This window comes from Thioclava sp. JM3 (genome assembly GCF_002213185.1).
Taxonomy (GTDB): domain Bacteria; phylum Pseudomonadota; class Alphaproteobacteria; order Rhodobacterales; family Rhodobacteraceae; genus Thioclava; species Thioclava nitratireducens.
The window spans coordinates 56,564-144,901 of sequence record NZ_NBOB01000010.1 but is presented as its reverse complement, the minus strand read 5'-3'; the positions used below and the strand labels follow the sequence as shown (position 1 = coordinate 144,901).

Annotated in this window: 89 protein-coding genes and 1 pseudogene (1 of these 90 running past the window's edge); 41 read left to right on the top strand and 49 right to left on the bottom strand. The window is 63.0% G+C overall.

Annotated features, from left to right (window positions below; genetic code table 11):
- Window positions 1-119: pseudogene (locus B6V73_RS21180) on the bottom strand (sugar ABC transporter substrate-binding protein); the annotation flags it as partial.
- 183 nt (window positions 120-302) lie between these two features.
- Between B6V73_RS21180 and B6V73_RS17505 the strand changes: the two are divergent.
- Window positions 303-1,517, top strand: coding sequence for an ROK family transcriptional regulator (locus tag B6V73_RS17505; RefSeq protein WP_346426032.1), 1,215 nt, complete (start codon window positions 303-305; stop codon window positions 1,515-1,517).
- Here B6V73_RS17505 and B6V73_RS17500 read toward each other — a convergent pair.
- Together B6V73_RS17500 and B6V73_RS17495 are read right to left on the bottom strand one after the other, a co-directional pair.
- Window positions 1,505-2,884: a HAMP domain-containing sensor histidine kinase gene (locus tag B6V73_RS17500; RefSeq protein ID WP_075776882.1), complete on the bottom strand. Its 1,380-nt coding sequence runs from the start codon at window positions 2,882-2,884 to the stop codon at window positions 1,505-1,507. The genes B6V73_RS17505 and B6V73_RS17500 overlap by 13 nt on opposite strands.
- Window positions 2,884-3,555: a response regulator transcription factor gene (locus B6V73_RS17495; protein ID WP_075776881.1), complete on the bottom strand. Its 672-nt coding sequence runs from the start codon at window positions 3,553-3,555 to the stop codon at window positions 2,884-2,886. The genes B6V73_RS17500 and B6V73_RS17495 overlap by 1 nt, the downstream gene beginning before the upstream one ends.
- A gap of 165 nt (window positions 3,556-3,720) precedes the next feature.
- Between B6V73_RS17495 and B6V73_RS17490 the strand changes: the two genes are divergently transcribed.
- Window positions 3,721-4,875, top strand: coding sequence for a Do family serine endopeptidase (locus B6V73_RS17490; RefSeq protein WP_075776880.1), 1,155 nt, complete (start codon window positions 3,721-3,723; stop codon window positions 4,873-4,875).
- 69 nt (window positions 4,876-4,944) lie between these two features.
- Here B6V73_RS17490 and B6V73_RS17485 read toward each other — a convergent pair whose 3' ends face one another.
- A complete protein-coding gene (locus B6V73_RS17485) occupies window positions 4,945-6,561 on the bottom strand; it encodes a glycosyltransferase family 39 protein (RefSeq protein WP_168174929.1) in 1,617 nt (538 codons plus the stop codon).
- 187 nt (window positions 6,562-6,748) lie between these two features.
- On the opposite strand from B6V73_RS17485, the gene B6V73_RS17480 reads away from it, so the two are divergent.
- The 8 genes from B6V73_RS17480 to B6V73_RS17445 all read left to right on the top strand — a co-directional run bounded on the left by B6V73_RS17480 (window position 6,749) and on the right by B6V73_RS17445 (window position 15,598).
- Window positions 6,749-7,018, top strand: a complete 270-nt coding sequence (locus tag B6V73_RS17480; protein ID WP_075776878.1) for a YMGG-like glycine zipper-containing protein — start codon at window positions 6,749-6,751, stop codon at window positions 7,016-7,018.
- Between the two features lie 182 nt (window positions 7,019-7,200).
- Window positions 7,201-8,889, top strand: coding sequence for a thiol reductant ABC exporter subunit CydD (cydD, locus tag B6V73_RS17475; protein ID WP_088725943.1), 1,689 nt, complete (start codon window positions 7,201-7,203; stop codon window positions 8,887-8,889).
- Entirely contained in the window at window positions 8,886-10,547 is a 1,662-nt protein-coding gene (locus B6V73_RS17470; protein ID WP_088725942.1) for an ATP-binding cassette domain-containing protein, read from the top strand. Before cydD ends, B6V73_RS17470 begins: the two co-directional genes overlap by 4 nt.
- A gap of 206 nt (window positions 10,548-10,753) precedes the next feature.
- The gene (locus B6V73_RS17465; protein WP_088725941.1) at window positions 10,754-12,361 is read left to right on the top strand and encodes a cytochrome ubiquinol oxidase subunit I; all 1,608 of its coding nucleotides are present in this window, start codon (window positions 10,754-10,756) and stop codon (window positions 12,359-12,361) included.
- Window positions 12,362-12,367: 6 nt separating this feature from the next.
- The gene (gene cydB / locus B6V73_RS17460; RefSeq protein WP_088725940.1) at window positions 12,368-13,531 is read left to right on the top strand and encodes a cytochrome d ubiquinol oxidase subunit II; all 1,164 of its coding nucleotides are present in this window, start codon (window positions 12,368-12,370) and stop codon (window positions 13,529-13,531) included.
- A 12-nt stretch (window positions 13,532-13,543) separates the two neighbouring features.
- Window positions 13,544-13,663 (top strand): cytochrome bd-I oxidase subunit CydX, encoded by a 120-nt coding sequence (cydX, locus tag B6V73_RS17455; RefSeq protein ID WP_075776874.1) that lies wholly within the window; start codon window positions 13,544-13,546, stop codon window positions 13,661-13,663.
- 250 nt (window positions 13,664-13,913) lie between these two features.
- Complete coding sequence (locus tag B6V73_RS17450) at window positions 13,914-14,672, top strand: electron transfer flavoprotein subunit beta/FixA family protein (protein WP_075776873.1); 759 nt, start codon at window positions 13,914-13,916, stop codon at window positions 14,670-14,672.
- Window positions 14,672-15,598 carry an electron transfer flavoprotein subunit alpha/FixB family protein gene (locus B6V73_RS17445; RefSeq protein WP_078542565.1) on the top strand — a complete coding sequence of 309 codons (927 nt, stop codon included), beginning with the start codon at window positions 14,672-14,674 and terminating at the stop codon, window positions 15,596-15,598. Before B6V73_RS17450 ends, B6V73_RS17445 begins: the two co-directional genes overlap by 1 nt.
- 76 nt (window positions 15,599-15,674) lie before the next feature.
- Here the strand turns inward: B6V73_RS17445 and B6V73_RS17440 are convergent, their stop codons facing one another.
- A complete protein-coding gene (locus B6V73_RS17440; protein WP_088725939.1) occupies window positions 15,675-16,496 on the bottom strand; it encodes a DUF6473 family protein in 822 nt (273 codons plus the stop codon).
- Between the two features lie 155 nt (window positions 16,497-16,651).
- Here B6V73_RS17440 and B6V73_RS17435 point away from each other — a divergent pair, with 155 nt between their 5' ends.
- A complete protein-coding gene (locus B6V73_RS17435; protein ID WP_088725938.1) occupies window positions 16,652-17,527 on the top strand; it encodes a 3-hydroxybutyryl-CoA dehydrogenase in 876 nt (291 codons plus the stop codon).
- A gap of 270 nt (window positions 17,528-17,797) precedes the next feature.
- Here the strand turns inward: B6V73_RS17435 and B6V73_RS17430 are convergent, their stop codons facing one another.
- Genes B6V73_RS17430 through B6V73_RS17400 form a run of 7 tightly spaced genes read right to left on the bottom strand, consistent with a single transcriptional unit; the run spans window position 17,798 to window position 23,176 of the window.
- Entirely contained in the window at window positions 17,798-18,658 is an 861-nt protein-coding gene (locus B6V73_RS17430) for a lysophospholipid acyltransferase family protein (protein WP_088725937.1), read from the bottom strand.
- Between the two features lie 32 nt (window positions 18,659-18,690).
- Window positions 18,691-18,963: an HPr family phosphocarrier protein gene (locus B6V73_RS17425; RefSeq protein WP_075776868.1), complete on the bottom strand. Its 273-nt coding sequence runs from the start codon at window positions 18,961-18,963 to the stop codon at window positions 18,691-18,693.
- Entirely contained in the window at window positions 18,954-19,361 is a 408-nt protein-coding gene (locus B6V73_RS17420; RefSeq protein ID WP_075776867.1) for a PTS fructose transporter subunit IIA, read from the bottom strand. Before B6V73_RS17420 ends, B6V73_RS17425 begins: the two co-directional genes overlap by 10 nt.
- Window positions 19,358-20,287 (bottom strand): RNase adapter RapZ, encoded by a 930-nt coding sequence (gene rapZ / locus B6V73_RS17415; protein WP_088725936.1) that lies wholly within the window; start codon window positions 20,285-20,287, stop codon window positions 19,358-19,360. The genes B6V73_RS17420 and rapZ overlap by 4 nt, the downstream gene beginning before the upstream one ends.
- Window positions 20,278-20,715, bottom strand: coding sequence for an HPr kinase/phosphatase C-terminal domain-containing protein (locus B6V73_RS17410; RefSeq protein WP_088725935.1), 438 nt, complete (start codon window positions 20,713-20,715; stop codon window positions 20,278-20,280). Before B6V73_RS17410 ends, rapZ begins: the two co-directional genes overlap by 10 nt.
- Window positions 20,716-22,464, bottom strand: a complete 1,749-nt coding sequence (locus B6V73_RS17405) for a sensor histidine kinase (protein WP_088720498.1) — start codon at window positions 22,462-22,464, stop codon at window positions 20,716-20,718.
- A gap of 10 nt (window positions 22,465-22,474) precedes the next feature.
- A complete protein-coding gene (locus B6V73_RS17400) occupies window positions 22,475-23,176 on the bottom strand; it encodes a response regulator transcription factor (protein WP_075776864.1) in 702 nt (233 codons plus the stop codon).
- A gap of 366 nt (window positions 23,177-23,542) precedes the next feature.
- Between B6V73_RS17400 and B6V73_RS17395 the strand changes: the two genes are divergently transcribed.
- Window positions 23,543-25,141, top strand: coding sequence for a phosphoenolpyruvate carboxykinase (locus B6V73_RS17395; protein WP_088725934.1), 1,599 nt, complete (start codon window positions 23,543-23,545; stop codon window positions 25,139-25,141).
- Between the two features lie 111 nt (window positions 25,142-25,252).
- Window positions 25,253-26,851 (top strand): phospholipase D family protein, encoded by a 1,599-nt coding sequence (locus B6V73_RS17390; protein ID WP_168174928.1) that lies wholly within the window; start codon window positions 25,253-25,255, stop codon window positions 26,849-26,851.
- Between the two features lie 4 nt (window positions 26,852-26,855).
- On the opposite strand, the gene rnr is transcribed toward B6V73_RS17390, so the two are convergent.
- The 3 genes from rnr to dapE all read right to left on the bottom strand — a co-directional run bounded on the left by rnr (window position 26,856) and on the right by dapE (window position 30,882).
- A complete protein-coding gene (gene rnr / locus B6V73_RS17385) occupies window positions 26,856-29,162 on the bottom strand; it encodes a ribonuclease R (protein WP_088725932.1) in 2,307 nt (768 codons plus the stop codon).
- Between the two features lie 164 nt (window positions 29,163-29,326).
- A complete protein-coding gene (locus B6V73_RS17380) occupies window positions 29,327-29,743 on the bottom strand; it encodes a GNAT family N-acetyltransferase (protein ID WP_088725931.1) in 417 nt (138 codons plus the stop codon).
- The gene (gene dapE / locus B6V73_RS17375) at window positions 29,740-30,882 is read right to left on the bottom strand and encodes a succinyl-diaminopimelate desuccinylase (RefSeq protein WP_088725930.1); all 1,143 of its coding nucleotides are present in this window, start codon (window positions 30,880-30,882) and stop codon (window positions 29,740-29,742) included. The genes B6V73_RS17380 and dapE overlap by 4 nt, the downstream gene beginning before the upstream one ends.
- 296 nt (window positions 30,883-31,178) lie before the next feature.
- On the opposite strand from dapE, the gene B6V73_RS17370 reads away from it, so the two are divergent.
- Window positions 31,179-32,279 carry a Hint domain-containing protein gene (locus B6V73_RS17370; protein WP_166504619.1) on the top strand — a complete coding sequence of 367 codons (1,101 nt, stop codon included), beginning with the start codon at window positions 31,179-31,181 and terminating at the stop codon, window positions 32,277-32,279.
- Here the strand turns inward: B6V73_RS17370 and B6V73_RS17365 are convergent.
- Window positions 32,276-33,034 (bottom strand): sulfite exporter TauE/SafE family protein, encoded by a 759-nt coding sequence (locus B6V73_RS17365; protein WP_088725928.1) that lies wholly within the window; start codon window positions 33,032-33,034, stop codon window positions 32,276-32,278. The two genes, B6V73_RS17370 and B6V73_RS17365, sit on opposite strands and share 4 nt — an antisense overlap.
- 208 nt (window positions 33,035-33,242) lie before the next feature.
- Between B6V73_RS17365 and B6V73_RS17360 the strand changes: the two genes are divergently transcribed.
- The 3 genes from B6V73_RS17360 to B6V73_RS17350 all read left to right on the top strand — a co-directional run bounded on the left by B6V73_RS17360 (window position 33,243) and on the right by B6V73_RS17350 (window position 36,650).
- Window positions 33,243-34,907, top strand: a complete 1,665-nt coding sequence (locus B6V73_RS17360; RefSeq protein WP_088725927.1) for an acyl-CoA dehydrogenase family protein — start codon at window positions 33,243-33,245, stop codon at window positions 34,905-34,907.
- 183 nt (window positions 34,908-35,090) lie between these two features.
- The gene (locus B6V73_RS17355; RefSeq protein ID WP_088725926.1) at window positions 35,091-36,089 is read left to right on the top strand and encodes an aldehyde reductase; all 999 of its coding nucleotides are present in this window, start codon (window positions 35,091-35,093) and stop codon (window positions 36,087-36,089) included.
- 57 nt (window positions 36,090-36,146) lie between these two features.
- On the top strand, window positions 36,147-36,650 hold the full coding sequence (locus B6V73_RS17350; RefSeq protein WP_088723445.1) for a GNAT family N-acetyltransferase: 504 nt from the start codon (window positions 36,147-36,149) through the stop codon (window positions 36,648-36,650).
- A gap of 177 nt (window positions 36,651-36,827) precedes the next feature.
- On the opposite strand, the gene recO is transcribed toward B6V73_RS17350, so the two are convergent.
- On the bottom strand, window positions 36,828-37,553 hold the full coding sequence (recO, locus tag B6V73_RS17345) for a DNA repair protein RecO (RefSeq protein WP_088725925.1): 726 nt from the start codon (window positions 37,551-37,553) through the stop codon (window positions 36,828-36,830).
- Between the two features lie 86 nt (window positions 37,554-37,639).
- On the opposite strand from recO, the gene B6V73_RS17340 reads away from it, so the two are divergent.
- Complete coding sequence (locus tag B6V73_RS17340; protein WP_075776853.1) at window positions 37,640-38,263, top strand: Pr6Pr family membrane protein; 624 nt, start codon at window positions 37,640-37,642, stop codon at window positions 38,261-38,263.
- Here B6V73_RS17340 and B6V73_RS17335 read toward each other — a convergent pair.
- The 10 genes from B6V73_RS17335 to B6V73_RS17290 form a co-directional block, all read right to left on the bottom strand.
- Complete coding sequence (locus B6V73_RS17335) at window positions 38,253-38,591, bottom strand: DUF1491 family protein (protein ID WP_075776852.1); 339 nt, start codon at window positions 38,589-38,591, stop codon at window positions 38,253-38,255. The genes B6V73_RS17340 and B6V73_RS17335 overlap by 11 nt on opposite strands.
- The gene (gene era / locus B6V73_RS17330; RefSeq protein ID WP_088725924.1) at window positions 38,591-39,496 is read right to left on the bottom strand and encodes a GTPase Era; all 906 of its coding nucleotides are present in this window, start codon (window positions 39,494-39,496) and stop codon (window positions 38,591-38,593) included. The genes B6V73_RS17335 and era overlap by 1 nt, the downstream gene beginning before the upstream one ends.
- Before the next feature lie 265 nt (window positions 39,497-39,761).
- Window positions 39,762-40,454, bottom strand: a complete 693-nt coding sequence (rnc, locus tag B6V73_RS17325) for a ribonuclease III (protein WP_088725923.1) — start codon at window positions 40,452-40,454, stop codon at window positions 39,762-39,764.
- The gene (gene lepB, locus B6V73_RS17320) at window positions 40,451-41,239 is read right to left on the bottom strand and encodes a signal peptidase I (RefSeq protein WP_075776849.1); all 789 of its coding nucleotides are present in this window, start codon (window positions 41,237-41,239) and stop codon (window positions 40,451-40,453) included. The genes rnc and lepB overlap by 4 nt, the downstream gene beginning before the upstream one ends.
- A 53-nt stretch (window positions 41,240-41,292) precedes the next feature.
- Window positions 41,293-41,694, bottom strand: a complete 402-nt coding sequence (gene acpS / locus B6V73_RS17315) for a holo-ACP synthase (RefSeq protein ID WP_075776848.1) — start codon at window positions 41,692-41,694, stop codon at window positions 41,293-41,295.
- Window positions 41,695-41,700: 6 nt separating this feature from the next.
- The gene (locus B6V73_RS17310) at window positions 41,701-42,444 is read right to left on the bottom strand and encodes a pyridoxine 5'-phosphate synthase (RefSeq protein WP_088720512.1); all 744 of its coding nucleotides are present in this window, start codon (window positions 42,442-42,444) and stop codon (window positions 41,701-41,703) included.
- 76 nt (window positions 42,445-42,520) lie between these two features.
- Entirely contained in the window at window positions 42,521-43,168 is a 648-nt protein-coding gene (locus tag B6V73_RS17305; RefSeq protein ID WP_088720513.1) for a pseudouridine synthase, read from the bottom strand.
- Window positions 43,169-43,207: 39 nt separating this feature from the next.
- Window positions 43,208-43,588 carry a GFA family protein gene (locus B6V73_RS17300; RefSeq protein WP_075776845.1) on the bottom strand — a complete coding sequence of 127 codons (381 nt, stop codon included), beginning with the start codon at window positions 43,586-43,588 and terminating at the stop codon, window positions 43,208-43,210.
- Window positions 43,589-43,595: 7 nt separating this feature from the next.
- Window positions 43,596-44,048: a GAF domain-containing protein gene (locus B6V73_RS17295; protein ID WP_075776844.1), complete on the bottom strand. Its 453-nt coding sequence runs from the start codon at window positions 44,046-44,048 to the stop codon at window positions 43,596-43,598.
- Entirely contained in the window at window positions 44,045-45,223 is a 1,179-nt protein-coding gene (locus B6V73_RS17290) for an acetyl-CoA C-acyltransferase (protein WP_075776843.1), read from the bottom strand. Before B6V73_RS17290 ends, B6V73_RS17295 begins: the two co-directional genes overlap by 4 nt.
- Window positions 45,224-45,310: 87 nt before the next feature.
- Between B6V73_RS17290 and B6V73_RS17285 the strand changes: the two genes are divergently transcribed.
- Both B6V73_RS17285 and B6V73_RS17280 read left to right on the top strand, forming a co-directional pair.
- Window positions 45,311-45,655, top strand: a complete 345-nt coding sequence (locus tag B6V73_RS17285; protein WP_088725922.1) for an STAS domain-containing protein — start codon at window positions 45,311-45,313, stop codon at window positions 45,653-45,655.
- Window positions 45,648-46,163: an ATP-binding protein gene (locus B6V73_RS17280; RefSeq protein ID WP_168174927.1), complete on the top strand. Its 516-nt coding sequence runs from the start codon at window positions 45,648-45,650 to the stop codon at window positions 46,161-46,163. Before B6V73_RS17285 ends, B6V73_RS17280 begins: the two co-directional genes overlap by 8 nt.
- Before the next feature lie 25 nt (window positions 46,164-46,188).
- Here B6V73_RS17280 and hspQ read toward each other — a convergent pair whose 3' ends face one another.
- The gene (gene hspQ, locus B6V73_RS17275; protein ID WP_088725920.1) at window positions 46,189-46,515 is read right to left on the bottom strand and encodes a heat shock protein HspQ; all 327 of its coding nucleotides are present in this window, start codon (window positions 46,513-46,515) and stop codon (window positions 46,189-46,191) included.
- A gap of 190 nt (window positions 46,516-46,705) precedes the next feature.
- Between hspQ and B6V73_RS17270 the strand changes: the two genes are divergently transcribed.
- Complete coding sequence (locus tag B6V73_RS17270; RefSeq protein WP_075776840.1) at window positions 46,706-47,284, top strand: lytic transglycosylase; 579 nt, start codon at window positions 46,706-46,708, stop codon at window positions 47,282-47,284.
- A gap of 4 nt (window positions 47,285-47,288) precedes the next feature.
- On the opposite strand, the gene B6V73_RS17265 is transcribed toward B6V73_RS17270, so the two are convergent.
- The 4 genes from B6V73_RS17265 to B6V73_RS17250 form a co-directional block, all read right to left on the bottom strand.
- Window positions 47,289-47,885 (bottom strand): outer membrane lipoprotein carrier protein LolA, encoded by a 597-nt coding sequence (locus tag B6V73_RS17265; protein WP_075776891.1) that lies wholly within the window; start codon window positions 47,883-47,885, stop codon window positions 47,289-47,291.
- Window positions 47,886-48,111: 226 nt separating this feature from the next.
- A complete protein-coding gene (locus B6V73_RS17260; protein ID WP_088725919.1) occupies window positions 48,112-51,282 on the bottom strand; it encodes a DNA translocase FtsK in 3,171 nt (1,056 codons plus the stop codon).
- Window positions 51,283-51,294: 12 nt separating this feature from the next.
- Window positions 51,295-52,473 carry an aminotransferase class I/II-fold pyridoxal phosphate-dependent enzyme gene (locus tag B6V73_RS17255; RefSeq protein WP_088725918.1) on the bottom strand — a complete coding sequence of 393 codons (1,179 nt, stop codon included), beginning with the start codon at window positions 52,471-52,473 and terminating at the stop codon, window positions 51,295-51,297.
- 120 nt (window positions 52,474-52,593) lie between these two features.
- Window positions 52,594-53,910, bottom strand: coding sequence for an amidase family protein (locus B6V73_RS17250; protein ID WP_088725917.1), 1,317 nt, complete (start codon window positions 53,908-53,910; stop codon window positions 52,594-52,596).
- An 83-nt stretch (window positions 53,911-53,993) separates the two neighbouring features.
- Between B6V73_RS17250 and B6V73_RS17245 the strand changes: the two genes are divergently transcribed.
- Complete coding sequence (locus B6V73_RS17245; RefSeq protein WP_240497887.1) at window positions 53,994-55,220, top strand: FAD-dependent monooxygenase; 1,227 nt, start codon at window positions 53,994-53,996, stop codon at window positions 55,218-55,220.
- A 10-nt stretch (window positions 55,221-55,230) separates the two neighbouring features.
- Here the strand turns inward: B6V73_RS17245 and B6V73_RS17240 are convergent, their stop codons facing one another.
- From B6V73_RS17240 to B6V73_RS17220, 5 genes are all read right to left on the bottom strand, one after another.
- Window positions 55,231-55,443 (bottom strand): Trm112 family protein, encoded by a 213-nt coding sequence (locus B6V73_RS17240; RefSeq protein WP_088725915.1) that lies wholly within the window; start codon window positions 55,441-55,443, stop codon window positions 55,231-55,233.
- On the bottom strand, window positions 55,440-56,078 hold the full coding sequence (locus B6V73_RS17235) for an LON peptidase substrate-binding domain-containing protein (protein ID WP_075776834.1): 639 nt from the start codon (window positions 56,076-56,078) through the stop codon (window positions 55,440-55,442). The genes B6V73_RS17240 and B6V73_RS17235 overlap by 4 nt, the downstream gene beginning before the upstream one ends.
- Before the next feature lie 27 nt (window positions 56,079-56,105).
- Window positions 56,106-57,023 (bottom strand): co-chaperone YbbN, encoded by a 918-nt coding sequence (locus B6V73_RS17230; RefSeq protein ID WP_088725914.1) that lies wholly within the window; start codon window positions 57,021-57,023, stop codon window positions 56,106-56,108.
- A 96-nt stretch (window positions 57,024-57,119) separates the two neighbouring features.
- Window positions 57,120-57,908 carry an exodeoxyribonuclease III gene (locus B6V73_RS17225; protein ID WP_075776890.1) on the bottom strand — a complete coding sequence of 263 codons (789 nt, stop codon included), beginning with the start codon at window positions 57,906-57,908 and terminating at the stop codon, window positions 57,120-57,122.
- A 127-nt stretch (window positions 57,909-58,035) separates the two neighbouring features.
- The gene (locus tag B6V73_RS17220; protein WP_075776832.1) at window positions 58,036-59,472 is read right to left on the bottom strand and encodes an aldehyde dehydrogenase family protein; all 1,437 of its coding nucleotides are present in this window, start codon (window positions 59,470-59,472) and stop codon (window positions 58,036-58,038) included.
- A 97-nt stretch (window positions 59,473-59,569) separates the two neighbouring features.
- On the opposite strand from B6V73_RS17220, the gene B6V73_RS17215 reads away from it, so the two are divergent.
- From B6V73_RS17215 to B6V73_RS17185, 8 genes are all read left to right on the top strand, one after another.
- Window positions 59,570-61,072, top strand: a complete 1,503-nt coding sequence (locus tag B6V73_RS17215; protein WP_088725913.1) for a DUF6538 domain-containing protein — start codon at window positions 59,570-59,572, stop codon at window positions 61,070-61,072.
- Between the two features lie 199 nt (window positions 61,073-61,271).
- Window positions 61,272-61,913 (top strand): hypothetical protein, encoded by a 642-nt coding sequence (locus tag B6V73_RS17210; RefSeq protein ID WP_143597936.1) that lies wholly within the window; start codon window positions 61,272-61,274, stop codon window positions 61,911-61,913.
- A gap of 248 nt (window positions 61,914-62,161) precedes the next feature.
- Complete coding sequence (locus B6V73_RS17205) at window positions 62,162-62,623, top strand: hypothetical protein (RefSeq protein ID WP_088725911.1); 462 nt, start codon at window positions 62,162-62,164, stop codon at window positions 62,621-62,623.
- Window positions 62,620-62,865: a hypothetical protein gene (locus B6V73_RS17200; RefSeq protein WP_088725910.1), complete on the top strand. Its 246-nt coding sequence runs from the start codon at window positions 62,620-62,622 to the stop codon at window positions 62,863-62,865. Before B6V73_RS17205 ends, B6V73_RS17200 begins: the two co-directional genes overlap by 4 nt.
- A 135-nt stretch (window positions 62,866-63,000) precedes the next feature.
- Window positions 63,001-63,327 carry a hypothetical protein gene (locus B6V73_RS17195; protein WP_088725909.1) on the top strand — a complete coding sequence of 109 codons (327 nt, stop codon included), beginning with the start codon at window positions 63,001-63,003 and terminating at the stop codon, window positions 63,325-63,327.
- The gene (locus B6V73_RS17190; RefSeq protein WP_088725908.1) at window positions 63,318-63,563 is read left to right on the top strand and encodes a hypothetical protein; all 246 of its coding nucleotides are present in this window, start codon (window positions 63,318-63,320) and stop codon (window positions 63,561-63,563) included. The genes B6V73_RS17195 and B6V73_RS17190 overlap by 10 nt, the downstream gene beginning before the upstream one ends.
- Before the next feature lie 264 nt (window positions 63,564-63,827).
- Complete coding sequence (locus tag B6V73_RS20870; RefSeq protein ID WP_168174926.1) at window positions 63,828-63,974, top strand: hypothetical protein; 147 nt, start codon at window positions 63,828-63,830, stop codon at window positions 63,972-63,974.
- 65 nt (window positions 63,975-64,039) lie between these two features.
- Window positions 64,040-66,217, top strand: coding sequence for a hypothetical protein (locus B6V73_RS17185; protein ID WP_143597934.1), 2,178 nt, complete (start codon window positions 64,040-64,042; stop codon window positions 66,215-66,217).
- A 417-nt stretch (window positions 66,218-66,634) separates the two neighbouring features.
- On the opposite strand, the gene B6V73_RS17180 is transcribed toward B6V73_RS17185, so the two are convergent.
- The 3 genes from B6V73_RS17180 to B6V73_RS17170 are packed head-to-tail and all read right to left on the bottom strand — an operon-like array spanning window position 66,635 to window position 68,647.
- Window positions 66,635-67,711: a beta family protein gene (locus tag B6V73_RS17180; protein WP_088725906.1), complete on the bottom strand. Its 1,077-nt coding sequence runs from the start codon at window positions 67,709-67,711 to the stop codon at window positions 66,635-66,637.
- Between the two features lie 10 nt (window positions 67,712-67,721).
- Window positions 67,722-68,234: an ImmA/IrrE family metallo-endopeptidase gene (locus tag B6V73_RS17175; RefSeq protein ID WP_088725905.1), complete on the bottom strand. Its 513-nt coding sequence runs from the start codon at window positions 68,232-68,234 to the stop codon at window positions 67,722-67,724.
- Window positions 68,235-68,245: 11 nt separating this feature from the next.
- A complete protein-coding gene (locus B6V73_RS17170; RefSeq protein WP_088725904.1) occupies window positions 68,246-68,647 on the bottom strand; it encodes a hypothetical protein in 402 nt (133 codons plus the stop codon).
- 347 nt (window positions 68,648-68,994) lie between these two features.
- Between B6V73_RS17170 and B6V73_RS17165 the strand changes: the two genes are divergently transcribed.
- The 6 genes from B6V73_RS17165 (at window position 68,995) to B6V73_RS17140 (ending at window position 74,973) form a co-directional block, all read left to right on the top strand.
- Complete coding sequence (locus B6V73_RS17165) at window positions 68,995-69,675, top strand: recombinase family protein (RefSeq protein WP_088725903.1); 681 nt, start codon at window positions 68,995-68,997, stop codon at window positions 69,673-69,675.
- Window positions 69,676-70,638: 963 nt separating this feature from the next.
- Complete coding sequence (locus tag B6V73_RS17160; protein WP_088725902.1) at window positions 70,639-70,860, top strand: hypothetical protein; 222 nt, start codon at window positions 70,639-70,641, stop codon at window positions 70,858-70,860.
- A 10-nt stretch (window positions 70,861-70,870) separates the two neighbouring features.
- Window positions 70,871-72,724: a hypothetical protein gene (locus B6V73_RS17155; protein ID WP_088725901.1), complete on the top strand. Its 1,854-nt coding sequence runs from the start codon at window positions 70,871-70,873 to the stop codon at window positions 72,722-72,724.
- Between the two features lie 131 nt (window positions 72,725-72,855).
- Window positions 72,856-73,521 (top strand): hypothetical protein, encoded by a 666-nt coding sequence (locus B6V73_RS17150; RefSeq protein ID WP_088725900.1) that lies wholly within the window; start codon window positions 72,856-72,858, stop codon window positions 73,519-73,521.
- 147 nt (window positions 73,522-73,668) lie between these two features.
- Entirely contained in the window at window positions 73,669-73,986 is a 318-nt protein-coding gene (locus B6V73_RS17145; RefSeq protein ID WP_088725899.1) for a hypothetical protein, read from the top strand.
- Window positions 73,987-74,319: 333 nt separating this feature from the next.
- On the top strand, window positions 74,320-74,973 hold the full coding sequence (locus tag B6V73_RS17140; RefSeq protein ID WP_088723429.1) for a peroxiredoxin: 654 nt from the start codon (window positions 74,320-74,322) through the stop codon (window positions 74,971-74,973).
- Window positions 74,974-75,110: 137 nt separating this feature from the next.
- Here the strand turns inward: B6V73_RS17140 and pnp are convergent, their stop codons facing one another.
- The gene (pnp, locus tag B6V73_RS17135) at window positions 75,111-77,255 is read right to left on the bottom strand and encodes a polyribonucleotide nucleotidyltransferase (RefSeq protein ID WP_075776830.1); all 2,145 of its coding nucleotides are present in this window, start codon (window positions 77,253-77,255) and stop codon (window positions 75,111-75,113) included.
- Window positions 77,256-77,380: 125 nt separating this feature from the next.
- On the opposite strand from pnp, the gene B6V73_RS17130 reads away from it, so the two are divergent.
- On the top strand, window positions 77,381-78,202 hold the full coding sequence (locus tag B6V73_RS17130) for an NYN domain-containing protein (protein ID WP_240504169.1): 822 nt from the start codon (window positions 77,381-77,383) through the stop codon (window positions 78,200-78,202).
- A gap of 114 nt (window positions 78,203-78,316) precedes the next feature.
- Entirely contained in the window at window positions 78,317-79,549 is a 1,233-nt protein-coding gene (locus B6V73_RS17125; RefSeq protein ID WP_088720523.1) for a sodium:proton antiporter, read from the top strand.
- Between the two features lie 52 nt (window positions 79,550-79,601).
- Here the strand turns inward: B6V73_RS17125 and putP are convergent, their stop codons facing one another.
- From putP to rbfA, 7 genes are all read right to left on the bottom strand, one after another.
- On the bottom strand, window positions 79,602-81,047 hold the full coding sequence (putP, locus tag B6V73_RS17120) for a sodium/proline symporter PutP (RefSeq protein WP_075776827.1): 1,446 nt from the start codon (window positions 81,045-81,047) through the stop codon (window positions 79,602-79,604).
- Window positions 81,048-81,300: 253 nt separating this feature from the next.
- Window positions 81,301-81,570: a 30S ribosomal protein S15 gene (gene rpsO / locus B6V73_RS17115; RefSeq protein WP_075776826.1), complete on the bottom strand. Its 270-nt coding sequence runs from the start codon at window positions 81,568-81,570 to the stop codon at window positions 81,301-81,303.
- A gap of 120 nt (window positions 81,571-81,690) precedes the next feature.
- Entirely contained in the window at window positions 81,691-82,722 is a 1,032-nt protein-coding gene (locus B6V73_RS17110) for a calcium-binding protein (RefSeq protein ID WP_143597933.1), read from the bottom strand.
- Between the two features lie 87 nt (window positions 82,723-82,809).
- Complete coding sequence (locus tag B6V73_RS17105) at window positions 82,810-83,340, bottom strand: DUF1643 domain-containing protein (protein WP_088720525.1); 531 nt, start codon at window positions 83,338-83,340, stop codon at window positions 82,810-82,812.
- 78 nt (window positions 83,341-83,418) lie between these two features.
- Window positions 83,419-84,321: a tRNA pseudouridine(55) synthase TruB gene (gene truB / locus B6V73_RS17100; protein ID WP_088725896.1), complete on the bottom strand. Its 903-nt coding sequence runs from the start codon at window positions 84,319-84,321 to the stop codon at window positions 83,419-83,421.
- A 52-nt stretch (window positions 84,322-84,373) separates the two neighbouring features.
- Entirely contained in the window at window positions 84,374-85,123 is a 750-nt protein-coding gene (locus B6V73_RS17095) for a phosphodiester glycosidase family protein (RefSeq protein ID WP_088725948.1), read from the bottom strand.
- Window positions 85,104-85,535, bottom strand: a complete 432-nt coding sequence (rbfA, locus tag B6V73_RS17090) for a 30S ribosome-binding factor RbfA (RefSeq protein ID WP_088725947.1) — start codon at window positions 85,533-85,535, stop codon at window positions 85,104-85,106. Before rbfA ends, B6V73_RS17095 begins: the two co-directional genes overlap by 20 nt.
- Before the next feature lie 97 nt (window positions 85,536-85,632).
- Here rbfA and dapB point away from each other — a divergent pair, with 97 nt between their 5' ends.
- Window positions 85,633-86,442 (top strand): 4-hydroxy-tetrahydrodipicolinate reductase, encoded by an 810-nt coding sequence (dapB, locus tag B6V73_RS17085; protein ID WP_088725895.1) that lies wholly within the window; start codon window positions 85,633-85,635, stop codon window positions 86,440-86,442.
- Between the two features lie 97 nt (window positions 86,443-86,539).
- Here dapB and B6V73_RS17080 read toward each other — a convergent pair whose 3' ends face one another.
- Window positions 86,540-86,725, bottom strand: a complete 186-nt coding sequence (locus B6V73_RS17080) for a DUF1674 domain-containing protein (RefSeq protein ID WP_075776821.1) — start codon at window positions 86,723-86,725, stop codon at window positions 86,540-86,542.
- Between the two features lie 80 nt (window positions 86,726-86,805).
- Between B6V73_RS17080 and B6V73_RS17075 the strand changes: the two genes are divergently transcribed.
- A complete protein-coding gene (locus tag B6V73_RS17075; RefSeq protein WP_088725894.1) occupies window positions 86,806-88,077 on the top strand; it encodes a transcription antitermination factor NusB in 1,272 nt (423 codons plus the stop codon).
- An 86-nt stretch (window positions 88,078-88,163) separates the two neighbouring features.
- A protein-coding gene (locus B6V73_RS17070) for a heparinase II/III family protein (protein WP_240504168.1) crosses the window boundary here: on the top strand, window positions 88,164-88,338 show its beginning. It continues 1,547 nt past the right edge of the window; the window shows 175 of its 1,722 coding nt (coding positions 1-175); it begins with the start codon at window positions 88,164-88,166; the stop codon falls past the right edge of the window.

Genomic DNA, 88,338 nt, shown 5'->3' with positions numbered 1-88,338 from the left:
TTCACGAAGAACGGGTTGGTGTCAGTCTTCGTGATCAGGCAGGCGGTCGTCTCCGCCCAGGCCCCGGTCGCCATCAGGCCAAGCGCCGTCGCTCCCAGAATCGCGGTTCTCTTCTTCATGTCAGGTCTCCTCCCAGAAACATGTCCAGCCGTCCTCCGATCGGCTTCGGGGTAAATCATGTGCGAACACGGGCCGACTCGTCAATAGATAAATCAAATGGATTTATTAATTGACAGAAGAGCCTCTGGAAGCCGATAAATACAAGGCGTAGTTTATGCGCGAGCAGCCTCGGAGAATGAATTTTGGCCCACCGCGTGATGGAATTGATCAAGACCGGAGCGGGGAAGATCGGCTCGGATCACTCCGCGATGCGCAACCGCAACGAGCGGCTCGTGATGTCGCTGATTCGCCGTCGCGGCGCCTTGGCGAAATCCGAGATCGCACGGCTCACGGGGCTCTCGGCACAGACAGTGTCGGTCATCATGCGCGCGCTCGAGGATGAAGGCTTCCTGCTGCGCTGCGACCCGGTGCGCGGCAAGGTGGGCCAGCCCACCGTGCCGATGCGCCTGAACCCCGAGGGGGCTTATTTTCTTGGCCTGAAGGTCGGGCGTCGCCGGACCGAGGTGATCCTGATCGACATGATGGGCACGCCGGTCTCGCGCCGTGTCGCGCGCCACGACTACCCCACGGCGGCTGACACGATAGCCTTCGCCATCGACGCGATCGCCCGGATGGTGGCAGAACTCCCCGCCTCGAAGCGCGAGCGCATCGCCGGCCTCGGCATCGGGGCGCCGTTCAGGATGTGGGATTGGGGCGTGGCGCTCGGGCTCGAGGAAAGCGCGATGGCCGATTGGCGCGAACGCGATATCCGCACCGAACTGGAGGCGCTCTATCCGTTTCCCGTGGTGCTGGAAAACGATGCCTCTGCCGCCTGTTCGGCAGAGCTTTTGCTGGGCGATCAGACATTGCCCGACGATTTCCTCTATGCGTTCGTGGGCTTCTTCGTGGGTGGCGGGCTGGTGATGAGCGGCTCGCTTGTGACCGGCCCCAACAACAATGCGGGCGCGCTTGCCTCGATGCCGGTGCCCGACGGTCACGGCGGCCAGTGCCAGTTGCTCGACGTGGCCTCGCTGTCGGTCATCGAAGCCGCGATGACGGAGCGCGGGCTCGATGCGAGTTTCCTCTGGGAGCGGCGCGATGAGTGGGATCTTCCCGAAGACATCGTCGACGACTGGCTCGCGAAAGCGGCGCGGGGCCTCGCGACTGTCGCCGCGTCCTCGGCGGCGCTGTGCGACCTCGATGCGATCGTGATCGACGGCTGGATGCCCGACGATCTGCGCGCGCGGCTCGTCGCCGCGACCGAATCGGAACTGGCGAAGATCAACCTCTCGGGCGCGGGCGTTCCGATCGTGCGCGAGGGTCAGGTGGGGCCCGATGCGCGCGCGCTGGGGGCCGCGACCCTGCCGCTGAGCCTGCGTTTCCTGACCGAGATCGACCTGCCCGATCAGGCCGACTGAGCGGACCCGACGAAGCGCAGCGACACGATCAGACCGGGATTGTTGTCGGACAGTTCCAGCTCCGCCTCATGCAGCCCCGCCACCGCATGAACCAGCGCAAGGCCCAGCCCGTTGCCCGGCGTCGTGCGAGAGCGTTCCAGCCGATAGAGCCTGCGCAGAACCTTCTCGCGCTCGGCCTCGGGGATGCCGGGGCCACGATCGGCGACGCTGAGCGTGACCGCGCCGCGTTCGCGAGACAGACTCACCGCGATCTTCGGCGCAGGCCCGCCATGGCGGATCGCGTTCTCGATCAGGTTCGACAGCATCTGTCCCAGAAGCCCCCGATCGCCCTGCACGATGAGCGGCGCGTCTGGCCGCTGCAGGGTCAGCGAACCGCCCGCCTCTTCGGCGCTGGCCTCGTAAAGCTCGGTGATATCGGCGGCGAGCGCGCCCAGATCGACCGTCGCGAAACGTGCCTTCGGGCTGCCGCCCTCGATTTGGGCGATCCGCAGCAACGAGTGGAACACGGCGACCGCGCGCTCCGCCTCGGTGCCTGCCTGCTCGGCCAGCGCGCGGGGCGGCGCGTCCTCGGGCAAGGCCTCTTGCAGCTCCGAGAGTAGCACCGAAATCCGCTGCATCGGCGTCTTCAGGTCATGCGCGATATCGGCGGAGACCTGACGCAGCGCCGCAACCGTCGCCTCCTGCGTCTCGGCCATCACGTTAAGCCGCGCCCCGATCCGTGCGAGGTCATCGCCGCGCCGCGCCTTCACCTCGTCGCGCGGCACCCGCGCCTCGAGCCGCCCCTCGGTAAGATCGTCAAGTGTGTTTTCGATCGCGCTCACCCGTTTGCGCGCCCGCATCCCGACCCACGCACCATAGGCGGCAGAGACCAGAAGCGAGGGTACGAAGGAGAAGACGAGAATCGCGAGGAAGGTCGAGGTCAGTTCCGCAATCGGCGCGCGACTTTCGCCGATCACCAGCAAGCCGCCCGCAAGCGGCATGGTCAGCGTGAAATATCCATGTTTCGAGAGCGGCGCATATTCGGGATGACGCGAGATGACCCAGCTGTCGCCCTCATGGGTGACCCGGACGTTGCCGACCTGCCGCCCGTCCGACATCACGAAGGCGATGGCGCGCTCTGACGGATCGGACGCCCGCGCCTCCGCCGACACGATCACAGAGAGCGTCTCGGGGTTGGCGGCAACCTGAAACACCGCCGTCTGCTGCTTTAGATCGGCGCGGATCGATTCCTCGGTCGAGGAGCGCAGCGCGACATAGGCGAAGCCCAGCGTCACCAGCAGGATCGCAAAGACGATCCCCATCAGCCCGAGCGCCTGTCGTAGCGGCGTCGAGGCAAGGATTTCCGCGCGATTCAGACGTGCCTTCATCAGCCCTCGATCCGGTAGCCCGCGCCGCGCACGGTGTGGATGAGATCACGGTCGAACGGCTTGTCGACCTTGTTCCGGAGCCGCGAAATATGCGTCTCCACCACATTGGTCTGCGGATCGAAATTCAGATCCCACACGCCCTCCAGCAGCATCGTCCGGGTTTGCACCCGCCCCTTGCGACGCAGAAGGAATTCCAGCAGCGAGAATTCGCGCGGCAGAAGGTCGATCTCCTGTCCGCCGCGCGTCACCTTGCGCGCGATCAGGTCCATCTTCAGATCGCCCGCCTCCAGCATTACCTGCTCCGACTGCGCTTGCGGGCGACGCGCCAGCGCCGCGAGCCGCGCCGACAACTCGCCGAAGGCAAAGGGTTTCACGAGATAATCGTCGGCACCCGCGTTGAGCCCCTCGATCCGGTCGTCCACGCCGCCAATCGCGGTGAGGAAGATGATCGGCGTCGTGACCTTTGCGGCCCGGATCGCGCGGGTGATCGAGAGACCGTCCAGCTCCGGCAGCATTCGGTCGATGATCATCACGTCGTAGCTGCCGCCCAGCGCCTGGGTCAGCCCGTCGCGGCCATTCGCGAGATGGTCGACCGTGTGGCCCTCTTCGCGCAGGCCACGCAGAACGTAATCGGCGGTGGTCGCGTCGTCTTCGATCAACAGCAGTTTCATCGCACTCGCTTTCTCGGTTCGCGACATATGTGGCCGATGACACCGCACAAGTCACGCACCCCTCCCCTAAAGGTGAAAAGGATAACAACTCTGCAATCTTCCCGCAGAGTCCCTGACAGGCTAGGCCCTCACATAGGGTGCATACCTGTCAAAAAGGAGAGAAACATGCAGGACATTCGCAAAGCTCCCCTGCTGCGCACCCTCGCCACCACCGCCATGCTCGGCGCCGGCGCCGTGGCGACGAGCGGTCTGGCACTGGTCCCGAACGTGGCCGCGGCCGAAACCTTCACCAACACCGTCGACCTGGTGAAGAAGGTGATGCCCGCCGTGGTCACCATCGAGATCAAGAAGCAGGCCAACGATCAGGAAATGGCCCAGATGGGGATGCCTCAGGATTTCCCTTTCGAGTTCTTCCAGCGTCGTTTCGGTATGCCCGACATGGGCCCCAACGGTCAGGGCCAGCCGATGCAGCGTCCTGAGATCACCGGTCTCGGCACTGGCTTCATCATCCAGAAAGACGGCCATATCGTCACCAACGCCCACGTCGTCGACGGCGCCGAGAGCGTGAAGGTCACCTTCTCCGACGGCTCGACCGCGGATGCGAAAGTGATCGGCGAAGACAAGGCCACTGACATCGCGCTGATCAAGGTCGATACCAACAAGGACCTCGACACCGTGGGCTTCGGCGACAGTCAGGCCGCGCAGGTCGGTGAGCCGGTCGTGGCGATCGGCAACCCGTTCGGCCTGGGCACCTCCGTGTCGACCGGCATCGTCTCGGCCAAAGGCCGCGACTTGAAATCGGGCCCCTTCGATAACTACATCCAGACCGACGCAGCCATCAACAAAGGCAACTCGGGTGGCCCGCTCTTTGACGACCAAGGCCAGGTGATCGGCATGAACACCGCGATCCTGTCGCCCACTGGCGGTTCCGTCGGGATCGGTTTCTCGGTGCCCTCCGACACCATCAAGAGCGTCGTCGCCGACCTGCAGGACAATGGCACGGTGAAGCGCGGCTTCCTCGGCGTGCAGATCCAGCCGGTCAGCGAGGACATCGCCGCGGCGCTGGGGCTCGACCAACCGGAAGGTGTGCTCGTAGCCGACGTGTCGCCCGACACGCCCGCAAAGAAAGCTGGTCTGAAGCGCGGCGACATCATCGTCGGCGTGGATGGCAAGCCGATGAAAGCCCCCCGCGATCTGACCCGTGCGATCGGGTCCGACGAGCCGGGCACCGAAGTGCAGCTCTCGCTGCTGCGCGCGAACAAGCCGCTCACGCTCTCCGTCACTCTCGATGAGCGGCCCACCGAGAAGACCAAGTCGTAATACTTGCAGTCTATCGGTTTGAAGGCACGCCCGGAGCATCCGCTTCGGGCGTGTCTTTAGTTTGAAGTGTCAGTTCGCACTGCTGGGCGTGGCCGCGGCATCCGAAGCAGACGGCGCAATCGCCTCCGCGACCTGATAGAGCCGCCAGTCGTTTTGCCGGAAATGCCGCTCGGCGATCTGGCTCAGACCGTCGACGCCCTCGATCGGATTCGCTGCGAGAACCAGCCCGTCGGGATGCGCCGCCATCCAGCGCCCGAGATCGGCGCTGTTGCCAAGCACCGTCACCGGGTTCTCGAGCCGCGCGACGAAGGAGAACTGCCCTGCATAGCCGCGATCGGTGGTGGCCACGCCATTTTCCGAATGCGAAGCGATCAGGCTCGCGATTGGTGCCGGATCGTAGACTTTCCAGAGGATCGGCCAGACCATGATCTGAATGGCGATCAGCACCAGCGGCGCGACGAAGGCTTCGGCGAACCAGCCCTGCCGCGCTTTAAGCACGATTAGCGCGCCGCCCACGAGCATCGCCACGCCAGCGATCACGAAGAGCCACGATCCGGTGCCCTCGGGCAGTTCGGGGAACGCCCCGAAATGCACCGAAGCCGCAGCAATCGCTGTCGCCACGCCGGGCAGAAGCCACAGCAGGCGCAGCCAGCGCATCCGGCGCTCCGCCGTGGGCAGCAATCCCGACAGGATCAGCGCCAGCGCGGGCATTTCCGGCACAAGGTAATGCGCCTGCTTGCCCGAGATCAGCGAGAAGGCGACGAAGGCGGCGACGAACCAGACCGTCACCATGCGCGTCCCCGCATCCTCCCAGAGCCGCGACGGCCTGAACGTAGCCAGCCCGGCGCGGCTCCAGCCCCAGGGCCAGAGGAAGAACGGCAGCAACGCCACGAAGAACCAGACGGGGCGACCATGGGCAAAGCTTTCCACCATCCGCCCGGCGCTCTGCTTCCACAGAATCTGCTCGCGGTATTCCGCACCGCCGAAGATGATCGCGGGGCCGAGCCAGAGCAGGACGATGCCGAAACCGATCAGAAAACCGATTCCGATCCGCGCATACCACTGCTTGAGCGCGGGCCGCTCCGCCCCGGTCGCCCAAAGCGGCATCAAAAGCGCGGTCGGCAGCACATGCACCAGGATCACCGGCCCCTTGGCGAAGACGCCGAAGGCCAGCGCAATGCCAAGCCCGATCACCGGGGCGAAGCGCTCCGTGTCGCGCATCGCCCAGACTGCGAGCATTCCCGTCAGCGTCGCCGCCGTGAGCATCGTGTCGAACATCGTTGTCGAGCCGAAGAGCAGAAACACGCCGCTCGTCCCAAGGATCAGTGCGGCGAGTCCGGCGCGCTCCGGTTCCTCCGGCCAGAGCTTGCGCGCGAGCACCGCGACCAGTCCGACCGACAGCAGCCCGAAGGCGGGCGCCACGAGCCGCGCCGCCCATTCGCTGGGGCCCGTCACACTCCAGACGATATTGATGAGCCAGAACAGAAGCGGCGGCTTGTCGGAATAGATCGCCCCGTTGAGATGCGGCACCAGCTTGGAGCCGCCCTGCCACATCTCCCAGGCGACGGTGACATAGCGCGTCTCGTCGATCGCCATCAGCGGGCGCATGATCATCAACACCACCGCGCTCAATGCGAAAAGGAAAAGCGCTCCGATCAGGGGAACGCGCCAGGCGGTCGAACTCATAGGCGGGTCTTTCTGTCGTATGTCTCGAGATGTCTTTCTTTGCTTGACCCCCGAATGACCGCGCATGTCAAGCCGCTGGGTCATCACGGCTCCAGAATAGATGCTCAAAACTAATTAAGAAAAACTTGGAACTGCCCGGAGAGGGGCGACGTTGGATGTCCGAAGACACAGAAGGGAGACACGTACCATGAAGAAGATGTTCCTGATCCTGCCGCTCAGCGCCACCGTTGCCGTTGCAGGCTGCCAGATGTCGCAACAGGACCGCGCTGCCGCGACCGGCGGTGTTGCCGGTGCCGCGATCGGCGCTGCCGTTTCGGATGATGGCGACCGCGTTCAAAACGCCGCGATCGGCGGCGCGGTCGGCACCGTTGCCGGCGCCCTGATCGGTAAAGCCAACCAGCCGGGTCAGTGCCGCTATCGTGACTCGTATGGCCGCGAGTACATCGCGCCCTGCTAAGGCCCCGCCACAGGTAACCTCGAAAACCGTTCGGACCCTCATCCGAACGGTTTTTTCATGTCGGCATGAAGGTTCGTACCGCAGACGTGACAAGCGCGGATTGTCGCACTCCATTGTCGCAGCCCCTCTGCCCGGCTATCTCGACAGCCAAGCGCGAAAGAGTAAAAGACCCCAAAACCCGTATGACAGACGCCACGACCGAAGCGCCGAAGCCGAAAGCCGTTCTGACCCGCATCGCTCAGCCCGTCGCGGGCAAGTTGAAGCTCGCCGGGTGGCTCGGTGTGGCGTCGGCACTGATCTGGCCGGCGCAGGCCGCTCTGATCGGTTTGGTACTTGGCGACCTGGTCGCACCGGGGGTGAGCCCGTCGCTCTCGCCGCTCGCCGGGGCTGCAGGCTTCGTGGTGCTGGCGCTCGTGCGGATCGTCCTCGACTGGATTTCGCAGAAGCTCTCGGCCGATGCCGCCGAGGTGGTGCTGCGTGAGAGCCGCGAGAAGCTGATCCGAAAGGCGCTGCGTCAAGCTAGCGGCGCCGCCGCGCTGTCGCCTGCGGAACTGGCTTCGCTGTCCGCGGAGAAGCTCGGCGCGCTCGGCCCATGGGCCACGCGCTATCAGCCCGCCTTCCTGCGCGCCCGGATCATCCCCCTCGCCTTCATCCTGCTCGCTGCCACGCAAAGTTGGGCGGTCGCGGGAATCCTGCTGATCGCCGGGCCGCTGATCCCGATCTTCATGGCGCTTGTCGGCATGGCCGCGCAGGACGCCTCGGAAAAGCAGATGGTCGAAATCGGTTCGCTCAACCGGCTGCTGATCGATCGGATCGCCGCGATCACCGATCTGCGACTTCTGGGCGCGGAGGCCCGCTCGCGCGCCGATCTGGAAACCAAATCCGAAGACCTGCGCCTCCGCACGATGGCGGTTCTGCGGGTTGCCTTCCTCTCCTCGACGCTTCTGGAACTGTTCGCCGCGATCGGCGTGGCGCTGGTCGCGGTCTATGTCGGCTTCTCGCTGATCGGCTGGATGAATTTCGGCACATGGGGCAGCAAGATGACTCCGGCCGAGGGGATTTTCCTGCTGATGATCGCGCCCGAGTTTTTCCAGCCGCTGCGCGATCTCGCTGCGGCATGGCATGACCGGGCCGCTGCGCTCGCCGTAGCCTCCGAGTTGGAGACGACCGAGACTGCAATCGCCAAGGCCAACACGCTGATGGGCACTGGAGGCGAAGGCACGGCACCGACGCTTGGCGCGCTGCGTTGGCACGGGCTGCAAATCCGCCCCGGCGAGGCCGCCGCTCCGATCCCCCTGCCCGATGGCGACATCGCCCCGGGCGAGGCGGTCGCGATCACAGGACCGTCGGGCGCAGGCAAGACGACGCTTCTGACCGCGCTGGTCGGTCTGATCCATCCCGAGGCGGGGAAGATCACGCTGGGCGATACCTCCCTGACAGAGGAAAACGCCGATGACTGGCGCGCAGCCTTCGGCTGGATTCCTCAAAGCCCGCGCTTCGCCGATGCGAGCCTGCGCGAACTGATCACGCTGAACCGTCCCGGCGACCTCGATGCAGCGCTCGACGCTGCGCAGGCCACCGAGGTCGTCGCGGGCCTTCCCGGCGGGCTCGACGCCCGGCTGGGCGATATGGGCGGCGGCGTCTCGGGCGGCGAGGCGCGGCGTCTGCTGATCGCGCGGGCCCATTACGCGGGCCGCCCGATCGTGTTGGCCGACGAACCGACCGCCGATCTCGATGCCGAGACGGGCGCGAAAGTCATCGCAGCTCTTCTGGCGTTACGAACGCAGGGTACGACCTTGATCGTCGCAAGCCACGACCCTGCCCTCGTTGCCGCGATGGACCGTCAGATCGACTTGGAGGGCGCAGCATGAGAACGCTTCTGACCCTCACCGCTCGCCTGATCAGCGATCAGAAATGGGCCTTCAGCAGGGGCCTCGCGCTGTCGTTCCTCGTGCTCGCGATGGGGGCGGCGCTGCTCGGCCTGTCGGGCTGGTTCATCACCGCCTCCGCGCTGGCCGGGATCGCGGGGATGGGCCTAAACTTCAATTTCTTCACCCCCTCGGCAGGTGTCCGCGGTCTCGCGCTCGGCCGCGCGGTCTCGCGCTATGGCGAGCGGCTACTGACCCATGACGCCACACTGCGCGCGTTGGCGAAGCTGCGCATCGACCTGATGGATGGCGTCTCGCGCCGCCCGCATGAGGAACAGGCGCGGCTGCGCGGTGCGCAGGCGCTGAACCGGATCACCTCGGACGTGGATGCGCTTGATGGCGTATTGCTGCGGCTGGTCATCCCCTTCCTTGCAGGCGGCATGGTCCAGATCGCGGCGCTTCTGATGCTGGGGTGGCTCGAAGGGCTGCCGATCGGGCTCGCGGTCTTCCTGATCTACCTGCTGGGCGGTGGGCTCGGCCTGATCTGGGTCGCCCGAGCCGCCCGCCACGATGCCCGCGCCGCCGAAACGGCACTGCAGAACATTCGCCGCCGCGCGCTGGAGACGATGCGCGCGCGAGCCGATCTGGCCGTGGCCGGACAGCTGGAGGCGGCAACTGCGCAGACCCTGGCCGAGGTCGAGGCCGAAGCGCTCGCGCGGCGCAATCTCGAGGCGCTCGACCGCCGGGTGGGGGCGGTGATTTCCGCCACCACCGCGCTTGCCGGGGCGGCCGCCTTGGCGATCGCCGGACAGATGGCGCTGGCCGGGCAGATCACGCCCGCGCGCGCCGCGGTGGGCCTGTTCGTGGCGCTGGCACTGGCCGAGTCGCTGATGCTGCTGCGCCGAGGCATGGCCGAGATTGGCCGCATGCAGGAGGCGGGCGCGCGGGTCATGGAGCTGACCGATACGCCTACACGCGCCCAGCCCGACGGCCACGCCCCCACCGATATGGACGCCCCGCTGCTCGAGGGGCGCCAAGTTGCCTTCACCCGCGCCAAGAGCGCCGCGCCGCTCTTTTCCGATCTGACCTTCACCCTCGCGCGCGGTCAGACCGTGATGCTTGCCGGGCCTTCGGGCGCGGGGAAATCCACCGCACTCGCCGTGCTGTCCGGCCTTCTCAAGCCGTCCGGTGGCGAGATCACGGCGATGGGCCGCGCGCTGCCCGACTGGCCGGAGGGAGACCTGCGCGATGTCCTCACAATGGTGCCGCAGCGCAGCCAGTTGATCGGCGGCACTATTGCCGAGAATCTCGCGCTCGCCCTGCCTCCCGGAACGCAACTCGATGACGATGCGGCATGGGCCGCGCTGCGCGCCGTGGCGCTGGATGAAGTGATCGTGGCGCGCGGCGGGCTCGAAGCACGGCTTGGCGAAGGCGGCACGGGATTGTCCGGCGGGCAGGCGAAACGATTGGCGCTGGCCCGTGCGGCACTGCGCCGGCCCGACATCCTTCTGCTGGACGAACCGACCGAGGGACTCGACGCCCAAACCGCCGCCGCGACGCTGGCCGGATTACGGGCGCTTCTGCCCGAGGCGGGCTTCGTTCTGGTCTCTCACCGCCAGCCCGACCAGAGCGCCGCCACGGCCACGATCGCGCTGAAATGACGCACGCCCTGCGACGATAAGCCCCTAAAATCACGAGACATATTCCCGTTCACCTCTGTTCACGTCCGCGTGCGACACATCGTCAATTTGATTTGGCTCAAAGTCGCGCGCCGACCGCCTCCTCATAACCTGCATCCAGGAAAAACATTTCCGGAGAATCCGGCTTTTCACCGCGCCGGATGCAAGTAGGGAAACGGAGAACGAGAATGGATTTCGGGATCGTCGAGCTGTCACGGCTGCAATTTGCCATGACAGCGATGTATCACTTCCTCTTCGTGCCGCTGACGCTTGGTCTGTCGATCATCGTGGCGATCATGGAGACGGTCTATGTGATGACCAACCGCCCCGTCTGGCGGCAAATGACCAAGTTCTGGGCCACGCTGTTCGGCATCAACTTCGTGCTGGGCGTGGCCACGGGCCTCACGATGGAATTCCAGTTCGGCATGAACTGGAGCTATTACTCGCATTACGTCGGCGACATTTTCGGCGCACCGCTCGCGATCGAGGGCCTGATGGCCTTCTTCATGGAAGCGACTTTCGTCGGGTTGATGTTCTTCGGATGGGAGAAGCTGAGCCCGGTCAAGCACATGGTCGTCACGTGGCTGGTCGCCATCGGCTCGAACTTCTCTGCTTTGTGGATCCTGATCGCGAACGGCTGGATGCAGAACCCGGTCGGGGCGGCGTTCAATCCGCTGACGATGCGGATGGAAATGACCTCCTTCTTCGATGTCGTGTTCAACCCGGTAGCCCAGGCCAAGTTCGTGCACACGGTCTCCGCTGGCTACGTCACAGCGGCCGTCTTCGTGATGGGCGTGTCGAGCTGGTACATGCTCAAGGGGCGTCACCTCGAACTGGCCCGCCGCTCCATCGCGGTCGCCGCTGCGTTCGGCCTCGCCTCGGCGCTGTCGGTGGTGATCCTCGGCGACGAGTCGGGCTACGAGACGACGCATAACCAGAAGATGAAACTCGCCGCGATGGAAGCCATGTGGAAGACCGAACCGGCCCCCGCCTCCTTCACGCTCTTCGGCATTCCCGACCAGCAAGCGCGCGAAACGAAATACGCGATCCATATCCCGTGGGTGATGGGGCTGATCGGTACCCGTTCGCTGACCGAGCAGATCACCGGGATCGACGATCTCGTCAAAGGCTCGGAGGAGCGGATCCGCAACGGCATCGTCGCCTATAATGACCTGCTGAAAATTCGCGAAGCGAAGGGGGATGTCCCCGCTGACGTCACCGCGGAATTCAACAAGAACGTCGGCGATCTCGGTTACGCCTACCTGCTCAAACGCTACGTGGACGATCCGCGTCAAGCGACCGACGCGCAGATCAAGAAAGCCGCGAACGACACGGTCCCAACGGTCTGGCCGATCTTCTGGTCCTTCCGCCTGATGGTTGCGCTAGGTTTCTCCTTCATCGCGCTGATGGTCTACTTCTTCGTCGTCTCGAACTGGAAGGGCATGAACTATCCCCGCTGGGCGCTGCGTCTGGCCGTGATCGTCATCCCCGCCCCTTGGATCGCCGCGGAACTGGGCTGGTTCACCGCCGAGTTCGGACGCCAGCCCTGGACGGTCGACGGCGTGCTGCCTACGGCGCTTTCGGTCAGCCACCTCTCGGTGGGCGACCTGCTGTTCACGCTGCTGGGCTTCGTCGCCTTCTATACCGTGCTCTTCGTCGTCGAGATGGGCCTGATGCTCAAATACATCAAGAAAGGCCCGTATCAGGATGTCGAGGTCACCCAGGAGTGGCTGCAACGACATGACGATCGCCTGTCCGGTCGCGGCGGCAACCCTGTCACCATGCCTGCGGAGTAAGAACCAATGATCCTCTATGAACTTATCCCCCTCGACGTTCTACGCGTCATCTGGTGGCTGCTGCTGGGCGTCCTGCTGATCGGCTTCGCGCTGACCGACGGCTTCGACATGGGCGTGGGCGCACTGCTGCCCTTCGTCGGCAAGACCGATAGCGAGCGCCGCGTGGCGATCAACACGATCGGCCCGGTCTGGGAAGGCAACCAGGTCTGGTTCATCCTCGGCGGGGGCGCGATCTTCGCGGCCTGGCCACCCCTCTACGCGGTAAGCTTCTCGGGGTTCTACCTCGCGATGTTCCTCGTGCTCGCGGCGCTGATCCTGCGCCCGGTCGGCTTCAAGTATCGCTCGAAGCGCGACTCGGCTGCGTGGCGCAATGGCTGGGACTGGGCGCTCTTCGTGGGCGGCGCGGTTCCGGCACTGATCTTCGGCGTGGCCGTGGGCAACGTTCTGCAAGGCGTGCCCTTCGAGCTCAACGACATGCTGATGCCGCTCTATCCGGGCAACTTCATCATGAAGCTGCTGGGCCTTCTGAACCCCTACGCGCTGCTTGCAGGCGTGGTGTCGCTGTCGATGCTGATGATGCATGGCGCGGCGTGGCTCTCGGTGAAGACCGAAGGCGCGGTGAAGGTCCGCGCGACCGAGATCGGCTCTGTTGCGGGCATGGTGGCCTTCGTTGCCTATATCGTCGCTGGCATCTGGCTCGCCTTCGGGATCAAGGGCTACCACGTCACCTCGGTCGTGCCGGCGAATGGCCCCTCCAACCCGCTTTTCTCGACGGTCGAGCATGGCGGGAGCTGGATGCAGGCCTATGCGGACCGCCCGTGGATCGCGATTGCGCCGATTCTCGGCCTCGCGGGGATCGCCATGGCGGTGCGGGGGCTGCGCGCCGGCCGCGAAGTCTCGACGCTGCTGTGGTCGAAACTTGGCATCTTCGGCGTGATCTCCTCGGTCGGCCTGACGATGTTCCCCTTCATCCTGCCGAGCTCGAAAATGCCCGACGCCTCGCTGACGGTCTGGGACGCGTCGTCCTCCCACCAGACGCTCTTCATCATGCTCATCGCCGCGTTAATCTTCATGCCGCTCATCCTCGCCTATACCGCATGGGTCTATAAGGTTCTGTGGGGCAAGGTGACGGTCGCAGATGTCGAGCGCGACAGCCATACAGCTTATTAAGGAGACAGACAGATGTGGTACTTCGCATGGATCCTCGGACTTCCGCTGGCCGCTCTGGTCGCCGTCGCCAACGCGATGTGGCTCGAGATGCAGAACGACGCGCGGATCGCCGGTGAGCGGCGCCAGGACTGAGCTGGCAGCCGGAAAGCCAAATCAAGGAAAGGCCGTCCCCCGGGGCGGCCTTTTTGCCATCGGCGAGACGGTACCGGGGCGACGCAACGGCAATGGGCCCCGACCGCTAGCGCAAACAGTCGAAAAGACGTGACGTTTCAGGGCCAAAACGAGGCGTTTTCCCCCTGTCCCTTCGCCCCGTGCTCTTGTAACAAAATTGCCGAATGAATCCGTTCGCCGCAATTTGGCGGACCAGACAAGGGAGACACGCATGAAGGTCCTGGTACCCGTCAAACGCGTGATCGACTACAACGTGAAAGCTCGCGTGAAAGCGGACGGAAGCGGTGTCGATCTCGCCAATGTCAAAATGTCGATGAACCCGTTCGACGAAATCGCTGTCGAAGAGGCGATCCGTCTGAAGGAGAAGGGCGCCGTCGAAGAGATCGTCGCGGTCTCGATCGGCGTGAAGCAGGCGCAGGAAACGCTGCGCACCGCGCTCGCGATGGGTGCGGACCGTGCGATCCTTGTGGTCGCTGCCGATGACGTGCAAACCGATATCGAGCCGCTGGCCGTCGCCAAGATCCTCGCCAAGGTCGTCGAGGAAGAGCAGCCCGGCATGGTGATCCTCGGCAAGCAGGCGATCGACAACGACATGAACGCGACCGGCCAGATGCTGGCCGCGCTTCTGGGCTGGGGTCAGGCGACCTTCGCCTCGGAAGTCGTGGTCGAGGGCGAGGCCGCGAAGGTAACCCGTGAAGTCGACGGCGGTCTGCAGACCATCGAGGTCAAGCTGCCCGCGATCGTCACCACCGACCTGCGCCTCAACGAGCCGCGCTACGCGTCGCTGCCGAACATCATGAAGGCGAAGAAGAAGCCGCTCGACGAGAAAACCGCCGAGGATTACGGCGTCGACGTCTCGCCGCGTCTCGAAGTGGTGAAGGTCACCGAGCCCGAAGCGCGTCAGGCTGGCGAAATGGTGCCGGATGTCGACACGCTGGTTGCGAAACTCAAAGAGAAGGGGGTCGTGTGATGGCCGTTCTGCTGCTGGGTGAAGTGAATGATGGCGAACTGTCGGTCGACGCGACCGCCAAGGCCGTCTCCGCCGCAAAATCGCTGGGCGATGTGACCGTGCTCTGCGCGGGTGCCTCTGCTGCCGCCGCGGGTGAAGCCGCCGCCAAGATCGACGGTGTCGCGAAGGTGCTCGTGGCCGAGGACCCGTCGCTGAGCCACCGTCTGGCGGAGCCGACCGCCGCGCTGATCGTGTCGCTCGCGGGCGATTACTCGCATATCGTGGCGCCTGCCACGACCGATGCGAAGAACGTGATGCCGCGTGTCGCAGCCCTGCTCGACGTGATGGTGATCTCGGATGTCTCCGGCGTCGTCGATGCCGACACGTTCGAGCGCCCGATCTACGCGGGTAACGCGATCCAGACCGTGAAATCGAAGGACGAGAAGAAGGTCATCACCTTCCGCACCTCGACCTTCGACGCCGCCGGCGAAGGCGGTTCGGCTTCGGTCGAGACCGTCGCCATGTCGGACGCGCCCGCTCTGTCGAGCTGGATCGAGGACAAGGTCGCCGAGAGCGATCGTCCGGAGCTGACCTCGGCGAAGATCGTCGTCTCGGGCGGCCGTGGCGTCGGCTCGGAAGAGGACTTCAAGGTGATCGAAGCGCTCGCCGACAAGCTTGGCGCGGCTGTGGGTGCCTCGCGCGCCGCCGTCGACTCGGGCTTCGCGCCGAACGACTGGCAGGTCGGTCAGACCGGCAAGGTCGTGGCGCCCGAGCTCTACATCGCCTGCGGCATTTCTGGAGCTATCCAGCACCTCGCCGGCATGAAGGACTCGAAGATCATCGTCGCGATCAACAAGGACGAAGAAGCACCGATCTTCCAGGTCGCCGATTACGGCCTGGTCGCGGACCTCTTCGACGCCGTTCCGGCGCTGACCGAAAAGCTCTGATCCGCGGACGGGGCGCTGCCCCCCGCGATAGTGGAACCAAATCGAAAGGGCGGGGGAAATCCCCCGCCCTTTCCTGTTAGAGCAATGGCTTCAGAGCAGACGCGAGCGCCGCTGCGATCTCCTCATGCACCAGCGGCCCCGGCACCATTTCCGCGGCTGGTTCCTCAAGCGGCGTGAAGTGCATCCCCGCCGTGCCCGCGCTACGTGCCGCCGCCGAAGGCTTGACCCGGACCACGTCCGACACGAGCGAGCGCAGCGCCTCCACCATGGGTTCGGTGACCATCAACGGCTCGGGCCCAAGATCGTCGCTCCGGGCGGAATCGTTGAACGCCCCGAGCCACAGCAGCAGCTTGCGCCCCTTGATCTTGGCCAGAAGCGCGGTCATCCGCTGCAGCCACGCCTCCTGCAATTCGACCTCGAGAAGTGAGAATTTCTCAGGCTCGCGTTCTTTCAATGCGCTCAGCATGTGACGCGTGAAGTTGAACTCGGTGAAATCCACGCCGCCGAAGATCGAACGCATCAGGCTCGACGCGCGCAGGAAGCGGTCATTGCGCCGCGGATGCACCGCATAGAAGCGGTTCGACATGTTCTGCGCGCCAAGCAACTGGATGACCGTAACCTGCGCCGCATCCGATGCGGCGGCCAGTTGCGGCTCGTGCAGGAACACGTCGATCCCGGCATTCAGATAACCGAAATTCACCACCGGCATCTCCAGCCGCGCCTCGAGTAGCGCGGGCCAGGGATGCTCCACGAACTTGCCATAGGTCTCCGTCCCGCCCATCGCCGCGATGAAATCGCCTTGCAGCGCACGGCGCGGCCCGCGGAACAGCAGTTTGGATTTCCCATATCTGCACGGGAAGTAATCGAGAGCGCCATCGCCCGTATATTCGAAAGCCATTTTCCCACCTCAGTCTGTATTCGACTCGCCCGAGGCCAGAATGCGCCCGAAGTCTTGCCAAACGGCTAATGTTAAAATGATCTCAGCCCTGCGTTTCGCTTGCATGGACCGAGCGGAGAACTATGGTCAGGGCGCAAAGCGTGAGAGGGAAAATTATGGCGATCGAGAAAGTGGGCATCGTGGGTGCAGGGCAGATGGGCAACGGGATCGCCCATGTCTTCGCGCTGGCCGGATATGACGTTCTGCTGAACGACATCAGCGACGAGGCGCTGACGAAGGCGATCGCCACGATCACCAAGAACCTCGATCGGCAGGTGTCGCGTGGGAAAATCTCGGAAGACGAGAAGAACACCGCGCTGAAGCGGATCACCACGACCACGAAACTGAGCGAACTGGGCCCGACCGATCTGGTGATCGAGGCCGCAACCGAGCGCGAGACCGTCAAGCAGGCGATCTTCGAAGACCTGCTGCCGCATCTCAAGCCGACGACGATCCTGACCTCGAACACCTCGTCGATCTCGATCACCCGGCTTGCCTCGCGCACCGACCGCCCCGAGAAGTTCATGGGCTTCCACTTCATGAACCCGGTGCCGGTAATGCAACTGGTCGAGCTGATCCGCGGCATTGCGACCGATCAGGAGACCTACAAGGCGCTGCACGAGGTCGTCGAGAAACTCGGCAAGACCGCCGCGTCTGCCGAAGATTTCCCGGCCTTCATCGTGAACCGCATCCTGATGCCGATGATCAACGAGGCGGTCTATACGCTTTATGAAGGCGTGGGGAACGTGCGCTCGATCGACGAGTCGATGAAGCTCGGCGCGAACCATCCGATGGGGCCGCTGGAGCTGGCCGACTTCATCGGGCTCGACACCTGCCTCGCGATCATGAACGTGCTGCATGACGGGCTGGCCGATACCAAGTACCGCCCCTGCCCGCTTCTGACGAAATATGTCGAAGCCGGCTGGCTTGGTCGCAAGACCGGGCGCGGCTTCTACGACTATCGCGGCGAAGAGCCGGTGCCGACGCGCTGAACCGATGGGAATGAGGGGCGCTGCCCCTCGCTCGCGACTTCGTCGCTCTCCCCGGGATATTTGGGGCAGCTGGAAAGCCGCTCAGGCTTTCTTTACCCCGCTCCACTTAAATGGTCTCGCGGAACAGGCGGGACGCCGATCCCCGCGCAGTTGGAAGCGCCCGGCTTGCCCTGACCTAAGAGGCATAGCCGGGCGTCCTTCTTTCCAATTGGGTCGAATATCCCGGGGAACGGCGGAGCCGCGGGGACAGAGCCCTCGCCGTCAGCCGTCTTACAGCGCCAGGGTTTCCGCACGCAGATCCGCAAGGAACTTGCGCGGGTTCTTCAGGGCCTCGGCAATCTCTTCGGGCCGCTTTGCCGGGCCGATCGCGGGGTTCTGTGGCTTGTTCAGCGCGCGTTTGATTTCGTACAGCAGAAGCCCCTGACGCACCGTCGCGCTCAGCTTGTTGGCGATCTGATAGGCGCGCGAATTCTGCCCCGGGAAGTGGATCGGCAGCACCGAGGCATTCGACCGGGCGAGCATCTTCGCGGTGAAGGGGTTCCATTCCTGCTCGATCACCGGGCCCATCAGCGTCTCGGAATGGGCAACCTGCCCCGCAGGGAACAGCACCACAACGCCACCGCGCTTGAGCTGCGCCATGCACGCTGCGCGCATCTTGAGACTGTCTTCGCGGGCATTGGGCTCGTGCGGGAAGGGCACGGGCAGCATGTATTGCTCGACCTCGGGAATCCCGGTCAGCAGCGAGCGGGTAAGGATCAGGAAATCGTCGCGCACTTGGCCGATCAGGTAGGCCAGCACCATCCCGTCCACCAGCCCATGCGGGTGGTTGGCGACGACCACCAGCGGGCCCTCTTTCGGGATATGGGCGATCTGTTCTGGTGGCGTCGTGACCTCGATCCCCATCACGTCGAGCGCTTGCGGCCAGAACTCGGCGCCGACCGGCGCGCCGCGCTTCTCGAACTTGCGGATCAGGTGCAGAAGCTGCGCCTTCGCCGTCATCCATTCCAGAGTGCGGATCGCGCCGACCTTGAACGGGTTGGAAAACGTTCCCGCATAGGACAGGCGACGCTTATCATACGGCTTCGATACGGCTTGCGCGGCTTCGATTGCGATGTCGCTCTCTTGGTTCATTGGTCGAACCCCCTCGCTGGGTGCGGAGCGCGTCACATACCTTCGCCGAATTTGTCGGCCACCAATGCCTGAAGCGCATCGGCGAGCTTTTCGGCTTCGGCCCCGCTTGTCGTCACTTCAATAGTGGTTCCACGCGAAGCTGCCAACATCAAAAGCCCCATGATCGAGTCGCCCGAGACCGACTGGCCGTCCTTCGCCACCGTGGCGCGGGCGTCGTGATCCTCGACAACCTCGACGAAACGGGCGGAGGCGCGCGCATGCAGGCCTTTCTCGTTCACGATCTCCAATTCGCGGGTCACGGACATTTCACCACTCCCGCTTGGGCGTTGTAACTGTTGATATATTTGCGCCCGGCATCGAGCGCGGCCTCGACCGCGGCATGCACGGCGAGGCTGCGCGATTTCGCCAGTTTGATCAGAAGCGGCAGGTTCGCGCCGTAGATGATTTCGCGGTCGCGCGCCTCGCAGGCCATCAGCGACAAGTTGGAGGGCGAGCCGCCGAACATGTCGGTCACAACCACGACACCCGTGCCGTCATCGACCGCATCGGCGGCGGCGCGAATCTCCGCCTGCTTGCCCGCGCGGTCGTGATCATCCTCGATCGTGATGGCACGAATGCCGCGCTGCGGGCCCACGACATGCTCTATAGCGGCGAGATATTCGCGCGCCAGACCACCATGTGCCACGATCACGATACCGATCACGCGCCAGACCTCACCTTCGTTTCTTCGTGCTCGGCATGGCCGAGACGCTCCAATTCCCTATGACGTTTAGACACGCGCCACCCTGCTTCCGCAAGCGCTTTGGCGATGCTCTCGGTCATTGCGACCGAGCGGTGTTGCCCCCCGGTACACCCGAAGCCGACCGAGAGATAGGCCTTGCCCTCCGCGACATAGGCGGGGAGCAGGAACAGAAGCAGATCGAGAACGCGCTGGTGGAACTCGGCAAAGCGGGGATCGGCGGCGACATACTCCGCGACCGCCGCGTCGCGCCCGTCGCGCGCGCGCAACCCCGGTTCCCAATGGGGATTGGCGAGGAAGCGGCAATCGAACATCAGATCGAGCCCGCGCTGCACCCCGCGCTTATAGCTGAAGGAATTCACTGTGACCGAGAGCGGCTCGGTGCGGCCCGTGTCGAAGAAACGCCCGACCTCGGCGCGCAGATCATGCGGGCTCATCTCGGAGGTATCGATCAGGACATCGGCGCGCATCCGGATCGGCGAGAGAAGATCCATCTCCTGCGCGATACCGGCGCCGGGGTCTTCCTCGGGCGAAAGCGGATGACGGCGGCGGGTCTCCGAATAGCGCCGTTCGAGCACCTCGGGACGCGCGTCGAGATAGAGCAAGTCGAGATCCAGATCCGGCCGTTTGGTCAGCATATCGACCAGTTCGATCAGCGTCGCAGCCGAGAAATCGCGCCCGCGCACATCGACGCCAAGCGCGACCGGGCCGGTCAGATGGCCCTTGAGAAGGCGCGGTACGAGATTCAGCGGCAGGTTGACGATCGGTTCGTAGCCCAGATCTTCGAGGGCGCCGATTGCGGTGGTGCGGCCCGCACCTGAGGGGCCGGTCACCAGCACGACGCGCTGGCCAGCCTGTGCCCATACCGGATCGGATCGGGTCACGCCCATCGGCCTCCTTTCAGCCATTGCAGGATTGCCACATCAAGATGACGATGCTGCACGCGCAGCACAAGGGGCAGACTGACCCCCAACATACTGTCTTTTCGACAGGTTGGGAGGCGCGCGGTCTCTTCCCGGTCGAGGTCGACGATCAGGATGATGCGGGCATGCGACAGAGGATCGGCCCTCAGGATACCGACGCCGCGCGCCTCAATCCGGCCCGCGATCATCTCCGGCGCGCTGGCGATCAGCTCCCCGTTCTCGGCCCGCAGGTCAACCCGGTCGTCGGCTACGAGCGACGCCCCCAGCGCCATCAACCGCAGCGCGAGGAGAGACTTGCCGCTGCCCGACGCGCCGCGAATGAGAACGCCGCGCTCGGGGTCGAGCGCGACGGCACTGGCATGGAGATTGGTCGAGAGGTCGTCCGACCCGGTCATTCAGCTTACCGGCAGGCCCACGACGAAACGCGCGCCCAGAGGATCGGAGGTCCGGTCGGCATCAGTCGGGCGGATATTCTCGGCCCAGATCACGCCGCCATGCGCTTCGACGATCTGCTTGGAGATCGCAAGGCCGAGGCCGGAATGGTCGCCGAACTGCCCCTCGGGACGTTCCGAGTAGAAGCGCTTGAACACTTTGGTGAGCGCCTCTTCGGGAATTCCCGGCCCGGTATCCTCGACCACGACCAGCACGCGGTTGTCGCGCTGGCGTGCCCAGACCCGCACCGCGTCTCCCTCTTCGCAGAACGAGGTCGCATTGGTGATCAGGTTCACGAATACCTGGGCCAGACGCGCTTCCAGCCCCGAGATGATCACGGACTGCGACGGCAGATCGGTGATGAAGTCGACACCCTTCTCGCGCGCCTGCTGACCGAGGAACTCGCTGAGGTTCGACACCATCTTGATCAGGTCGAACTGCTCTTCCTCTTCCTTCACCAGCTCGGAATCGAGCCGCGACGCATTGGAGATGTCACTCACCAGACGATCCAGTCTGCGCACGTCGTGATCGATGACTTCGAGAAGACGCGTGCGCTGTTCGTCCTTCTTGACCATATGCAGCGAGGCCACGGCAGAGCGCAGGCTGGCCAGCGGATTCTTGATTTCATGGGCGACGTCGGCGGCGAATTGTTCGTTCGCGTCGATGCGTTCGTAAAGCGCGCCGACCATGCCGCGCATCGCGCCCGACAGCCGCCCGATCTCGTCGGGTCGGGCGGTGAGGTCGGGGATGCGCACCCGGGCGGGCGCCATCTTGCGCGCATTCTTGTCGCGCCCGATTTCGGCCGCCGCCGCGAGATCGGAGAGTGGATTTGCGATGGTCGAGGCCAGCACCAGCGACAGGCCGATCGAGACGATGATCGCGATCACGAACATCTGCAGCACCTGCTCGCGCTCGACGCGGACCAGCGCATCGATCTGCCCCGCGACCGAGATCAGGCCCACGACGCCAACGACGCGATCCCCCTGCCGGATCGGCGTGGCGACGGCGAATATTGTCGAGCCCGCCGCGTTCTTCTGCGACGAGATCTTCGTGCGCCCTTCCAGCGCGGAGGGCACCAGATCGCGCACCATATCGAGCGCGCTATCGGCTGCGGTGCCGCCGCCCCGCTCGAACAGGCCGGCGACCGAGTCCCAGATCTGGCCCAGAAAATCGCTGAGCACGGTCGAGCGTTTGTCGAAATTGAGCCCATCGACCTCTTCGACCGGCGCGCGGTCGCCCGTGGTCGTAGTGCCGAGCAATGCAGCACTTGGGTCGAACAGGTAGAGATCGGCGCCCTCGGGCAGCTCCATCCCGCGGATCGTCGCAAGCGGATCGAGCCCGTCGCCCGCCGCCAGATTGACCGGAGCACCCGCGGGCAGCTGCGCCTCAAACACGTCGGCAGCCAGTTGCGCCTCGTTCACGAGCCCGCTTTCGCGTTGCAGCACGAGGCTGTCGCGAAACGGATTGAGGTAAAGCACGCCTGTCACCAGCACGATCATCGCCAACAGGTTGAAGGTGATGATCTTGCGCGCCAGCGGCGAGCGGTTGAGCGAGAACATGGACCGCCGCGCCCGCCCCTTGCGCAGATCGTCATCGACGATATCGGCTGGGCCGACCCAATCCTCGCCGAGCACGACATCCGTTTCCGGCGCGCGACGGGCGAAGTTTGAGGAGCGCTTTCGAGCCAATCCGATCTTCCCGGCAATACTCATCGACGTGGGATCACTCTTCGTTATACCGGTACCCGATGCCGTAGAGTGTCTCGATCGCCGAGAAATCATCGTCGACGCTGCGCATCTTCTTGCGCAGGCGCTTGATGTGGCTGTCGATCGTGCGGTCGTCGACATAGACCTGATCGTCGTAGGCCACGTCCATAAGCTGATCGCGCGACTTCACGAAACCGGGCCGTTGGGCCAACGCCTGAAGCAGCAGGAATTCGGTCACGGTCAGCGTGACATCCTTGCCCTTCCAGGTCACCGCGTGGCGCAGCGGATCCATCTCGAGCGAGCCGCGCACCATCACCTTGGTGTCTTCGGTCGAGGCGACCTCGCCGGTCGAGATCGCTTCCTGCCGGCGCAGCAGCGCGCGGATGCGTTCGACCAGAAGACGCTGCGAGAACGGCTTCTTGACGTAGTCGTCCGCCCCCATGCGAAGACCAAGAACCTCGTCGATCTCATCGTCCTTGGAGGTCAGAAAGATCACCGGCATCGCGGTCTTCTGCCTGAGCCGCTGAAGCAGCTCCATGCCGTCCATCCGCGGCATCTTTATATCCAGAACCGCCATGTCGGGAAGGCGTTTGGTAAACGCGTCGAATGCAGCCTGTCCATCGTTATACGTTTCGACATCGTAACCTTCCGCCTCGAGCGTCATCGAGACCGAGGTCAGAATATTGCGGTCGTCATCGACCAGCGCGATTCTCGACATGTCGGAATACCCCTTCACTGCTACTTTATCGTTATTACGCACTTATTCCGCGTTTACGCACATATTCCGCGTTCACTGCCTTCAAATCAACAAAAAGCTGCGAATCACCAAGTTTTCGCGAATCAATAGAGCCAGAATTTCCCAACCTTTGACTAATTTGCCTCACCTTTCCGCGACATTTCGCCGTGATTGCGCTAAACCTCCGGATGGTTGCGCTAACTGCACCCTACCATTCTGTTCCATTGCAAAAATGTCATGCTATAGGCGATCCATCCGGGTAAGATTGTTGCTTGGATCGGCGCTTCGAGGCCCCGACGCGCCGGGAATAACCCTGTGAACGCCGCGCGACGGCATCGGGAGCATCAGATGGACATTGGACGCGTTAACCCCGCGAAACGACTGGAAGATCAAGGCATCGAAGGTCTCGGGAATGTCTATTACAACCTGCTGGAACCGGCGCTGATCCAAGAAGCGATCAAGCGCGACGAAGGCATACTCGGCAAGGGCGGCGCCTTCTACTGCACGACCGGCAAGCACACCGGCCGGTCGCCCAAAGACAAGTTCGTCGTGCGCACCACCTCCGTCGAGGACACCATCTGGTGGGAGAACAACGCCCCGATGGAGCCCGACGCCTTTGATCGCCTCCACGCCGACATGCTGGAGCACATGAAGGGCAAGGATTACTTCGTCGAGGACCTCTTCGGCGGCGCCGATCCAGAGCACCGTCTCGACGTGCGCCTGGTGGCCGAGCTTGCATGGCACGGACTGTTCCTGCGCACCATGCTGCGCCGCCCCGAGCGCGAGGAGCTCGACGCGTTCGATCCGGAATGGACGATCATCAATTGCCCCAGCTTCAAGGCCGACCCCGCGAAGCACGGCTGCCGCTCGGAAACCGTGATCGCGCTGAACTTCGACAAGAAGACGATCCTGATCGGCAACACCGCCTACGCGGGAGAGAACAAGAAGGGCGTCTTCACCCTTCTCAACTACATTCTGCCCGGCGAAGGCGTCATGGCGATGCACTGCTCGGCCAACCACGCGATCGACGATCCCGACGACGCGGCGGTCTTCTTCGGCCTCTCGGGCACGGGCAAGACGACGCTCTCGGCCGACCCCTCGCGCATCCTCGTGGGCGATGACGAACATGGCTGGTCCGACAACGGCATCTTCAACTTCGAGGGCGGTTGCTACGCCAAGACGATCAACCTCTCGAAAGAGGCAGAGCCGGAGATCTACGATACGTGCTCGATGTTCGGCACGGTCATCGAGAACATGGTCTTCGACGAGGAGACGCTGGAGCTGGACTTCAACGACAACTCGATCACCGACAACATGCGCTGCGCCTATCCGCTGCATTACATTCCGAACGCCTCGGATACCGCGATGGCGGGCCAGCCCAAGAACGTGATCATGCTGACCTGCGACGCGTTCGGTGTGCTGCCGCCGATCGCGCGGCTCACCCCGGCGCAGGCAATGTATCACTTCCTGTCGGGCTTCACCTCGAAGACGCCGGGCACCGAGGTGGGCGTGGTCGAGCCGATCCCGACCTTCTCGACCTGCTTCGGCGCGCCGTTCATGCCGCGCCGCCCCGAGGTCTACGGCAAGCTGCTGCAGGAGAAGATCCGCGACGTTGGCGCATCCTGCTGGTTGGTCAATACCGGCTGGACCGGCGGCGCCTTCGGCACCGGCTCGCGGATGCCGATCCGGGCGACCCGTGCGCTTCTGAAAGCCGCGCTCGACGGCTCGCTCCACAACGTGCAGTTCCGCAAGGATCCCAACTTCGGCTTCGAGGTTCCGGTCTCGGTCCCGAACGTCTCGGACGTGCTCCTCGATCCGCGCCGCACCTGGGACGACAAGGCCGCCTATGACGCGCAGGCGCAGAAACTGGTCGAGATGTTCTCGGACAATTTCGCGCAATACGTGCCCTACATCGACGACGATGTAAAAGCCGCCGCGATCGGTTGATGCGCTGAACCGGGAACACGAAATATTTAAAGGGGCCGGCGATCACGCCGGCCTTTTTCATGCGCGAAGCCCACTTTCCTAAACCCTTGAACCGCCTACATGATGCCAGCCATGAAACTGGAACTGCTTCATATTCTGGGCTTCGCCCTGCTCGCTGGCCTCATCGCCCTGGCCGGCCTGACTCTGATCGTCGCGAGGCTGTCGCATCGGCGACCGAAAGGGCCCTTCCCCGAGTCGAAGATGCAGATCGCCCCCGAAACCGGCCGCTTTGCCACCGCGCTGCAGGACCGGCTTGCGGGGCTCGAAACGAAAAACGCGGTCCAGCTGCTCGCCGATCCGCTCGATGCGCTTGCGGCGCGACTGGAACTCATCGAAGCGGCGGAGGTCTCTCTCGATCTGCAATATTACATTTGGCAGAACGATACTGCGGGCGCGATCATGCTCGGCGCGCTGCGCAGGGCGGCCGGACGCGGGGTCCATGTCCGGCTTCTGATCGACGACAACGGCACCGCCGGGATGGACCGTACGCTGGCCGCGCTCGACGAATTGCCCAATGTCGAGGTGCGCCTCTTCAACCCCTTCCCGATCCGGACCGCGCGGGTTCTCGGCTACCTCTCCGATTTTCGTCGTCTGAACCGCCGGATGCACAACAAGGCGATGATCGCGGATGGAAGGATGGCGATCCTCGGCGGGCGCAATATCGGCGACGACTACTTCAACAGCCTCTCCGAGAGCGGGCTCTACATGGATCTCGACGTCGCCGTCGCAGGGCCCGTTCTGGCGCAGATCGGAAAGCAGTTCGACCTTTACTGGAACGCCCCGCCCGCGATCCCGGCGGAGAAAATGCTGGGTGGCTGCAAGGCAGCGGAAGCCGAAGACATCATCAAGGATGAGGAGGTTCGTCTCTCCGAGCCAGAGGCGAAGCGCTATGCCGTGGACCTGCGGCATCCCGACCGGCTCTCTCGGCTGCTGTCGGGCAAGGCGCCGGTGATCTTCGCCGAGGCGCAGCTGATCTACGACCACCCGTCGAAGATTCACGGGCTTTTGCAGGGGCGCAAGCTGCTCTGGCAATATCTGGTGCGTGCCCTCGGCCAGCCGATGCAGGAACTGGTGCTGATCACGCCCTATCTCGTGCCGACGCGGACCGGCGTGCGCTATCTCAAGCGGATCGCGAAATCGGGGGCGAAGATCAAGGTGCTGACGAACTCCTATGCCGCAACCGATGTGGCGCTCGTGCATTCGGGCTATGCCCATCGCCGCAAAGGGTTGTTGCGCGCCGGGATCGAGCTTTACGAATACGCCGCCGATGCCGAAGATCGCCGCCCGAACGAGCGTAACCGGCGCGAACGGCTGCTTGGCTCCGACATTCGCGGCACCTCGCCGTTTTCGCGCAACAAGCTGCACGCCAAGGTCTTCGCGGTGGATCGCGCGCGGGTTTTCATCGGCTCGTTCAATTTCGATCCGCGCTCGATGCGGTTGAATACCGAGTTGGGGATCGTGATCGCTGCGCCCGAGATCGCGAGCGAGATCTCCGAGACGTTCAAGGAGTTCATCCCCACCCGCGCATGGCGGCTGCGCCTGACCCGTGCGCAGCAATTGCGCTGGTCGCGGCCCGGTCACGGCGTCCGCAAGCGCGAGCCGGGCGTGCCCTTCTCGCATCGCATCTTCCTGTGGGTGGCGCAGCGTCTGCCGATCGAGTGGATGCTCTAAGGCCTCAGCTCTTGCGCGTGCGTTTCACCTTGCGCGCGACAGCCTTTTTCTTGGCAGCGTCGCGGGCCGGTTTGCGCGGTCCCTTGCCGGGCCCTTTGCGCGGCGGGCGGGTGCCGGGACGACGTCCTTTGCGGCGCTTGCCGTCGCCCGAGGGCATCCCCTGCCCTTCGACTTCCAGCAGCTCCAGCATCAGCCCGCCGGTGATCGGCACGGCCTCCGACAGCCGCACCCGGACGCGCTGCCCAATCGTGATAACCATGCCGGTATCGGAGCCCACCAGCTCCTGCGCCTCGCGATCGAAATGGAAGAACTCGCGCCCGATCTCGCGGATCGGGATCAGCCCGTCCGCGCCGGTCTCGTCGAGCTTTACGAAAGCGCCGAATTTCTGCACGCCCGAAATGCGGCCGGTGAACTCGCTGCCCACGCGGTCCGACAGGTAAGCAGCCAGATAGCGGTCGGTCGTGTCGCGTTCGGCCACCATCGAACGGCGCTCGGTATCGGAAATCTGCTTTGCCGTGTCCTCGAGGTTCTCGATATCCCACGCGCTCAGCCCGTCCTTGCCCCAGCCATGGCCGAGGATCAGCGCGCGGTGCACGATCAGGTCGGAATAGCGCCGGATCGGCGAGGTGAAATGCGCGTAGGACCGCAGCGCGAGGCCGAAATGGCCATAATTCGTCGGCGCGTAATAGGCCTGTGTCATCGAGCGCAACGTCGAAATGTTGATCAACTCGTCGAACTCGGAGCCCTCGGACTGGCTCAGCAGATTGTTCAGATGCGCGGTCTGCAGCACCTGCCCCTTCGCCAGCGTGAAGCCCGACGCCTGCGCCACTTCGCGCAGGCTCTCGATCTTCTCGAGGCTGGGTTCTTCGTGGACACGATACAGCAGCGGACGGCGCAACTTCTCCAGTTCCTCGGCGGCGGCCACGTTGGCCAGCACCATGAACTCCTCGATCAGCTTATGCGCATCGAGCCGTTCCTTGAACCGGATCGAGGCGACATGGCCATCGTCTCCGATCACGATCTGCCGCTCGGGCAGGTCCAGTTCCAGCGGCTGACGGATCGCACGAGCATGCTTGAGCGCCTCGTAAGCCTCGTAGATCGGGTCGATGATCTCCTCGACCATATCCTCGGTCTTCTCGTCCGGGTTGCCGTCGCGCGCCGATTGCACCTGCCCGTATTCGAGCGAGCCGACCGAACGGATCATCCCGCGCGTGAAGCGATGCGAAACCTTCCGCCCCTGCGCGTCGATCTTCATCCGTACCGCCAATACCGCACGGTCCACATTCTCGTGCAGCGAGCACAGATCGCCCGACAGACGATCCGGCAGCATCGGTACGACGCGGTCGGGGAAATAGGTGGAGTTGCCGCGCTTGCGAGCCTCGCGGTCCAGCTCGGAGCCCGGCGTAACGTAATGCGCCACATCGGCAATCGCCACCCAGATCAGGAAGCCGCCCTCGTTCTTCGGATCCTCATCGCGGATCACCAGTACGGCGTCGTCGCGGTCGCGGGCATCCGCCGGGTCGATCGTGACGAAAGACAGCTTGCGCAGGTCTTCGCGCTCGCCCAGAGGCGCAGGCTCGGCGGCATCGGCCTCGGCCACGACCACATCGGGAAAATCGTCGGGGATGCCATGCTGATGGATCGCGATGAGCGAGACCGCCTTCGGCGCGGAGGGATCGCCCAGCACCTCGATCACGCGCGCCTTGGGCAGGCCCATGCGGCCGCGCGGCCCGGTCTGTTCGGCCTCGACCAGCTCGCCATCCTTGGCGCCCTGCGTGACCGCCGCCGGCACCTGCCATTCGTTGCCGACCCCCTTGTCGATCGGCATGATCCGCCCGCCCTCGGCATTCTTGCGGAAGATGCCGACGATGCGATGCGAGGCCTGGCCGATCTTGCGGATCAGCCGCGCCTCGTAGCCGTAATCCTCATCCTCGACCGGGGTCAGGCGACCGAGGATACGGTCGCCCTCGGCCAGCGTAGGATCGCCGTCCTTCGGAACGAAGAGAACCAAGGGCGCAGGCCCCTCGCCACTCCATTCCGCAGGTTCGGCCCATTGATCGCCCTGACTATCCTCGCGCATTACCCGCAGTACGGACACCGGCGGCAGCACATTGGGGTCGCGGAAGTTGCGGCGGCGCTTCTCGATCAGGCCTTCGTCGGCCATGTCCTTGAGAATGCGCTTCAGCTCGATCTTCGCCTGCCCCTTCACACCGAAAGCCCGCGCGATGTCGCGCTTGGCCCCTTGGTCGGGGTTGTCGTTCAGCCAGTCGAGGATCTGCTGGCGCGAGGGGATGGGGGCGGGTTTGCTCATGGTTTTGCCTAACATGGGGCGTGAGGGGCGTCACTCAAAGAGTGGAACGCTATTCGTGGGTGTCGAGGGGCGCGGCCCCCGCGCGCAGGCGCGCATGGCCTAGGCGGAGGGGGCTCTGCCCCCGCAGTGACGCGCCCTCCGGGACATTTTCGCGAATAGGAAGCTCAGAGCGGCTTTTCCATATCGCGATGCGGAATGCCCGCGTCGTCGTAATCCTCGCCATAAGGCACGAAGCCGAGCTTTTCATAGAACGGGATCGCGTAGCTCTGAGCCGAGAGATAGGCGCGGGTACAGCCCATCTCCTCGAACCGCGCGCAGGCGTCGCGCACCAGCGCCGCGCCAAGTCCGGTGCCGCGCGCGGATTTCGCCACGCAGATACGGCCGATCTTGCCGGTCTCACCCTTGCGGATCAGCCGCGCGGTGCCGAGCGGCGTGCCGTTATCCGTGGCCAGCAGATGGATCGCCTGATCGTCGAGATCGTCCCATTCCTCGGGCTCCGGGATGCCCTGTTCTTCGATGAACACGGCCCGGCGCAGCGCGTGGCAGGGGGTATAATCGGTGACCGGCTCGATCTTAATCATGCGAAATAGTCTTTCAATGTGCGCGCATAGATGCGCTTGAGCGTGAAGATCTGATCAACCGGGACACGCTCGTCCACTTGATGCATCGTCGCGCCGACGAGGCCGAATTCCACGACCGGGCAGTGATCCTTCACGAAGCGCGCATCCGAGGTGCCGCCCGAGGTGGACAGCTCCGGCGCGCGGCCCGTTTCCGCCTCGACCGATTTCGCGACGAGGTCGACGAAAGGGCCGGGCGGCGTGACGAAGCTTTCGCCCGAGATATCGGGGTTGAGCGCGATGCGGATGCCGGTCTCGGCGGCGATCTCGGAGGCCATGGCCTCGGCCCAGGCGATCAGCCCCTCGCCGGTATGGGCGTCGTTGAAGCGGATATTCACGGTCGCGCGCGCCTTGGCCGGGATCACGTTATTGGCCGGGTTGCCGCAATCGATCGTGGTGATCTGCAGGCTCGAGGGCTGGAAATGATCGGTCCCGTTATCGAGCGGCTCTGCGGTCATCCGGCCCAGCAGATCGACCAGCGCATGCAGCGGGTTCTTCGCGCGATGCGGATAGGCGGCATGGCCCTGCACGCCCTCGGCCTCGATATAGAAGCTGAGCGAGCCACGCCGCCCGATCTTCATCATCTCGCCCATCTCGTTCGGGCAGGTCGGCTCGCCCACGAGGCAGACCGACATCGCCTCGCCCTCGGCCTTCATCCAATCCAGAAGCGCCCGCGTGCCGTCGCGGCCCGGACCTTCCTCGTCGCCGGTGATGGCGAGGATCACCGCGCCTTCGGGCGGCGTCTCGGTCACGAAATCCACCGCTGCGGCGGCGAAGGCAGCAACGGCGGTCTTCATGTCGGTCGCTCCGCGCCCCCACATCACGCCGTCGACGATCTCGGCGCCGAAGGGATCGTGCGTCCAGGCAGCCGCATCGCCCACCGGCACGACATCCGTGTGCCCGTTGAAGCCGAAGCTCTTCGCCGCCCCCTTCGCGCCCCAGCGCGCGTAGAGGTTCGGCGTGCCGTTGCGATCAACGCGCGTGCAGGAAAAGCCCGCCCCGCTCAGCAGATCTTCGAGCAAGACGAGCGCGCCGCCCTCCTCCGGGGTCACCGAGGGGCAGCGGATCAGATCGGCGCTCAGGCGGATGGGGTCGGTCGTCATGGGCACTCCTTTTCAGCGCTACAGGCTTAGAGTGCCGAAGCCCTAGGGGCAATGGCTGTTGCAGGCCCGCCACCGGGCGCACGTGACGCAGAGACAAGCACTACCCAAGGGCCTGTTGCGGTGCCATGATATGTCAAAAGCAAAAGCCCGGAATCGGGCGTATCGAGCAGGGCAAAGCCCGGATTCAGACGCAGCAGACCCACGCGCGGCCCTCTCGGGCGGCGTGCGTTTTCCGTGTCGGCTTCCCCGGGCGCGGAGACAGGCATGGGATCAAGGCAGCATTCGGAGCGTCGCAGATGAGGGCGCAACAGGGCTGGATCGGTGCGCAGATGGCACATCGCGGCGCGGTCATGTTCGACGAGCGCAGACTGCCGGAGTTGCTCGCACGGGGCAGCCTGATGCTGGAATTCACCCTGATGCGCGGCGAGCAATCGCCCCTGCCGTTGATCCATCTGCATCAGCGCGAAGGCTGGCGGAATTTCCTCTCGCTCAATCTCGATGTCGACGGGCGGATCGTGCTGGCGCAGCGGCGCGGCGCGGCGGTCCATGCGATCTCCATCGACGCCACGCAGGAGCGGCTGACCGGCGGGCGGATGCGGCTCATTTGGCGCTGGGACGGGCCGGGACGCGAGAGCCTGCTGACGCTGGAGGCGCTCGACCAGCGCACGATCCGACAGCAGGCCGGCGTGGCGCCACTGCCGCTGACCCGTGACGAGGCCGCGGCCCTGCTCGATCCGGCGGGGCCCGCGCGGATCGGGCCGCGCGTCGATTGGCTGGCGCTTGGCGATCATCTGCAACCGATGGGACCGGCGGGCTGCTTCGCCCCCGCGACCCCAATCCAGACGCCGGAGGGCGTGGTGCCTGCCGCGCGGCTGCGCGCGGGCGACCTGGTCGAGACCATCGATGCCGGACCGCAGCCGGTCCTCTGGTCGGGCCGGGTCAGCCTGCCTGCGATCGGGCACCTGCGTCCGGTGAAACTCTGTGCGCCGGTCTTCTCGGCGCGTCAGGACCTCTGGGTCATGCCCCAACACCGCGTGGCGCTGAGCGGGCCGTCGGTGGATTTCATCTTCGGCGAGGACGAAGTGCTGATCGAGGCGCGGTCGCTGGCCGATGGCTGCGCCGCGCTGCAACCCGATTGCCCCGGCGTGCTGGAGTGGCACGGGCTGTTGCTGGGCGGTCATCACCTGCTGATGGCGGATGGCTGCAAGCTGGAGAGCCTGCATATCGGGCGGCTCGCCCGGCAACCGCTTCTGGCGGCGACCACGGCCTTTGCGGGGCTAGTCCGCGAAGGCGGGCTACCGCTCCATCGCAAGCCGGTGCGCAAGATCGTCTCGGGCTATGAGGCGAAGACGCTGGCCTCCGCCCGACGTCAGGGGCTGCGCCCCTTCGTGGCTTAACCCATCAGCGCGCGGCGCAGTAGGTTCAGTCCGGCCACGCCCAACAGGATCAGCGTCCACCACCGGAACCGCACCGGATCGAGCTGGTCCTGCGCCTTGAAGCCCAGTTTCATCCCCGCCAGCGCGGGCAGGATCATCAACAGCGACAGCGGTATGGTCTGCGCGTTCAGCACGCCCGAGACCAGATGCGAGCCGGTCAGGATAATCGCCCCGGTCAGGAAGACGACGCCGAGGATGCGCACCGCTTCCTGTTTCGGCGCGTCGATCGAGATCAGGTAGATGATCAGCGGCGGCCCCCAGATGCCGGAAATCCCACCATAGAGTCCCGCGATCACGCCCAAGCCCGTCTCGGTCACCGCGCGATGGCGCGTGGGCATCGGAATTTGCCGTCCCGAGATCTGCCAGATCGAGAAGCCGAGGATCGGCGCCCCCAGAAGCGCGTACATCACCGGCTGCGGGATCACGTCGACGAGGGTCGCGCTGATCGGGATGAAGATGATGATCATCGCGATGAACAGCCGATAATTCTTGATCGAACCCACCGCCGCGCCGACCCCCTGACGGAAAGCCTGCATCACGTTGGTCACCAGCGTCGGCAGGATCAGAAGCGCCAGCGCCTGATGCGGAGGCAGGAACGACGCGAAGCTCGACAGCATGATCATCGGCATCGCGAAGCCGACCGCGCCTTTCACGAAACCCGCGAAAAGCGTGACGCCAAGCGCCGCGAATATCTGCCAAACTTCCATCCCGAACATGCGCACTCCCCTTCGTGTCCCGCATCGCTTCTATCGGGTTACGCGGTGGGATACAGCCGGGAAGCGACGTGAAATCAGGCGGATACCCGACCGCGCCGACAACCTCCGCGACATTATCCGTCGCAATTGTCGCCGCTGGCGAATTTTTATTGCGCCGCGGTTGCGAAGTAACTACACAGGCTGCAACTGCAGAATAAGGAGCCGACTCATGGCACATGACGGGGCCGATATGCCGACGACGATCATTCTGGATGACCTCCTGAGCCTTGCGGAAGCGAGCATGCCCGAGCTGGAGACGCTGGTCTCCGACGCGACCGCAAGCCTGCGCAACGCGACGGAGAGAGACGGTCGCATTTCCGGCGCCGCGCTCGAAGCGAACCAGTATCGCGCCCACGGCCTTGCATGGCTGACGACCTATCAGCAGGCGCTCAAACAACTGCACGGCTGGGCGGCACGCCTGACCGAGGACGGCAAGCTGGGCGAAATGGAGCAACTGATCCTGCAGATCGGTTTCGGCGAATATCTCGCGCAGATCGCGGGCGGCATCCAGATGAACCAGGGCGAGATGGTGCGCCTGACCGATATGGGCGTCAGCTGGACGCCCTCGGACGCGGCCGCGAAATTGATCGCCGCGGGCAATTCCAACGCCGCCCGGATGCGTCTGGTCGAGCTGATGCGCGACGTTCAGGGGCGCTCGATCTTCGGGCAGTCCGGTCTCGATGAAGATCTCGAGATGATCCGCGAGCAGTTCTACCGCTACGCCGAAGATCGCGTGAAGCCGAACGCGCACGAATGGCACCTCAAGGACGAGCTGATCCCGATGGAAATCATTGAGGAACTCGCCGAACTGGGCGTCTTCGGCCTGACCATCCCCGAGGAATATGGCGGGTTGGGCCTGTCGAAAGCCTCGATGGTCGTCGTGACCGAGGAGCTTTCGCGCGGCTATATCGGTGTCGGCTCGCTCGGCACGCGTTCCGAGATCGCGGCAGAGCTGATCATCTGCGGCGGCACCGAGGAGCAGAAGCAGAAATGGCTTCCGGGCCTGTCCTCTGGCGAGATCCTGTCCACCGCCGTTTTCACCGAACCCAATACCGGCTCGGATCTGGGCTCGTTGCGCACCCGCGCGGTCAAGGATGGCGATGACTGGCTGATTACCGGCAACAAGACCTGGATCACCCATGCACAGCGCACCCATGTGATGACGCTGCTCGCGCGCACCGACCCGGCTACCGACAATTACAAAGGCCTGTCGATGTTCCTGGCCGAGAAGACGCCGGGCACCGACGACAACCCCTTCCCCACCGAGGGAATGACCGGCGGCGAGATCGAAGTGCTCGGCTATCGCGGGATGAAGGAATACGAGCTCGGTTTCGACAATTTCCGCGTGAAGGGCGAGAACCTTCTGGGCGGCGAAGAGGGCAAAGGCTTCAAGCAGCTCATGGAGACCTTCGAATCCGCCCGCATCCAGACCGCCGCCCGCGCCGTGGGCGTGGCGCAATCGGCGCTGGAGATCGGGATGCAATATGCGATCGACCGCAAGCAATTCGGCAAGTCGCTGATCGAATTCCCGCGCGTATCCTCGAAACTCGCGATGATGGCGGTGGAGACGATGATCGCCCGCCAGCTGACCTATTTCTCGGCCTGGGAAAAAGATCACGGCCATCGCTGCGATCTGGAAGCCGGCATGGCGAAACTGCTCGGTGCGCGGGTGGCGTGGGCCGCTGCCGACAACGCGCTGCAGATCCATGGCGGCAACGGCTTCGCGCTGGAATACCAGATCAGCCGTATCCTCTGCGATGCGCGCATCCTGAACATCTTCGAGGGTGCCGCCGAGATTCAGGCGCAGGTGATTGCGCGCAGGCTTTTGGGGTGAGTGCCGTCTCGGAGAGGATCCAGTTGAGCCTCTCACGCACGAACGCGCCGCGCGTCGCGGCGCCGGAACTACACTGAAATTTACGGGGCGATGCGGGCGAACCTCGCATCGCCCCGTTCTCGTTTGACTCCCGCCCGCAGCCCTCGCAAGCTGAACGAAAGAGTTCAAAGCAGAGAGGCGCGAATGGCCCGCACAATTCTGGTCACCGGCATCACCGGTTTCATCGCCAAACGCATCGCCTATGACCTGCTCACGCAGGGCGAAAAGGTGCGCGGCACGCTGCGCAAGGCCAGCCGGGGCGAAGAGGTGAAAGCGGCGCTGCGCGACCTCGGCCCCGAGGCGCTGGAGCGGCTGAGCTTCGTCGAGGCCGATCTGATGGCGGATGAGGGCTGGGACGCGGCGATGACCGGGATCGATGCCGTGATCCACACCGCCTCCCCTTTCCCGCTCAGCAAGCCCAAGAACGAGGCCGAGGTGATCCAGCCCGCGGTCGAGGGCACCAAGCGGGTGCTGAGCGCAGCGCAGGCCGCCGGCGTGACCCGCGTGATCCAGACCTCCTCGATGGAGGCGGTGATGCATGGCGTGACCTCCGACCCGATTACGGAAGCCGACTGGTCGAACCCGCGCGCGCCGACCTGCAGCGCCTATACGCGCTCGAAGATATTCGCCGAGGAAGCGGCGTGGGAATTCATCGAGGATCACCACGAGATGCAGCTGACGGTGATCAATCCGGGCCTCGTCTGCGGCACGCCGATGGATCGCCATACCGGCTCGTCGGTCGCGGTGATCGAGCGGCTGATGGCGGGCAAGGACCCGATGGCGCCGGAGTTCGACATTCCGGTGGTCGATGTGGCCGATGTCGCCGCCTGCCATGTCGCGGCGCTCGACCGCCCCGAGAGCATCGGTCGCCGCTACATCTGTGCGGCAAGCTTCATGTCCTTCCTGGAGATGGCGAAGGTACTGAAGGCCGAATTCCCCGACCGCAAGATCCCGACCCGGAAGGCGCCGAACTGGATCGTCTCGATCCTCGCGCTGTTCGACGAACAGATCGCGCTGATCAAGCCGATGCTCGGGATGACGATGCGGCTCAGCAACGAGGCCGCGACGCGCGATCTGGGCGTGGAATTCGTGCCCGCCGCCGAGGCCGTGCGCCGCACCGGACATTTCATCGCGCAGAAATAGCGTTGCGCTCGCCCGGTTTCGCGGCCAAATCTGGCGCGACGAACTGGAGGGGCACAGATGATCCGCGACGCAAAGGCCGAAGACGCAGAGGCGATCACCGAGATTTACAATGACGCGGTGCGCAACACGACCGCGATCTGGAACGAGATCGAAGTCGGCCCCGAGAACCGCCGCGCCTATATCGCGGATCGGCAGGCGGCGGGTTATCCCGTTCTGGTCTGGGAAGAGAACGGGCGCGCCGTAGGCTATGCGAGCTTCGGCCCGTTCCGCCCCCATGACGGCTATCACCTGAGCGTCGAGCATTCCGTATATGTCCATCGCGACCACCGCGCGGGCGGCAAGGGTGCGAAGCTGATGGCGGCACTGATCGAGCGTGCCAAAGAGGGCGGGTTTCACGTCATGGTCGGCGCGATCGATGCCGCAAACGACGGGTCGATCCGGCTGCACGAGCGGCTGGGCTTCACTCAGGTTGGCCTGATGCCGCAGGTTGGCAAGAAGTTCGGGCGCTGGCTGGATCTGGCGCTGCTGACGCTGTTGCTGGACGATCGCGAGCGGCCTTGAGCTTGAGGTGAGGGGCGCGCCCGACCCTTGGGTGGGCGCTGTGCTCCGCCAGTGGCTTGGCGCTTTATCTCGCAAGCCCGCATGCCGGATGTGCCCGCGATGACATCACCAATGCGCCCTCCCGGGGGAGGGTCGGGCGCGGCCCGGGGCTCGTCGCCCCGCGCCACGCTCCATGAGCTACCGCGCGCTCCGCCCCAGCAAATCCACGAACCGTTGCCGCGCCTCGGGCAAGGGCCGGTCTCCCAGATCCGGCGCCATCCGCTCGCCAAGGAAGAACCCGGTCAGCCGCAGCCCCTGCACGATCTCGCCTAGACTCGCGGGCCCCTGCCCCAGCAGGCAGAGCGGCAGCGGCAGCAGTCTCGGCGCCCATTCCCCGGCCCCCTGACGGCTCACCGCACGCCCCGAGCGCGGGCTGACATAGGCGAGATCGTCGCGCGACCCGGTCACCGCGCAGCGCGACAGGTCGAGCCCGTAGCCCATCTCCTCCAGCAGTCCCAACTCCCAGCGCAGATAGGTCGGCAGCCAGTCGCCGCCCTCGGCCATCGCGTCGAACAGCGCCTCGGAAGCCAGAAACAGCGCGTCATGCGCCTCGCGCTCGGGCAGCGTGAACCGCAGCAGCGCCGTCGCCGCGTTCAGCCCGGCCAAGGCCTGCCGGTCCGACAGGATCCCCGCGCGGCTCTGCAGCGGCTCGATCGTATAACTGCCAAGGTGATCTTCCAGCCGCGCGCGCCACGTAGCCGTGACCCGGTTTCCCGGCTGCAGGATCCCCGCCATCTTCCGCGACGCCCCGCCGCGCACCACGCCCGCGTGACGCCCATGCGCCGAGGTGAACAGCTCGACGATCATCGAGCTTTCGCCATGCGGTCGTGCCGAGAGGATCGTGCCGAGGTCTTGCCAGTCCATGGCTGCGACTATCCTTTCCGTGACGTTGCGGCGCAAGCGGCTTCGTGAGTTGCGCAAACGCCCCGCGCCGCACTAGCGTTTGTCGCATGACACGCGCCTCGACCCTTTTCGCCGCCCTGATCGCCCTCGTCGAGTTGACGGCGTTCGGCGCAAGCTTCCTCGACAACATGGCCGAACATCCGCAGGCCGCCGTGCCGCTGGGCATCCTGTGGCTGATGTTTCGCTATTTCACGATCTGGACGAATACGCTGGCGGGGCTCGCCTTCGGCTGGATGGCATGGCGCAAGCGGGCGCTGGCCAAACCGTTCCTTGCCGCTCTGGTGCTGTGGATGCTGATCGTCGGCGTGGTCTATCACCTGCTTCTGGCTGGCGACACGCCGTTGCACGGGCTCGATTACGTCTCGAACCTGCTTTATCACACCGCAGCCCCGATACTCGTTCCGGTCTGGTGGCTGGCCTTCGCGCCGAAAGGTGGGCTGACCAGCCATCACGCAGTGATCTGGTTGGCCTGGCCGCTGATCTATTTGGTCTATGCGGTGATCCGGGGGCTGGAAACCGGGTTCTACCCGTATTTCTTCCTCAACCTCGACAAGCTCGGCTGGGGCGGGCTGGGACTATGGTGCGTGAAGTTCCTCGTCGCCTTCTGGATCGGCGGGCTGGTGATCGTGACCTTGGGCCGCGGTCTCAACCGGCTCGGGATCAGCCGCTGAGGCCGTCCTCTTCCAACAACGTTTGCCCGTCGCGGCTCTCGATCTCGATCACCCAGAGGTCGGGGTCGAAACTGCGCTGCTTGCGGATGCTGGCATCGACCTCGGCCTCGGGCCCGTCATGCAACAGCATCCAAGCGCTCTCTCCGGTCATCAGATCCGCGCGCCGCTCGTAGCTTTGCGCGGTCCCGTCGAGGCGGGCACATTTCACCAGAACGGCACCGGAAGATGCCTGCCCATGCGCAGTGACATAGGCCGGAATATTCGCGAGCTCCAGCCGCTTGAGATAGGCGCGGACCCAGAAATCCGTGGTCAGACGCGCCTCGGCCATCACTTCGAGTCCTTGAAATCGAGACCCATTTCTGAATAGCGCTCGGCCTCTTCGAGCCAGTTCGGGCGCACCTTCACCTGCAGGAACAGATGCACGGGCCGGTCGAGAAACTCGATCAGTTCCTCGCGCGCGGCCTTGGAAATCGCCTTGATCGTCTCGCCGCCCTTGCCAAGGATGATCCCCTTGTGGCCGTCCCGGGCGACATAGATCACCTGATCGATCCGCGCGGAGCCGTCCTTGCGCTCCTCCCAGCTCTCGGTTTCGACCGTCAGCTGGTAGGGCAGTTCCTCGTGCAGGCGCAGGGTCAGCTTCTCGCGGGTGATCTCGGCTGCGATCATGCGCATCGGCAGGTCGGCGATCTGGTCTTCCGGATAGAGCCACGGCCCCTCGGGCATCTCACCCGCAAGCCATTCCTTGAGATCCTGCACGCCGTAGCCACGCTCTGCGGAAATCATGAAGGTCTTGGTGAACTCGAACGCTTCGTTGAGCTTCGCGGTCAGGCCCAGAAGCTCCTCGGATTTCACCTTGTCGATCTTGTTGATCGCAAGCGCCACCGGCTGCTTGCCTTCGCGACCGCGCAGGGCCTCGAGAATGCTTTCGACACCCGGGGTGAGGCCGCGATGCGCCTCGACCAGGAGGACGATCATGTCGGCATCGGCCGCCCCGCCCCAAGCGGCATTGACCATTGCGCGGTCCAGACGACGGCGCGGACGGAAGATGCCGGGCGTGTCGACGAAGACGATCTGGCTCTGGCCTTCCATCGCGACGCCACGGATGCGGGCGCGGGTGGTCTGCACCTTGTGGGTGACGATCGAGACCTTCGCGCCAACCATCGCGTTGAGCAGCGTGGATTTGCCCGCATTGGGCTCTCCGATCAGGGCGACGAAACCGGCGCGTGTGGTCATGTGGATTCCTTTTTGGCGATACGCGAAAGCGATACGGGGCGCGGGGTAGCTTATAACGGCGCGTGTTGCCAGTCATCTTGTCATGTGGCTTGTGCGACGAGGGCCGCGCCCGATCCTTGGGTGGGCGCTTCGCCCCATTCGTGGCCGGGCAGTTTATCTTTCAAGCCTGAGTGGCGGATATGCCCGCGCCGACATCGCCAATGCGCCCTCCCATGGGGAGGGTCGGGCGCGGCCCGGGGCTGGTCGCCCCGGTCCCAACGAAATCTCAGCCCTCGGCGTCGTCTTCCAGACGTTTCAGCAGCGTCTTCGCCGCCGTCATCTCGCCCTGACGCTTCGATCCGGCCTTGGCCGTTTCGCGCGCGCCGTTCTCCAGACTCACCTCGATGGTGAAATTGGGGGCGTGATCGGGACCGTCGCGATGGGTGATCTCGTAGCGCGGTGGCGGCAGACCGCGAGCCTGCGCCCATTCCTGCAGCGCGGTTTTCGGGTCGCGGGCGTCCTCCTCGACGCTTTCGAGCCGGTCTTCCCAGAGCCGCAGGATCAGCTCTTTCGCCGCCTCGAACCCGCCATCGAGATAGACGGCGGCGATCACCGCCTCCATCGCGTCGCCCAGCAGCGCCAGCTTGCGCCGCCCGCCGGTCATCATCTCGGACCGGCCGAGCTTGAGCACCGCGCCAAGATCGATCTTGCGGGCAATATCGGCGCAGGCTTCCTTGCGCACGAGCGCGTTGAAGCGCGGCGCCATCTGCCCCTCGGAAGCGGCACGGTCGCCTAGGAACAGCGCCTCGGCCATCACGAGGCCCAGAACGCGGTCGCCCAGAAATTCCAGCCGCTGGTTGTCGGGCCGGGTCGGCGTGGAGATCGAGCTATGCGTCAGCGCGCGCGCGAGCAGCTCGGGCCGTTTGAACTTGTGCCCGAGGCGCTTCTCGAATGCCTTGATCTCCGCGCTCAGCTTCAATTGATCGCCTTGAAGAACCGATCCGGACGCCAGGTCCAGAAGTAGAACAGCGAGCGACCCGCCGAGGAGAACATCACCCGGTCCGCCCGGCCGATCAGGTTCTCTTTCGGGACGAAGCCGAGACCGCCCACCGATTGCGGGAAGCGGCTGTCCTCGGAATTGTCGCGGTTGTCGCCCATGAAGAAATACATGCCCTCGGGCACGGTGTAGACGGGCGTGTTGTCCACGGGACCGTCATTATTGATCTGCAGAATGTCATGCGTGACGCCGTTGGGCAGCGTCTCGGCATAGCGTTTCTTGATGCAGGTATCGCCCATGCCGACCGGCGAATTCGAGCAGCGCGGCAACAGCCCCTGCGGACCCTGCGGTTGCATGACTTCCTCGAAATCGGGCTCGGGCTTCATCTCGACCGCTTTGCCGTTGATCTGCAGTACGCCGTTGATCATCTGAATCTTGTCGCCCGGCAGGCCGATCAGACGCTTGATGAAATCGACGTTCTTCGTCGGATGGCGGAACACCACCACGTCGCCACGTTTGGGGTCGCGGGCCAGCAGGCGCCCGTCGAAGGGACAGGCCGAGAACGGGCAGGAATAGCGCGAATAGCCGTAGGCCATCTTGTTCACGAAGAGGAAGTCGCCGATCAGCAGCGTGTCTTTCATCGAGCCGGAGGGAATCCAGAAGGGCTGGAAGAACAGCGTGCGGAACACCCCCGCGATCACCAGTGCCCAGACAATCGTCTTGATCGTGTCGAGGATACCGCCCTCGGCCTTGTTCTTCGCCATTATCTCTTACCCTGCCTCAAAATTCCTTGGCCTCAATACGCGGCCTCGCGCCCGAGTCAAGAAAGCTTGCGGGCCTCGATCACGACAAAGGCTTGCGCCCAGGGGTGGTCATCCGTCAGCGTCACATGGATGACGGCCTCGTAACCCTCTGGTGTCATTTCCTTAAGCCGGTCCGCCGCCCAGCCCGTGACCTGCATCACCGGCTGTCCCGTTGGCAGATTCGTGACCGCCATATCCTTCCACGCGATGCCCATCCGCAACCCGGTCCCAAGCGCTTTGGAACAAGCTTCTTTCGCCGCCCACCGTTTGGCATAGGTGCCCGCCACATCCTTGCGGCGCTCGGCCTTGCGCTGCTCGATTTCGGTGAAGACGCGGTTGCGGAAACGGTCGCCGAAGCGTTCGAGCGTGCGCTCGATCCTCTCGATATTCGCGAGATCGGTGCCGATACCGAGGATCATGCCGCCTCAGCCCCGCGCCGCGTCCATCAGCTTGCGCATATGCACGATCGCGGGGCCGAGCCCCACGAAGATCGCCTCGGAGATCAGGAAATGGCCGATGTTCAACTCGCGGATCTGCTTCATCTCGGCGATCGGCTCGACCGTCTCGTAGGTCAGACCGTGGCCCGCATGGACCTCCAGCCCGAGACTGTCGGCATAGGCTGCGCCCGCTTTCAGCGCCTCCAGCTCGGCATCACGCGCGGCGAAATCGCCCGCGTAGTGCATGTCGCAGAAATGGCCGGTATGCAGCTCGATCACCTGCGCGCCGATCTTGGCGGAGGCTTCGATCTGCGCCGGATCATGACCGATGAACATCGACACGCGGATGCCCGCCTCGACGAGCGGCCCAACGTAATCGGTCAGCCGCGAGACATCGCCCGCCACGTCCAGACCGCCTTCGGTCGTCACCTCTTCGCGCTTTTCCGGCACGATGCAGCAGGCATGGGGCAAATGGCGCAGCGCGATCTTCTGCATCTCGGGCGTTGCGGCCATCTCGAAATTCAGCGGGATGTCGATGCCGCCGCGCAGCGCGTCGATATCGGCATCGCGGATATGGCGGCGGTCTTCGCGCAGATGCGCGGTGATCCCGTCGGCTCCGGCCTGCTCGGCCAGACGCGCGGCGCGCAGCGGGTCAGGATAGGCCGAGCCGCGGGCATTCCGCACGGTGGCGACGTGATCGATATTCACACCAAGGCGCAAGGGTTTGGACATCGGGCTCTCCGCAATAGGTCTCGCAGGAGTATGCCTGCGCGCGCAGGCGGGGAAAAGACCTGCGATTGTATCGGTTTCAGAACGGGACCGGCGCGGTGAAGGTCATATGCATCCCGCCATCGGGATGGCGAAAGCGCAGCGTCTCGGCGTGGAGCATCAGACGCTCGAACTCCTGCGCCTCCCCTTCGGCATAAAGCGGATCGCCGAGGATCGGATGGCCCAGTTCGGCCATATGCACCCGCAGCTGATGGCTGCGCCCGGTCACCGGCATCAGCCGCACCCGCGTCGTGCCATCCTCATGCCGGATAACCCGCCAGTCGGTCTGCGCGGGACGGCCGTTCTGGTGATCGACATGCTGGCGCGGGCGGTTCGGCCAGTCGACACAAAGCGGCAGATCAACCCGGCCTTCCTTATCGGCCAGTTCCCCCCAGAGCCGCGCCTGATAGGCTTTCTTCGTCTGGCGCTTCTCGAATTGCAGACCGAGATGGCGCTGCGCATGGGGCGTCAGCGCGAAGACCATCACACCCGAGGTATCGGTATCGAGCCGATGGACCAGCAGCACCTCGGGGTAAATCCCCCGCAGCCGCGCAATGAGGCAATCGGCCTTGTCCGGCCCCTTGCCCGGCACCGAGAGAAGCCCCGCCTGCTTGTCGACCACGAGGATTTCGTGATCGGCATGAAGGATGCGCGGGGCCTCCTGTGGCGGGTCATAGACATAACTCATGGACTGCGAGATGCACTGAGCCGCCTGTCGGGTCAAGCCTCAGGGCGATTGGGGCGGCCCCGGCTCTATTTCGTAGTAATCGCCCTTGTTCGCCACGAAGATATGCTCCGCCATCGAAAGCCCGGTCGGCAGGTCAAGCGTGCCCGCCGCGATCGAGATCCGCCCCTCCCCATCCAGACGCCAGAACAGCGAGCTGCCGCAGACCGCGCAAAAGCCCCGCTCCGCCGTCTCCGAAGAGCGATACCAGCGCAGCCCGTCGCGGTTGATCAGCACGAGCTGATGGGCGTCGACCTGCGACGAGGCCCAGACATGGCCGGAGGTCTTGCGGCACTGGGAGCAATGACACGCCACCACGGGCTGCATCTCTCCCTCGACCTCGTAGCTGACCGCCCCGCACAGGCACGCGCCGGTATGTTTCATCGCTTCCTCACAAATGGCCGAACACGTTTTTCAGGATCGCTTCCAGCGCCGCGGCATCCGCCTCGGTGAAGGCGTCGGGCTGGTCGCTGTCGATATCCAGCACCGCGATGAGGCCCCGCTGCGCATAGACCGGGATCACCAGTTCCGAACGGGTGGAGCTGGCGCAGGCGATATGGCCCGGGAAAGCCTCGACATCGGGCACCAGTTGCGTGCGCCCCTCGCGTGCCGCCGCCCCGCAGACCCCGCGCGAGAACGGGATCACGAGACAGCCATGTCCCCCCTGATAGGGGCCGATCTTCAGTAGTTCCGGCTCGGTGACCCGGTAGAAGCCGGTCCAGTCGAAGCGGTCATCCGCGTGGTGGATTTCGCAGGCGAGCGTCGCCATCAGCGCGACCTCGTCGGTCTCGCCCTCGGTCAGCGCCGCGATGCGTTTCGTCAGGTCTTGGTAATCCACGTTCATACCCGTTCAATCGCGATGGCCGTGCCCTCGCCCCCACCGATGCAGATCGCGGCCACGCCGCGCTTGAGACCGGCCTTTTCCAGCGCATTGAGCAGCGTCACGATGATCCGCGCACCCGACGCGCCGATCGGATGGCCAAGCGCACAGGCGCCGCCATTCACGTTTACTTTGTCATGCGAAATGCCCAGCTTGTGCATGAAGGCCATTGGCACGACCGCGAAGGCCTCATTGACCTCCCAAAGATCGACATCCTCGATCGTCCAGCCCAGCTTCTTCAGCAGCTTTTCCGCCGCCGGCACCGGAGCCGTCGGGAAATCGGCCGGCGCCTGCGCATGGCTCGCATGGCCCAGAATGCGTGCGCGGATCGGCAGCCCCTCGGCCTTCGCCGCGGCCTCGGAGGCCAGCACCAGCGCCGCCGCCCCGTCCGAGATCGAGGACGAATTCGCCGCCGTCACCGTGCCGTCCTTGCGGAAGGCGGGCTTGAGTTGGGGGATTTTGTCGGGGCGCGCATTACCCGGCTGCTCGTCGATCGCCACCACGGTCTCGCCTTTGCGGCTCTTCACCGTCACGGGCGCGATCTCACCCGCGAAGGCCCCGGATTTCTCCGCGGCAACGGCACGGTTCAGCGACGCCATCGCGTAATCGTCCTGCGCCTCGCGGGTAAACTGGAACGCCTGCGCGCAATCCTCCGCGAAGGTGCCCATCAGGCGCCCCTTGTCATAGGCGTCCTCCAGCCCGTCGAGGAACATGTGATCGAGCGCCTGCGCATGGCCGAGCCGCGCCCCTGCGCGCATCTTCGGCAGCATGTAAGGCGCGTTGGTCATGCTCTCCATGCCGCCCGCGACCATCACCCCGGTCTGGCCAAGCGCGATCTGGTCATAGGCCACCATTGCCGCTTTCATGCCCGAGCCGCACATCTTGTTCAGCGTCGTCGCGGGCACCTCTTCGCCGAGGCCCGCCGCGAAACCCGCCTGCCGCGCGGGCGCCTGCCCCTGACCTGCGGGCAGCACGCAGCCCATCAGCACTTCCTCGATGCGCGCAGGCGCGACACCCGCACCGTCCATCGCCGCCTTGATGGCGACACCGCCCAGCTCGGACGCAGACACACCTGCGAAGACGCCCTGCATCCCACCCATCGGCGTGCGCGACGCTCCGACGATCACCACGTTTTCCATGATATCCTCCAAAATCCTGTTCCACGGATACCGAATGGTAAGCATTGCCGTCTAGCCTTCCCGTCAGATCAACCGCGGGAGGCGTACATGAACCTTACTGCCGAAGCGCTGGAAGGCGCGCTTGTCGTCCATCTGGCCGAGGCGCGGCTGGACGCTGCGATCGCCCTCAGGTTCAAGGAACGGATGCGCGATGTGACGATGCAGCCCGCGCCGCGGGTACTGCTCGACCTTTCGAAGGTGGAGTTTCTCGACAGTTCCGGCCTCGGCGCGGTGGTGGCGGTGATGAAATCGCTCGCCCCCGACCGACAGCTGGAGCTTTGCGGGCTGACACCGAATGTGGTGAAAGTTTTCCGCCTCACCCGCATGAATTCGGTCCTGCCGATCCATGCCGATCTCGCAACCGCCTTGGGGAAGGGCCGGAGATATGCGTGAGCGTCTGAATGCAAGAGCCCCCGCCGCGACTGCGCGCCCAGACCCCCGCCCGGATGGGGGCGAGGTGCGCGTCTTCAACCTCAGCTTTCCGGCGACGCCGATCGCGGTGCGTGATGCCCTGCGGGCTGCGGTGGCGCGTTTCATCCGTCTGATGACCGAGGAAGAGGCCGGAACACTGGAACTGATCCTCGCGGAAATCCTCAACAACATCGTCGAACACAGCTACGGCGAAAGCGAGGAGGGCGTGATCGCGTTATCCATCGTCCGCGACCGAAAAGGGCTCAACTGTTCGGTCAGCGATGACGGGATCCCTCTGCCCCCGGCCTGCCTCGACCTCCGGGACCGCGACCCGGAGCGGCCCGACCCGAGCAGTCTGCCCGAAGGCGGCTTTGGCTGGTTCCTGATCCGCGACCTCGCGACCGATCTTGGTTATCACCGGCAGGACGGGCGCAATCTGCTGGCCTTCCGGATGCCGCTGGAACCGGTCGAGATACTGCAGGAGGGATAAGCCGGCGCCGAACCCGCAGGGTCGTTCAGTTCATATGGAATTGCAGCCGATAGGAGCCGTTGCCGAACTCACCGAACAGATCATCGAGATCGGGATGGCTCACCGGCTCGCCGGAGAAATCCGCGACGAGGTTCTGCTCGGACACATAGGCCACATAGTAGCTTTCGTCGTTCTCCGCGAGCAGGTGGTAATAGGGCTGATCCTTGGACGGGCGCGACTCCTCGGGGATCGCGTCGTACCATTCCTGCGAGTTGGAGAAGATTGCATCGACGTCGAAGACCACCCCCCGGAACGGGTGGTTGCGATGTCGCACCACTTGGCCGATGTGATATTTCGCGTGCGTGGTATGCATGTCTATCCTCATACCTAATACCTAAATCGTGAAACCGCTCAGGTCCACGTTTTCGCCTCATTTCCGCCGGAAACAGATTGTCCGATTCGTCGCGACAGTCCGCTGACATCGTGCGTTTCCCGGTTTTCGAACGGGCCAATTACGCATAGGATGACAAAAAACAAGGCCGTCAGAGCAAAGAAGAGCAGCTATGAAGAAATACCTCGCCCTCGGCGTATTGCTTGCGGTGGCCGCCTGCGGAGGCGGACCGTCCAAGCCCCCGCGCAACCTTGATGACGCCTGCGCGATCATCAAGGAGCGTCCGCAATATTTCAACGCCATGCGCCGGACGGAGGCCCGATGGGGCGTTCCGGTCGCGGTTCAGATGGCCACGATCCACCAGGAAAGCAAGTTCGACGGCAACGCGAAGACACCGCAGCGATTCGCGCTCGGGATCATCCCGCTGGGCCGCCAGAGCTCTGCCTACGGCTACAGCCAAGCCCTCGACGGCACCTGGGACGAGTATCGCGAAGATACCCGTCGCTTCGGTGCCCGGCGCAACCGCATCTCGGATGCCACCGACTTCATGGGTTGGTACATGGATGGCACGCAGAAGAAGCTCGGCATCTCCAAGGCCGACGCGCGCAACCAGTATCTCGCCTATCACGAAGGGCGCGGCGGCTATTCGCGCGGGTCACACCGGTCGAAATCCTGGCTTCTCGCCGTGGCCGACCGAGTCGCATCCCGCGCGCAGATGTACGAGATCCAGCTTCAAGCCTGCCGGCGCTGAGCAATCAGCGCCGCTGGGCCAACGCCTGGTCGATCGAGAACATCGAGGTGGCAAAGTTGCCGCCTTTTTGGAGGTTGTTGAGGATCGTCGTGGTCTTCTCGCCTGACTGGTTGGTGATCACCCATTGGCGCAGCTCAACCGGCCCGTCGGTGAAGATGAGCTGAATATTCCCGTATTCAGGATGCTGCGGGTCCTGCGCGGTGACGATCGTCTTCGGCCCGTCCGTCGTATAGCCCACGACCATACCGTTACGATTCAGGTCGATATTGCGCCCGAGGATCAGGTTCAGCGGCGTCTTCACCAGCGGGTATTGCTCCGGTGGCTGGTTCGATTTCGGATCGAACACAGCGACGCGGTTAGCCGAGGCCAGCACCAAAGTCTTGTCGTTATTGTACTGGAAGCGCGCCCGGCCGGGCCGCTTGATGAACAGCTTGCCGGTCGAGATAGACCCGTCCGAATTGACCTGCGTGAAATCCGCCGAAGCGGAGGTCAGCGAGTTCAGATAGGACGATATCTGATTCAGCGAGACTTTCCCGGCCGAAGCCGGAAGGGCGAGCGCCAGCGTGAAGATCGCGGCGAGCAGGATGCGGATCTGTTTCATGACCATAGATTTAGGCACTCCTTGCGAAAGCGGAAGTCCCGCCGTAACGCGCCAATCGCGCTGCGGGTCCGTCTTGAGCGCATTTGCGCCGAACCGGGGATGTCATTCAATAACATCTCCCCCAGTATCGGATGACAGCACACCGGGTGCGGATAGCCCGTGCGGCCCAATGCAAAACGCCCCGAGGTCTCCCCCGGGGCGCTCTGCATCTCAGATTGTGACCGGCTTATTGCTGTTCGGGCACGAGGATTTCGCGCTTGCCGACATGGTTCGCCGAGGACACGACGCCCTGATCCTCCATCTGCTCCACGAGGCGCGCGGCCTTGTTGTAGCCGATGCCCAGCTTGCGCTGGATGTAGGAGGTCGAGCATTTGCGATCCTTTATCACGATGCCCACCGCCTGATCATAGAGCGCATCCTCGCCGCCGGTATTGCCGCCAGTGTTGAGGCCCAGCACCTGATCGATGTCGGAAGCCACCTCGTCATCGGGGCCCTCGACGACGCCCGACATGTAGGCCGGCGGACCGAAGCTCTTGAGATGGTTGACGATTTCCTCGACTTCCTCGTCGGACACGAAGGGCCCGTGGCAACGGGTGATCTTGCCGCCGCCCGCCATGTAGAGCATGTCGCCCATGCCCAGAAGCTGCTCGGCGCCCTGCTCGCCCAGAATGGTGCGCGAGTCGATCTTCGACGTCACCTGGAACGAGATCCGGGTCGGGAAGTTCGCCTTGATCGTGCCGGTGATGACATCGACCGAGGGGCGCTGCGTCGCCATGATCAGGTGGATGCCCGAGGCCCGCGCCATCTGCGCCAGACGCTGGATGCAGGCTTCGATTTCTTTGCCTGCGACCATCATCAGGTCCGCCATCTCGTCGACGATCACGACGATATAGGGGAAGGGTTCGGGCTGGAATTCATCCGTCTCGAAGATCGGCTCGCCGGTCTCCTCGTCGAAGCCGGTCTGCACGGTGCGCTTGAACATCTCGCCTTTCTCAAGGCTCTCCTTCACGCGACCGTTGTAGCCCTCGATGTTGCGCACGCCCATCTTGGACATCTTGCGATAGCGCTCTTCCATCTCGGAGACGACCCATTTCAGGGCGACGACGGCTTTCTTCGGATCGGTCACGACGGGGCTGAGCAGATGCGGGATGCCGTCATAGACGGAGAGTTCGAGCATCTTCGGGTCGATCATGATCAGGCGGCACTCTTCCGGCGTCAGACGGTAGAGGAGCGACAGGATCATCGTGTTGATCGCGACGGATTTACCCGAACCGGTCGTCCCCGCGATCAGCAGGTGGGGCATCTTGGCGAGGTTGGTCACGATAGGCTCGCCACCGATCGTCTTACCCAGAGCCAGCGGCAGCTTGATGTTCTTGTCGTCGAAGTCGCGCGCCGAGAGGATCTCGCGCAGCACGACCTTTTCACGGTGATCGTTCGGCAGTTCGATCCCGATCACCGAACGGCCCGGCACGGTCGAAACGCGTGCCGACAGCGCCGACATCGAGCGGGCGATATCGTCGGCCAGACCGATCACGCGGCTGGCTTTGAGACCCGGCGCGGGCTCGAGTTCATACATCGTGACAACCGGGCCCGGGCGGACCGAGACGATCTCGCCCTTCACACCGTAATCGTCGAGCACCGTCTCGAGCATCCGTGCGTTCTCCTCCAGCGCCTCATCCGAGAGCTGGTGGCGCTGGATCGTCGTGGGATTGGTCAGCAGCGACAGCGGCGGCATTTCGAAGGGCGCAGTCTGCGGCTTCTCAAAAGTCATCTTGGGCTGCGCCTCTTCGATCGCACGACGCGACGGGGCCGCGGGTTTCGCCGCGGGCTGCACCACGCGCTTCGGCTCGGGCTGTTTGATGACCTGACGGTCGAGGCCACGCGCCGAGGCCGGGATCTCCGGCACCACGTCTTCCTCGATCCATTGCGCATTGCCGGTCTCGTCGAAGGAATGTGGCTCGCCGGCATAGAAATGCTCGGTGCGCATATCGCGGAGATCGGGTTCGAAGCCTTCGTAATCCGGGTGGGTCCAGTCGCGGCTCTCTTCGCCTGCGTATTCGCGTTCCTGTGCGACCTGCTCGGCAGCCGTCATATGCGGCTCTTCGGCCTCGGCATAGGTCGCCATTTCGGGCGCGCGCTCCGGGGCGGTTGCGGCCGGTGCGCCGAAGCCCGGCATGAAACGCGGCTTGGCCCGAAGCGGTGGCTCCGCACGCAATTGCGGCTCGGCCCGCAGCGGCGGTTCCTGATGGACCACCTGCGGCTGGCGCGGGCCGCGCGCGAGACGCTTGGCGACTGCGGCGAGCACCGAGGCCGAAGGACGCGGCGGCTCCGGCTCGGGCTCGGCGAAGGTTTCGGGCATATCGTGATGCAGCGGCGCTCCGGCAGGCTCGGGCGCGTAATCGGTGGCGACCGGTGCGGCCTTGCGGTTCTGCACCGCCTGGCTGATGCGCGCACGGATCCGATCTTCGGTGGGCGCGGCCGGCGGCTGGTCGTCCCAATAGGGCTCGGTCTCGAACAGCTCCGGCGAGGCATCATAGGGATCGTAGTCCGGCTCCACCGGGCGACGGATGCGAGACAGGAAGGACGGGCGCGCGGCCGGGGCAGCTTCGACCTCCGGGGCCCAATGCTGCGCGGCGAGCGCCTGCTGCTCTTCCCAAGCCGCCTGCTCAGCGGCACGTTCGGCGGCTTCGGCGCGACGCTGGCGCGCACGCTCCGCCGCCGAGCGCGCCCCCATGACCGAAGCCGAGGCCCCGCGACCCAGAACGTTCATCACACCGACATAGACCGCGACCGTGCCCAGCCACATGAAACGCGTGATCGCGCGCAACTCGGGCTTGGTGAAGCCGAGAACGAAGGTCGCCATCGCCAGCATCGCCGCGGCGAGGACCAGCGACAGAAGCTTCAGCCCGACCACGCCAGAAATCGGGACGATCCCCAGCATCGCACCCGCGATCATATCGCCGAAATGCCCACCAAGGCCGAAGGCCTGACCCCATTGATCGCCCGGCACCAGAAGCGCTGCATAGACGGAGGCGACGGCCACGGCGATCGGGAAGAAGATCATCCGCGACACGAGGCGCTCTTCGCCGCGATGGGTGATCATGCGCAGGCCCCAGGCCACCAGCGCCGCAGGCAGCAACCACGCGCCGTGACCCACGATCACGAACAGCGGCGAGGCGATCCCGGCGCCGATCCGGCCGAGCCAGTTCTGCACCGGCTCATCCGAGGCTGCCATCCAGCTTGGATCTTCGGGATGATAGGAGAAAAGCATCATCGCGGCGAGCAGGCCGAAGACGACCAGCAGCCCCCCTACCAATTCCTTGCCACGCCGTTCCAGAACGGCTTGCGTGTCCTGATCGAAAAGCGGATCGCGCTGTCGAACCTGATAAGATGCCATAACCTACCGTCCTCAACCGTATAGGCAGTCGCGAAGCTGCGTGAGCCCGCGCTGCGTTTCTGCTTTTGGGGCGACCAGAGCCACCCTAATATATTTCTGGCCGGGGTTTTCCCCGTTCACCTCGCGCGCGAGATAGGCGCCCGGCAGCACGCGAATGCCGGTCTCTTTCCAAAGCTTGAGCGCCGCTGCCTCCCCGTCTTCGACGGGAAGCCAGAGGAAGAAGCCGCCCTGCGGCAGCTGGAAGCCATCAACGCCGTCGAAGATCTGCCCCGCGATCTCGTATTTCTCGGCGTAAAGGCGACGATTTTCCGTGACATGAGCCTCATCCGCCCAGGCCCGCTCTGCCACGCGCTGCAGCGGTTGCGGCAGCGGTGACCCCGCATAGGCGCGCAGGCGACGGATATGTTTAATGCTTTGCGGCCCGGCGGCGAGGAAGCCCGAGCGCAGACCCGGCAGGTTCGACCGCTTCGAGAGCGAATGAAAAATCACCACGCGCTCGGGGTCGATGCCTTCCTCGGCGGCGACCTGTGCCGCACCGGGCGGCGGGGCCTCGCGCCAGATTTCGGAATAGCACTCGTCGGCGAAAACCATGAAGTCGTGCTTCTCGGCCAGATGCAGCAGATCGGCCAGATATTCGCGGCTCGCGACTGCGCCCTGCGGGTTCGAGGGCGAGCACAGATAGGCGACGGTGACGCGGTCCAGCACCTCCGCCGGAAGTGCCGAATAATTAGGCAAAAACCCGGTCTCGGCGCCTGCGGGCACGAAAACCGGCTCCGCGCCGACCGCTGCAGCGGCCACCGCGTAGACCTGATAGAACGGGTTCGGGATCGCGATCACGGGCGTCTTGCCGCGTTTCTGTTCGGGCGAAAGCGCCATCGCGGCGTTATAAAGACCCTCGCGGGTGCCGTTGAGCGCCATGATCCGCTCGGGTCCGATATCGACCGAATAGCGCCGCTTCAGCCAGTCCGAGATCGCATCCAGCAATTCGGGCGTGCCGTCGTTGGCGGGATATTTCCCAAACTCTCCAAGGCTTTGCGCAATGACATCACCCACGAACTCGGGCATCGGATGGCGCGGCTCACCGATGGACATGGCCAAGACGTCGCCGCCCGGTTCATGCGAATCGAGCAGCGCGCGCAAACGCGGAAATGCGTATTCGGGCAGGTTCGAAAACCGCTCGGGAAAGTCCATCTGTGCCTCATCGAATGGGGTCTATGTCGCCCCTTATTACCGACGAGGTTACAAAAGCTCCGCCGTTTCGTCCAGAAAAAGACAAGCTCCAGAGCGGGTTGACCACAAGAAATGTGGTTTTCAGGCCAGCGCCGATTCGGCGCCCATGCCCAAACGCAGCAATCGATCCTCCGTCATGGGCGGCGCCATCAGCGAAATCCCACAGCTTGGGATTCCCGTCGGAAGGTTCAGCGCGCACAGCCCCAGCACATTGCCGATCCGAGTGTTGCGCAGCGCGAGCACGTTTTCCTCTTGGAAATAGCGCTTGTCGCTGAGAAGGCGGCGGACATCGGGCGGCAGGATCGGCGATGTCGGCACTAAAACGGCGTCATATTCCGCAGTCGCCTCCAGATAGGCGGCGCGATAGCCTTCCAGCGCGTGCCACCCCTTGGCGTAATCCGAGGCCAGTGCGTCGCGCCCGCTGCGGAACCGCTCGAGGATCGCTGCGAACATCTTCTCGGGCGCGGCTTCGATCTCGTGCTTCCATTCGCCATAGGCCTCGGGCGCGAAGAGAACGCCGGAAAGGTCCATCGCCGGGCGCACCATCGGCAAGCCCCGCCGCTCGATCACCGCACCCGCCTTAGCGAAGGCCTCAACAGCCCGCTCAAAGCCTTGCACCGGCTTTTCGCGGGTGCCCTCGAACGGCAGCCCTTCGAGCACCAGCAGCCGTTTGCCCCTGAGGCTTGCGTCGCGCAGATCCGGCGCGGCACGCCCTTCGAGCAGCGCCAGCACATGGGCCGCGTCCTCGACGTTGCGTGTCAACGGACCGATCGTGTCGAAGCTCCTACACAGCGGCACGACACCCTTGGTCGTGATCCGGCCATGCGTGGTCTTAAGCCCCACCAGATCGTTCCATGCCGCAGGAATGCGCACCGACCCGCCCGTGTCCGATCCGACGGCCGCCGCCGCCAAGCCGCGCGCCACCGACAGCGCCGCTCCGGAGGAAGACCCGCCCGGCGCGAGTTCGGGATCATGGATGTTCGGCGGTGTCGCCGTCATCGGGTTCACGCCTAGCCCGGAGAAAGCCAGTTCGGTCATATGCGTCTTGCCCAGACAGACCGAGCCGCCCAGCGTGGCCTCGATCAGCACATCGGCGTCGCGCTCGGGCACGCGCCCGGCCAGCAACCGCGTGCCCGCTTCCGTCGCCACGCCCGCGGTGTCGAACAGATCCTTCCACGACAGCGCAACCCCATCGAGCATCCCGCGCCGACGGCCCTGCTTGGCGCGCTGATGCGCGGCCATCGCCTCGTCGCGGGCGCGCTGCGGCGTAAGGCGTGCATAGATGTCTTCCGACGCTTCAGCCGCTGCGAGATAGGCCTCGGTCTGCTCCACCGGATCGAGCTGCCCGGCGGCGATCGCCCGCCCTTGCTCCGCAGCCCCTGCCAGACGCCATTCCATACCCCACCTCCTTCGTTCTTTCCGCCACGCTAGCGACAGTCCCGCGCATGGACAATCCCGCTTCCAGCGCCATAGTAAGCGCCATGAAACACGATTCAGACGTCATCATCGCAGGCGGCGGGCTCAACGGCCCCGCCTTGGCGCTTGCATTGGCCTCCGCCGGCCTTTCCGTGACCCTCGTCGATGCGGCGCCGGCTCGCCAGCGCGCGACCGACACGTTCGACGGACGCGCCTATGCGCTGGCGATCGCGTCGCAAAAACTGCTGCGCGCGATCGGCGTCTGGGACGGGCTTGCCGATCAGGCGCAACCGATGATGGAGGTGAAAGCCGCCGACGGTCACGCAGGCGAAGGGGCGGCGCCCTTCTTCCTGCATTTCGACGCGCGCGAGCTGGATCAGGCACCGGTCGGGTACATGCTGGAGGATCGCTACCTCTATCGCGCGTTCCTCGATGCGATGGAGGCGAGCGACAAGATCACGCTACTGCATGAGACGCAGGTCACGGGACAGCAGGTCGTGCCCGGCGGGGTCGAGGTGAGCCTGTCCACCGGCAAGACCCTGACCGCGAAACTGCTGATCGGCGCGGACGGTCGCCGGTCGGGCGTGGCCGAACGCGCCGGGATCACCCGTGAGGGTTGGGGCTATGGTCAGACCGCGCTGGTCGCGGCGGTCGAGCACGAGAAGCCCCATAACGGCATCGCCCATCAGTTCTTCATGCCGACCGGACCGCTCGCGATCCTGCCGCTGAAAGGCAATCGGTCCTCCATCGTCTGGAGCGAGACCGAAGAAAACGCAAAGACCATTTCGGCGCTGGATGACGAGGATTTCCTCGCTGTGCTGCGCCCGCGTTTCGGGGATTTCCTCGGCGAGATCAAACTGGCCGGGCCACGGTTCTCCTACCCGCTGAATCTGACGCTTGCGAAAGCCTATGTAGCGCCGCGCGTGGCGCTGGTAGGCGATGCGGCGCATGGGGTGCATCCGATCGCGGGACAGGGCCTGAATCTCGGGTTGCGCGACGTGGCGGCACTGGCGGAAATCGTCGTGGAAGCAATGCGCCGGGGTGAGGATATCGGGGCCGAGGACGTGCTGGAGCGTTATCAGGGTTGGCGACGCTTCGACTCGACGTCGCTCGCACTCGGCATGGATACCGTGAACAAGCTGTTCTCGAACGACAATCCGCTACTGAAGGCGGGGCGCGATCTGGGAATGGGTCTGGTGCAGGCAATCCCGGGGCTGCGGCGCGGGTTCATGCAGCAAGCGGCGGGGCTTTCGGGCCCCCTGCCCCGCCTGTTGCAGGGCCGCGCACTGTAAGCACCGCGCCTTATTCGTCGATCCGGCGCGCTTCGTCTTCCAAGAGGATCGGAATGCCCCCCCGGATCGGGAAGGCCAGCTTCGCGGGCTGCGAAATCAGCTCCTGCTTCTCGGCATCGTATTTTAGCACCGCATGGGTCAGCGGGCAGACGAGCGCCTCCAGCACGTGCCGGTCGAATAGCGGTTTCTCCGCAGCCGGTGCACTCTCGGTCTCTTCGCTCATTGCAACCGCTCCTCTCCGCCGCCATGCAGCGCATATTCGATCAGGGTCACCAGGGTTTCGCGCCGGGTGGCCAGACAGGGCGCCTCCAGCAGCGCCTGCTTGTCCTCGGGCTCCAGCGGCAAAAGCATCCCGAGCGAGTTGATCAGCAACTCGTCATCGGCATCCTTCAGCGTTTGCCAATCAGTATCCAGCCCTTGGGCGTGGAAAAACTTGGACAACAGGTCGAGAAAATCGTCTCGATCGAAGCCGTTGTCATGCTCCGCCGGGCCCAGATCGCGCTCGAACCCGGCCCAGCTGACCTCGGCGCGGATATAGGGCGTGAAGCCTTCGACCTCCTGCAGGATGCGATAGCGCGAGATCCCCGACAGCGTGATCATGTAGCGTCCGTCCTCAGTCTCGGAAAACCCGGTCAGACGGCCCGCGCAGCCAATCGTGTTGAGGTGGTTCTGCCCCTCCGGCCCCTTGATCGGCTGGATCATCCCGATCAGTCGAGACTTGGTCTTCATGCAATCTTCGATCATCTGCAGATAGCGCGGCTCGAAGATGTGCAGCGGAAGCCGTGCCCGGGGCAGCAGCAGCGCACCGGGCAGCGGAAAAAGCGGAAGGATTTCGGGCAAGTCGCCTTTCTTCATCATGCGGATGAAACTAGCGCGCCCAAGTCCTCAGGCAAATATCATCGACGACAGACGACGGCGACCTTTTGCGACGATCGGATCGTTCGGCTTGAGCGCATCGAAAATGGTGAAAAGCTGCGTCTTCGCGGCCTCGTTATCCCATTCGCGATCCCGCCGGAACAACTCGAGAAGTTGATCCACGGCCTCTTCGGCGTTCCCGGCCGCGTAGAGCGCCTGAGCATAGTCGAAGCGGGCCTGATGATCGTCCGGATCTGCCTCGACCTTGGATTTCAGATCGTCGAGCGGACCGGCCGATTGCGCCTGTTTCGCCAGATCGAGCTGCGCGCGCGCTGCCTCTACCGGGGCACTGTCGGCGAGCTTCGGCGGCACCGCGGCCAAGGCTGCACCTGCCGCATCCAGTTGATCGAGCGCGATGCGTGCGCGGATCAGGCCGCCATGGGCCTCCGCCAGCTCGCCATCTTCTTCGAGGATCGCCGCGAAGGTTTCCGCCGCATCTTCCGCCGCGCCTTCGGCCAGCATGGCTTCCGCCGCCTCGACCGCATCGCCCAGACCGTTGCCCGCCTCACCGCCGAAGGCTTCGATCAGCTTGGCCACGAAGCTTTTGATCTCGGAGGGGGGCAGCGCGCCCTGGAACCCGTCGATTGGCTGGCCCTGCCAGAAAGCGTAGACGGTGGGGATCGACTGCACGCGCATCTGGCCTGCGATCATCTGGTTTTCGTCGACATTGACCTTGGCCATCACGACCGCGCCTTTCGCGGCTTCGACCTCGGCTTCCAGCGCCGGGCCGAGCTGCTTGCACGGGCCGCACCACGGCGCCCAGAAATCCACGATGACCGGCACGGTCTGCGATTTCTCGACCACCTCGGCCATAAAGTTGGCTTCGGTCACGTCCGTGACGTATTCGCTCTTGCTTGCGGCCTTGGCGCCGCCACCCAGTTCCAGCATGTCCGTCTCCCGAAATTGCGGAGGATTTGCTTTCCTATATGGCCTCGGAAGGGCCGAACGCAAACCCGTTTGACCGCGGCGCGCTGCCGCAAGCGATTACAGATCGAAAGTCGCGAAAACCGGCGCATGATCGGAGGGCTTCTCCCAGCCCCGCGCGGCACGCAGCACCCGGCTGCCATGCGCCGCGTTCGAGATGTCCGGCGTCGCCCAGATGTGATCGAGCCTGCGGCCCTTGTCGGCGGCATCCCAGTCGCGCGCCCGGTAGGACCACCACGAATAGAGAAGCCCCTCGGGAATGTCCTGCCGGGTGATGTCCACCCATTTGCCCGCCTCCATCGCGTCATGCAGATGCTCGACTTCGATCGGGGTGTGGCTGACGATCTTCAGCAGCTGCTTGTGGCTCCAGACGTCATCCTCGCGCGGGGCGATGTTCAGATCGCCGACGAGGATCGACTTCTTCGGCCCTTCCGCTTTGAAGTGATCGCGCATCTGGGTGAGGTAATCCAGCTTTTGGCCGAACTTCTCGTTCACTTCGCGATCCGGCACGTCGCCGCCTGCGGGGACATAGAAGTTGTGGATGGTGACGCCATTCTCGAGCGTACCCGCGACATGGCGTGCATGGCCGAGATCGGCAAAATCATGGGCGCTGTTCTCTTCCATCGGAATTTTCGAAAAGATCGCGACGCCGTTATAGCCCTTCTGGCCGCGCGCGATCATGTGCGTGTAGCCCAGTTCCTTGAAACCCTCGACCGGGATCTTCTCGACCGGGCTCTTGCATTCCTGAAGGCAGAGCACGTCGGGCGCCTCTTCCTCCATCAGCTTGCGCACCAGCCCCTCGCGCAGCCGCACCGAGTTGATGTTCCAGGTCGCCAGCGTGAAGCTCATCTCATTCTCCCGTTCCAAAAGCCGCGCGATCATGTCGAAGGGCGGCCGCTTGCGCAACCGCCCCTGTTCTTCTCAATAAAAATATCGGCAGGTGAATTGGCCGATAGGCCAAGAGGGGCAGCGCCCCTTATTCCGCCCAGCCGGAGATCGACTTCACGTCGCAGAATTCCTCGATGCCCCAACGGCCACCCTCGCGCGCCCGGCCAGAGGAGCCGACGCCGCCGAACGGTGCCCCCGCCCCGCGGTCCTGACCGTTCATCTCGACCATGCCCGAGCGCAACTGACGCGCCAGCCGGTTGCGTCGCGCGCCGTCGCCCGATTGCAGGTAATTGGTCAGACCGTATGGCGTGGCGTTGGCCACCTCGATCGCCTGCTCCTCGCTGTCGAAGGGCATGATCGACAGGACTGGGCCGAAGATTTCCTCGTTCATGATCGTCATCGAGGGATCGCAGTCGGCAAAGACCGTCGGACGGACATAGAAGCCGCGATTGAGATGTTCGGGCCGTCCGGGACCGCCCGCGACGAGTTTCGCGCCTTCCGCGATGCCTGTCTCGATCAGGCCCTGGATCTTGTCGAACTGCGCCTTGTTGATGACCGGACCGATATGCTTGCCCTCCTCGCGAGGGCTGGCGACCTGCGTGGCTTCGGCGGTCTGCCGCGCGACCTCGACCGCGCGATCATAGGCCGAACGCTCGACCAGCATCCGCGTCGGCGCGTTACAGCTTTGCCCCGAGTTCTGGAAGCAATGCTTCACACCGCGGGCCACCGCATCTTCGTCCGCATCGGCGAAGATCAGGTTGGCGCCCTTGCCGCCAAGCTCCAGCGTCACGCGCTTGAGCGTATCGGCCGCCGCCTTCGAGATCGCGCGCCCGGCACGGGTCGAGCCGGTGAAGGAAATCATCTCGACATCCGGATGGGTCGAGAGCTGCGTGCCGACGCCCGCGCCGTCGCCATTCACGAGGTTGAACACGCCCTTGGGCAGCCCCGCCGCATCGAGGATTTCCGCGAAGATCAGCGAAGACAGCGGCGCTTCCTCGGACGGCTTCAACACCATCGTGCAGCCCGCGAGGATCGCCGGGATCACCTTGAGCGTCACCTGATTCATCGGCCAGTTCCACGGCGTGATCAGCCCGACGACACCCACCGGCTCATAGGCGATCATCGCGCCCGGCGTGCCGTCGCCCAAAGGATGCACCCACTCGAACGCCTTCGCCGCGTCGATGAAATTCTTGATGTGATAGGCGCCCGCGCCCCACTGGTTCTTGCGCGCGAGATCGATCGGCGCGCCCATCTCGAGGCTGATCGCCTGCGCCATGTCCTCGGCGCGCTCGGCATAGACCTTGGCGATCCGCTCGACCGCCGCGATCCGCTCTGCCGGGTCGGCCGCTTTCCAACCGGGCAGCGCCGCCTTCGCTGCCGCGACTGCCGCGTCCGTGTCGGCCTGATCGCCCAGCGAGATTACTGCACAGGGATCTTCGGTCGATGGATCAATCACCTCGTAGTCCTGCGCAGCCTTGGGTGCGACCCATTCCCCGTCGATGTAGAAATTCCGCTTCTCGATCATTCGGGCCTCTCCCCCTTGTTTTTCATGCAACATTCTGTATTTATTATAGTATATTTCGACCGAATCCACTCAAACCTTCACACAAAGCTTCACACACATGACCCAGACAAAGGTTTCAGGAACGATCCTTCGCGGCGGAATCTACCACCTTAAAATCCGCGTGCCAGCCCCCTTGCAGCCCCTCTATGGCGGCAAGGAATTTCTGGAAGGTTCGACCAGATCAAGAAACCGGAAGGACGCCGAACTTCGCGTCAGCGAAGCTCGGCTTGAAATGGACCGACTTGGAAAACTCGACCGTGAGACATTCGACAAGATCGCGCGCGCGGGCGGCATCCGGGCATTCGAAGCCGCGCACTCCCGTGATCTGATTGGGGCGGCATTCCGCAAAAGCTCACTGTCCGAGAGCGAGATGATCGAAATGGGCTACTCGGAAGAAGAGGCAATCGTGGAAGCCGTGAAAGGCGGGCGGATCGACACCAAGCTGGATGCAGAGCTTGCCGATAGCGAGCGCACTCTACGAAAGGCTGGCGCGCAGGTTGCAACTCAATACGCGAGGAGCTTGGAAGACGTCGCCGCCGACTTCGTGGCCTATAACAACTACCAGTCCGGTGACGCCATGCGCGCGCAGATGCTCTTCACAGCGAAGCTCTTCGTGGAGGCCATGGGGGAGATTCCAGCGGACAAGCTCACGACGGCACATTTGCACGACTTCATGCACCGAGCGAAGAAACTTCCCATTGCGAACCGGAAGGAAGTGAAGGGCCTGCCATTCGATGACGCAATCACCATCGCTGACGCGAAGGGACTACCCCGGATCAGCGACAAGACTCTGGGCTACCACCTGTGGCGCTTGAAGCGCCTAAGCGCTTTCGCCGTCGAGCGCGGAAACATGACGTCCGATCCTTGGGCGAGCGTCAAACCACCTCGGACTGCCCGAAAGTCGCACGCCGCCAAAAAGGAAGAAAAGCGCCAGCCCTTCAACGGCGAACAAATCGCGCTGATCATTGACGCCGCTAGACAGAAGTATGACCGCCGCACCATCGACTACTGGGGACCGATCTTCACCGCCTACTACGGCTTTCGCATCGAAGAAATCACACAGGTCTTCACGTCCGATATCGTCACCGTCGACGACCTCCCCTGCATTCGGATCAGTGACGCCGAACGCTGGCAGAAGGTCAAGAATCCGAACGCAATCCGGACTCTGCCGATCCACCCCGCGATCCTCGAAATGGGATTTCTTGACATGGTGGAGGAGCGCCGGAATACCTCCGACAGCCCCCTGCTCTTCATGCACCACGGGCGCGGCGATCAGCTTTACGAGCGCGAGCCAAGCACGCGCGGACGGCTCGCGGAGGCCTACGGGCAAAGGTTCGGGCGCTTCTTGGACTTGCTAGGGATCAACGATCCGAGATTTGTCTTCCACAGCTTCCGCCACCGCTGGGAAGATTGCGCGCGCTGGGCGCAGCTTCCAGAGGAGCATCAGAAGACCATCGCGGGGCGCGCGCGGAATGGATCGGGCGCAGGTTACGGCCACGGGGTTCCGGTCCCCCTTCTACTCCCGTCAGTCTCTGCGATTAACCCGGCGATGAAGCCCTGACGCCGACCACCACCGGAACACACCACCCGCGCCACTCTCGGCGCGGCTTCACTTTCTCGCGCAGACGAAGCGAGACGGCGCATCGGTGAGTTGGTTAGACCCGGAGCAGAAACGGCGATGACCAGAGCTCGCGAAAGCTACCCCGCCCACTTAGCCCTAAGGCTCCTCAGCATACGACCAAACGAATCACGCCCGATCCGTGACCCTTTTTTGCCAAAGTATTGATTTTGAGTCGTTTTTATGGCATAAGGTAGGCAGCCCCGAGGAAAACCTCGCCTCCTTCAAGGACCCCAAAAATCGATGTCAACAGGAATATATCGTGCTTAGCGTAAGAATTTCAGACTACTGCGCCGGAACAGGCCTCCACCCTGATACGGCGGGAAAGCACCTCTCGGGGCTACCCTTTACCGGCACTCGGGCACGACGCTATGCGCTGCCGTTCGCTCTCTCTCGGCTCGGCGCGAAATACCGCTTCGGAGCCGCAACACTCATCGAGAGAGCCGAGGACGACGGCAACCAGTTCATCGCGACGCTTCCGGAGATGCCGCTCATCGAAGAAACGGTGGCATGGCTCGAGCGCGATCCAGCCATGAAAAATCGGCTAAGCGCCGCTCGACGTCGCTTCTTTTCGTCCTTGAGCCGAAGCTCTCGGGGAGTCGTGAACTATTATCGCGACGTACCTCGTCTGTGGGACCTAATCCCCGTGGCCAGCGCAGTTCTGCCTTATGTGCTGACCGGCCAGCAGGATAAACTTCCAGATGACTGGGACGACTTCAGCCGCTGCCTTGCACTTCTTCACAGCACCTCACCGCGCCCAGACGACATGGACCTTGTCGCGTAATGATTTCGGCGCTCCTCCGTCTAGCGCTAAGCCACAGCGGCGCATGCCGTCGCCTCGCTCGCGCAAATGATCTCGAGCAAACCCTCCTCTCAGAAAGCGCGCTCATCTCTGCTCTTCGAGCCGCCCGCCTATCTCGCAGCGAGATCACTCGAATAGTCGAGCCTCTCGCGCACCTCCCACCACCCACCAGCGCTGAGATCGCAAATGCCGTCGAGACGGTCTGCCTCCGTGCCAAGTTTGGATGACCAATGACTGAAACTTTCGACAGTATCCTCAAGGGCGATCAGCTCGCACAGGCGCGGTTTGACGCCGCCAGCGCCAAGCTGATTGCAGATGCCGCTCAAATCGGGATCGAGCTGACGCCCGAAGATTGCAAACAGGTGCCGAGCGTGCGTCTCGCTTGCCTAACTGACATGGGCTTGACCGACTCCGCGCTGGAGGAGGCGAAGCAGTTGCCGCAGATCGCGGCAGCGGCTCAAAAAGCCGAACTCGCTCGGCAACTTAACGAAGGCGACAGCGTCGCACATGCCGAAATCGCCCAACTGAACCCCAGCCAGCGCTTGACGCTCGGCAGAGAGATCGAACGTAACCGCCCACACGAAGCAAAATCCCCGCCGTCCCCAGAGGAAACGCATGCAGCGATGCTTGCCATCCAAAGCCTGCCGCCGAGCGCCCGGCTCAGCTACGCACGAAAGGTGGGCCTTGCATGATCGACGTCGAACAGATTGCTCGGAAGATTGCTCGCGACGGTCGCCCAATCAGCGCCTTCTTCAGCGCGATCCGTGGCGATGGCTCGCGCGTGTATCTGGCCGATGGGTCCACCGTCGACGGCTACCGTTACTTGCTGATCGAGCGGCGTTTGCGAGAGCTTGGCGGACGTGTCGAGATTCTCGACGCTGAGGCACGACGCCGAAACACTGTTCGAGCGCGCGCACTAAGAAACAGACCATAGGCCGCCCGCATTCGTGCTTGCCTGCGCGCGGCCTCCCACCCGGCGTCTTGCCATTGCGTCGGGCTCGCGGCGGGGCGTTGCTCCAGACACCCCGCCGCCTCTTCTTCACCATCAAAACGAAAGAAATAACCACTAATGTGCAACTGCAGCCAATTGGGTATTGAAACGCTTCTCGTCGAAGAGGTCGCCGCCATATTGTCGGATTACTGCGACGAAGAAGAAACTGCCTACAGCATCGAGTTCCTCGACCTTCGCGTGTGTTTACCAGACAGCATCGCTGATCGCGTGACGCACCGTGCACTGCGCGCCTGCGACTTCGCGCCCGACACCGAGCGCGATGGTGAGGTTTGGCACAAGCCGCCGGTCGGGAAATGGCGTCACCAGCATGATGTCGACCTAACGCACCAAGATTATGATCATCTGATCACGATAGCATCGAAGAACATCTGGGGTTGCGCGTGAGCTTCTTTTCTCAGCCCGTTCCGCCGCTCGTCATTGCGCGCTCCGACTCCGACGCAGCGAAGCGCCGCCGCGACGCCGCTGCGCGAAACCGCAAGGCGATGGCCGCGCGAGCCAATTGGACCCGCGAGCAAATCCGAGAAGAAGAGCAACGCCTCTCTGATGAGATCGCCGCGCGTGTAGAGGCGGGAAAAATCACACGCTATGCGCCCGCTGACGAGAGCCGACGAATGAACTGACCGGATGTGCCATTTTGCGTGACACTTTACACGCGAAAATTCTCAGTCTGGACACAACATATAGACACTCACCCTCCACCAAATCACTTCTAGACCCAACTCCCCCTAGAAGCGCGAGCCCGAGCCGGGATCAACATATTCCCTTAAAATGTTAGTATATGTGACATTCCTCTGGGAAATCGCACATCCTAAAAATAATTGACTAGCGCGACCTACCTTAAATCAACATGTTGTGCCCCAGACACCAGATCAAGGAGCACAAACATGACCAAACCGATATCCGCCACCGCCATCGCTGCGATCCTCCTCGGCGCTCAGCTCAAAGAGGAGATTGAGCGTGGACTCGACACGCCCGAGAAGCGCGAGCGTTGCCGACGCATCGCGAATGCGCTTGCCGCCTTGCAGGAATGAAACACCGCACTTGGCCCGCGTAAGCGGGTCGCAACCTCCCACAAGCACGAAATCCCAGAGGGAAAATGGCAAAAACAACTGACTTTGAAGATAGAATTGAGGATGACGGCAGCCCACTGCCGTCACTCGGAAAGCTACGTATGACACCCGGAGCAAAGAAGCTGCGCGAGCGGCTCTCCGGAAGCGAGCTGAAAGCGATCCGCGAGGCTAAGGAACTCAACGCCGAGGCGATCTTGGACCGCCTGAACCGGCGCGACCGAGAAGGTCGGCTGCGAGTCCCCGCGCCGGACGATTGCAAACTGGTTATGATCTTCGCTCACTTGCGCGTAGCGGGAGCCTCTAAGATCGAGACAGGGCGCGTCCGAGACGCGTTGCGGAAGAATTGGCCGCAACTTTCCGCCGCAGACGTGAAGGCCGCTCAGAACCTTGCGGAGGCGGAAATCTCGGCAGCGCGCAAGGCTGAAGTGCGCAAGGGCGAGGTAACGAACGTCACCGACCAACACGGCTTTGATGCTCTTTGTCGCTACGGGCTGGAGCAGCTCCAGCGGGAAAACAGCAAGCTCGGGCAAGATCCGGCGCTTTATCAACACGGCTCTGAGCTGGTCCGTGTTCCGGTTGCTCCGAATGGTGAAGCTCGTATCGAGATGCTGAATCAGAAGAGCTTCAATCACGTACTCAACACACAGGCCCCCTATCGCCGCATGCAGGGCGATGATGGGCATATCAGCGCGAGCGCGCCTCGTGATGTGGCGGAGCACCTCTTTTCCAATCCAGCCCTGCCCGTCCCAGCCTTGGAGAAGATCGTCACCGTTCCGACATTCTCTGCGAACGGCGAGTTGAAACAGTCTGCTGGCTTCGACAAGGTCTCAGGTCTTCTTTACCTGCCCTCGCAAGGCTTGGATATTCCCGCGATCCCACGCGGAGACCTGACAAAGGAGTCGCAGAAAGCCGCAGCCTTTTTGGTGGACCTGTTCGCAGATTTTCCATTTGACGGGCTGACGCGCGAAGAAATCACGGCGCAGCGGCCCGCCTCGCTCGTGAACTACCTCGCTCTGCTTCTTACCCCGTTCGTGGCCCCGATCTTTGACGATGTGGTTCCGGCGCACTTGCTGACGAAGCCCGCACCCGGCACCGGCGCATCCCTCCTCGCTGAGGCCTGCATGCTCATCGCCGACGGGCGCGCCGAGCTTCGTCCGCCCCTTTCTCGCAATGAGGAAGAGCGCCGCAAGGCGCTCTTCTCCGCACTCCAGACTCAGAAAAACTTCCTAGTCTACGACAACGTGGCGGGTGAGATGGACTCCGCGACTTTCGCCAGCTTCCTGACCTCGCGAGAATGGACAGATCGCGTTCTGGGACGCTCAGGCGAACGTACCGTGCGAAACGCATCGGCGACCGTGCTCACAGGGATCAACCCCGGCTTCTCACCGGAATTGCAGCGGCGCCTAAGCCTCATCAAGCTTGACGCCAAGATACCAAACCCCAGTGAACGAGTGGGGTTCAAGATCAAAGGCGACTTCAAGAGCCACATTCGCGCACACCGTGGCGAGATCATCGCCGCGTGCCTGACGCTTGTTCAGCACTGGATCAACAAAGACATGCCCGCAGCATCGGGCAAGGCCCTTGCGTCCTTCGAGCGATGGCATGTGACCCTCGGCGGCATCCTTGAAGCAGCAGGCTTCAAGACGTTTCAGGCTAATCGCAAGGACCTCGACGCCGTTACCTATGTCGAAGACGATCCGATGCAGGTTCTTATCGAGGCATGGTACTCGCGTGCTCGCGACCGCGTGGACGCGATGGGGATGGACGCAGACTCCGGCGAGCTGCGCGACCTCGCAAAACTGGAAGAGATCGCTCTTCCGGTGAAGCTCTCGCGCACCGGCGAGGACTTTGATTTCGAGCCCCGCGCCTTCGGGAAGTATCTCGCATCGATGAAAGAGCGCACGTTCGCGGTGGACGGAGCTAATATCTCGCTGGTGCAGGGCGCTCGCAGCAATGGCCGTACGCCATGGCGGCTCGTGAAGCGCAAGAGCACCACCGCACCGGCAAGCTCACCGTCTCATGAGATCATTCCGAAAGCGGATAAAGCTCAGGCTCCACTTACTACTGATGGGCTCAATTCGAGCGACGATCCAAAAGTGGTTCGCATGAGACAGCGTAGACGTGCGCGCGGGCAGAGCTCAAGCCTCGCACGAATGGCGGAGCAAACATCGGATGCGGTGAACCCCTTTGCGAAGTCTCGGTGATGAACCCGACCCTCTGAAATAACGAAGGCCCCCGTCAGGGGGCCTTCTCACATAGCTCTAAATGCACCAGACGCACTCATATGCACTGCTAAATGCACTGCCTAAGTCCCTTTGTTCCATTGGGAAAATTGTCCTGCAGTTCGTATAGAGCATTATTTCTGGAAGGCCGCAGTAGAGCCAAGACCGTTTTCTCTAAACCTGCTTATTCCAGAACGATTGAAGCCCCACTGTCCTCGCTACCGCGTAACGGCAACAGAAAGCCGCCTTGCATAGATCGCGACGCAGATCGGAAAACGCACTACATGCCCTGATCTTTATATTTTCGATAAAAATCAGATCATTAGCTTAGTGCATTTCCTATTTCGAAACGCTTCGACATGCACGCAGATGCACTGAGCGAGTCAGAAAGAAAGCTAGTTAGTCTACCCAATCCTCATCAAGATTCATTCCGCTTATGTCATCAGCCCCGTAGAACGCTTGGCGGTGAAGATGAATATTCACGCGTGCCGCAACGTTCTTCTGGGGGGTATCAATCCCGATTTCTTCGTTAATCGTAGTCTGGTAGATCATTTCTTCACCCCAAACGTTTAGCGTCCCATCCCAGACTTGGCTGTTCTCGATCAGCTCTCTTGCGGCATCTTCGAAGTCCCAATTTTCGTCTTTGTTCCGGGCTATGTACCAAGCGCCATCTGTCGGGTAGTCGATCCGGTCCAGAGGGCGGCTGGCGAAACCAGCGTCCTCACGCGGGCGAGTGCTCCCCCAGTCACCGTAGATGATCCTCGTCCGGTTGGACCTACGCGAGATCTGGTCGACTAGCTGACGATTGGTGAACGGGACCGGCGTCACCCCGTTAAATGATGAGAACATCTTGGGCATGGAAGTGCATGACAATACAACCGGCACCGATGCATCAATTTCTTGAAGGCTTCCCGAAATCACACCATCGAACCAGACTGAAAGCATCAGCGGATCGCGGGTCCATCCCCCTTCGAGGATGATTGCAAAGTCCGCCACGCCCCCTGCGGCAAACGCCGAAACGATCTCTTGAATATTGCTAGGGAACCTATCGCGCACGATCCTCATACAATACGGGCGGCCCAGCTCCTGAATCGCCTCGATCTGTCGGCGCAGGTCCTCCTCGCTCTGCCCTCTAGTCTGGACACACGGCCAAACGTGTTCGTGCCGCCCCACGAACTCAACCCAGTTCTCAAAGGCATTGTCAGGCTCCATCAGCCTCGCCAGTTCCTGCTGCGGGCCGCTTTCAAGGTTCGTGAACTGATAGTCCCTGTCTATGTCAAGAAAGTAATCCCGGTTGGGATAGGCCCTCTCCACCCTATCAATGGCCCTATCAAGGGTTAAGGAGTTGGCCCAAGGGGCGAGTAGGATACAGGGGGTCATCCTGTCCTTTGTCGCCCCCGGCAAGAACTCCAGTCCGTTCATCTCACTGGCACGGATAGCCAAAGTTGGCACGTAGCTCTTGCTTTCTAAGACCATGATAATTCACTCACGCTTCGGCAAAGGTCGACAGTCTAATCTCCATAGCAGCTTTCGACACTTGGAACCGCGCTGCAAGACTCTCAATCGTCGCCTCTGTAACGACTCCACCGAATTCTTCTTGAAGCACTTTCTCCACAAGCGGCATCGGCATAACGATGTCCGCCGCAAGACGGTTTGCCTCAAACTCGATCCGCTCGGGCTCGCCTGACCGATACAAGACATTGTCCCTGATCCCATCCGGCGAACTGTCAATGACCGATCTGTGCAGAAAGTAGTGAGCCAACTCGTGCGCAATGGTGAAACGTTGCCGCTCACGCGCCTCATGCCGATTTACGCGGATTGTATAGTTTCCACCCTCACGCATGATCTGACCAGAAACTCCAGTGTTCATACTTGACACCTTAATCGAGACGCCCAGCTCTTTAGCAAGTTGACCTAGCTTGACTGGGTACTCTGCAAGGTAATGGTCAAGGATATCCTTCTCAGCTCCATCGAGCTTTTTGTACTCGCGCGAAGTCATGTTTCTCCCTCCTAGCGGTTACCCTTATCATCGGGGTCGAAGTCTTCTTCTAGTTCGCCTCTCGGTCCCTGCCCGAAGGCAATCTCGTCGATACGAGCCTTGATTGCTTCATCCGACAGCTTTTCATTGACTAGGTCATTAACTCGCTTGCTTGCGATTTTCTGAGCCTCATCTTTGATTCCACCGAAGGTGAAGAAAGCCACAACCCCAATACCAATTGCGACCGCCGCCAAGACGGCGGTTACTGCGGTCATCATCACGGAAATGAACCCGAGATAGGTAGGCATCGAGATTGCAGGTTCCTGCATCGTGCCGGGTACGCCGTCAACCACGTCCAGCACGCCAAGTGACAGCAAAAGGTAGCATAGGACCACACCACCAATGGCGCAGGCAATGTAACCGACTACCTTCATTTTACTGCTTTGACCTGTTCAGTCATCTGCCTTCAAATCCATATTGTTCTTCTTTCGTTCCTGTCAAGCGGAACATCATCAACTGTGACACTTCGCTAGCGATTTGACTAGAGTCTGAAGGCCCCCGGAAGCGACCCCCGACGAGCACAAAGGCAACCTCTTGCATAACGTTACACCAGAACCACGCCGCCTAGCCGCGAATGAATGATCACAGGATGCCCTTAGAACCGATCTGAGACCATATTTTTCAGGACTAAAATACTGAAACGACTAGAGAATCACGGATAAAGGGTGATACAAACCTGTGTAACCACCCCTTCTCAGGTTTGTATTCCAAGAGACACGCTATGAAGATCGTTACCTACTGCCGCGTATCCACTCATAGGCAGGGAAGAAGTGGGCTAGGTTTGGAGGCACAGCGCTCCGCCGTCACGGCTTACGCCGCCGCTAACGCGGCCCAGATCGTCGGAGCGTTCACCGAAGTTGAATCCGGGCGAAACAACCTTCGCCCGGAGCTGGAGAAGGCCCTTAGATTGGCTCGCGTCACGGGGGCGAAGCTGGTAATCGCTAAGCTTGATCGGCTCAGCCGCAACGCCGCTTTCCTCCTTAACTTACAGGACTCCGGGGTCGATTTCGTGGCCTGTGACATGCTCGACGCGTCTCCCTTCACCATTGGCATCATGGCAGTTCTCGCGCAGCAAGAGTCCAAGATGATCGGAGACAGAACGCGGGTGGCCATGCAGGCGGCAAAGGAACGTGGTCAGACCTTTGGCAATCCCAACGGCGCGGCCGCACTGAGACGCGCAGGCAAGGGAAATAGTGCCACCTGTGAAGTCCAACGCAAGGCCGCACTGACGCGCGCCCTCGACCTCGCAGACACTCTGGAAGATATCGAACGCCATGGCTTCACAACCTTGCAGGCGCAAGCAAACGAGCTGAATAGGCGAGGAATCAAGACGGCACGTGGGAAGAGCTGGCACCCCTCGAGTGTCGCCAATATCCGGGCACGACTGGCGAAGTCGCTGTAACAAGCCGCTGCCATCACCGCTCTCTGACTTTTGATGTCCGCGTCAGCGAGTCTGCAGCCTTCGCTCCGCACCCTTCCGCCCCTTCCAAGGCCTATAAAAAGGCGCAGGGGACCCGTCAGGGGGTAGGGGGGATACGCCCTCAGAGGCCCCAGTCGCTGCTACCGAGCAGGTTGCAAACCTCCAGTTCACAGCATGCAACTGACGCGGATCTACCGGCTCCCAAGCGCCACATTCCACCATCCAAGATGCATATTGGCTCGCAAAAGCCGCCGGGGGCCCATCCAAGAACGAACTCCCCCTTTCGGAAGCGCCTAAGACACGAATTTTCGGATAAAAATTCCGATCTAAGGGCTCGACACTGCAATTCTGCGGATCGAATGCCGTTGCGTTTCCCAGAACCGGCGGGGTTCATTTCGAGGTAGCTCCATGAAACCGCATGGAAATCAGCGTTCGCTCGATTGCTGTAGACGGTGCCAGTCGCGTGTAGCGTCCCTACAAACCTCCTGCCTTCCAGTCCCAGCAACACAACACTACATCGCCCGCTACTATCAGAGAAGCTCTCAGGAGGACTCTGGCAACCTAGAGGGCGATGCGGGACGGAGACGCCTTACTCGGCTACCTCCTAGTATCCTCGTAGACACCCTTGCCGCCAGAATATGAGGCGCCACCCATTCCAAACGAGGTTTGGACGATTCGTACTCGCGAGAGACTGACGGCCTCAAACGGCGCGGAGACGATGAAACGACCGCACACCGACACTCACCGAGAACAGTCCATCCGCCACTCCACTCGACCGCTCCAGAAAGCGCGTAATTATGATTTATTTGTTAAATTACAAACACTTACTAGAACGACAATGAGGTAAATTTCGTAATATTTTCTTGAATTTCTCGAGATTGTTGCAACTAACTTGACGATTTGCCTAACTTTTCGGATCATAGGTAGCAGAAAAAGAGGAAGATAATGACTGAAAAAAGAGAGAAATTCGTGAGATTAGCGGAGGGCAGAACACGCACGGCTCTCGACGCTATTCGGAAGATTGGCAATCTCTCAAACAAGAGAGCCTACGAATATGACGACCAAGACGTGAAGAAAATCATCAAGGCCCTGCGAGAGGCAACAAGCGATCTGGAGCGCAAATTCAACTCCTCCTCGTCAGGTGACACTGAAAATTTCAAGCTTTGAGGAATTAGAGATGAGTGCCGAGCCGCTGAAAATTTACGACGATCGCTTTCTGATAAACCGCCTCATCGAGCAGGCTCCGACAAACACGTTGGTCAGAGAGTTCTTCAAGAACGCAGAAGAGAATGCAGCGCTCGCACCCGAGGGCCATCGACTAGTGAAGGTATACCCGACGGTAATTGAGGGGGTGAGGAAGCTCACATTCTGGAACACCGGCCCGGGTATGGACGCAAACGACCTCAAGCGGGCCACTGATCTCTCCTCGTCCATCGGTAAAGAGATGGCACTGGACGCCAATTTCGGCATCGGTGCGAAGGTGTCCGGCCTTACCGTGAACCGCGCTGGAATTCGATATCGCTCGTGCAAGGACGGCGTAGTCCACGAAGTCACTATCGGCTACGATGAGGACGAGAAGACTTATGTTCGCTACCCCGTCCAATTCGACGATGGAAGTGAAGACACCGTCATTGACGTCACCGACGCCGCCCGCCGTGATGGTCAAGCGACCGACTTCGACTGGACTGAAGTGGTGCTTTACGGCGAAGATGAAACTCATGACACGGTCGCCGAACCCATCGGCAAAGGTCACAGCGTCGAAAGAAGCTACGTCACCTCGCAGATCTTTCGTCGCTTTGCTGCATTTCGCCCCGGCGTACAGGTCACCATTGACGTCTCGATGACTAAGGGAGGCGGCAAAGACGAAACGGGCCGCTTCAGAGCCGTGAAAACTCTCTCAGAAGTCCTGCCTGAGCTCCCTAATGCGGAAGTCGTGCCTGATGAAGAGACCGGCGTAAAAATCCATTACGTACACGACCCTAAACACCCGAGCTACAGCCACTCACTAAGCTCGCTCAAGAATCCCGCAACGCAGTCCACGACATTCTGCGCTCTCGTCCATAAGGATGAGCGCTATGATCTGAAGACAAAGAAACGCTGGTCAGCCGCCGCGCCGAACTTTGGAATACCCTTCGGCTCAACCGTCCTGACCGTCGAGATCATTTTGCCCGACGCAATGGCACTTCCGAACCAGTATCGTGACGGTCTCACGTCTCCCGCTGACCGTTCAGCGCTCACCGCTGAGCACTTCGCCTCCACTGTACGCGAACTTATGCCCGACTGGGTTAAAGAGGTGATCAGGGACGCCCATCCGCCAACGGATGACAACTTGGACGACCTCCAACAAGACCTGCAAAAACTTCTGGATGAATTCAAAGTCCCCACCATCGCTTTCGCGCCCTCTAAGTCCCTGCCCGACAGGGTCGAGGATGTCGACGATGGGAACGAAGAGAGTGAACATGCCGACGCCGAAAGCGTAGATGACGACGAGGGCGGTATTCTTCAGGCGATCAAGCATCAAGCAAGACGCGCCACTCCTAAAAATGTCCGCAAAGCACCTGAGGGCGCGAAACTATCTAAAGCGGCCAAAGCGCTTGAACGCGTACCTACAATCGAAATCCTCACCTCCCCCGAGGAGATTGAGGCAAAAGGCATCAAAGGGCGCGCAGGAAAGTTTTACAAGGATGCTCAGACGCTCTTCGTGAATGGTAAGTACTCGGCGGTCGACCGTATGGCCGCAGAACTCGAGGTTTCTTTCGCAGGACAAGGGGAGCCGGAGGAAGTCCGCTCGCTAGTCTTGAAAGCGGCACAACGCTTTACTGCGTTCAGAGTAGGGAAGGCGACGTGCTACGCGATTAGCAAACGCCTCGCTGACGATTGGTCCATGGACGATCTCGATAGAGCTACGTCGCCGGAGTCACTCTCTCTAGCTGCCGATGATTACAGGCAGAGCATCAACTCGGCTCGTAAATGGCTGCGCATTGAACTCAAAGCTGGCTCAGTAGAACAGATGGAAGACGAGCAAGCCTAATTTAGCACTATCACGTATAAGCTAAATTCGAAATCAGAGAGGCAATGTCAGACCACCGACATAGCTATTGAACCCGCGACCGGCTAAGGCTTCATGCTTGCGGGAGAAACCGCATAAGCTAGAGTTCTCGCATGACTAACCTAGCCAAGAAGTTCGTGGAAGAAGCTGCGCCCGAGTACTGGTATAGTTACGCACAAGAACTGGCTGAAACCGCTAACGCGATCTACGAGCAGTCGAAGCGACAATGGATCGCGTACATAGATAGGCGTGGAGACAGCACGACCTCGACGACGAGCCGACCTCTGGTCTCTCGCCCAGTTCTCCTGCTCTACGGTTTGTCATTCGAAAATCTGATCAAGGGCATTCTGATCTCCGAGCATCCAGAACTATTGGAAGGCGGGAAGCTACATAAGAAGCTGCTCGGCCATGACTTGGTGGCGCTGGCACGTCGCATGGAGACAATTCCGGTGAACGGAGAGGACGAGACCCTTCTCGCCCTCTTGTCCGATGTTGTTCCGTACCACGGACGCTACCCCGTCCCAAGAAGGGCCGACGATCTCAAACCAGAGCGTTACATAACCGAAGAGGTTTATACTTCCTGCACGCTCCTCTTCCAGCGACTAGAAATGCACCTGTATCGCCTGAATATCGATGGAATGCCTGCCCCGGAAGGCGTCCATTTCCCCTGTCTGCGCTTGCTGCACCTTGACGATGAAGCTGATTTCGTAACTGAGGAGCACAGACGGACCACGGCAGACTATATCAAAGGCACTGAGGTCGACAAATATACCAAGTGATCCGGCACCGCCTGACGGCGGTATACAGATTGGCTAGGCCCCGAAAATCTCCTCGGCTCCTGTGACAAACCCTGGCCTAGACGCGTATATATCTAGGTCGGGTGCAAAAACTTGCTCGGCACCATTTCAAAAAAATAAGAGGTTACCATGAGCGATTATGATCGCATCGAAGACGCACGTCTTCAAAAGGCGCTGGCCACGCATCTAGGCCACATCATCGGCGCAGACCTGATTTCGGATCAAGTGGCACTCGGCATCGCAAAGAAGGTGCGTGCCGAAAGAGTTCACGGCCTCAGCCCAAAACAAGAATGGGTATTCCAAACGAAGGTCCTAGAGCCCTTCTGTCAGCCAAAGTGCTGGCGGTGCGGCGCACCTATCGACCTCGAAGAGGGATGGGATTTCGAATCTGGAGAGGTCAACGAGCTTTGCAGTAGCTGCCGCAGCGACTGGGAAGGCATGCAGTGACTTGCTCAGGGCGGCGTCAGCCGCCCTACTAACACTCAAGCCTTCACACAAACCATCACACAGGCGCTGTCGGGATCGCCCGCGAAAGTCAATATTTACAATCACTTAAAAGGACCATGACGGAGAAGACACACAAATTCCGCTTCTCGATCATTTCAGCCTCCCGCACACAGATATTGCGCAAGAGCGTTTCACCACTCTCGGCCCTGCGCAAGGCCTGACGATAGGTCGCAGACCCCAAGTTTGAAAAGATTCTAAACTGGCTGGAATGGACCCCGGCGAGGACTTATATCCCGCAAAGACGTAATTTTACGCAAACACAGGAGGTTTTTCATGGGCCTGCGTATCAACGACACCGCTCCCGATTTCACCGCCGACTCAACCGCTGGCGAGATCAAATTCCACGACTGGATCGGCGACGGTTACGCCATCCTGTTCTCGCACCCGAAAGACTTCACCCCGGTTTGCACCACCGAATTCGGCGCTGTGGCGCAGCTCGCCCCCGAATTCGAGAAGCGCAACACCAAGGTCATGGGCGTCTCGGTCGACAGCGTCGAAGAGCACGTGAAGTGGAAATCGGATATCGAGCAAGTCGCCGGCGCGCCCGCGAATTTCCCGATCATCGACGACACCTCGCTGGCCGTGTCGAAAGCCTATGACATGCTGCCTGCCGACGCCTACCTGCCCGACGGCCGCACCCCGGCGGACTCGGCGACCGTGCGCACCGTCTTCATCATCGGACCCGACAAGAAGGTCCGTCTGACCATGTCCTACCCGATGTCGGTCGGCCGCAACTTCGCCGAGATCATCCGCGCCCTCGATGCCGTTCAGGCCACCGATGGCAAACCCTTCGCGACCCCCGCGAACTGGGTCCCGGGCCAGGACGTGATCGTCGCCCTCTCAGTGTCGACCGAGGAAGCGAAAGAGAAATTCGGCGAAGTCGACGTCAAGCTGCCTTATCTGCGCACTGTGAAAGCGCAGGGCTGAGAGCAGTCTCGTCCGATTGCGGAAAAGCCCCGGCAACGCCCGGGGCTTTTTCATTTCCGCCCGACCCCGAAGGACCAAAAGCAAAAGGCCCCGGATCGCTCCGGGGCCTTCTTTAATCGTCTAGCGGATCAAACCGATCAGTCGGCTTTCTCTTCACGCTTTTCCGGCGCGATCTCTTCGCCGGTTTCCTGATCGACCATCTTCATGCCAAGGCGTACCTTGCCGCGATCGTCGAAGCCCAGAAGTTTCACCTTCACTTCCTGACCTTCCTTGAGCAGATCGCTCGGGTGGTTCAGGCGCTTGTTGGCGATCTGGGAGACGTGGACGAGACCGTCACGCTTGCCGAAGAAGTTCACGAAGGCGCCGAAATCGACGAGCTTCACGACCTTGCCGGTGTAGATCTGGCCTTCTTCGGGCTCAGCCACGATAGCGTGGATCATGTCATGCGCTTTCTTGATGGCCTCGGCATTGGCCGAAGCGATCTTGATCACGCCGTCGTCGTTGATGTCGACCTTGGCACCCGAGACTTCCACGATCTCGCGGATGACCTTGCCGCCCGAACCGATCACTTCGCGGATCTTGTCGGTGGGAACGGTCATCGTCTCGATGCGCGGAGCATGGGCGGAGAATTCCGAACGGCCCGCGGAGAGCGCCTTGTTCATTTCGCCAAGGATGTGCATGCGGCCAGCGCGTGCCTGCTCCAGAGCTTTCTCCATGATCTCGGCGGTGATGCCGGCGACCTTGATGTCCATCTGCAGCGAGGTGATGCCTTCCTCGGTACCCGCGACCTTGAAGTCCATGTCGCCGAGGTGATCCTCGTCGCCAAGGATGTCGGTCAGAACGGCCCAGGAGCCATCCTCTTCCAGCACCAGACCCATCGCGACACCCGCCACGGCCGACTTCAGCGGAACGCCCGCGTCCATCATTGCCAGCGAGCCACCGCAGACCGACGCCATCGAGGACGAGCCGTTCGACTCGGTGATCTCGGAGACGAGGCGGATCGTGTAGGGGAAGTCGGTCGCAGCCGGGAGAACCGCCTGAAGCGCGCGCCATGCGAGCTTGCCGTGACCGATCTCACGACGGCCGGGCGAACCGACGCGGCCCACTTCGCCGACCGAGTAGGGCGGGAAGTTGTAGTGCAGCAGGAAGTTCGAGCGCGAATTGCCGTGCAGCGCGTCGATGATCTGCTCGTCGTCGCCGGTGCCCAGCGTGGTCACGACCAGCGCCTGCGTCTCGCCGCGGGTGAACAGCGCCGAGCCGTGGGTCCGCGGCAGCAGACCGGTTTCCGCCACGATCGGGCGAACCTCGTCCAGCGCACGGCCGTCGATGCGGCGACCGTTCTTCACGACGTCACCACGCAGAACAGCCGATTCCAGCTTCTTCATCGCGGTGCCGAGGGTCGGATCTTCGAGCTGCTCTTCGGTGAGCTGCGACTTGATCTCTTCCTTGGCGGCGTTGACGGCGGCCACGCGCTCCTGCTTGTCGGAGATCGCATATGCAGCACGCATCTTCTCTTCGCCCAGAGCTTTGACGGTCTCGAGCATCGCCGAGTAGTCGGGCGCCTGGAAGTCGAAGGGCTCTTTCGCGGCGGCTTCAGCGAGGTCGATGATCAGGTCGATCACCGGCTGCATCGCGTCATGGCCGAACTTGACCGCGCCCAGCATCTCCGCTTCGGACAGCTCGTAAGCTTCCGATTCCACCATCATCACGGCGTCCTTGGTGCCCGCGACGACGAGGTCCAGACGCTGCTCGGGGTTCTCCCGCAGCTTCTGCATGTCGTCGACTTCGGGGTTCAGGATGTATTCGCCATCGGCGAAACCGACGCGCGCAGCGGCGATCGGGCCCATGAACGGAACGCCCGAGATCGTCAGCGCGGCCGACGCGGCGATCATCGCGACGATGTCGGGCTCGTTGACGAGGTCGTGCGAGAGAACGGTGCACATCACGAGCACTTCGTTCTTGAAGCCTTCCGCGAAGAGCGGACGGCACGGACGGTCGATCAGGCGCGCGGTGAGCGTCTCTTTTTCGGACGGACGGGCCTCGCGCTTGAAGAAGCCGCCCGGCACTTTACCGGCGGCATAGTATTTCTCTTGGTAGTGAACCGTAAGCGGGAAGAAATCCTGACCCGGCTTCGGTTCCTTGGCGAAGGTCACGTTGGCCATGACGGAGGTTTCGCCCAGCGTGGCGATAACCGAGCCGTCAGCCTGACGTGCGACCTTGCCGGTCTCCAGCGTGAGCTCTTCTTCGCCCCACTGGATCGATTTTTTAACGGTGTTGAACATTCAGCGTATCCTTCTGGGAGCTCTCACAGGCGTATCCCGTGTCTCCCGATTTGCATGGCGGCCCCATTGCCGCCGCCCCCTTATCCTCTTGCACGCGCCCGGGGGCTCGAGGCGTCACGTCTCAGATGGGCCTGCCAATACAGGAAATGAAGGGGTTTGGGAAGCAAAGAGTCCTTGGCGAAGGAAACGGCCCGCGCCCAATTCTGGCCAGATTGGCGCGCCATCCTCAGCCCGTAGTTATTGAGATTGAACATTGTGAGACCATGAGCAAACCCACGGCCCTTTTCATCGACGGCGAGAACATCTCCGCCTGCCACGCGCCGAAGATCCTATCCTTCGCACCCGGCGCGTTCATCCGGCGCGCCTATGGCGATATCGTGCAGATCAAGAACTGGGGAGACGTGCCGTCGATCCGGCTCATACATTCGGGCACCGGCAAGAACGCGTCCGACCTGCTGCTTGCCCTCGACGCGCTGGAGATCGCTTTCGAAGGTTTGGCCGAACGGGTCGTGATCGCAAGTTCTGATGGAGACTTCACGCATCTCGCGACCCGCCTTCGCGAGAAGGGTTTTGAAGTCATCGGCATCGGCGAAAAGAAGGCGCCCGCGGGGTTTCGGAAAAGCTGCTCCGTGTTTCACGAAATCGGCCTACCGAAGAGCAAGCCGAAGGAGGTGGCCCCGCCCGAAAGCAAACCCGGCCAACTCGACCAAAAGATCCGGCAGGTCATCGCGCAGAACAGCAAGGAAGGCCGGGGAATGAAGATCAAGGACCTCGCGTGCGAGATGAAGAAGTCTCACGATGTCCTGATAAGTGAAACGCCGGAAAAGCGCTGGCGCCCCTATCTTGCCGGGCGTCCGCATCTTTACGACCTCGACCCCAAGGGCCCGGAGGCGTTCGTCCGCTACCGCGCGAAGGGCTTCGCACAGCTTGTCATCGCCGCCCAATAGAGTCCCCGCCCCGCGATCTCGGGATCAATGCGGCGCCCCTCTGCAGGGCATGCGCCGCTTGCCCTGAGGTGCTCCGGGCTACCTTAAACGGACAATCACGCCGAGAGCCGCCCCATGACCGTTCTGCAATTCGCCGCCGCCCTCATCGTGCTCGCTGGGTTGTTCGGCGTCATCAATCACTTCGTTTTGCGCCTGCCGCCGACGATCGGGATTCTGATCGTCGCTCTGATGACCTCGATCGGACTGATGATCGTCGATCGCATTTTCGGGCTGAACCTCGCGCAGCAGGTACAAGATTACGTCAAGAGCATCGACTTCTCGAAAGCGCTGCTCGACGGGATGCTGGGGCTGATGCTCTTCGCGGGGGCGCTGCATGTGAAGCTGTCGGACCTGCGGGCGGTCTGGCCGACGGTTCTGGTGATGGCGACGATCGGCGTCGTGCTGTCGACCCTCGTGGTGGGCTTCGGTTTTCACTGGCTGACCGGCGCGCCGATCATGGTCGCGCTGACCTTCGGGGCACTGATTTCGCCGACTGATCCCGTCGCCGTGCTGGGCGTACTGCGCTCGGCCAATCTGCGCCGCACGCTCGAGACCGTGATCTCGGGCGAGAGCCTGTTCAACGACGGCGTCGGCTACACGGTCTTCCTGATCCTCTCGGGCCTCGCCTTCACCAGCGGCCACTCCGAAGCCTCAAGCCTGTCCGGGGCGGGCACCCTGTTCTTCCGCGAAGCGGTGGGCGGCGCGGCGCTCGGCCTCGCGATGGGCTGGGGGCTGTTTCGCGTGATGCGCCTCATCGACGACCCCTCGTTGGAAGTACTGTTGACGCTTGGCCTCGCGTTCGGTGGCTATGAGCTGGCGCTGTTCCTGCATGTCTCCGGCCCGATCGCCGCGGTCTGCGCCGGGCTTCTGATCGGAGATGTCGGGGCGCGGTTCGGCATGTCCGAGGAGACCCGCAAGTACGTCGACGCTTTCTGGATGCTGGTGGACGAGATACTCAACGCCGTGCTTTTCCTGTTGATTGGGGTGGAGATTTTCGCGATCCGGTTCGACGCGGATATCCTGACGACGTCGGTCGCCTCGATCGGCCTAGCGCTGGTCGGCCGGCTGGTCGCGGTGGTGGTGCCGATCCTCGCGCTGCGCCCGTTCCGCAACTTCGGCCCCGGCGTGACCCGCGTGATGACATGGGGCGGGCTGAAAGGCGGCATCTCGGTCGCCCTCGCGCTGTCCCTGCCGGACTCGCAGTGGACGGATGAAATCCTCTCGGCCACCTACGTGATCGTCGTCTTCTCGATCGTGGTGCAGGGGCTGAGTGTCGGCTGGCTCGCGAGACGCGCCGCGAAGGAGTAACGCAAAAGGCCCGCCACATTGGACGGGCCTTTCACATCTCAAGTCGCGAGAATCATTCGATCGGGCGGAACTCGCCCCGATCTTCGCTTGCGAGGCTCACCACGATGATGGCGATGAAGGCCGCGATGAAGCCCGGGATGATCTCGTAGAGGAACGAACCCCAGCCCAGCGAAATCCAGACGATCACGGTCAGTGCGCCGACGACGAGGCCAGCCACGCCGCCGAGACCCGTCATCCGTTTCCAGGTCAGCGACAGGATGATCAGCGGACCGAAGGCGGCACCGAACCCGGCCCAGGCATTCGAGACGAGGCCAAGCACTTTGCTGTCCGGGTTCGAGGCGATGATGATCGCCGCGATCCCCACGGCCAGCACCGCGAGACGACCGACATTCACCAAGGCACGGTCCGAGGCTTCCTTGTTGAAGACGATCTTGTAGAAGTCTTCGGTCAGCGACGAGGACGACACCAGAAGCTGGCTCGACACGGTCGACATGATCGCCGCCAGAAGCGCGGCATAGAGGAAGCCCGTCACCAGCGGATGGAAGAGCAGGTTCGACAGGATGATGAAGATCGTCTCCGGATCCTGCACGTCGAGCCCGTTACGCTGCGCATAGGCGCGGCCGAAGATCCCGACCGAGATCGCGCCGATCAGCGAGATCGCCATCCAGCCCATGCCGATATTCCGCGCTTTCGGCACATCGGCGACCGAGCGCACGGCCATGAAGCGCACGATGATGTGCGGCTGGCCGAAATAGCCCAGCCCCCAGGCGACGGCCGAGAGCCAGCCCGCGAAGGTCAGCCCGTTCGTCATCGACAGGAAGTTCGGGTCGATATCGCTCAGTCGGCTCGCAGCCGCGTCCACGCCGTCGCCCTGACCGGTCGTGAGGATCACGATCGGCATGATGACGAGCGCGAGCATCATGATGCAGCCCTGCACGAAGTCGGTGAGCGACACGGCGAGGAAGCCGCCGATCACCGTGTAGACCAGAACGACACCCAGCGTGAGGATGACCCCGGTCATGTAGCTGCCACCGAAGGCGCTGGCAAAAAGCTTGCCGCCGCCGACGAGACCCGACGCGGTGTAGACCGCGAAGAAGACCACGATGATCACCGCCGAAACCATCCGCAGCAATGTCGCGTGGCTCGGGAAGCGATTGGCGAGGAAGCCCGGGATGGTCAGCGCGTTGTCATAACGCTCGGTCTGCTCGCGCAGGCGCGGCGCCACGACGATCCAGTTCACGAACGCACCGACGAAAAGGCCGATCCCGATCCAGCTTTGCGTCAGGCCCGACACGAAGAGCGCGCCCGGCAGACCCAGAAGCAGCCAGCCCGACATGTCCGATGCGCCTGCCGAGAGAGCTGCAACCGCGGGGGGCAGGTTGCGCCCGCCCAGCATGTATTCCTCGGAACTCGACGTGGACTTGCGCCACGCGTAGACCCCAATGGCCAGCATCAGCACGAAATACAGTGCCAAGCTGATCCAGACTCCGATCTGCATTTTGTATCCTCCCTGTTACCGCATCTGCAAACTAGGGCAGATGCGCGCGTTTTCCCGTTTGGAGCGGACGATACAGGAGGACAAGAAGTCGAACCGACCAAAGTTTTTTCATTGGAAGGCCATTCGCCCAAAAATCTCGCCAATCATGGGAACAGAGCCCAATCATGTCATTTCAGGCAATTCACACGGAATTACGCAAATGAAAACGCCCGCGCGGTAGGCGCGGGCGTTTCGAATTCCAATCCTAGGCGGATTAGCGACGCAGGCCGAGGCGCTCGATCAGCGACTGGTAACGTGCGACGTCTTTCGCCTTCAGGTAGTCGAGCAGCTTGCGGCGCTGCGCGACGAGCATCAGAAGACCACGACGCGAGTGGTTGTCTTTCTTGTGCTCTTTGAAGTGCTCGGTCAGGTTCGCGATGCGCTTGGTCAGGACTGCGACCTGGACTTCGGGGGAACCGGTGTCACCTTCTTTGGTGCCGTATTCCTTGATAAGCGCGTTCTTGTCTTCAACAGTGATCGACATCGGGATCTCCTTACATTGAGGGTTCGGGCGCAAGCCGGGATGTCGTCCAGCAAGGTCCATAGACTGCCCCTTTCGGAACAGATGCGCGCGTATAGACGCGAATCGGCCTGTTGAAAAGCCTTATTTCAAAGCGCCTACCGCCTGTTGCGCCGCGAATTGCTCGGGCGTGAAGAGTGCGATGTCCTGCGCGCTCAACTCCGGCGCGTCGAGCACTTCGGCCAGCCGTATCCCATCGAGCAGGATCCACGCCGCACCGGAATGAACCTCCGAGGGCTCCACACTGATCTGCGGCAAGGCCGCGCCCTGCGGATCGTAGATCACGGCCAGCCGATCCTCGCCCGCCGTGTAATCGGCGATCGTTGCGGGCGTCGCCGGGTCGATCCAGTCGCTCAGCGCAAAGCTGTCGGGATCTTCGCCACCATGCAGCCAATCGCCGGAGCCGCCAAGGAGCGTATCCTCCCCTGCCCCGCCATTGAGGGTATCGGCATCGGCCGCCCCCAGATCGCGCGTCTGCGGCGTGACGCCGCGCAGCAGATCGTTTCCCGCATTGCCATTCAACTCGTCGCGCCCGGCATCCCCGGTCAGCGTGTCTGCGCCATCCGCTCCGACCAACGTATCGCCCCCAGTGCCGCCCGCAAGTGTATCGTCTCCCACGCCACCGATCAGCGTGTCGCCCCCCGCCTCACCAGAGAGCCGATCCGCCCCTGACCCACCGGAGAGGAAATCCGGATCCGCGCCACCTGCGAGCACATCCGCGCCGTCGCCGCCGATCAGCGTGTCCGCCCCCGCCTCTCCGCGCAGCGTATCGTTGCCGGCCGCCCCGAGAAGCTCGTCATCACCGCTGCCGCCAAGCAGGCTGTCATCGCCACCATATCCATCGATCTGGTCATCGCCCGCCGCCCCCGCGATCGCATCGTCGGACGCATCACCCCAGGTCATGTAATCCTCCGGGCCGGGCGCTGGGGGATCGACCGGTACCGGCGAAGCCTCTCCGGCACTGACCAAGGTAAGAAAGTTGCCCTCACTCTCCATGGACGTGCCATCCGGATCACCCTGCGGCGGCTCATCCTCCTCATTGTCGGAGGAAACCACCATGAGACCCGCCGTGGCACCCGCCATCAGCAGACCCAGAAATCCCGACAGAAACAACATTTCGAGCACCCCCGTGAAGATGCGCGGACGTTACGGTCGCGGAGAAGAATTCCCTAGGACTTAAGCGTTAAATGCTTAACGATACGCTCACCCTTCCGGGGCGAACCACAGCTCGGGCTGATGCTCGTACGCGATGTAGAGCGGATGCTTCGGCGCGCCCGCCTTGGTCAGCCCGAGATGGTGCAGCGCCCGGCCACTGGCGCGCAGCAAGTCCTCTACTGCGGCGCCCCGTTGAAGATGCGCCCCATGCGCGCCCCAGGCACAGATGATCCGGTCTTCGGGACCGCTCGCCCAATCGAGGCTCTCGCGGATCGACGCATCATTCTCCGGACCGACCGGATCTTCCTGCGCCCGCATCACCTTCGGATCGGTTGCGCGATAGGCGAAGATATTGGTCACACGGAACGCCCCGAAACCCAGCGCCCGCGCGCGGCGCTCGCAGCGCTCCACCGTGGGATCGTTCTGCACTTCGGTCGCGGTCGAGGGGTTGAGCATGATGAAAAGCGCCCGGGGTTTGCTGTCGTCCCAGACCCGCGTCAGCAGGTAGCGGTAGTTCTCGCAATCCGAATAGACCGCGATGGAGGGGGCGTCGCCTTTAATATGCTCGCGGGTGATCATCTCTCGTCCTGACCGTTGCGTGTGTGGCAGAGGGCGGAGGCCTCCGGCGGGGATATTTGGACCAAGGGGAAGGGCGCGTCAAAGATTGAAGACGCGGCTCGGATGGACCTCGCCGGATTTGTAGATGCCGACGGCAAGCGGTTTGCCCTCATGGCTCACCCAGACTTCCTCGCCCCATTCGGCGTCACCCGGCAGAACCATGCCCGGATTGCCGTTCTTCAGCCGCACCGCGCCCTCGGGCGTGGCTTTCAGCTGCACCAGTTCGTCAAGACCAAGCTCCACAGGCAGCAGTTTCGCATCGAGTTCGGGCGTCTTTGCCAGTTCGTCTATCTCCGCCAGCGTGATCCCGTCGCTCGCCTCGAAAGGCCCCGACCATTCGCGGCGCAGCCAGAGGACGTGGCCGAGACAGCCCAGCTTCTGCCCCAGATCGCGCGCGATGGAGCGTACATAGCCGCCCTTGCCGCAAACCAGTTCCAGCTCGACCGTATCGGCATCGGGCCGGCCCAGCATCACGAGGCTTTCGACATAGAGAGGCCGCGCGGCCAGTTCCATTTCCTCGCCCGCCCGGGCTAGGGCATAGGCGCGCTCGCCATCAACCTTCACCGCGGAGAATTGCGGCGGCACCTGTTCGATATCACCTTCGAAAGCGGTCAGCGCGGCGGCGATCTCTTCATCGGTGGGGCGCAGATCGGAGGTCTCGATCACCTCGCCCTCGGCATCGTCGGTCTTGGTCGCAGCCCCCAGCCGCACCTGAAACCGATAGCACTTCAGCGCATCGGTGATGAAAGGCACCGTCTTCGTCGCCTCGCCCAGCGCCACCGCCAGAACCCCGGTCGCCGCCGGGTCGAGCGTGCCCGCGTGGCCCGCCTTCTTGGCGCCCAGCGCCCAGCGCACCTTGTTCACCACCGAGGTGGAGGTGATGTCCGCGGGCTTGTCCACGATCAACCAGCCGGAAATGTCGCGACCCTTCTTGCGTGCCATGAGGCCTCCGTAGTCAACAGGGGCCGCCTGCTAGCCCAAGCGGCGCAAGCCGTCAATCGCCAGCAGCGGGGTCCGCGGGCGCGATCAGCGCCACGATCGGCCCCATCGGCAGGCCCATATCCTCGCGCCCCTGGCCGGGAATGGTCAGCCGAGATATCTTTCCGTCGAGATAGAGCGCGTTGGGCACCTGCATCTCGTCACGGAAGAAACGACCGAATTCGTGAAAGCTCACCGGCGCATCGGAGATCGCGAAATAGGCGGTCTTGCCATCGGCCGAGACACCCACCCCGTTGCGGATGTTCTTCGAGGTGCCGTCGGCGAGGAATTTCGGATGCAGCGCGCCGTCGATCACGAGCATCGGCCCCGATTGCGTCGCATAGGTGCAGTCCTTCGGGTCAGCGGCGAAGGCGCGCGATTCCGTCACCGAGAATGTCTCGCCGATGCAGAAGACACCATTTGGCAGCAGGCCGAAATTGCCCGGCCCTTCGGAGGTGACGATCGAATGCAGTTCCTTGCCGTTCTCGATGAACAGGCCCACCGGCTTGCGATCGGGATGGTACATCCCCGCATTCATCGCGAAGATAACGCGGTCGCCTTTGGGGACGACTTCGGAAAGCCGCTCGGGCGTTCCGATCAGATTGCCATCGGGATCGTCGAGGAACAGCTTCAGGTCCTGCCCGAGCTGCGCTTCGCAGACCGTGTAGGTCACGCCGTCGAAGCTGCGATCCGCGCAAGGAGCGTCGGCCAGCGCAGGCGTGGCCAGCAGCATCAGCGCGGCAGCATTAGTTGAGATCGTCTTCATCGTCTTCGTCATCGTCCCGCGCAGCGATATCGCGCTGCACCGTCTCGTCCGAAAACATACGGCGCGTCTCGTCCAGCCGGTCATAAGTCTCGTCCAGCCGGAAGCGCAGATCGGGGCTGTATTTCGCGGTCATTTCTTTGCCCAGCAGACGCCGCAGCTCGCCCTTGTTGCGCGCGAGCACCGCGATCAGCTCTTTGCCGCCTTCCCCGCCCAAGGGCGTGACATAGGCGGTCGCGACCTTCAGGTCTGGAGAGCAGCGCACTTCGCCCACCGTCACCGAGAAGCGGCTGAGATCGGGATCATGCACGTCGCCGCGCATGAGGAGGTCCGACAGCGTGCGTCGGATCAACTCGCCCATGCGAAGCTGACGTTGCGAGGGGCCATCGCCCGAGGAGAAACGGTTCTTTGCCATGGCGCTCACATAGGGCGTCTGCGGGTTTTGCGCAACGGGGGCTTTGCCAACCACGCCTGCGCAAGCTAGATAGCGCGAAACCGTGAAGGAGAAAGACATGAGCGACCTACCGGGCATCGTGATCACCGGGGCGTCGGGCCGGATGGGCCAGATGCTGATCCGCACCGTGAGCGAGAGCGACAAGGCGCGCCTTGTGGGCGCCGTCGAACGCACGGGCCACGACTGGGTCGGACAGGATCTGGGCGAGGCGATGGGCGGCGCACCGAACGGCGTGATCGTGACCGACGATCCGCTGGAGGCGTTTTCCGGGGCGCAGGCCGTGATAGACTTCACCGCGCCTGCCGCCACCCGCGAATTCGCGAAGATCGCGGCGCAGGCACGCCTGACCCATGTGATCGGCACGACCGGCATGGACGAGGACGACATCGCGGCGCTCAAGCCATGCGCGCGCCATGCCGTGATCGTGCGGGCGGGGAACATGAGCCTCGGGGTGAACCTGCTTACGCAGCTGACGAAAAAAGTCGCACAGGCGCTCGATGCCGACTGGGATATCGAGGTGATCGAAGCCCATCACAACAAGAAGGTCGATGCACCCTCTGGCACCGCGCTGATGCTGGGCGAGGCGGCGGCGGAAGGCCGTGGCGTCTCGCTCGAAGACAATCGCGAGTCGGGCCGCGACGGTATCATCGGCGCACGCAAGCATGGCGCGATCGGCTTCTCGGCCATTCGAGGCGGCGATATCGTGGGCGAGCATGACGTGCTGTTTGCCGGCATGGGCGAGCGGATCATCCTGCGCCATGTCGCGACCGATCGGGCCATCTTCGCGCGCGGCGCGCTCAAGGCCGCGCTCTGGGGTCAGGACAAGCGCCCCGGCGAATACGACATGCTCGACGTGCTGGGGCTCTGAGTCACAGCAGTTTCGGATTGGCTCAAATATCCTGGGGGTGAGGCGCAACGCGCCGAGGGGGCGACGCCCCCTGCCCCGGCATCAAAGGGCGCCGCGATCAGAAGTCGATCGCGAGGCCCTTCTTCTCCCAATCGCCGTAGCGCACGGGCTCGGGACCGTCGCGACCGCCAAGCTCGGTCGGGAGTTCCGCCGCCTGCGCGTTCTTGCGGCGCTCCTCGGCTTCGGCGAGCGCGCGCAGGGCTGCGGGCGGCAAGTCGCGCTTATCTTCGGGCTGATCGGACATGGCGCGTCCTTTCTTGTCTGTGGATCGGGGCATGATATAGGCCTGCGCTTAAGCCGCAACAAGCCAGGAAGCCGCAGCCCATGTCCAGACCCGACCCCGCGCGCCGCGCAGCCCTTGGCCTGATCGTGGGCGTTCTCGAGGATCGCGAAAGCCTCTCCGAGCAAATCGGCGCGGAAGCGCTCGACGGGCTGGAGCCTGCGCAACGCGCTCGCGCCCAGCGCCTCGCGACGACGACGCTGCGCCATCTGGGCCGCGCCGACCGGATTCTCAAACCTCATCTGCGCCGTCGCACGCCGACGGACGTGATGGCGATCCTGCGGCTGGCCACGGTCGAGCTGCTGGAGGAAAAGCAAGCCCCGCATGGCGTCGTCGATGCCGCCGTGACGCTGGTGAAATCGGCCGGACCGAAGTTGCAGAGCTTCTCGGGACTGGTGAATGCCGTGCTGCGCAAGGTCTCCGAGGAGGGTGAGAAATGGGCCACGACGCCTGCGCCCGAAATGCCGGGCTGGCTGCGCGGGCGCGTGATGTCGTCCTTCGGCAAGAAGGCCGCTCAGGCGATGGAAGTCGCGCATCTGGCCGGTGCGCCGCTCGACCTGAGCGTGAAGGACGATGCCGCAGGATGGGCCGAGACACTGGGGGCGACGCTTCTGCCCACGGGCTCGCTGCGGCTGACCGATCCGGGCAAAGTGTCCGAGCTAGCCGGTTTCGAAGACGGCGCGTGGTGGGTACAGGATGCCGCCGCCGCGCTGCCCGCGAAACTTTTGGCCCCTGAGGCGGGCGCACGGGTGCTCGACCTTTGCGCAGCCCCCGGCGGCAAGACGCTGCAACTCGCCGCGATGGGGACCGATGTGACCGCCCTCGACATTTCCGAGGCGCGGCTGGAGCGGCTCGCGGAGAACCTCGACCGGACGCAGATGGAGGCCGAGATCGTCGCCGCCGACGCGCTCGAATGGGAGCCGGATGCGCTCTTCGACGCGATCCTGCTCGATGCGCCCTGCTCGGCCACCGGCACGATCCGCCGCCATTCCGATCTGCCCTTCATCAAGGACGGCGCCTCGATCAAGCCGCTCTTCGCGCTTCAGGAACAACTCCTCGACCGCGCGCTGCAATGGCTCAAACCCGGCGGCATGCTGGTCTATGCGACCTGCTCGCTTCTGCCCGAAGAGGGTGAGGCGCAGATCAAGGCGGCGCTCACCCGGCATCCGGACCTCACCGTGATCCGCCCCGATCTGCCCGGCATCGATCCCGCGTGGATCACCGAGGAAGGCGGGCTGCGCCTGCGGCCCGATTTCTGGCCTGATCTCGGGGGGATGGACGGATTCTACATGGCGCGACTGCAACGCTCTGCGTGAACTGGCACCGCAGGCGGTGACAGCGCGCCTGCCTCCCAGTAACGTGACCGCATTCCCCGACAGAAGGGCATGCAAGCGGCGACGGAATGGGCAAGGACAGAACCCGATCATCGGCAAAATTCGGCATGGCGCTGAACCGGCTCGCTGCTGCGCGCGCGGGCCGTGCGCAAACCGTGACCGGCTTCGTCAGCCAGCCGGAACCGCGCACGATCGGCTCTTATGCCAAGGGGCGGCAACTCGTTCAGGGCAATTTCCTGTTCG

Excerpts from the sequence above, each read along its gene's own strand:
- cydX (WP_075776874.1), top strand. The coding sequence starts at position 13,544 with ATGTGGTACTTCGCATGGATCCTCGGACTTCCGCTGGCCGCTCTGGTC.
- era (WP_088725924.1), bottom strand. The coding sequence starts at position 39,496 with ATGACCACACGCGCCGGTTTCGTCGCCCTGATCGGAGAGCCCAATGCG.
- B6V73_RS17155 (WP_088725901.1), top strand. The coding sequence starts at position 70,871 with ATGAGTGCCGAGCCGCTGAAAATTTACGACGATCGCTTTCTGATAAAC.
- B6V73_RS17220 (WP_075776832.1), bottom strand. The coding sequence starts at position 59,472 with ATGATCGAGAAGCGGAATTTCTACATCGACGGGGAATGGGTCGCACCC.
- B6V73_RS17075 (WP_088725894.1), top strand. The coding sequence starts at position 86,806 with ATGTCCAGACCCGACCCCGCGCGCCGCGCAGCCCTTGGCCTGATCGTG.
- B6V73_RS17495 (WP_075776881.1), bottom strand. The coding sequence starts at position 3,555 with ATGAAACTGCTGTTGATCGAAGACGACGCGACCACCGCCGATTACGTT.
- truB (WP_088725896.1), bottom strand. The coding sequence starts at position 84,321 with ATGGCACGCAAGAAGGGTCGCGACATTTCCGGCTGGTTGATCGTGGAC.
- B6V73_RS17290 (WP_075776843.1), bottom strand. The coding sequence starts at position 45,223 with ATGGAAAACGTGGTGATCGTCGGAGCGTCGCGCACGCCGATGGGTGGG.
- B6V73_RS17205 (WP_088725911.1), top strand. The coding sequence starts at position 62,162 with ATGACTGAAACTTTCGACAGTATCCTCAAGGGCGATCAGCTCGCACAG.
- B6V73_RS17350 (WP_088723445.1), top strand. The coding sequence starts at position 36,147 with ATGATCCGCGACGCAAAGGCCGAAGACGCAGAGGCGATCACCGAGATT.
- B6V73_RS17395 (WP_088725934.1), top strand. The coding sequence starts at position 23,543 with ATGGACATTGGACGCGTTAACCCCGCGAAACGACTGGAAGATCAAGGC.
- B6V73_RS17430 (WP_088725937.1), bottom strand. The coding sequence starts at position 18,658 with ATGAACCAAGAGAGCGACATCGCAATCGAAGCCGCGCAAGCCGTATCG.
- B6V73_RS17295 (WP_075776844.1), bottom strand. The coding sequence starts at position 44,048 with ATGAACGTGGATTACCAAGACCTGACGAAACGCATCGCGGCGCTGACC.
- B6V73_RS17180 (WP_088725906.1), bottom strand. The coding sequence starts at position 67,711 with ATGGTCTTAGAAAGCAAGAGCTACGTGCCAACTTTGGCTATCCGTGCC.
- B6V73_RS17280 (WP_168174927.1), top strand. The coding sequence starts at position 45,648 with ATGCGTGAGCGTCTGAATGCAAGAGCCCCCGCCGCGACTGCGCGCCCA.
- B6V73_RS17080 (WP_075776821.1), bottom strand. The coding sequence starts at position 86,725 with ATGTCCGATCAGCCCGAAGATAAGCGCGACTTGCCGCCCGCAGCCCTG.
- cydB (WP_088725940.1), top strand. The coding sequence starts at position 12,368 with ATGATCCTCTATGAACTTATCCCCCTCGACGTTCTACGCGTCATCTGG.
- B6V73_RS17480 (WP_075776878.1), top strand. The coding sequence starts at position 6,749 with ATGAAGAAGATGTTCCTGATCCTGCCGCTCAGCGCCACCGTTGCCGTT.
- B6V73_RS17185 (WP_143597934.1), top strand. The coding sequence starts at position 64,040 with ATGGCAAAAACAACTGACTTTGAAGATAGAATTGAGGATGACGGCAGC.
- B6V73_RS17160 (WP_088725902.1), top strand. The coding sequence starts at position 70,639 with ATGACTGAAAAAAGAGAGAAATTCGTGAGATTAGCGGAGGGCAGAACA.
- B6V73_RS17425 (WP_075776868.1), bottom strand. The coding sequence starts at position 18,963 with ATGTCCGTGACCCGCGAATTGGAGATCGTGAACGAGAAAGGCCTGCAT.
- B6V73_RS17175 (WP_088725905.1), bottom strand. The coding sequence starts at position 68,234 with ATGACTTCGCGCGAGTACAAAAAGCTCGATGGAGCTGAGAAGGATATC.
- B6V73_RS17300 (WP_075776845.1), bottom strand. The coding sequence starts at position 43,588 with ATGAAACATACCGGCGCGTGCCTGTGCGGGGCGGTCAGCTACGAGGTC.
- B6V73_RS17265 (WP_075776891.1), bottom strand. The coding sequence starts at position 47,885 with ATGAAACAGATCCGCATCCTGCTCGCCGCGATCTTCACGCTGGCGCTC.
- B6V73_RS17500 (WP_075776882.1), bottom strand. The coding sequence starts at position 2,884 with ATGAAGGCACGTCTGAATCGCGCGGAAATCCTTGCCTCGACGCCGCTA.
- rpsO (WP_075776826.1), bottom strand. The coding sequence starts at position 81,570 with ATGTCGATCACTGTTGAAGACAAGAACGCGCTTATCAAGGAATACGGC.
- B6V73_RS17145 (WP_088725899.1), top strand. The coding sequence starts at position 73,669 with ATGAGCGATTATGATCGCATCGAAGACGCACGTCTTCAAAAGGCGCTG.
- B6V73_RS17485 (WP_168174929.1), bottom strand. The coding sequence starts at position 6,561 with ATGAGTTCGACCGCCTGGCGCGTTCCCCTGATCGGAGCGCTTTTCCTT.
- B6V73_RS17445 (WP_078542565.1), top strand. The coding sequence starts at position 14,672 with ATGGCCGTTCTGCTGCTGGGTGAAGTGAATGATGGCGAACTGTCGGTC.
- B6V73_RS17125 (WP_088720523.1), top strand. The coding sequence starts at position 78,317 with ATGACCGTTCTGCAATTCGCCGCCGCCCTCATCGTGCTCGCTGGGTTG.
- putP (WP_075776827.1), bottom strand. The coding sequence starts at position 81,047 with ATGCAGATCGGAGTCTGGATCAGCTTGGCACTGTATTTCGTGCTGATG.
- B6V73_RS17340 (WP_075776853.1), top strand. The coding sequence starts at position 37,640 with ATGACACGCGCCTCGACCCTTTTCGCCGCCCTGATCGCCCTCGTCGAG.
- rapZ (WP_088725936.1), bottom strand. The coding sequence starts at position 20,287 with ATGGGCGTGACCCGATCCGATCCGGTATGGGCACAGGCTGGCCAGCGC.
- B6V73_RS17130 (WP_240504169.1), top strand. The coding sequence starts at position 77,381 with ATGGGCCTGCCAATACAGGAAATGAAGGGGTTTGGGAAGCAAAGAGTC.
- B6V73_RS17150 (WP_088725900.1), top strand. The coding sequence starts at position 72,856 with ATGACTAACCTAGCCAAGAAGTTCGTGGAAGAAGCTGCGCCCGAGTAC.
- B6V73_RS17335 (WP_075776852.1), bottom strand. The coding sequence starts at position 38,591 with ATGGCCGAGGCGCGTCTGACCACGGATTTCTGGGTCCGCGCCTATCTC.
- B6V73_RS17110 (WP_143597933.1), bottom strand. The coding sequence starts at position 82,722 with ATGTTGTTTCTGTCGGGATTTCTGGGTCTGCTGATGGCGGGTGCCACG.
- B6V73_RS17410 (WP_088725935.1), bottom strand. The coding sequence starts at position 20,715 with ATGACCGGGTCGGACGACCTCTCGACCAATCTCCATGCCAGTGCCGTC.
- B6V73_RS17200 (WP_088725910.1), top strand. The coding sequence starts at position 62,620 with ATGATCGACGTCGAACAGATTGCTCGGAAGATTGCTCGCGACGGTCGC.
- B6V73_RS17170 (WP_088725904.1), bottom strand. The coding sequence starts at position 68,647 with ATGAAGGTAGTCGGTTACATTGCCTGCGCCATTGGTGGTGTGGTCCTA.
- rbfA (WP_088725947.1), bottom strand. The coding sequence starts at position 85,535 with ATGGCAAAGAACCGTTTCTCCTCGGGCGATGGCCCCTCGCAACGTCAG.
- B6V73_RS17165 (WP_088725903.1), top strand. The coding sequence starts at position 68,995 with ATGAAGATCGTTACCTACTGCCGCGTATCCACTCATAGGCAGGGAAGA.
- B6V73_RS17250 (WP_088725917.1), bottom strand. The coding sequence starts at position 53,910 with ATGGAATGGCGTCTGGCAGGGGCTGCGGAGCAAGGGCGGGCGATCGCC.
- B6V73_RS17405 (WP_088720498.1), bottom strand. The coding sequence starts at position 22,464 with ATGAGTATTGCCGGGAAGATCGGATTGGCTCGAAAGCGCTCCTCAAAC.
- B6V73_RS17440 (WP_088725939.1), bottom strand. The coding sequence starts at position 16,496 with ATGGCTTTCGAATATACGGGCGATGGCGCTCTCGATTACTTCCCGTGC.
- rnr (WP_088725932.1), bottom strand. The coding sequence starts at position 29,162 with ATGAGCAAACCCGCCCCCATCCCCTCGCGCCAGCAGATCCTCGACTGG.
- B6V73_RS17285 (WP_088725922.1), top strand. The coding sequence starts at position 45,311 with ATGAACCTTACTGCCGAAGCGCTGGAAGGCGCGCTTGTCGTCCATCTG.
- B6V73_RS17490 (WP_075776880.1), top strand. The coding sequence starts at position 3,721 with ATGCAGGACATTCGCAAAGCTCCCCTGCTGCGCACCCTCGCCACCACC.
- B6V73_RS17380 (WP_088725931.1), bottom strand. The coding sequence starts at position 29,743 with ATGATTAAGATCGAGCCGGTCACCGATTATACCCCCTGCCACGCGCTG.
- B6V73_RS17435 (WP_088725938.1), top strand. The coding sequence starts at position 16,652 with ATGGCGATCGAGAAAGTGGGCATCGTGGGTGCAGGGCAGATGGGCAAC.
- B6V73_RS17270 (WP_075776840.1), top strand. The coding sequence starts at position 46,706 with ATGAAGAAATACCTCGCCCTCGGCGTATTGCTTGCGGTGGCCGCCTGC.
- B6V73_RS17465 (WP_088725941.1), top strand. The coding sequence starts at position 10,754 with ATGGATTTCGGGATCGTCGAGCTGTCACGGCTGCAATTTGCCATGACA.
- hspQ (WP_088725920.1), bottom strand. The coding sequence starts at position 46,515 with ATGCATACCACGCACGCGAAATATCACATCGGCCAAGTGGTGCGACAT.
- B6V73_RS17255 (WP_088725918.1), bottom strand. The coding sequence starts at position 52,473 with ATGGACTTTCCCGAGCGGTTTTCGAACCTGCCCGAATACGCATTTCCG.
- B6V73_RS17370 (WP_166504619.1), top strand. The coding sequence starts at position 31,179 with ATGAGGGCGCAACAGGGCTGGATCGGTGCGCAGATGGCACATCGCGGC.
- B6V73_RS17365 (WP_088725928.1), bottom strand. The coding sequence starts at position 33,034 with ATGTTCGGGATGGAAGTTTGGCAGATATTCGCGGCGCTTGGCGTCACG.
- dapB (WP_088725895.1), top strand. The coding sequence starts at position 85,633 with ATGAGCGACCTACCGGGCATCGTGATCACCGGGGCGTCGGGCCGGATG.
- dapE (WP_088725930.1), bottom strand. The coding sequence starts at position 30,882 with ATGACGACCGACCCCATCCGCCTGAGCGCCGATCTGATCCGCTGCCCC.
- B6V73_RS17195 (WP_088725909.1), top strand. The coding sequence starts at position 63,001 with ATGTGCAACTGCAGCCAATTGGGTATTGAAACGCTTCTCGTCGAAGAG.
- B6V73_RS17400 (WP_075776864.1), bottom strand. The coding sequence starts at position 23,176 with ATGTCGAGAATCGCGCTGGTCGATGACGACCGCAATATTCTGACCTCG.
- B6V73_RS17235 (WP_075776834.1), bottom strand. The coding sequence starts at position 56,078 with ATGATGAAGAAAGGCGACTTGCCCGAAATCCTTCCGCTTTTTCCGCTG.
- B6V73_RS17230 (WP_088725914.1), bottom strand. The coding sequence starts at position 57,023 with ATGCTGGAACTGGGTGGCGGCGCCAAGGCCGCAAGCAAGAGCGAATAC.
- B6V73_RS17390 (WP_168174928.1), top strand. The coding sequence starts at position 25,253 with ATGAAACTGGAACTGCTTCATATTCTGGGCTTCGCCCTGCTCGCTGGC.
- B6V73_RS17245 (WP_240497887.1), top strand. The coding sequence starts at position 53,994 with ATGAAACACGATTCAGACGTCATCATCGCAGGCGGCGGGCTCAACGGC.
- B6V73_RS20870 (WP_168174926.1), top strand. The coding sequence starts at position 63,828 with ATGACCAAACCGATATCCGCCACCGCCATCGCTGCGATCCTCCTCGGC.
- acpS (WP_075776848.1), bottom strand. The coding sequence starts at position 41,694 with ATGATCCTCGGTATCGGCACCGATCTCGCGAATATCGAGAGGATCGAG.
- B6V73_RS17140 (WP_088723429.1), top strand. The coding sequence starts at position 74,320 with ATGGGCCTGCGTATCAACGACACCGCTCCCGATTTCACCGCCGACTCA.
- B6V73_RS17260 (WP_088725919.1), bottom strand. The coding sequence starts at position 51,282 with ATGGCATCTTATCAGGTTCGACAGCGCGATCCGCTTTTCGATCAGGAC.
- B6V73_RS17450 (WP_075776873.1), top strand. The coding sequence starts at position 13,914 with ATGAAGGTCCTGGTACCCGTCAAACGCGTGATCGACTACAACGTGAAA.
- B6V73_RS17355 (WP_088725926.1), top strand. The coding sequence starts at position 35,091 with ATGGCCCGCACAATTCTGGTCACCGGCATCACCGGTTTCATCGCCAAA.
- B6V73_RS17240 (WP_088725915.1), bottom strand. The coding sequence starts at position 55,443 with ATGAGCGAAGAGACCGAGAGTGCACCGGCTGCGGAGAAACCGCTATTC.
- recO (WP_088725925.1), bottom strand. The coding sequence starts at position 37,553 with ATGGACTGGCAAGACCTCGGCACGATCCTCTCGGCACGACCGCATGGC.
- B6V73_RS17095 (WP_088725948.1), bottom strand. The coding sequence starts at position 85,123 with ATGAAGACGATCTCAACTAATGCTGCCGCGCTGATGCTGCTGGCCACG.
- B6V73_RS17470 (WP_088725942.1), top strand. The coding sequence starts at position 8,886 with ATGAGAACGCTTCTGACCCTCACCGCTCGCCTGATCAGCGATCAGAAA.
- pnp (WP_075776830.1), bottom strand. The coding sequence starts at position 77,255 with ATGTTCAACACCGTTAAAAAATCGATCCAGTGGGGCGAAGAAGAGCTC.
- cydD (WP_088725943.1), top strand. The coding sequence starts at position 7,201 with ATGACAGACGCCACGACCGAAGCGCCGAAGCCGAAAGCCGTTCTGACC.
- B6V73_RS17360 (WP_088725927.1), top strand. The coding sequence starts at position 33,243 with ATGGCACATGACGGGGCCGATATGCCGACGACGATCATTCTGGATGAC.
- B6V73_RS17305 (WP_088720513.1), bottom strand. The coding sequence starts at position 43,168 with ATGAGTTATGTCTATGACCCGCCACAGGAGGCCCCGCGCATCCTTCAT.
- B6V73_RS17310 (WP_088720512.1), bottom strand. The coding sequence starts at position 42,444 with ATGTCCAAACCCTTGCGCCTTGGTGTGAATATCGATCACGTCGCCACC.
- B6V73_RS17225 (WP_075776890.1), bottom strand. The coding sequence starts at position 57,908 with ATGAGCTTCACGCTGGCGACCTGGAACATCAACTCGGTGCGGCTGCGC.
- B6V73_RS17105 (WP_088720525.1), bottom strand. The coding sequence starts at position 83,340 with ATGATCACCCGCGAGCATATTAAAGGCGACGCCCCCTCCATCGCGGTC.
- B6V73_RS17215 (WP_088725913.1), top strand. The coding sequence starts at position 59,570 with ATGACCCAGACAAAGGTTTCAGGAACGATCCTTCGCGGCGGAATCTAC.